At 47.9% G+C, this 113,046-nt stretch carries 128 protein-coding genes, 9 tRNA genes and 2 pseudogenes (2 of these 139 only partly in view); 21 read left to right on the forward strand and 118 right to left on the reverse strand.

Annotation, left to right across the window (positions count from 1 at the left end):
* From K0036_RS16005 to K0036_RS16035, 7 genes are all read right to left on the reverse strand, one after another.
* Positions 1–484, reverse strand: partial view of a GspE/PulE family protein gene (locus tag K0036_RS16005; protein ID WP_220430157.1) — the start only. Its footprint begins 1,199 nt before the window's first position; the window shows 484 of its 1,683 coding nt (coding positions 1–484); it begins with the start codon at positions 482–484; its stop codon lies beyond the left edge, outside the window.
* Positions 485–495: 11 nt separating this feature from the next.
* Entirely contained in the window at positions 496–1,200 is a 705-nt protein-coding gene (locus K0036_RS16010; protein WP_220430158.1) for a hypothetical protein, read from the reverse strand.
* On the reverse strand, positions 1,181–2,674 hold the full coding sequence (gene pilM, locus K0036_RS16015) for a type IV pilus biogenesis protein PilM (RefSeq protein ID WP_220430159.1): 1,494 nt from the start codon (positions 2,672–2,674) through the stop codon (positions 1,181–1,183). Before pilM ends, K0036_RS16010 begins: the two co-directional genes overlap by 20 nt.
* Before the next feature lie 14 nt (positions 2,675–2,688).
* Complete coding sequence (locus K0036_RS16020; protein WP_220430160.1) at positions 2,689–3,888, reverse strand: type II secretion system F family protein; 1,200 nt, start codon at positions 3,886–3,888, stop codon at positions 2,689–2,691.
* A 42-nt stretch (positions 3,889–3,930) separates the two neighbouring features.
* The gene (locus K0036_RS16025; RefSeq protein ID WP_220430161.1) at positions 3,931–4,704 is read right to left on the reverse strand and encodes a prepilin peptidase; all 774 of its coding nucleotides are present in this window, start codon (positions 4,702–4,704) and stop codon (positions 3,931–3,933) included.
* 95 nt (positions 4,705–4,799) lie between these two features.
* On the reverse strand, positions 4,800–5,255 hold the full coding sequence (locus K0036_RS16030; protein WP_220430162.1) for a hypothetical protein: 456 nt from the start codon (positions 5,253–5,255) through the stop codon (positions 4,800–4,802).
* Positions 5,256–5,301: 46 nt separating this feature from the next.
* A complete protein-coding gene (locus K0036_RS16035; RefSeq protein ID WP_220430163.1) occupies positions 5,302–5,724 on the reverse strand; it encodes a prepilin-type N-terminal cleavage/methylation domain-containing protein in 423 nt (140 codons plus the stop codon).
* A 637-nt stretch (positions 5,725–6,361) separates the two neighbouring features.
* On the opposite strand from K0036_RS16035, the gene hydE reads away from it, so the two are divergent.
* The 4 genes from hydE (at position 6,362) to K0036_RS16055 (ending at position 10,827) form a co-directional block, all read left to right on the forward strand.
* Positions 6,362–7,411, forward strand: a complete 1,050-nt coding sequence (gene hydE, locus K0036_RS16040; protein WP_220430164.1) for a [FeFe] hydrogenase H-cluster radical SAM maturase HydE — start codon at positions 6,362–6,364, stop codon at positions 7,409–7,411.
* 35 nt (positions 7,412–7,446) lie between these two features.
* Positions 7,447–8,868 (forward strand): [FeFe] hydrogenase H-cluster radical SAM maturase HydG, encoded by a 1,422-nt coding sequence (gene hydG / locus K0036_RS16045; protein WP_220430165.1) that lies wholly within the window; start codon positions 7,447–7,449, stop codon positions 8,866–8,868.
* A 38-nt stretch (positions 8,869–8,906) separates the two neighbouring features.
* The gene (hydF, locus tag K0036_RS16050; RefSeq protein WP_220430166.1) at positions 8,907–10,127 is read left to right on the forward strand and encodes a [FeFe] hydrogenase H-cluster maturation GTPase HydF; all 1,221 of its coding nucleotides are present in this window, start codon (positions 8,907–8,909) and stop codon (positions 10,125–10,127) included.
* A gap of 100 nt (positions 10,128–10,227) precedes the next feature.
* Positions 10,228–10,827 (forward strand): putative ABC transporter permease, encoded by a 600-nt coding sequence (locus K0036_RS16055; protein WP_220430167.1) that lies wholly within the window; start codon positions 10,228–10,230, stop codon positions 10,825–10,827.
* 4 nt (positions 10,828–10,831) lie between these two features.
* Here the strand turns inward: K0036_RS16055 and K0036_RS16060 are convergent, their stop codons facing one another.
* The 14 genes from K0036_RS16060 to K0036_RS16125 form a co-directional block, all read right to left on the reverse strand.
* The gene (locus tag K0036_RS16060) at positions 10,832–11,560 is read right to left on the reverse strand and encodes an NAD-dependent protein deacylase (RefSeq protein WP_025642066.1); all 729 of its coding nucleotides are present in this window, start codon (positions 11,558–11,560) and stop codon (positions 10,832–10,834) included.
* A gap of 48 nt (positions 11,561–11,608) precedes the next feature.
* A complete protein-coding gene (locus K0036_RS16065; RefSeq protein WP_025642064.1) occupies positions 11,609–12,262 on the reverse strand; it encodes an HAD family hydrolase in 654 nt (217 codons plus the stop codon).
* A gap of 191 nt (positions 12,263–12,453) precedes the next feature.
* A complete protein-coding gene (locus K0036_RS16070; RefSeq protein WP_004607369.1) occupies positions 12,454–12,909 on the reverse strand; it encodes a MarR family winged helix-turn-helix transcriptional regulator in 456 nt (151 codons plus the stop codon).
* Between the two features lie 43 nt (positions 12,910–12,952).
* Positions 12,953–14,020, reverse strand: a complete 1,068-nt coding sequence (locus K0036_RS16075) for an NAD(P)H-dependent flavin oxidoreductase (protein WP_220430168.1) — start codon at positions 14,018–14,020, stop codon at positions 12,953–12,955.
* 10 nt (positions 14,021–14,030) lie between these two features.
* Complete coding sequence (locus K0036_RS16080) at positions 14,031–15,794, reverse strand: acetyl-CoA carboxylase carboxyltransferase subunit alpha (protein WP_220430169.1); 1,764 nt, start codon at positions 15,792–15,794, stop codon at positions 14,031–14,033.
* A 12-nt stretch (positions 15,795–15,806) separates the two neighbouring features.
* Entirely contained in the window at positions 15,807–17,141 is a 1,335-nt protein-coding gene (locus tag K0036_RS16085) for an acetyl-CoA carboxylase biotin carboxylase subunit (RefSeq protein WP_025642061.1), read from the reverse strand.
* A 9-nt stretch (positions 17,142–17,150) separates the two neighbouring features.
* Positions 17,151–17,579, reverse strand: coding sequence for a 3-hydroxyacyl-ACP dehydratase FabZ (gene fabZ / locus K0036_RS16090; protein WP_220430170.1), 429 nt, complete (start codon positions 17,577–17,579; stop codon positions 17,151–17,153).
* A 125-nt stretch (positions 17,580–17,704) separates the two neighbouring features.
* On the reverse strand, positions 17,705–18,190 hold the full coding sequence (gene accB, locus K0036_RS16095; RefSeq protein ID WP_173694499.1) for an acetyl-CoA carboxylase biotin carboxyl carrier protein: 486 nt from the start codon (positions 18,188–18,190) through the stop codon (positions 17,705–17,707).
* A 29-nt stretch (positions 18,191–18,219) separates the two neighbouring features.
* Positions 18,220–19,458, reverse strand: a complete 1,239-nt coding sequence (gene fabF / locus K0036_RS16100) for a beta-ketoacyl-ACP synthase II (RefSeq protein WP_220430171.1) — start codon at positions 19,456–19,458, stop codon at positions 18,220–18,222.
* A gap of 13 nt (positions 19,459–19,471) precedes the next feature.
* Positions 19,472–20,212, reverse strand: a complete 741-nt coding sequence (gene fabG, locus K0036_RS16105; protein WP_220430172.1) for a 3-oxoacyl-[acyl-carrier-protein] reductase — start codon at positions 20,210–20,212, stop codon at positions 19,472–19,474.
* A complete protein-coding gene (fabD, locus tag K0036_RS16110; protein WP_025642052.1) occupies positions 20,206–21,126 on the reverse strand; it encodes an ACP S-malonyltransferase in 921 nt (306 codons plus the stop codon). The genes fabG and fabD overlap by 7 nt, the downstream gene beginning before the upstream one ends.
* Entirely contained in the window at positions 21,119–22,057 is a 939-nt protein-coding gene (gene fabK, locus K0036_RS16115; protein WP_173694491.1) for an enoyl-[acyl-carrier-protein] reductase FabK, read from the reverse strand. The genes fabD and fabK overlap by 8 nt, the downstream gene beginning before the upstream one ends.
* 22 nt (positions 22,058–22,079) lie before the next feature.
* Positions 22,080–22,307, reverse strand: coding sequence for an acyl carrier protein (gene acpP, locus K0036_RS16120; protein WP_220430173.1), 228 nt, complete (start codon positions 22,305–22,307; stop codon positions 22,080–22,082).
* 58 nt (positions 22,308–22,365) lie between these two features.
* Entirely contained in the window at positions 22,366–23,352 is a 987-nt protein-coding gene (locus K0036_RS16125) for a beta-ketoacyl-ACP synthase III (protein ID WP_220430174.1), read from the reverse strand.
* A gap of 271 nt (positions 23,353–23,623) precedes the next feature.
* Between K0036_RS16125 and lepB the strand changes: the two genes are divergently transcribed.
* A complete protein-coding gene (lepB, locus tag K0036_RS16130) occupies positions 23,624–24,151 on the forward strand; it encodes a signal peptidase I (RefSeq protein ID WP_220430175.1) in 528 nt (175 codons plus the stop codon).
* Positions 24,152–24,169: 18 nt separating this feature from the next.
* Here the strand turns inward: lepB and K0036_RS16135 are convergent, their stop codons facing one another.
* A complete protein-coding gene (locus K0036_RS16135; protein WP_259283329.1) occupies positions 24,170–25,066 on the reverse strand; it encodes a DMT family transporter in 897 nt (298 codons plus the stop codon).
* Between the two features lie 234 nt (positions 25,067–25,300).
* On the opposite strand from K0036_RS16135, the gene K0036_RS16140 reads away from it, so the two are divergent.
* The 4 genes from K0036_RS16140 to K0036_RS16155 all read left to right on the forward strand — a co-directional run bounded on the left by K0036_RS16140 (position 25,301) and on the right by K0036_RS16155 (position 29,740).
* Entirely contained in the window at positions 25,301–26,185 is an 885-nt protein-coding gene (locus K0036_RS16140) for a helix-turn-helix domain-containing protein (protein WP_220430176.1), read from the forward strand.
* Positions 26,182–27,111 carry a DMT family transporter gene (locus K0036_RS16145; protein WP_025642040.1) on the forward strand — a complete coding sequence of 310 codons (930 nt, stop codon included), beginning with the start codon at positions 26,182–26,184 and terminating at the stop codon, positions 27,109–27,111. Before K0036_RS16140 ends, K0036_RS16145 begins: the two co-directional genes overlap by 4 nt.
* Before the next feature lie 270 nt (positions 27,112–27,381).
* Complete coding sequence (gene ilvC / locus K0036_RS16150) at positions 27,382–28,368, forward strand: ketol-acid reductoisomerase (RefSeq protein ID WP_220430177.1); 987 nt, start codon at positions 27,382–27,384, stop codon at positions 28,366–28,368.
* 34 nt (positions 28,369–28,402) lie between these two features.
* Positions 28,403–29,740, forward strand: a complete 1,338-nt coding sequence (locus K0036_RS16155; protein WP_025642038.1) for a GntP family permease — start codon at positions 28,403–28,405, stop codon at positions 29,738–29,740.
* A gap of 67 nt (positions 29,741–29,807) precedes the next feature.
* Here the strand turns inward: K0036_RS16155 and K0036_RS16160 are convergent, their stop codons facing one another.
* The gene (locus K0036_RS16160) at positions 29,808–30,509 is read right to left on the reverse strand and encodes a FadR/GntR family transcriptional regulator (protein ID WP_025642037.1); all 702 of its coding nucleotides are present in this window, start codon (positions 30,507–30,509) and stop codon (positions 29,808–29,810) included.
* Positions 30,510–30,644: 135 nt separating this feature from the next.
* Between K0036_RS16160 and K0036_RS16165 the strand changes: the two genes are divergently transcribed.
* A complete protein-coding gene (locus K0036_RS16165; RefSeq protein ID WP_044955164.1) occupies positions 30,645–31,424 on the forward strand; it encodes an SDR family NAD(P)-dependent oxidoreductase in 780 nt (259 codons plus the stop codon).
* A gap of 16 nt (positions 31,425–31,440) precedes the next feature.
* On the forward strand, positions 31,441–31,965 hold the full coding sequence (locus K0036_RS16170) for a flavin reductase (RefSeq protein ID WP_220430178.1): 525 nt from the start codon (positions 31,441–31,443) through the stop codon (positions 31,963–31,965).
* On the opposite strand, the gene K0036_RS16175 is transcribed toward K0036_RS16170, so the two are convergent.
* Genes K0036_RS16175 through K0036_RS16190 form a run of 4 tightly spaced genes read right to left on the reverse strand, consistent with a single transcriptional unit; the run spans position 31,962 to position 34,487 of the window.
* Positions 31,962–32,255 (reverse strand): hypothetical protein, encoded by a 294-nt coding sequence (locus K0036_RS16175; protein ID WP_220430179.1) that lies wholly within the window; start codon positions 32,253–32,255, stop codon positions 31,962–31,964. The genes K0036_RS16170 and K0036_RS16175 overlap by 4 nt on opposite strands.
* Before the next feature lie 14 nt (positions 32,256–32,269).
* The gene (locus K0036_RS16180) at positions 32,270–33,040 is read right to left on the reverse strand and encodes an ABC transporter permease (protein WP_025642031.1); all 771 of its coding nucleotides are present in this window, start codon (positions 33,038–33,040) and stop codon (positions 32,270–32,272) included.
* Entirely contained in the window at positions 33,037–33,735 is a 699-nt protein-coding gene (locus tag K0036_RS16185) for an ABC transporter permease (RefSeq protein ID WP_220430180.1), read from the reverse strand. Before K0036_RS16185 ends, K0036_RS16180 begins: the two co-directional genes overlap by 4 nt.
* Complete coding sequence (locus tag K0036_RS16190; protein WP_220430181.1) at positions 33,732–34,487, reverse strand: ABC transporter ATP-binding protein; 756 nt, start codon at positions 34,485–34,487, stop codon at positions 33,732–33,734. The genes K0036_RS16185 and K0036_RS16190 overlap by 4 nt, the downstream gene beginning before the upstream one ends.
* A gap of 178 nt (positions 34,488–34,665) precedes the next feature.
* On the opposite strand from K0036_RS16190, the gene K0036_RS16195 reads away from it, so the two are divergent.
* Positions 34,666–35,367, forward strand: coding sequence for a response regulator transcription factor (locus tag K0036_RS16195; RefSeq protein WP_220430182.1), 702 nt, complete (start codon positions 34,666–34,668; stop codon positions 35,365–35,367).
* A 3-nt stretch (positions 35,368–35,370) separates the two neighbouring features.
* Complete coding sequence (locus K0036_RS16200) at positions 35,371–36,771, forward strand: sensor histidine kinase (RefSeq protein WP_220430183.1); 1,401 nt, start codon at positions 35,371–35,373, stop codon at positions 36,769–36,771.
* Here K0036_RS16200 and K0036_RS16205 read toward each other — a convergent pair.
* From K0036_RS16205 to sdaAB, 3 genes are read right to left on the reverse strand one after another with little or no spacing between them, the layout of a single operon-like run.
* The gene (locus tag K0036_RS16205; protein WP_220430184.1) at positions 36,746–37,981 is read right to left on the reverse strand and encodes a dicarboxylate/amino acid:cation symporter; all 1,236 of its coding nucleotides are present in this window, start codon (positions 37,979–37,981) and stop codon (positions 36,746–36,748) included. The two genes, K0036_RS16200 and K0036_RS16205, sit on opposite strands and share 26 nt — an antisense overlap.
* A 44-nt stretch (positions 37,982–38,025) precedes the next feature.
* Positions 38,026–38,895, reverse strand: a complete 870-nt coding sequence (gene sdaAA, locus K0036_RS16210) for an L-serine ammonia-lyase, iron-sulfur-dependent, subunit alpha (RefSeq protein WP_025642022.1) — start codon at positions 38,893–38,895, stop codon at positions 38,026–38,028.
* A gap of 25 nt (positions 38,896–38,920) precedes the next feature.
* Positions 38,921–39,592: an L-serine ammonia-lyase, iron-sulfur-dependent subunit beta gene (sdaAB, locus tag K0036_RS16215; protein ID WP_025642021.1), complete on the reverse strand. Its 672-nt coding sequence runs from the start codon at positions 39,590–39,592 to the stop codon at positions 38,921–38,923.
* A gap of 146 nt (positions 39,593–39,738) precedes the next feature.
* Between sdaAB and K0036_RS16220 the strand changes: the two genes are divergently transcribed.
* From K0036_RS16220 to K0036_RS16230, 3 genes are all read left to right on the forward strand, one after another.
* Complete coding sequence (locus K0036_RS16220; RefSeq protein WP_220430185.1) at positions 39,739–40,857, forward strand: DUF4317 domain-containing protein; 1,119 nt, start codon at positions 39,739–39,741, stop codon at positions 40,855–40,857.
* A 130-nt stretch (positions 40,858–40,987) separates the two neighbouring features.
* Positions 40,988–41,070 (forward strand) — tRNA-Leu (locus K0036_RS16225).
* A 114-nt stretch (positions 41,071–41,184) separates the two neighbouring features.
* Positions 41,185–41,997, forward strand: coding sequence for a MerR family transcriptional regulator (locus K0036_RS16230; protein WP_220430186.1), 813 nt, complete (start codon positions 41,185–41,187; stop codon positions 41,995–41,997).
* A gap of 181 nt (positions 41,998–42,178) precedes the next feature.
* On the opposite strand, the gene K0036_RS16235 is transcribed toward K0036_RS16230, so the two are convergent.
* Complete coding sequence (locus tag K0036_RS16235; RefSeq protein ID WP_220430114.1) at positions 42,179–43,510, reverse strand: IS4 family transposase; 1,332 nt, start codon at positions 43,508–43,510, stop codon at positions 42,179–42,181.
* A 264-nt stretch (positions 43,511–43,774) separates the two neighbouring features.
* On the opposite strand from K0036_RS16235, the gene K0036_RS16240 reads away from it, so the two are divergent.
* Complete coding sequence (locus tag K0036_RS16240) at positions 43,775–44,251, forward strand: SAM-dependent methyltransferase (RefSeq protein WP_220430187.1); 477 nt, start codon at positions 43,775–43,777, stop codon at positions 44,249–44,251.
* 113 nt (positions 44,252–44,364) lie between these two features.
* Complete coding sequence (locus K0036_RS16245; RefSeq protein ID WP_220430188.1) at positions 44,365–45,300, forward strand: hypothetical protein; 936 nt, start codon at positions 44,365–44,367, stop codon at positions 45,298–45,300.
* Here K0036_RS16245 and K0036_RS16250 read toward each other — a convergent pair.
* The 17 genes and pseudogenes from K0036_RS16250 to K0036_RS16325 all read right to left on the reverse strand — a co-directional run bounded on the left by K0036_RS16250 (position 45,247) and on the right by K0036_RS16325 (position 56,204).
* Entirely contained in the window at positions 45,247–46,185 is a 939-nt protein-coding gene (locus tag K0036_RS16250) for a hypothetical protein (protein WP_220430189.1), read from the reverse strand. The two genes, K0036_RS16245 and K0036_RS16250, sit on opposite strands and share 54 nt — an antisense overlap.
* Positions 46,186–46,209: 24 nt before the next feature.
* Entirely contained in the window at positions 46,210–47,136 is a 927-nt protein-coding gene (locus tag K0036_RS16255) for a SufB/SufD family protein (protein WP_025642006.1), read from the reverse strand.
* Between the two features lie 17 nt (positions 47,137–47,153).
* Complete coding sequence (locus K0036_RS16260) at positions 47,154–47,876, reverse strand: ABC transporter ATP-binding protein (RefSeq protein ID WP_025642004.1); 723 nt, start codon at positions 47,874–47,876, stop codon at positions 47,154–47,156.
* A 121-nt stretch (positions 47,877–47,997) separates the two neighbouring features.
* The gene (locus K0036_RS16265; RefSeq protein WP_220430190.1) at positions 47,998–49,602 is read right to left on the reverse strand and encodes an ATP-binding protein; all 1,605 of its coding nucleotides are present in this window, start codon (positions 49,600–49,602) and stop codon (positions 47,998–48,000) included.
* Complete coding sequence (locus tag K0036_RS16270) at positions 49,599–50,303, reverse strand: LytR/AlgR family response regulator transcription factor (RefSeq protein WP_081724512.1); 705 nt, start codon at positions 50,301–50,303, stop codon at positions 49,599–49,601. Before K0036_RS16270 ends, K0036_RS16265 begins: the two co-directional genes overlap by 4 nt.
* 349 nt (positions 50,304–50,652) lie before the next feature.
* Positions 50,653–50,732 (reverse strand) — tRNA-Leu (locus K0036_RS16275).
* Positions 50,733–50,881: 149 nt separating this feature from the next.
* Positions 50,882–51,379, reverse strand: a pseudogene (locus K0036_RS19600) (rubrerythrin family protein).
* 75 nt (positions 51,380–51,454) lie between these two features.
* Positions 51,455–53,008 (reverse strand): annotated as a pseudogene (locus K0036_RS19195) ([FeFe] hydrogenase, group A); the annotation flags it as partial.
* Positions 53,009–53,186: 178 nt separating this feature from the next.
* Positions 53,187–53,259, reverse strand: a tRNA-Lys gene (locus tag K0036_RS16285).
* Between the two features lie 9 nt (positions 53,260–53,268).
* A tRNA-Gln gene (locus K0036_RS16290) sits at positions 53,269–53,340 on the reverse strand.
* A 15-nt stretch (positions 53,341–53,355) separates the two neighbouring features.
* Positions 53,356–53,429: transfer RNA gene (locus K0036_RS16295), tRNA-His, on the reverse strand.
* Positions 53,430–53,499: 70 nt separating this feature from the next.
* Positions 53,500–53,573 (reverse strand) — tRNA-Arg (locus tag K0036_RS16300).
* Between the two features lie 69 nt (positions 53,574–53,642).
* Positions 53,643–53,713: transfer RNA gene (locus tag K0036_RS16305), tRNA-Gly, on the reverse strand.
* Between the two features lie 7 nt (positions 53,714–53,720).
* Positions 53,721–53,795, reverse strand: a tRNA-Pro gene (locus tag K0036_RS16310).
* 110 nt (positions 53,796–53,905) lie between these two features.
* Positions 53,906–54,385, reverse strand: coding sequence for a metallophosphoesterase family protein (locus K0036_RS16315; protein ID WP_025641997.1), 480 nt, complete (start codon positions 54,383–54,385; stop codon positions 53,906–53,908).
* A gap of 20 nt (positions 54,386–54,405) precedes the next feature.
* Complete coding sequence (gene rdgB / locus K0036_RS16320; protein ID WP_220430191.1) at positions 54,406–55,035, reverse strand: RdgB/HAM1 family non-canonical purine NTP pyrophosphatase; 630 nt, start codon at positions 55,033–55,035, stop codon at positions 54,406–54,408.
* A gap of 14 nt (positions 55,036–55,049) precedes the next feature.
* Positions 55,050–56,204, reverse strand: a complete 1,155-nt coding sequence (locus K0036_RS16325) for a THUMP domain-containing class I SAM-dependent RNA methyltransferase (protein WP_220430192.1) — start codon at positions 56,202–56,204, stop codon at positions 55,050–55,052.
* 322 nt (positions 56,205–56,526) lie between these two features.
* Here K0036_RS16325 and K0036_RS19695 point away from each other — a divergent pair, with 322 nt between their 5' ends.
* Positions 56,527–56,604 (forward strand): hypothetical protein, encoded by a 78-nt coding sequence (locus tag K0036_RS19695; RefSeq protein ID WP_368384616.1) that lies wholly within the window; start codon positions 56,527–56,529, stop codon positions 56,602–56,604.
* A 298-nt stretch (positions 56,605–56,902) separates the two neighbouring features.
* On the opposite strand, the gene K0036_RS16335 is transcribed toward K0036_RS19695, so the two are convergent.
* From K0036_RS16335 to K0036_RS16360, 7 genes are all read right to left on the reverse strand, one after another.
* Entirely contained in the window at positions 56,903–57,361 is a 459-nt protein-coding gene (locus tag K0036_RS16335; RefSeq protein ID WP_025641993.1) for a DUF1700 domain-containing protein, read from the reverse strand.
* A gap of 149 nt (positions 57,362–57,510) precedes the next feature.
* Positions 57,511–59,622: a glutamine synthetase III gene (locus K0036_RS16340; protein ID WP_220430193.1), complete on the reverse strand. Its 2,112-nt coding sequence runs from the start codon at positions 59,620–59,622 to the stop codon at positions 57,511–57,513.
* A 372-nt stretch (positions 59,623–59,994) separates the two neighbouring features.
* On the reverse strand, positions 59,995–61,047 hold the full coding sequence (locus K0036_RS16345; RefSeq protein ID WP_117684517.1) for an IS30 family transposase: 1,053 nt from the start codon (positions 61,045–61,047) through the stop codon (positions 59,995–59,997).
* 66 nt (positions 61,048–61,113) lie between these two features.
* Positions 61,114–61,308, reverse strand: coding sequence for a helix-turn-helix domain-containing protein (locus K0036_RS19605; protein ID WP_310593063.1), 195 nt, complete (start codon positions 61,306–61,308; stop codon positions 61,114–61,116).
* Positions 61,292–61,573 carry a hypothetical protein gene (locus K0036_RS16355; protein ID WP_117684519.1) on the reverse strand — a complete coding sequence of 94 codons (282 nt, stop codon included), beginning with the start codon at positions 61,571–61,573 and terminating at the stop codon, positions 61,292–61,294. Before K0036_RS16355 ends, K0036_RS19605 begins: the two co-directional genes overlap by 17 nt.
* A 113-nt stretch (positions 61,574–61,686) precedes the next feature.
* Positions 61,687–61,815 (reverse strand): hypothetical protein, encoded by a 129-nt coding sequence (locus tag K0036_RS19205; RefSeq protein ID WP_256299960.1) that lies wholly within the window; start codon positions 61,813–61,815, stop codon positions 61,687–61,689.
* A gap of 123 nt (positions 61,816–61,938) precedes the next feature.
* Positions 61,939–62,190, reverse strand: coding sequence for a helix-turn-helix domain-containing protein (locus K0036_RS16360; protein ID WP_117684521.1), 252 nt, complete (start codon positions 62,188–62,190; stop codon positions 61,939–61,941).
* A gap of 123 nt (positions 62,191–62,313) precedes the next feature.
* Between K0036_RS16360 and K0036_RS19210 the strand changes: the two genes are divergently transcribed.
* Positions 62,314–62,817, forward strand: coding sequence for an SHOCT domain-containing protein (locus K0036_RS19210; protein ID WP_256299958.1), 504 nt, complete (start codon positions 62,314–62,316; stop codon positions 62,815–62,817).
* Positions 62,818–62,877: 60 nt separating this feature from the next.
* Here the strand turns inward: K0036_RS19210 and K0036_RS16370 are convergent, their stop codons facing one another.
* The 56 genes from K0036_RS16370 to K0036_RS16645 all read right to left on the reverse strand — a co-directional run bounded on the left by K0036_RS16370 (position 62,878) and on the right by K0036_RS16645 (position 107,066).
* Positions 62,878–64,641, reverse strand: a complete 1,764-nt coding sequence (locus K0036_RS16370) for a hypothetical protein (protein ID WP_220430194.1) — start codon at positions 64,639–64,641, stop codon at positions 62,878–62,880.
* A gap of 51 nt (positions 64,642–64,692) precedes the next feature.
* On the reverse strand, positions 64,693–64,908 hold the full coding sequence (locus tag K0036_RS16375) for a hypothetical protein (RefSeq protein WP_118064067.1): 216 nt from the start codon (positions 64,906–64,908) through the stop codon (positions 64,693–64,695).
* On the reverse strand, positions 64,895–65,332 hold the full coding sequence (locus K0036_RS16380; RefSeq protein ID WP_310593064.1) for a phage holin family protein: 438 nt from the start codon (positions 65,330–65,332) through the stop codon (positions 64,895–64,897). Before K0036_RS16380 ends, K0036_RS16375 begins: the two co-directional genes overlap by 14 nt.
* Positions 65,333–65,355: 23 nt before the next feature.
* The gene (locus K0036_RS16385; protein WP_158553870.1) at positions 65,356–65,526 is read right to left on the reverse strand and encodes a hypothetical protein; all 171 of its coding nucleotides are present in this window, start codon (positions 65,524–65,526) and stop codon (positions 65,356–65,358) included.
* Entirely contained in the window at positions 65,523–65,672 is a 150-nt protein-coding gene (locus tag K0036_RS16390; protein WP_256299953.1) for a hypothetical protein, read from the reverse strand. Before K0036_RS16390 ends, K0036_RS16385 begins: the two co-directional genes overlap by 4 nt.
* Before the next feature lie 49 nt (positions 65,673–65,721).
* A complete protein-coding gene (locus K0036_RS16395; RefSeq protein WP_117684531.1) occupies positions 65,722–66,078 on the reverse strand; it encodes a hypothetical protein in 357 nt (118 codons plus the stop codon).
* The gene (locus tag K0036_RS16400; RefSeq protein ID WP_220430195.1) at positions 66,026–67,300 is read right to left on the reverse strand and encodes a reverse transcriptase domain-containing protein; all 1,275 of its coding nucleotides are present in this window, start codon (positions 67,298–67,300) and stop codon (positions 66,026–66,028) included. Before K0036_RS16400 ends, K0036_RS16395 begins: the two co-directional genes overlap by 53 nt.
* A gap of 339 nt (positions 67,301–67,639) precedes the next feature.
* Positions 67,640–69,949, reverse strand: a complete 2,310-nt coding sequence (locus K0036_RS16405; protein WP_220430196.1) for a hypothetical protein — start codon at positions 69,947–69,949, stop codon at positions 67,640–67,642.
* Positions 69,950–69,951: 2 nt separating this feature from the next.
* Positions 69,952–70,110 carry a hypothetical protein gene (locus K0036_RS16410; RefSeq protein WP_158553871.1) on the reverse strand — a complete coding sequence of 53 codons (159 nt, stop codon included), beginning with the start codon at positions 70,108–70,110 and terminating at the stop codon, positions 69,952–69,954.
* Positions 70,094–70,450 (reverse strand): hypothetical protein, encoded by a 357-nt coding sequence (locus tag K0036_RS16415; RefSeq protein ID WP_117684535.1) that lies wholly within the window; start codon positions 70,448–70,450, stop codon positions 70,094–70,096. Before K0036_RS16415 ends, K0036_RS16410 begins: the two co-directional genes overlap by 17 nt.
* Positions 70,451–70,460: 10 nt before the next feature.
* A complete protein-coding gene (locus K0036_RS16420; protein ID WP_220430197.1) occupies positions 70,461–73,571 on the reverse strand; it encodes a phage tail protein in 3,111 nt (1,036 codons plus the stop codon).
* Positions 73,572–74,321 carry a phage tail family protein gene (locus K0036_RS16425; RefSeq protein WP_220430198.1) on the reverse strand — a complete coding sequence of 250 codons (750 nt, stop codon included), beginning with the start codon at positions 74,319–74,321 and terminating at the stop codon, positions 73,572–73,574. It lies immediately after the preceding gene.
* The gene (locus tag K0036_RS16430) at positions 74,321–77,767 is read right to left on the reverse strand and encodes a phage tail tape measure protein (RefSeq protein ID WP_220430199.1); all 3,447 of its coding nucleotides are present in this window, start codon (positions 77,765–77,767) and stop codon (positions 74,321–74,323) included. Before K0036_RS16430 ends, K0036_RS16425 begins: the two co-directional genes overlap by 1 nt.
* 195 nt (positions 77,768–77,962) lie before the next feature.
* A complete protein-coding gene (locus K0036_RS16435) occupies positions 77,963–78,331 on the reverse strand; it encodes a hypothetical protein (protein ID WP_310593065.1) in 369 nt (122 codons plus the stop codon).
* 12 nt (positions 78,332–78,343) lie between these two features.
* Entirely contained in the window at positions 78,344–78,958 is a 615-nt protein-coding gene (locus K0036_RS16440) for a major tail protein (protein ID WP_220430200.1), read from the reverse strand.
* Positions 78,959–78,961: 3 nt separating this feature from the next.
* Positions 78,962–79,288, reverse strand: coding sequence for a hypothetical protein (locus tag K0036_RS16445; RefSeq protein ID WP_118575025.1), 327 nt, complete (start codon positions 79,286–79,288; stop codon positions 78,962–78,964).
* A complete protein-coding gene (locus K0036_RS16450) occupies positions 79,285–79,656 on the reverse strand; it encodes an HK97 gp10 family phage protein (protein WP_220430201.1) in 372 nt (123 codons plus the stop codon). The genes K0036_RS16445 and K0036_RS16450 overlap by 4 nt, the downstream gene beginning before the upstream one ends.
* Positions 79,646–80,074 (reverse strand): hypothetical protein, encoded by a 429-nt coding sequence (locus tag K0036_RS16455; RefSeq protein ID WP_117684551.1) that lies wholly within the window; start codon positions 80,072–80,074, stop codon positions 79,646–79,648. Before K0036_RS16455 ends, K0036_RS16450 begins: the two co-directional genes overlap by 11 nt.
* On the reverse strand, positions 80,055–80,357 hold the full coding sequence (locus K0036_RS16460; RefSeq protein ID WP_117684553.1) for a hypothetical protein: 303 nt from the start codon (positions 80,355–80,357) through the stop codon (positions 80,055–80,057). Before K0036_RS16460 ends, K0036_RS16455 begins: the two co-directional genes overlap by 20 nt.
* A gap of 7 nt (positions 80,358–80,364) precedes the next feature.
* The gene (locus K0036_RS16465) at positions 80,365–81,825 is read right to left on the reverse strand and encodes a phage major capsid protein (protein WP_173692392.1); all 1,461 of its coding nucleotides are present in this window, start codon (positions 81,823–81,825) and stop codon (positions 80,365–80,367) included.
* Positions 81,826–81,837: 12 nt separating this feature from the next.
* Entirely contained in the window at positions 81,838–82,626 is a 789-nt protein-coding gene (locus tag K0036_RS16470; protein WP_059085966.1) for a head maturation protease, ClpP-related, read from the reverse strand.
* Positions 82,610–83,809, reverse strand: coding sequence for a phage portal protein (locus K0036_RS16475; protein WP_220430202.1), 1,200 nt, complete (start codon positions 83,807–83,809; stop codon positions 82,610–82,612). Before K0036_RS16475 ends, K0036_RS16470 begins: the two co-directional genes overlap by 17 nt.
* A gap of 21 nt (positions 83,810–83,830) precedes the next feature.
* The gene (locus K0036_RS16480; RefSeq protein WP_259283332.1) at positions 83,831–85,528 is read right to left on the reverse strand and encodes a terminase TerL endonuclease subunit; all 1,698 of its coding nucleotides are present in this window, start codon (positions 85,526–85,528) and stop codon (positions 83,831–83,833) included.
* The gene (locus tag K0036_RS16485; RefSeq protein WP_059085968.1) at positions 85,506–85,823 is read right to left on the reverse strand and encodes a P27 family phage terminase small subunit; all 318 of its coding nucleotides are present in this window, start codon (positions 85,821–85,823) and stop codon (positions 85,506–85,508) included. The genes K0036_RS16480 and K0036_RS16485 overlap by 23 nt, the downstream gene beginning before the upstream one ends.
* Positions 85,824–85,917: 94 nt before the next feature.
* Complete coding sequence (locus K0036_RS16490; RefSeq protein WP_117684563.1) at positions 85,918–86,130, reverse strand: hypothetical protein; 213 nt, start codon at positions 86,128–86,130, stop codon at positions 85,918–85,920.
* Position 86,131: 1 nt separating this feature from the next.
* The gene (locus K0036_RS16495; RefSeq protein ID WP_220430203.1) at positions 86,132–86,422 is read right to left on the reverse strand and encodes a hypothetical protein; all 291 of its coding nucleotides are present in this window, start codon (positions 86,420–86,422) and stop codon (positions 86,132–86,134) included.
* Between the two features lies 1 nt (position 86,423).
* Complete coding sequence (locus K0036_RS16500; protein ID WP_117684566.1) at positions 86,424–86,765, reverse strand: HNH endonuclease; 342 nt, start codon at positions 86,763–86,765, stop codon at positions 86,424–86,426.
* A gap of 127 nt (positions 86,766–86,892) precedes the next feature.
* A complete protein-coding gene (locus K0036_RS16505) occupies positions 86,893–87,306 on the reverse strand; it encodes a hypothetical protein (RefSeq protein ID WP_118064089.1) in 414 nt (137 codons plus the stop codon).
* 12 nt (positions 87,307–87,318) lie between these two features.
* Complete coding sequence (locus K0036_RS16510; protein ID WP_220430204.1) at positions 87,319–87,663, reverse strand: hypothetical protein; 345 nt, start codon at positions 87,661–87,663, stop codon at positions 87,319–87,321.
* Entirely contained in the window at positions 87,621–88,013 is a 393-nt protein-coding gene (locus tag K0036_RS16515) for a hypothetical protein (RefSeq protein ID WP_220430205.1), read from the reverse strand. The genes K0036_RS16510 and K0036_RS16515 overlap by 43 nt, the downstream gene beginning before the upstream one ends.
* Positions 88,014–88,085: 72 nt before the next feature.
* Entirely contained in the window at positions 88,086–88,583 is a 498-nt protein-coding gene (locus K0036_RS16520) for a hypothetical protein (RefSeq protein WP_220430206.1), read from the reverse strand.
* Entirely contained in the window at positions 88,580–89,179 is a 600-nt protein-coding gene (locus K0036_RS16525; RefSeq protein WP_220430207.1) for a hypothetical protein, read from the reverse strand. The genes K0036_RS16520 and K0036_RS16525 overlap by 4 nt, the downstream gene beginning before the upstream one ends.
* A gap of 2 nt (positions 89,180–89,181) precedes the next feature.
* A complete protein-coding gene (locus K0036_RS16530) occupies positions 89,182–89,550 on the reverse strand; it encodes a hypothetical protein (protein WP_117684571.1) in 369 nt (122 codons plus the stop codon).
* Positions 89,547–89,885: an ASCH domain-containing protein gene (locus tag K0036_RS16535; protein WP_158370222.1), complete on the reverse strand. Its 339-nt coding sequence runs from the start codon at positions 89,883–89,885 to the stop codon at positions 89,547–89,549. Before K0036_RS16535 ends, K0036_RS16530 begins: the two co-directional genes overlap by 4 nt.
* Before the next feature lie 9 nt (positions 89,886–89,894).
* Positions 89,895–90,308, reverse strand: coding sequence for a single-stranded DNA-binding protein (locus tag K0036_RS16540; RefSeq protein ID WP_117941928.1), 414 nt, complete (start codon positions 90,306–90,308; stop codon positions 89,895–89,897).
* Positions 90,301–90,558, reverse strand: coding sequence for a LexA family protein (locus K0036_RS16545; RefSeq protein ID WP_220430208.1), 258 nt, complete (start codon positions 90,556–90,558; stop codon positions 90,301–90,303). Before K0036_RS16545 ends, K0036_RS16540 begins: the two co-directional genes overlap by 8 nt.
* Positions 90,559–90,570: 12 nt before the next feature.
* Positions 90,571–90,816 carry a hypothetical protein gene (locus tag K0036_RS16550; protein ID WP_118064101.1) on the reverse strand — a complete coding sequence of 82 codons (246 nt, stop codon included), beginning with the start codon at positions 90,814–90,816 and terminating at the stop codon, positions 90,571–90,573.
* A complete protein-coding gene (locus K0036_RS16555; RefSeq protein ID WP_220430209.1) occupies positions 90,795–91,145 on the reverse strand; it encodes a hypothetical protein in 351 nt (116 codons plus the stop codon). Before K0036_RS16555 ends, K0036_RS16550 begins: the two co-directional genes overlap by 22 nt.
* Positions 91,114–91,497, reverse strand: a complete 384-nt coding sequence (locus K0036_RS16560) for a hypothetical protein (RefSeq protein WP_117684581.1) — start codon at positions 91,495–91,497, stop codon at positions 91,114–91,116. Before K0036_RS16560 ends, K0036_RS16555 begins: the two co-directional genes overlap by 32 nt.
* Positions 91,494–92,846, reverse strand: coding sequence for a hypothetical protein (locus K0036_RS16565; protein WP_220430210.1), 1,353 nt, complete (start codon positions 92,844–92,846; stop codon positions 91,494–91,496). Before K0036_RS16565 ends, K0036_RS16560 begins: the two co-directional genes overlap by 4 nt.
* Positions 92,847–92,856: 10 nt before the next feature.
* Entirely contained in the window at positions 92,857–94,980 is a 2,124-nt protein-coding gene (locus tag K0036_RS16570) for a PcfJ domain-containing protein (protein WP_220430211.1), read from the reverse strand.
* Between the two features lie 9 nt (positions 94,981–94,989).
* On the reverse strand, positions 94,990–95,475 hold the full coding sequence (locus tag K0036_RS16575; RefSeq protein WP_118634875.1) for a hypothetical protein: 486 nt from the start codon (positions 95,473–95,475) through the stop codon (positions 94,990–94,992).
* A gap of 2 nt (positions 95,476–95,477) precedes the next feature.
* Positions 95,478–95,720 (reverse strand): hypothetical protein, encoded by a 243-nt coding sequence (locus K0036_RS16580; RefSeq protein WP_158580506.1) that lies wholly within the window; start codon positions 95,718–95,720, stop codon positions 95,478–95,480.
* Positions 95,698–96,198 carry an RNase H family protein gene (locus tag K0036_RS16585; RefSeq protein WP_220430212.1) on the reverse strand — a complete coding sequence of 167 codons (501 nt, stop codon included), beginning with the start codon at positions 96,196–96,198 and terminating at the stop codon, positions 95,698–95,700. Before K0036_RS16585 ends, K0036_RS16580 begins: the two co-directional genes overlap by 23 nt.
* A gap of 1 nt (position 96,199) precedes the next feature.
* The gene (locus tag K0036_RS16590; RefSeq protein WP_220430213.1) at positions 96,200–96,961 is read right to left on the reverse strand and encodes a rolling circle replication-associated protein; all 762 of its coding nucleotides are present in this window, start codon (positions 96,959–96,961) and stop codon (positions 96,200–96,202) included.
* Between the two features lie 162 nt (positions 96,962–97,123).
* Positions 97,124–97,303 (reverse strand): hypothetical protein, encoded by a 180-nt coding sequence (locus K0036_RS16595; RefSeq protein ID WP_220430214.1) that lies wholly within the window; start codon positions 97,301–97,303, stop codon positions 97,124–97,126.
* A gap of 368 nt (positions 97,304–97,671) precedes the next feature.
* On the reverse strand, positions 97,672–97,947 hold the full coding sequence (locus tag K0036_RS16600) for a hypothetical protein (RefSeq protein WP_118064113.1): 276 nt from the start codon (positions 97,945–97,947) through the stop codon (positions 97,672–97,674).
* A gap of 26 nt (positions 97,948–97,973) precedes the next feature.
* The gene (locus tag K0036_RS16605; protein WP_117684733.1) at positions 97,974–98,168 is read right to left on the reverse strand and encodes a helix-turn-helix domain-containing protein; all 195 of its coding nucleotides are present in this window, start codon (positions 98,166–98,168) and stop codon (positions 97,974–97,976) included.
* A gap of 158 nt (positions 98,169–98,326) precedes the next feature.
* On the reverse strand, positions 98,327–99,190 hold the full coding sequence (fba, locus tag K0036_RS16610; protein ID WP_220430215.1) for a class II fructose-1,6-bisphosphate aldolase: 864 nt from the start codon (positions 99,188–99,190) through the stop codon (positions 98,327–98,329).
* A 120-nt stretch (positions 99,191–99,310) separates the two neighbouring features.
* Positions 99,311–101,245, reverse strand: a complete 1,935-nt coding sequence (locus K0036_RS16615) for a sensor domain-containing diguanylate cyclase (RefSeq protein ID WP_220430216.1) — start codon at positions 101,243–101,245, stop codon at positions 99,311–99,313.
* A 142-nt stretch (positions 101,246–101,387) separates the two neighbouring features.
* Positions 101,388–102,260, reverse strand: a complete 873-nt coding sequence (locus K0036_RS16620) for an aldose 1-epimerase family protein (protein WP_220430217.1) — start codon at positions 102,258–102,260, stop codon at positions 101,388–101,390.
* 15 nt (positions 102,261–102,275) lie between these two features.
* The gene (locus K0036_RS16625; RefSeq protein WP_220430218.1) at positions 102,276–102,962 is read right to left on the reverse strand and encodes a D-lyxose/D-mannose family sugar isomerase; all 687 of its coding nucleotides are present in this window, start codon (positions 102,960–102,962) and stop codon (positions 102,276–102,278) included.
* Between the two features lie 45 nt (positions 102,963–103,007).
* Positions 103,008–103,865: a MurR/RpiR family transcriptional regulator gene (locus tag K0036_RS16630; RefSeq protein ID WP_081724511.1), complete on the reverse strand. Its 858-nt coding sequence runs from the start codon at positions 103,863–103,865 to the stop codon at positions 103,008–103,010.
* Between the two features lie 15 nt (positions 103,866–103,880).
* Positions 103,881–104,741: a ketose-bisphosphate aldolase gene (locus K0036_RS16635; protein ID WP_220430219.1), complete on the reverse strand. Its 861-nt coding sequence runs from the start codon at positions 104,739–104,741 to the stop codon at positions 103,881–103,883.
* 129 nt (positions 104,742–104,870) lie between these two features.
* On the reverse strand, positions 104,871–106,187 hold the full coding sequence (locus tag K0036_RS16640; RefSeq protein ID WP_220430220.1) for an ADP-dependent glucokinase/phosphofructokinase: 1,317 nt from the start codon (positions 106,185–106,187) through the stop codon (positions 104,871–104,873).
* A gap of 18 nt (positions 106,188–106,205) precedes the next feature.
* On the reverse strand, positions 106,206–107,066 hold the full coding sequence (locus K0036_RS16645; protein ID WP_025641978.1) for a class II fructose-bisphosphate aldolase: 861 nt from the start codon (positions 107,064–107,066) through the stop codon (positions 106,206–106,208).
* A gap of 135 nt (positions 107,067–107,201) precedes the next feature.
* Between K0036_RS16645 and K0036_RS16650 the strand changes: the two genes are divergently transcribed.
* A complete protein-coding gene (locus K0036_RS16650; RefSeq protein ID WP_025641976.1) occupies positions 107,202–107,993 on the forward strand; it encodes a DeoR/GlpR family DNA-binding transcription regulator in 792 nt (263 codons plus the stop codon).
* Here the strand turns inward: K0036_RS16650 and K0036_RS16655 are convergent.
* The 7 genes from K0036_RS16655 to K0036_RS16680 all read right to left on the reverse strand — a co-directional run.
* Positions 107,983–108,939 carry a carbohydrate kinase family protein gene (locus K0036_RS16655; protein WP_259283333.1) on the reverse strand — a complete coding sequence of 319 codons (957 nt, stop codon included), beginning with the start codon at positions 108,937–108,939 and terminating at the stop codon, positions 107,983–107,985. The genes K0036_RS16650 and K0036_RS16655 overlap by 11 nt on opposite strands.
* A 108-nt stretch (positions 108,940–109,047) precedes the next feature.
* Entirely contained in the window at positions 109,048–109,884 is an 837-nt protein-coding gene (locus tag K0036_RS16660) for a carbohydrate ABC transporter permease (RefSeq protein WP_009248242.1), read from the reverse strand.
* A gap of 2 nt (positions 109,885–109,886) precedes the next feature.
* The gene (locus K0036_RS19220; RefSeq protein ID WP_259283334.1) at positions 109,887–110,387 is read right to left on the reverse strand and encodes a carbohydrate ABC transporter permease; all 501 of its coding nucleotides are present in this window, start codon (positions 110,385–110,387) and stop codon (positions 109,887–109,889) included.
* Complete coding sequence (locus tag K0036_RS19225; RefSeq protein ID WP_259283335.1) at positions 110,384–110,812, reverse strand: carbohydrate ABC transporter permease; 429 nt, start codon at positions 110,810–110,812, stop codon at positions 110,384–110,386. The genes K0036_RS19220 and K0036_RS19225 overlap by 4 nt, the downstream gene beginning before the upstream one ends.
* A gap of 95 nt (positions 110,813–110,907) precedes the next feature.
* Positions 110,908–112,203: an ABC transporter substrate-binding protein gene (locus K0036_RS16670; RefSeq protein ID WP_220430221.1), complete on the reverse strand. Its 1,296-nt coding sequence runs from the start codon at positions 112,201–112,203 to the stop codon at positions 110,908–110,910.
* A gap of 388 nt (positions 112,204–112,591) precedes the next feature.
* Positions 112,592–112,663 (reverse strand) — tRNA-Glu (locus K0036_RS16675).
* Between the two features lie 77 nt (positions 112,664–112,740).
* Positions 112,741–113,046 carry the 3' portion of a sodium-dependent transporter gene (locus K0036_RS16680; protein ID WP_025641965.1) on the reverse strand. Its footprint extends 1,068 nt past the window's final position, so 306 of the gene's 1,374 nt are visible here — the last part of the coding sequence; its start codon lies beyond the right edge, outside the window; its stop codon occupies positions 112,741–112,743.

A 113,046-nucleotide genomic window follows, 5' to 3' on the forward strand; every position in this document is an offset into this window, starting at 1 on the left:
CGAAACTTCGGTTGGCCTCTGCAGCCGCCCGCCTCGCCCCCACTTCCGAGTAATAGTAATTGATGGCTTTAAGCAGTTCCTCCCGCCCGCACAGGCACATCTCCAGCTGCATTCCAGTAAGCTGGCGTATATCTTCGATTCCGTAGAAGTTCATAGGGTCATTGAGCGCCACCGTCAGGCTGCCGTCCTTTTCATGAAGCGCAAGCATCTCATACTTCTCTGCCAGGGGCCGGGGGATCTTCTGTACCGCCTCGATCTGTATCTCCATATTCGACAGGTCAATGACCGGCATATCCAGACGCTGTCCCAGCGCCTGCAGAAGCTGGTTCTCGCTGATGCATCCAAGGGCGATCAGCGCTCCGCCGATACGCACTCCCTTATGCTCCTTCTGATATGCGATGGCCTCCCCGATCTGCGCATCCGATACATATCCATATTCTTTTAAAATATCGCCGATTCTCAGATTCCTGATGTTTTTCTCCATAACTATCCCTGCTATTTTTCTGCCGCGTCCGCTTTTTCTACGGCTTTCCTTTCCATTTGTTCCAGAAGATACTCCTGGGTATCCTCCGCCATGTATAATTCAAGCTTGATTGCTAAAGTATATGTGCCTTCATTCTTTTTATCCGCCTGCCACAGGAATTCCGCGATCCGCATCTTTGGCTCCTGGGACGCGCAATTATCCAGCACGGCCTGCAAAGGTACCCGGCCTCCGGTCATGGTCATCTCCACCTGGGCGGTGTAGACTCCGCCATAGGACGGCGCTTCTTCCTTATCCTGCGTGCCCTCCTCGTTATTCAGGGCAGCGGCAATCAGCATCTTGCTGTAGTCCGTAAGCTGCGTATATTCTCCCAGCGACGGCATGGCAATGTCCATCTCATTGACAACCACGCCATTGGAGAGCGCCATCTCCGTCAGCATCTTATCGATATCCTTGCTCTGCATCACGCCATAGAATTCCTTTTTCATCTCTTCCAGAGACGCCTCCGCCTCCTTTTTTCGCTTCTCCATAGTGGATAAAGACAGTACTTTCTGCTCTTTCTCTGTCTGCTCAAGCTGCGCCTGCGTAAGTTCTTCTCTCAGTTCCTGGCTCTTAGAGAGCAAGGGAAGTATCACGCCTGCTCCCAAGCCCACTACAACAACGAATATTGCAAGAAATACCAGTAATTTCTTATCCCTCTCAGTCACTTTCAGCGTCATTGCCTTCCTCCTGTCTGTTTGCCATCATGCAATTCACTTTAACATTCCATTGGCCTTCTGAATCCTGGGTATAGCCGGTATAGTCCACCGCCGCGAATATGGGCTGCTGGCTCAGCAGATCAATGAACTGGTGTATCTGCTCTACATTTGCCGCGCTGGTGGAAAAGCTAAGTACTCCATCCACAGAATTATAACTGCTGATCTCCGCCGTTACCAGGCCTGCAGCGCAGGATGCCACCGTCTGCTCCGTAGCGCTGTCCACCCGCGGATAGGCAAGCACGCTTCCCCTAAGCCCTTCCAGGCTGCTATTTAGCGCTCCTACCGTGTGCAGGTCGTCATTGGCCTTATCATATTTATCGCAGGCTTTCAATATATCTGCCCGGTTATTGTATTCTTTCGCGTCCCTTAGCTGGCCCGACAGATAGAGCGTGCGCCCTCCCAATACTGCGACTGCTCCAAGCAGGATCACTGCCAGGACGATTACAGGCACCAGCACTTTTCTGCGCTTTTTCTTCTTGGCGGCCTTTGCGGGATCCTTCACGATCTGGCTCATAAGGCTGGTCTTGCTATCCGTGCGTATCAGACCCGCGCTTGGGATTGCATACTTGCTGACATCATCGACCTTCATATCCTTCTGGCGGAAGATCACGTCATTTCCAGACTTCAGCCATTCTGCCTGAATCTCGCTGTCAATCTGACGCACGCTGTCCGCATAGATCTGCATATCCTCTTTTTCCAGCCCTGCAATGTAGACCATCTTAACCTTCTCCGGAATGTTCTGCGCCTGGGCAAACTGCAGGATGTTGCTTACAGAACGGGCAATCTCCACGGAAAAGTCTACCGTCCCAGGATCCGCGAACAGCCTGTTTCTTCCGGAATACACATAGAGTCCCTGGTACAGCAAAACGTTGATCAACGTCATATCATCCACGAACTGCACGATGCAGGTTTCTCCCTTGATCTGGGATATCATCCCCACCATTCGCAGCACCGCGCCCCGGGCGCTTTCAACATTCTCCACGCTGATCCCCAGCTGCTCGAACAGTTCCACATACCCCTGGATGTAGGAGCGGGGCGCCATGGTCGCGAATACCGTCTGTACCTTGGCCTTCTTATCCGTCTGGCCCGGCAGCGGAAAATACCCATACACCGGATCCTCGATTCTCTCTACATCCGTAAACTCGCGGCTTACGAACTGCATCATCTGCTTTTGCTTCTGCAAGGGCACATCCGTCACCTTGGTGGTAAACTGGTTGCTGTCAATCACCAGGCTTACGCCTTTTCTTGGCAGGTGATTGGAATCCCACAGATCCCGTATCAACTCGGTGAACCCTTCCACGTCCATGACGGTTCCGTTCAGAATGCAGCCCCTGGTATCCACGGAATAATACATTGCCCGCACATTGACCTTGCTGCCGCTGACCTCTCCATCTACGACACGTATGTATCTATTTGATAAATATACTACCAACATCAGCCTTTTCCTCCTTATTCCATTCCTGCAATGGAATCATAAGATCCATAGATCGCCCCGAATACGGAAACCATAACGAACGCCAGGATTAATCCCATGATGATCAGCATGATTGGCTCTACATAAGACATCATCTTGTTGATCGCCATGTCCGCGTCGTACTCCAGCGCCTCCGACGTGGTCATAAGCATGTTATCCAAACTTCCGGTCTCCTCTCCCACACGGATGGAGTCCGTCAGTTTGCGTATGAAGCCATCCACCATATCCAGGCCTTCGCTTAAGTTATTGCCAGCCCGGACGAATGGGATCACATTGTCAAACTGCTGGTCTATGTAGTCATTCCCCACCGTCTTGCGCGCGATCTGAAGCGACGGGACGATAGGAATACCGGCAGAATACAGGGAACTAAGCGTCCTTGCGAACCGGGAGGTGCATATGGTCTTCTGCAGCTTGCCGAATACCGGCATATGGACCTTGATCTTATGCCACTTCAGCCGGACAGAAGCAATCGTCAGAAGCGCCTTTGCCCCTGCCCACAGTACCACGATCAGGATGATAGCGATATACCAGTAACTCTGCATGAAGTCGCTGATAGAATTCAGTATCCTGGTTGACAGAGGAAGTGTATCCATCTGCTCGAATAGTTCCTGGAACTGCGGCATGACATACTTCGTCAGAACCAGAATGACCGCCACGATCATGCCTGCCAGAATCTTCGGATAAATCATGGCCCCCGCCATCTTCGTGTTCAACTTGTGATCCTTCTCATAGAGTTCCGCCATCTTAAGGGCTACCTGGTCCAGATTGCCGCCGCTCTCTGCCGAACGGAACATATAGATCATCAATGGGGGAAATGCTCCTCCCTGCGCTTCCATCGCCTCCGAAAGGGCAATGCCCTGGCGGATCTTGGATAGCATGTCTTCGTACACGGCCCGTTCTTTGGGCTTAACCGCCTCTCCTCTTGCGATAATGTTGAGCGCCCTGACCAGCGTGACTCCGGCCGCAACCAAGGTTGACAGCTGCCTGCAGAAATCCGCCAGCACCTTGGGCTTAAACTGCTTGATTCCCTTGGAGGACTTCACCTCCTTGGCCGACAGAAGGAACAGTTCCCCGTCCCGCAGCCGCTGGTGCAGCTCGCTTTGGTCTGCCGCGTTCATGGTGCCGCTTACTTTCTTTCCATCAATTGTCTGCGCTTTGTATTTGAATTGTGCCATAAGGGCGCCTCCTAGAATCATTATATTTTATCCAATACATTTTCAGTATATCATCAGCGAAAGATACCAGTCAATCAGCCGAATCCCATATAACAGGCCGATTGCCATGCCTATGCACAGGAATGGCCCGAAAGCAAAATGGGCCTTGCGGTCAGCCTTCTTGGCTGCCAGCAGATAGCACCCGTAAATGCCGCCAAAGAGAATGGCCAGGGCTGTCGATACCAGCGTAATCTTCCATCCCAGAAATAATCCGCAGGCAGCCATCAGCTTGATATCTCCGCCTCCAAAAGCCCCGGGGATCAAGACCGCCAGCACCAGCATCGGAACACTTACGCACAGCGCGCCTGCCAGACGGGCCAGAAGCGAAATCCCGGGCATGGTAAATATGGATATGACCGCAAGTACCACCATCGCGATCTGGCATCCATCTTCAATTTCCATTGTATCTATATCCAGGAACGCCACCACCGTCAGTATGCCAAAAAAAGCAAATACCGTCAGTGCCGTTCCGTAGTTCTCGTATTTATACACGCACAGCAGCGCCAGGAGACCTCCCAGCACTTCGATCAGCGTATCTCTGATCCCGATGGATGCCTTGCAGTAACGGCATCTCCCCTTCAGGAACAGGAAACTGAACACTGGCACCAGATCCTTGGGTCCCAGCCTCTTCCCGCAGGAAGGACATATAGAGAAGCCCTTCACAAAGGACATCTGCCTCGGCACCCTATAAATAATTACATTTAGAAACGAAAAAATGCAAGTTCCTGTAAAGAACACCAATATGCCCAGTATAGTTTCACATATCAATACTCCCATACATTCCTCCTTGCACAAAATATAAAAATCTTTATTATCGCAAAAAACGGAAACTTCACCCGGTGTCCACCGGATGAAATCTCCATTCATCTTAACTAATTATCATATTGTTGAACATTCCAATAGATATTCCATGTTGAATAATCCTTTGCCTCATCATATTGGTACTCCACCAGAAATCTTCCTTTTTGATAATTCATAGTGGTAACACAGTTCTTCTTTGCATTCCATGAAACCAGGTATATTTCCCCATCGACTCCCGCATGGCCTCTGACCTCTTCTTCCGCCTGCTTCGACATACCACTTGGCCGACCCTTGTCTATAATAGGGCTGTCAAATCCATAATACTCCACGCCCAGCAGTTCTACGTTCATAACCACATTCTTGGCTTCCCTCAGAATCTGACGTTTCTGTACTGATTGATCCCAAAACCACAGGGCCGGTGCAATAACCACTATGCAGATTAGCAGGACAATCAGGGCAGTCTTCAGCGCCCGCTTGAGTCTTAACTTATAAGTGAGGGATTCATAATCGTTGGTTGTGTTTTGCAATTATGAAGCCCTCCTTTCATTTGTAGTGTTTGTATGGATTTATTAGTTAGTTGGTTGCAGGACTTTCGGCAACCTCCCACTTATTATTTTCCCAGGTAACCATATAATCGCCGGAATTATACACAAATTTAGTAATCTCCTTTGCATCACCAGTCGCATCAACATCAAAACCTGCCGTATCCTTTCCCACATTTGCTGTGCCGGACACGATTTTCACCTCGCCAATTGTCAAATTAGCCGATGGATATGTCTCGTTTGCAATCCGGGCATCCGCATAATCTGCCTGAACCTGGCTTAAGATCGTGGCTGCATCAGCTTTCGCGTTTGCCTGTTTTGCCTTGTCAACGTATTTAAGCAGCTGTGGCACCATAACTGCTGCCAGAATCAGAATGATAACAACTACAACGATAAGTTCTACCATTGTGAAACCTTTTTTGTTCTTACTTTTGTCTCTCAATTTTTTAATCATAAACTATCATCCTCCTGTTTCTGATTATGAACCTTAGCCTTGGGCCTGCACCTGTCTTATGTAAATTGCCTTCCGGCTGGAAAAAAGTCCCTAATCCCGCCATTTCATCATTTAATGGCGTCTTTATTTATGATATGTTTAATATACGCTTTTCTTCGAATATTGTCAATAATCAACAACGCAATGCATGGCTTATTTTCAAGGTTTGTCGGTATTTCTTTTTTCCCCGCCGGATTTTTATTGTGCATTTTTTACATAGTCTAAGATTCACATTTGCATAAAATGCTGGCTTATTTTCGCCATTCATGCCACTTTTTTGCCTAATCATACATTCTTATGCATTTTCCCGAAAGTTTATACTATTTTGATCCTGGCATATTTGTCAAAAAATAAACTTTATGCAAAAAATACATAATCAAATTGCATAAATATTTTCCCTATGCTATAATTTTCACAACACGTACTAATCACAAAGGGTAGCACCTGCGTGAAAAGGCGCACAGATTCGTATGATATATTTAGGGGTAGGGGAATTCTGCCCTTTCAGGACCTGACGCCATAGGCGCCGGGTCTTTTTTATTTGATTTCATCATGAAGAAGGCGCAATAGAACGAATACTAATAGGATGGGGTGATCTATGAAAGATTTAAAGTATTTAATTGATAAGCTGAAGATGCAAAGATCCCTGACTCGGGATGAATGGACAGCGCTGATTGGCGGAAGGACGCCGGAACTTGCCGGTTACCTCTTTGAGCTTGCCCGCGAGGAGCGCCACCTGCACTACGGACATGACGTGTATGTCCGGGGGCTGATCGAATTTACCAACTACTGCAGGAATGACTGCCTCTATTGCGGCATCCGCAAAAGCAACCCAAATGTCAGCCGCTACCGGCTAAGCGAGGAGCAGATTCTGGACTGCTGCCGGATCGGCTATGATCTGGGCTTTCGCACCTTCGTGCTGCAAGGCGGGGAGGATGGCTATTACACCAGGGAGCGGATGGTACATTTGATTGAGCGCATCCGGTCCATGTATTCGGATTGCGCCATCACGCTTTCCATCGGCGAGAAATCCCGGGAGGATTACCAGGCATTCTATGAGGCAGGCGCCAACCGGTATCTATTGCGGCACGAGACATTTAACGCCAATCACTATTCCAGGCTGCATCCGCCGTCCTTAAGCGCGGCTGCCCGGCAGAAATGTCTCTGGGACTTAAAAGACATTGGCTACCAGACAGGCACTGGATTCATGGTGGGCTCGCCTTACCAGACGATGGAGAATCTGGCTGAAGACATGCTCTTTATTCGGGAACTCAATCCGCAGATGGTGGGCATCGGGCCATTTATCCCCCACCATGACACGCCGTTTTCTAAAGAAGCAGCCGGAACGCTGGAACTGACCCTGTTTATGCTGGGGCTTCTCAGACTGATGCTTCCCAAGGTCCTGCTGCCCTCCACTACGGCGCTTGGCACCATCGATCCGAAGGGCCGGGAACTTGGAATTCTGGCAGGGGCAAATGTGGTGATGCCTAATCTGTCGCCGACCGGCGTGCGAAAGGACTATGCGTTGTATGACAACAAGATCTGCACCGGGGATGAGGCCGCGGAATGCCGCCGATGCCTGGAGCGGCGCATGGAATCCATCGGCTACCGCGTCGTCACAGCCAGGGGCGATTCACTGAACCTATAAAATATTACGCTATCGAATAGCAGGAGGAAATAATTATGTATGATGTAAATTCAAAACACGCTGAAGACTTTATCAACCACGAGGAGATTCTGGAGACTCTTGCCTATGCGGACGAGAACAAGGATAATCTGGAACTGGTGGAATCCTTGATCAACAAGGCTGCCTTAAGAAAGGGGCTCTCCCACAGAGAGGCTTCCGTGCTTCTTGCCTGTCAGGATCCCGCCATGAACGAGAAGATATTCAAGCTGGCAGAACAGATCAAGAAGGATTTCTACGGAAACCGTATCGTCATGTTCGCCCCTCTGTACCTTTCCAACTACTGTATCAATGGATGCACCTACTGTCCTTATCATATGAAGAACAAGCATATCGCAAGGAAGAAGCTGACCCAGGAGGAGATCCGCAAGGAAGTCATCGCGCTTCAGGATATGGGGCACAAGCGTCTGGCTCTGGAGGCCGGAGAGGATCCAGTGCACAACACCATGGATTATTATCTGGAATGCATTGACACCATATATAAGATCAAGCATAAAAATGGGGCCATCCGCCGTGTAAATATCAACATCGCAGCCACAACGGTGGACAATTACCGCCTTCTGAAAGAAGCAGGGATCGGTACATACATCCTGTTCCAGGAGACCTATCACAAGGAAAGTTATCTGCAGCTTCATCCCACGGGTCCAAAGCATGATTACGACTATCACACTGAGGCGATGGACCGCGCTATGGAGGGCGGCATCGACGATGTAGGCGTAGGCGTTCTGTTCGGCCTGGATAAGTTCCGCTATGAATTTGCAGGACTTCTGATGCATGCAGAGCATCTGGAAGCAGCGTTCGGCGTAGGACCGCATACCATCAGCGTTCCCCGGCTGCGCGATGCCGACGATATCGACGCATCCTCCTTTACCAATGGAATCGATGACGATACCTTTGCCAAGATCGTAGCCTGCATAAGAATTGCGGTTCCATATACCGGCATGATCATCTCCACCAGAGAAAGCCAGAAGACCAGAGAGCGCGTCCTTCACCTGGGCATCTCCCAGATCAGCGGCGGTTCCAGAACCAGCGTCGGCGGCTACTGCGAGCCGGAGCCGGAAGATGAGAAGTCCGAGCAGTTCGATGTGATCGACAGCCGTACTTTGGATGAGGTTGTCCGCTGGCTGATCGAAATGGAATACATCCCAAGCTTCTGTACTGCATGCTACCGGGAAGGCAGAACCGGCGACCGCTTCATGTCTCTTTGCAAGAGCGGGCAGATCCAGAACTGCTGCCATCCCAACGCGCTGATGACGCTGGAGGAATATCTAACCGATTACGCTTCTCCAGAGACAAAAGCGCTTGGACAGAAACTGATCGACAAGGAAGTATTCAACGTACCGAATGAAAAGGCGCGCGCGGTAGTCCTAGAGAATCTGAAACTGATCCGGGAAGACAACCGAAGAGATTTCCGTTTCTAATTATAGATCCATCCAGGCCCAAAGGAGGTATATGAACTATGAGTCTAAATAATACGCCCTCTTCCGAGCGGGTACACATCGGCATCTTTGGCAGGCGTAACGCCGGGAAATCCAGCATCATCAATGCCCTGACCGGGCAGAGCCTGGCCATCGTATCGGATGTCAAGGGCACCACCACCGACCCTGTGCTAAAGGCCATGGAACTGCTTCCTCTTGGCCCTGTCGTCATGATCGATACGCCAGGGCTGGATGACGAGGGCGCGCTTGGGTCGCTAAGAGTCCAGAAGGCGTACCAGGTGCTTAACAAGACGGATATCGCCGTCCTGGTGGTTGACGGCACGGCTGGCATGACCCGCGAAGACCTTCTTATTCTTGACCGGATCAAGGATAAGAAGATCCCTTATGTGATCGTCATGAACAAGGCTGACCTGGCCGTTCCGGGCGCAGCGTCTCAGGCCGCTCTTTCAGGCAAGCCGGATGAGCACGTCATCTGGGTCAGCGCCGCTGACAGCCGGAACATCCATGAACTAAAGGAACTGATTGCAAGCCTTGCCCCCGCCGAGGACGGCGGCCGCCGCATTGTAGGGGATTTGATCCATCCTTCCGATTTCGTGGTGCTGGTGGTTCCCATAGATAAGGCTGCCCCCAAGGGCCGCCTCATCCTGCCTCAGCAGCAGACGATCCGGGATATTCTGGAGTCGGATGCCACGGCCATCGTGGTCAAGGAAGATGAACTTAGCCGTACCCTTGAGACCCTTGGGAAAAAACCATCTCTGGTCATCACGGACAGCCAGGTCTTTGCCAAGGTTTCGAAGGCCACTGCGCAGGACATTCCTCTGACTTCTTTTTCTATCTTATTTGCAAGGTATAAGGGGAATCTTAAGACTGTGGTAAATGGGGCCAGATACTTGGATTCTCTGAAGGAGAATGACACAGTCCTGATCTCGGAAGGCTGCACCCATCACCGCCAGTGTGAAGATATCGGAACGGTAAAGCTGCCCCGCTGGATACAAGAGTATACTGGCAAGAAATTGAACTTTACGTTTACCAGCGGAACGGAATTCCCACTGGAACTAAAGGCCTATCAGTTGATCGTCCATTGTGGCGGCTGCACGCTGAATGAACGGGAGATGAAATACCGTCTCAAATGCGCGCAGGATGCCGGCGTTCCCATGACCAATTACGGAACGGCCATCGCATATATGCAGGGCATCCTGGAGCGCAGCATTGACATATTTCCATCTTTAGATTATATTTAGAAAATCTTCAGAATTATAACAAGGGATACTTAATAATTCCCCTATACAATAAGACCATAGAAAACAAGCATTCAGGTCTTATCGTATAGGGGGTTTATTTATGAGAGCATATATTGAGGAAAGGAAAAATGAGATACTTGCCATCAGTCCATTTGCGGATCTTAACTATGAACGTGCTTATTCCGCCACATCTTTGATCTTGATGTTCTTCCTCTTTTCTTTTACCGGATGGATCTGGGAAGTCCTGATCCACATCATCGAAGACGGAATGATCATCAACCGCGGCCTTCTTCTCGGCCCATGGCTTCCCATCTATGGAACCGGCGGCGTCCTGATCCTGATGCTGTTAAAAAGATGGCGCAGCCAGCCGCTTATGACCATGGGACTCATCATGCTCTTATGCGGAACCGTCGAATACATTACCAGCATAGGCCTGGAATTCTTCTTCGGCCAAAGATGGTGGGATTACAGCGACATGCTCTTTAACTTCCAGGGCAGGATATGCCTGGAAGGCCTACTGATCTTCGGCATCGGAGGTCTGTTCTTCATCTACCTGATTGCCCCCAAGATCGACAACCTGCTTCAAACCGTATCGCAGAAGGCGAAAATGTATCTGTGCGTGGCATTATCCTTCCTCTTTGTTGCGGACCTGATTCGTTCCTTCCTGTCCCCGAATATGGGATTCGGAATCACGGGGTAGCGGTTTACCTTACTTCGATCCTGCCCATCACTTCCCCGATGGGTGCCGCAATTGTAAGTTCCGCTCCTACTTCTTTTGCGGTAGCGCTCTTATTGATCACCACCAGGTGCCTGCCCCGGAAGTAATCAATGAATCCTGCCGCCGGATACACGATGAGAGACGTCCCCCCGATGATAAGCGTATCCGCCTCGCTGATTGCCCGGATGCTCTTATCCACCGTCCGGGAGTCCAGGCTTTCCTCATACAGCACCACATCCGGCTTGATCGTGCCTCCACAGGAGCACTTGGGAATTCCTTCGGAATTCTTCACATAGGCCGCATCATAGGACTTGCCGCATCTCTGGCAGTAATTGCGCAGAATGCTCCCGTGCAGTTCCAGCACGTTCCTGCTTCCCGCCGCCTGGTGAAGTCCATCAATATTCTGGGTGATGACCGCCGTCAGCTTGCCTGCCGCCTCCAGTTCCGCCAGTTTCAGATGGGCTGGATTGGGCTTCGCATCCAGAAACATCATTTTGTTCTTATAGAATTCATAAAAATCTTCCGTCCTGCTCACAAAGAAACTGTGGCTTACGATCTGTTCCGGGGAGTACTTATACTGCTGCCGGTAGAGCCCGTCCGCACTGCGAAAATCCGGGATATTGCTCTCCGTGGATACGCCTGCGCCCCCAAAAAACACGATGTTGCCGCTGTCATCAATAATCCGCTGTAACTTGCTTACTTCCTCTTCATACATGGCAATTCCTCCTGACATGTCTGCTGTAATCCTTTCACATACAGCCTGCTAATTTGCGTGTTCTATCCAATCAATGACATCCCTTAGGCTTCTAAGTTCAGCCGTAATTCCATCTTTGACTTCCTCCGGCACCACCACCACATCCGGAATGTGGATAATATAGCCGCCAGCCGCCTTTCCCGCCTGCACGCCGGATATACTGTCCTCCAGCACCAGGCACTCCCTCATTGGCACGCCCAGATCTTCCGCCGCTTTCTGGAAAATATCCGGAAATGGCTTGCTGCGTTTCACTTTATTTCCATAGGCAACTGCGTCGAAATACTCATAGACTCCGGCAATCTTCAGCATCTTCTCAGCCAGCGACTGCTGGGTGGAGGTAGCCACCGCCATACGGATATCCTGTCCCTTCAGATATTCCAGGAGTTCCGGCAGGCCTTCTTTTAAAGGAACGCCTTTTTCCTCGATATAGCGGTGCTGCAATTCATCTTTGCGCCCCATGCAGCCGTCAAAATCAAACTCCCGTCCAAATCTTTGAAGGAAGGCGTTGCGGATCGCCGTCGGATTCTGCCCCCGGAAACTGTCCAGGAACTCCTCCGTCATGTCAATCCTAAGTTCATCGCCTACCTGGTTCCACAGAACCGTTGCCAGACGTTCTGTATCAAACATCAGGCCGTCCATGTCAAATATTACGCCTCGTACCATAAATTATGACTCCCTTTTCTTGTAAACTATAATCGTTTCTACCGTTCTATTCTATCTTATTTCAATCATATTTTCCATACATTCTGACAAATCAGCGTTTTCGTATTTAAAAAATAATTAAGAGGGCGCCCCTCTATGAATCTTTCCAATTCATGGTTTGGGGACACCCTCTAGAATGTCTGGCTGTCATGCTATTGTGACCGGTTCTTGCTATAGCCGGTAAAGAATTCCGATAATGCATCCAAGGTCTTCACCAGCACGGGAATCTCCGCCTCGTCCAACTTATCCAGGATCGCCCGGGTCATCTGGCGGTGATAGTCTTCGTGATGCCGGTACGCCTTCACGCCCCGGTCCGTGAGCTTCACGAATACCACCCTGCGGTCTTCCTCGCTGCGCCTGCGCTCTACATATTTCTTATTTACCAGGCTGTTCATGGCCGTCGTCAGGGAGCCTACGGTAATATTCAGCTTCTTGGCTATGGAGGACATATTATTGCCATCGCCCAGCCCGATGGCCTCGATGACGTGCATGTCATTATTCGTAAGATCCTTAAACTCTTCTGTAATAATGGCCTTCTCCTCCAATTCCCAGATCTCGTTGATCAGGTTCACCAGAATATTGTTGATTGTTGCGTATGCGTTTTCCATTCCCTGCTACCCTTTCTGCTTGACGATTCTTGTTATATCCACATTATACCCTCTCCGGCATCAGAGAATCAATCACTTCTTTTACCGTTTCCAGGTGATCTGCCTTGTAGGCGTATGCACCGCAGAAAAGAAGGGCGTCATCCACTTCTCCCCTGGCCGCATGTACGAGAGCATCCGTAATGCAGTAAGGAATCTCACTGGGATTGCATTTGTGGAGGCAGCCGTGGCAGGAACTGTGAGGAATCTGCTCCCCTGCCATGACTTTTTCCATAAATGGATTCAAGATCGCGCGGCCCGGCATTCCCACCGGGCTTTTTACGATGACGATATCCGTTTCTTTCGCGTTCAGATAGGCTTCCTTGTACTTGATATGTGCATCGCACTCTTCTGTGGTTACGAATCTGGTGGCTGCCTGTATGGCATCCACTCCCAGCGAAAATGCATGCTCTGCCTGCGCCTTATTTTCGATCCCACCGGCAAGCGCCACCGGAATCTGGCAATGGAACTCTTCTTCGTAGGATTTCACCGTGTCTAAGATAACGCTGACTTCCGCGTCATAGGCTGCCTGGTCATAGGATTCCAACTGCTCTTTGGTAAAGCCTAAGTGCCCTCCGGCTTTCGGCCCTTCGATGACCAGAAGATCCGGCATTCTCTTATATTTCCTGCCCCAGTACTTCAGGATCACCTTGGCGGACTTATCGGTGGAGACGATGGGGGTCAGCTTCGTCTGGCTGTCGCCCGCGATTCTTGGCAGGTCCGTGGGAAGCCCCGCGCCGGATATGATGAGATCTGCCCCGGCTTCAATGGCCGCCTTTACATACTCTTCATAGTGCCGCATGGCTACCATGATATTGAATCCAATGATTCCATCCGGCGCGATCGCTCTTGCCTTGTCGTATTCCTTTTTTATGGCTCTTAGATTCGCTTCTTTGGTATTCGTATCAAAATCCGGTTCCATAAAACCAATCTGAGCGGCAGAGATGATCCCGATGCCGCCCTCTTTCGCAACTGCTCCAGCGAGGCGGCCCAGGCTGATCCCCACTCCCATGCCGCCTTGTATCAACGGAACCTTTGCTTCTATATTCCCCATTTTCAATGGTCTTGCTTCCATATTCTTTCTCCTACATCTTCCGAAATCTATCGTACCTATGCTTCGTCAGTTCTTCAGCTGACAGTTTTCCATAGGAAATTAAAAACCGCTCCATCTCCCGCTCCAGCTGCGTAATGACCTTCTTTAGATTCTGCACGGTATAGTGAGCCGGCTCCGGGAATACCTGCTCCACGATTCCCAGACGCTTAAGGTCTCCTGCCGTCAGCTTCATCACGCCTGCCGCCTCTTTTGCCATAGTGCTGTCCTTCCACAGGATGCTGGCAAATCCTTCCGGCGAGAGAATGGAGTAGATGGAGTTCTCAAGCATCCATACCTCGTCTGCCGTTGCCATGGCAAGGGCGCCGCCGCTCCCGCCTTCGCCGATAATCACGGAAAGTACCGGGACTTTTAAGCCTGACATCTCATAGATGTTTCTGGCAATGGCCTCTCCCTGGCCCCTCTCCTCTGCTTCCAGGCCGCAGAACGCTCCTGGCGTATCTACAAAGCAGATGACCGGACGGGCGAATTTTTCCGCCTGCTTCATCAGCCTCAACGCCTTGCGGTAGCCGTCCGGAGATGGCATTCCGAAATTACGCTCGATATTCTCCTTGGTGTTGGTTCCCTTGGCCTGGGCGATCACCGTCACCGGCTTGCCGTGGAATCTGGCCACGCCGCCGATGATCGCCTTGTCATCTGCATAATATCTGTCTCCGTGAAATTCTATGAAATCCGTAAACAGTGCTTCGATATAGTCGCTGCCTACCGGACGGTCCTTCATACGGGAAATCTGCACCCGGTCCCAGGCATTTGCCACCTTGTTGTTCGGCAGGGCTGCGTCTGCTTCCTCTGCCTCCATCTCTATCTGCGCTTCCCCGGCTTCTTTCTTAATAAATCCGATCTGAAGAATAGATGCTTCTTCATGCGCTGTCTCAGCCTCATTCTTATGCAGTTTCAGAATCTGGGACAGCGTCTCCCTTAACTGCGGACGCTCCACGATTCCGTCGATGAATCCGTGCTCCAGAAGGAACTCGGAACGCTGGAACCCCTTCGGCAGTTTCTGTCCGATGGTCTGCTCGATGACTCTGGGACCTGCGAATCCAATCAGCGCCTTCGGCTCTGCCAGTATCACGTCGCCCAGCATGGCGAAGCTGGCCGTCACGCCTCCGGTGGTAGGATCCGTCAGCACGCTGATATAGAGAAGCCCTGCGTCGCTGTGGCGCTTAAGGGCAGCGGAAGTCTTGGCCATCTGCATCAGGGACGTGATTCCCTCCTGCATCCTGGCGCCCCCGGAGCATGCGAAGATGATCATCGGAAGTTTTTCTTCGGTGGCTCTTTCTACCGCCCGGGCGATCTTCTCGCCCACCACTTCGCCCATGCTGGCCATGAGAAAACGTCCGTCGCAGACGCCAAGGGCAACTTCAGTTCCATGAATACATGCTTTTCCTGTAATGACAGCCTCATCAAGACCCGTTTTTTCCTTAAGTACTTCCAGCTTCTCTTCGTATCCTTTGTAATCCAGCGGGTTCCTGGTGGCAAGCCCCTGATCCCACTCTTCAAACGTGCCTTCATCTGCCACCATCTCTATGCGGCGGTATGCGTGGACACGGAAATATCCTCCACATTTGGGGCAGATATAATAGCCCTTTTTCACATCCTCCGCAATAATGGCGCTGCCGCATTTATTACATTTGCGCAGAAGCCCTTCCGGAACTACCGGCTTCGCAGCACTCAAAGAAATATAATTTTTCCTGCCAGAAGAAAGTCTGGTCTTTTTAAACATGTTGTCTAATTTCATAGAATGTCACCTTTACATTTTCTCAATAAATTCAATGTCAATATCCCCGGAGAGATAGTCCGGGTGGTTCAGAATCTCATACTGGTAGTCTACGTTGGTATCTATTCCTTCAATAATGATCTCCCCAAGGGCGCTCTGCATCTTGCGGATGGCCTCATTGCGGTTCTTGGCCCATACGATCAGCTTCGCCACCATGGAATCATAGTAAGGCGGGATGGTATAGCCGCTGTAGATCGCCGAGTCGATGCGGATTCCCTTGCCGCCCGGCAGATACATATCCGTTATGGTGCCTGGGGACGGGCGGAATCCCTTTTCCGGGTTCTCCGCGTTAATCCTGCACTCGATGGCGTGGCCGCTCAGATGCACGTCTTCCTGGGCGTAAGATAACTTCTTGCCCGAAGCGATACGTATCTGCTCCTTGATCAGATCGATCCCAGTCACCCATTCCGTCACCGGATGCTCTACCTGGATCCGAGTGTTCATTTCCATAAAATAGAAGTTCCCATTCTTCTCCAGAAGGAATTCTATGGTTCCTGCATTTACATAGCCCGCTGCCTTTGCCGCCTTGACGGCCGCGTCTCCCATCTTCTTACGAAGTTCCTCGGACAGCGCGACGGACGGAGATTCTTCGATCATCTTCTGATGGTTCCGCTGGATGGAGCAGTCCCGCTCTCCAAGATGGATGACGTTGCCGTAGCTATCCGCCAGAATCTGGAACTCGATATGCCTTGGGTGCTGGACGAAATGCTCGATATACATGGTATTGTCGCCAAAGGCCATCTGGGTCTCCTTCTGAGCCGTATTGAAACTCTGCTGGAATTCTTCTGGCGTATTGGCCACACGCATACCTTTGCCGCCTCCGCCAAGGGCAGCCTTTACGATGACCGGATATCCCACCTCATCCGCGATCCTGGCGCCTTCCTTCGCGTCATAGATTGGCTCCTTGCTTCCGGGAATCACCGGAACCCCTGCGGCTACCATGGTATTCCTGGCTTCCTGCTTATTTCCAAGCCTTGCGATAACCTTGGAATCCGGACCGATAAAGGTGATGTTGCACTGCTCGCACAACTCCGCGAATTTTGCATTCTCCGACAGGAACCCAAATCCCGGATGTATGGCATCCGCGCCGGTCACGATGGTCGCGCTGATGATGCGGTCCATGCTGAGATAACTCTCGCTTGATGGTGCCGGCCCGATGCAGACCGCCTCGTCCGCCAGTTTCGTATGCAGGGCCTCCCGGTCCGCCTCCGAATATACCGCTACCGTCTCAATACCCATTTCCCGGCAGGCACGGATGATACGCACCGCAATCTCGCCCCGGTTGGCAATTAATACTTTCTTTATCATGCATCTCACCTATCCAATCATAAATGTCAACTCTGCGCTTACGACCGTCTTGCCGTCCACGCTTGCTATTGCCTCGCCCACGCCCACAGGGCCTTTCTGCTTGATGATCTTCGTCTCCAGGCGAACCTTGTCGCCAGGCACGATCTTTCCCTTGAACTTGCACTTGTTGATGCCGCCGAAATAGGCGATCTTTCCCTTGTTCGCCTCCATGCTCAAGATGGCGACCGCGCCCACCTGCGCCAGCGCCTCCACCGTCAGCACGCCCGGCATCACCGGCTCCTGCGGGAAATGGCCCGCGAAGAACTCCTCGCGGTATGATACGCATTTATACCCCACGGCATACTGCCCCGGCTCGTAGTCCTCGATGTAGTCGATGAGAAGGAACGGGTGGCGATGGGGGATGATCTGCTTGATCTGGTTGATATCTAAATGGTTCATATTGCCTCCTTAATAAATACGCACGTAACATTTTTCACTTTGACACGTGACATTTTTCAAAAGTGTTACGTGTCAAAGTGAAAAATGTTACGTGTCAATTTGCAAAACTGGTGCGTCAAATTGATTTATCCAATGCGAAACAGCGGCTGGCCGTATTCTACCGCTTGCCCGTTCTCGACGAAAATCTCCGCAATTGTTCCGTCATAGTCGCTTTCGATTTCGTTCATCAGCTTCATGGCTTCTACGATTGCGAGGGTCTGGCCTTTTTTCACGGTATCGCCTACGGATACGAATGGATCCGCGTCTTCGGACGGCGCTGCATAGAAGGTGCCGACCAGCGGGGATTCCACAATGTTTCCTTCTGGCTTTTGGCCGGCATCCGTATTTCCTGCCGTAACTATGCCTGCCGGGGAATGATCCATGGCAGGTGCATTCGCGCCAAAGATGCCTGCCGGAGGGATTTCTGTTCCCCCTGGCACTGCGGATATTACCTGTACTTTTCCTTGTTTCTTGGTAAGATGAATCTTCACGTCATCTTCTTCATATTTCAATCCGGTCAGTTCTGACTCTGATACGGCATCGATTATTTTGATAAGATTCTCAATTTCCATCATATTCAAGTCCTTTCTAACCTTCATTTCTAGGCTTCATATTTCTTAACCAGCAGGGTTGCGTTGTGTCCGCCAAATCCCAGGGAATTGGTCAGGACATAGTTCACATCCTTTACCACTGGCGCGCCAATGGCATAGTTCAGGTCGCATTCTTCGTCTGCTACTTCACTGCCTACGGTCTGGTGGATGAATCCCTCCTGGATGGTCTTGACGCAGGTAATGAATTCCACTCCGCCTGCAGCTCCCAGCAGATGCCCGATCATGGATTTCGTGGAGTTGACCACCACGTCCTTGGCTGCTTCTCCAAGGGCGATCTTGATCGCTCTGGTCTCGTACAGGTCATTGTGATGGGTACTGGTTCCGTGGGCGTTGATATAGTCTACCTGGGAAGGCTTTATTTGGCCTTCTTCTATGGCAAGGGACATGGCTTTGGCCGCCCCGCTTCCATCTTCCGCAGGGGAGGTGATGTGGTAGGCATCTCCCGTTGCCCCGTAGCCTGCCAATTCCGCATATATTTTTGCGCCTCTGGCCTTTGCGTGTTCTAGTTCTTCCAATACCACCACGCCAGCGCCTTCGCCCAATACGAAGCCGTTCCTGTCCTTGTCAAATGGGATGGAGGCCCGCTTCGGATCCTGGCTGGCGGATAATGCGGTCAGGCTTGTGAATCCGGCCACTCCGGTAGGGCAGATGCAGCTTTCCGTTCCGCCTGCCACCATGATATCCGCATCTCCATACTGAATAGCGCGGAATGCGTCACCAATACAGTTCGTACCGGATGCGCATGCGGTCACCACATTGGTGCATTTCCCCTTGAATCCCAGCTGGATGGAAATGTTTCCGGCTGCCATGTTGGATATCATCAGAGGCACCATCAGCGGGTTGACGCGGGAAGGGCCCTTGGTCAGAATCTTCTCGTATTCCCGCTCCACCGTCTGCAGGCTTCCGATTCCAGAGCCCACGATCACTCCTGCACGGAATGCGTCTTCCTTTTCAATCTCAAGTCCGGCGTCTTCATAAGCTTCCTTTGCGGCAGCCACCGCATACTGGGAAAATAATTCCATCCGCTTTGCCGCTTTGAAGTCCATCCGCTCTTTTGCCACGAAGTCTTTGACCTCTGCTGCCAGTTTTACTTTATAATCTGTGGTATCGAATCTGGTAATCTCTCCGATTCCAACTTTTCCTTCTTTGATCCCATTCCAGAACTCTTCCACCGAATTGCCAATCGGCGTAATTGCTCCAAGTCCGGTTACAACAACTCTTCTTTTCATACCTGTGTCTCCTTTACATTGCCATGCCGCCGTCTACGTGAAGCACCTGTCCTGTGATATAGCTTGCATCTTCCGATGCCAGGAATGCCACTGCCTGCGCTACCTGCTCAGGCTTTCCGAATGTTCCAAGAGGAATCTGGCTTACGCAGGCCTCTTTTACCTTATCCGGAAGTACTTCCGTCATGTCCGTGTCAATGAATCCCGGCGCGATGGCATTTACCGTAATGCCACGGGAAGCCAGTTCCCTGGCAGCCGCTTTGGTAAGGCCGATTACGCCGGCCTTGGATGCAGCATAGTTTGCCTGGCCCGCATTTCCGCTTACGCCCACGACGGAGGACATGTTGATGATGCGCCCGCTTCTTTGTCTGAGCATCTGGCGGGACGCAAAACGGATGGTGTTAAACGCGCCTTTTAAGTTGGTGTCAATCACTTGGTCGAAATCCTCCTCCGACATCTTCATCAGAAGGCCATCCCTCGTAATTCCCGCATTGTTAACCAGGATATCAATGCTTCCATAAGTCTTGATAACCTCCTGGATAAATGACTCGCATTTCCCATAATCGGAAATATTGCACTGGTATACTGCGGCCTTTCCCTGCGCGCCTTCAATCTCTGCCTTCACTTCTTCTGCCTTGTCTTTGGAGCCATTATAGTTAATGATAACGGTCGCCCCCATAGAGGCAAGCTTACATGCGATCGCTTTTCCAATCCCCCGGGAAGCCCCTGTTATCACTGCCACTTTTCCTTCTAACATAATTCACCTACTACTTTCTCTATATCCTCCCATGCGGAAATGTTATAGACTTTCACATCACGGTTAATTTTCTTCATAAATCCTGCCAGCGTGCGGCCTGGCCCTATTTCCACAAAGGTGTCCACGCCATCTGCGATCATGTTCTCCATGCTCTGCATCCAGCGCACCGGAGAACTGACCTGTTCTGCCAGAAGTTCCCGGGTCGCGGAAATGTCGTCTACTTTCTCAGCCGTCACATTCGTTACATACGGAATCTGAAGCGTATGTAATGCAGTATTCTTAAGTTCTTCCGCCAGTTCTTCTCCGGCCTTCTTAAGAAGCGGGGAATGAAATGGCCCGCTGACATTCAGCATGATCGCGCGTTTTGCGCCTGCTTCTTTCAACTTCTCTGCCGCTATGCCAACCGCCTCTGTGCGGCCTGTGATTACAATCTGGCCCGGGCAGTTATAATTCGCAATGGTCACGCCGTCGATCGTTTCAATTACCTTTTCAATGGCTGACGCATCCATTGCCATCACCGCGCACATGGCTCCCTCGCCTGCTGGCACGGTATTTTGCATCAGGATGCCTCTCTTTCGCACCAGCCGAATGGCATCCATATCGTCCATCCCGCCTGCGGCCGCAATCGCGCAGTACTCGCCAAGGCTGAGTCCTGCCGTGATATCCGGCTTAAGCCCTTTGTCTTCTGCGACCCTCGTCATGGCAAGGCAGGTGGTGACCAGTGCTGCCTGCGTATATTCTGTAACGTCAAGCTTATCATTTTCCTCAAAGCAGAGCGCCTTCATATCCAGTTGAAGGACTTCCCCCGCCTTGTCAAACATCTTGCCGGCAATCGCGCTGTTCTCATAAAAATCCGCGCCCATGCCGGCTTTCTGGGCGCCCTGGCCCGGATAGATAAATGCGATCTTACTCATAAAAACCTGCTCCTTTAATCATTGCATCCGTCTCTTCCACTAATTTGCCAATCAGTTCCTTACAGGACATTCTTTCCTTAACCATGCCTGCAATCTGCCCTGCCATCACGCTTCCGTTCTTCACGTCACCGTCCACGACGGCCTTGCGAAGTCCGCCAAGCGTAAGATGTTCTAATTCTTCAAAGCTTGCGCCCTTATTTTCAAGTTCCATATATTTCTTCGTCATTTCATTGCGAAGGGCACGGACCGGATGTCCTGTGGTTCTTCCTGTTACTCTGGAATCAATATCCTTCGCCTTTATAATTCGTTCTTTGTAGTTGTCATGAACCTGTGATTCATCTGTTACTACGAAATGGGTGCCCATCTGCACTCCCTTTGCGCCCAGCATGAATGCCGCCGCAATTCCGCGTCCATCCGCGATCCCGCCTGCGGCGATCACCGGAATGCTTACCGCGTCCACGATCTGCGGTACCAGTACCATGGTGGTATTCTCACCAATATGCCCGCCTGCCTCGCAGCCTTCCGCTACAAGAGCATCTGCTCCGCAGCGCTCCATACGTTTGGCGAGGGCGACAGAAGCAACCACGGGAATCACTTTTACTCCCGCATCTTTCCACATTTTCATGTATTTCTCAGGATTGCCGGCTCCGGTCGTCACCACTTTGACGCCTTCTTCTACGATAACCTTTGCCACCTCATCCGCGTAAGGACTCATAAGCATGATGTTTACGCCAAATGGCTTATCTGTCAGCTTCTTTGCTTCACGAACCTGCTCTCTTACCCAGTCAGCAGGCGCGCTCGCCGCGCCGATAAGGCCAAGGCCGCCAGCGTTTGATACGCCTGCCGCCAGATGATATTCGGCAACCCATGCCATGCCGCCCTGAATGATCGGATATTCGATTCCTAATAATTTGGTTACTTCTGTCTGCATATTTAAAACCCCGCTTCTTTTCTTATTCTTTGTGATTGTTGATGTATTTGATAACGTCTCCTACTGTCGCAATCTGTTCCAGATCTTCCGTCGGAATCTCGATTCCAAATTCTTCTTCCAACGCCATGACTAATTCAAACAAGTCCAGGGAATCTGCGCCCAGATCATCTTTAAAGGAAGATTCCTCTGTAATTGTCGCTGCGTCTACTCCTAAATTTTCTGCTACCATTTCTTTGATTTTGTCTAACATACTATTTGTTCTCCTTTTTCAATGCTTAATTCATATATATAAACTGGCATTTGCCAATTTATTTCCAGTCAAGAATGCTTGCGCCCCAGGTAAGCCCCGCGCCGAATCCTGCCATCACGATCTTCTGGCCTGACTTCAGGATTCCTTTTCGATTCAATTCATCCAGAAGGATCGGTATGCTGGCGGATGAGGTATTGCCGTATTCTCGAAGATTCATGGGGAACTTCTCAATCGGCTCCTTCAGCCGTTTTGCCACGGCTTCCACGATTCTTTGGTTGGCCTGGTGAAGAATGTAGTAATCCACATCCTCCTGCTCTATTTCATTTGCTTCCAGCACTTCCCGGATGACTTCCGGCACCTTCTTGACGGCGAACTTGAATACCGCCTGGCCATCCATCTGCATAAAATGCTCATCGTCTACCATTTCTTCCAGATTGATCTCAGAAGTCAGGCCATTGCCCTGATATCTGCTCTTGCAAGTAAGCGCGTCTCCCTTGCTCCCTTCCGAATGGGTCACCGGAAGATAATATCTGTCCTCCCCCGCCTTTACTACGGCGGCTCCGGCTCCGTCTCCAAACAGGATGCAGGTTCCCCGGTCCTTCCAGTTGGTCAGGTTGGACAGGCTCTCGCTTCCAATCACCAGCGCAGTCTTATATACCCCGCCTGCGAGATAGGCCGTTGCCGTATTATAAGCAAGCACGAACCCCGTGCATGCCGCCCCGCCCAGGTCAAAGCAGGTAGCGTGGATGGCGCCCAGTTCTTTTTGCACCTGGCATGCGGTACAAGGGAGAACCACATTCGATGAAATGGTCGCCACCAGAATCAGATCCACCTCCTCCGGGGAGATGCCCGCATTCTCAAGCGCCCGGCGCCCGGCCTGCACAGCCATGGATACCGTCGTCTCCTCTGTAATGATGTGCCGCTTCGCGACCCCGGTCCGCTCCTGTATCCATTCGTCGCTAGTCTCCACCAGTTTGGCAATATCGTTGTTGTCCATTATGTACGATGGCGTACATGCCCCCGTGCCATATATTATTCCAGTCATATGAGTTCCTCTGATTTATTTTGATTGTAGATTATTTTGACTTTCAAAGTATATAGCCATTCTTTTCGTTTGTCAAGTACTTTGATCATCAAAATATTTCGACAAATAAATAACAGGACACGTAACACTTTTCACTTTTGCACGTAACATTTTTCAAAAATGTTACGTGCAAAAGTGAAAAGTGTTACGTGTCCAAATTGACATTCCCCCACCTATATTATATATTTAAACCACAATCACTCAACTCAATCATTGAAAAGGAGTTTGCGCCATGAATGAAAAGAACCGTAAATTTCTCACAGAAATCCTGGATATCACAAAAATATTCTTCACTGCCCTTGCAATTGCCATCACCGTAAATACTTGTCTTATCGCCAATGCCAGCGTACCCACCGGTTCTATGGAGACCACTGTTATGACCGGAGACCGGATTATCATCAATCGCCTTTCCTACAAGTTTGACAGTCCTAAACGCGGTGATATTGTCAGTTTTATCTTACCAGATGACGGGACCAGCCAGTATCTGAAGCGTATTATCGGACTTCCCGGGGAGACTATTAAGGGAAAGGACGGCGTCGTATATATTGATGGCGCGCCTCTTGATCCGGACTATACGGATCAGGTAATCAATGAGGACTTTGGACCTTTTACCGTCCCCGAAGGCTGCTACTTTATGATGGGCGATAACCGCAATAATTCCTGGGATTCCCGCTTCTGGAAGAACAAATATGTAAGCCTTGATGCCATTATTGGAAAGGCCGAATTCTGTTACTTTCCACATCCCCGCATCCTGGAGTAGTATGCAAATGGAAAAAATCTATGTTTCTTTTATCCAAATGGATGAGCAAAGGGCAACGCCAAGTATCACGACTCCGCCGACAATTTCCCTGATAGCAGGCACTTCGCCCAGGAAAATGAGCGCATATAGGATTCCATATACCGTCTCCATCCCCGAGATAATTCCGGCGGTCTGTGCCTTCACTCCTTTTTGCGCCGTAACATACAGGGAATAGGCGAAAGCCGTACATATAATTCCGGTAAACGCCACGCCCAGAATGTCTGTAGGGCGCCATTGTGCTTGTACCCACAGAAGTGACGGAAGAAGAACCACTGCTGCGGTCCCCTGTTCATATAGGCATATGACCCGCCCCACATAGCGCTCGGAAAAATACCGGTTCGCCAGCGTCATGACTGCATAGGTCAGGCTGCATATCATCCCCCACATGATTCCTACCGTCATATCATTATCCAGGGAAAACTCAGGGATGGTTATCATCACGCCAGCCAAAAGCAGGATGGTTTTCACGATATTTCCCGTGCATATTCTTTCGTGGAAGACCAACGGCTCCAAAAATGTCAGGAACAACGGAAATGTAGAAAATGTGATTGCCCCGATCGCGACCGTCGATACCTTGATAGACTGAAAAAATGTGGTCCAATGTACTGCCATCACGATACCGGTCAAGATAATCAGCACATAATCTTTCCCGCAATTCAGCCGTAACTTATCTTTTTTCACCAAGACTATGACAAGCAGCATCAAAGAAGAACTGATTACTCTTCCCAATGCCACCATGATTGCCGGGACCTTCACGAACTGCGCGACTACTCCGTCCAGTCCGAACAGCATGACTGCAATATGCAGAAATATTACATCCTGCTTATTTGCTGCTATTTTTTCACCCATTTGATTTGTATTTTCTTCTCTGCTCATTTTCTCCTCGCTAATCTGCATATTTTTTTCTGTTCTTATTTTTACAAAAAAGGGAATTATTTTCAATCATTTTTTCTCCCTCTCTTCTATCTTCTTTTCCCAAAGCAAGCTTGCAGCCTCTTTCTTTTTACTTTAGTGTAACATTTTTCAAGACATTCTCCCTTTTCTCTGTTAAACTTAATATCTGATGGATGGTGTGCCCCTATGGCGCATCGAATTGCAAGGAGGAAGATTATGTTACACCAGCAAGAGCAGCGTCATATCTATTATGACCCGGATCTTAAAATAGAGGCTTACAATCTGATTGGAATCGTCCAGAAATTCCCTAACCATTTCCATGAATGCTATGTCATCGGCTTCGTGGAAGGCGGATGCCGCCATCTTTGGTGCAAGAATGAAGAATATGATCTGAAGGCCGGAGACCTGATACTTTTCAATCCCAGAGACAATCATTACTGCGCCCCTCTCAACGGGGAGCATCTTGATTACAGGGCGCTGAATATTGATGTCGATATCATGGGACAGGCCGCCTATGAGATTACAGGGGAGAGATATCTGCCCCATTTTTCCAGCACAGTGCTTTGGCAAAGTGACATCACCCCGGCGCTTTCCAAGGTATATGATGCGATCCTGAACCAGGCGCCTGCAATGGAGAAGGAGGAAGCCTTCTTCTTCCTTTTGGAGCAGCTCCTTACCGAGTACAGCGTACCGGCCTGCGAAGCATCCAGAGCCGAGCCTGACCGTCAGATTCAAAAGTTATGCAGTTATATGGAAGCGCATTTCGCGGAAAACATTACGCTGGACTCCCTGCTTGACATGTGCGGATATGGGAAATCCTATCTGCTGCGTTCCTTTACCCGTCAGACAGGAGTTTCCCCTTACCGCTATCTCCAGACGATCCGCCTGGACCGCTCGAAGAAGCTGCTGGAGCAGGGCGTGCCGCCCATAGAGGCTGCAGCCATGACAGGATTCTCAGACCAAAGTCACTTTACCAACTATTTTAAAGAGTTTATCGGCCTTACGCCAAAGCAATATCAGAGAATCTTTACAACTACCGCAGATACAAATGAAACTACAAATAAAGACACAATTTCAGACAGAAAAGGAGACTTATCATGAACCGCCACTCAAGCCACTCGGCCGGACGCACCGGCCATATTGCCGCTTTTATCACCATCCTCATCTGGGGAACCACCTTTATTTCCACAAAGGTGCTTCTTCGCACTTTCACCCCCATTGAAATACTCTTCGTCCGGTTTCTAATCGGCTACCTGGCGCTGTGGCTTGTGCGCCCCAAGAGGCTTGCGCCTGCTGCCAGAAAAGAAGAATGGTACTTTGCCGCCGCGGGGCTGTGCGGAATCACCTTATATTATCTGTGTGAAAATGTGGCGCTTACCTTCACGCTTGCATCCAACGTAGGGGTCATCATCTCTATCGCCCCCTTCTTTACCGCGCTGTTTGGCTGCATCTTTCTGAAGGATAAGCGGCCTTCCCCCAGATTCTACCTGGGCTTCGTGATCGCGATCATCGGCATCTGCCTGATCAGCTTCACAGGTGTATCCGAGCTGGAACTGAATCCCATGGGCGATTTCCTGGCGGTCGCGGCGGCGCTGATCTGGGCAGCCTACTCCACCATCACCAAGAAGATCAGCTCCCTGGGGTACGATACGATCCTGACCACCAGAAGAACCTTTTTCTATGGAATCGTCTTTATGATTCCATTTGTGGCGGCCTCAGATTTCCAGATTACTTTCGCTCAGATCACGCAGGCGCAGAACTTCCTGAATCTCGCTTTCCTTGGCTTCGGCGCCTCCGCCCTATGCTTCGTGACCTGGAATGTTGCGGTCAAGGCCTTGGGAGCGGTTAAGACCAGCGTATATATCTATCTGGTTCCGGTCATCACCACGGTCACTTCCGTGCTGATCCTCCACGAAAAGATTACCTGGATCGCCGCTCTTGGCATCCTGCTGACCCTGATTGGATTATTCCTCTCCGAGAAGAGACGCCCTGCCATAGACTCGGCTTGCAATGCAGAGAATGCATGATCATGCCGCATTTCAAAGATAAACATTCCATAATAAATATAAAAATCCTGGAAGATTTTATTTTTCTTCCAGGATTTTTATATTCTCCTCTCCCTTCCCAATACACTATTCACATATTTCACATTTCATTATTAGCAAATATGCACAAATAAAATATATTTATCTGAAAATTATTGACATCCCGTTCACTTCAAAGTAATATGATGGCATAAACCAAGACATCAGATGACCTGATATCCAGATGTCTAAAAGTCAAAAGGAGGAAAAAATATGGCTAACATTTATTATGACCAGGATGCAAATCTTGAATTGGTAACAGACAAAGTGGTGGCAATCATCGGATACGGCAATCAAGGCCGTGCCCAGGCATTGAACATGAGGGATTCCGGCGTGAAGAAGATCATTATCGGCAGTCGGGAAGATGGCTCTTATGAACAGGCAATCGAAGATGGGTTTGAAGTATTTCCGATCGCGGATGCATGTAAAAAGGCAGATATCATCTTCATGCTTCTTCCAGATGAATTTGCGCCGAAGATTTTTGAGGAATCTATCGTTCCTGGATTAGAGGAAGGAAATATTATTAATTTCGCTTCTGCTTACAATATTACCTTCCATAAGATTGTCCCGCCGAAATTTGTAGATGTGGTGATGGCCGCCCCGCGAATGATCGGCGACGGCGTCCGGGAACTATACGTACGGGGCGAAGGCTCTCCTGCATTTGTAGGGGTAGCGCAGGATGCCTCAGGGATGGCTCTTGAATATGGAAAAGCGCTCTGCAAGGCAATCGGCGCGACCAAGAAGGGCGCGATTGAAGTGAAGTTCGATGATGAGACCTGCCTGGATCTGATGACGGAGCAGGGAATCTGGCCAATCATCTACCATGTATTTAACGAGGCATTTAAGCTTCATGTGAAAATGGGGCACCCGGAAGAAGCCGTTTTGATGGAAGAATATGTCTCGAAAGAGCCCATGTATATGATGGAGAAGGCTGCGGAGATGGGACTGTTCAAGCAGCTTCCATTCCATTCCCACACAAGCCAGTATGGCCAGCTGGTCAGTTATGAACTATATGATCCTACCCAAATCAGAGAATTTTTAAAGGATAGGTATGACAGGATACGAAATGGAGTCTTTGCCCAGGAATGGGAAAAAGAACAGAAAGAAAAGGATCTTGCTACATTGAAAGACTTAAGCGCTAAGGCTGTGAATAATGAATTATCCCAGGCCGAAGCCCGCTTATTTGAAAAATTAAAATAATCTGCTGATAAAAACTACGAAAGGAGGTAAAGCCATGTCAGACATCGCTAAAATTATCTTGTGGCTGATCATTGCAATTCTCGTGATCTTGGCATCTATTATCAAGTTGAAACTGAATCCCGTCATAGGGCTGATCTTTGGCAGCCTTATTATGGGCATCGGATGCAATCTGGGACTGGTGGAAACGGTATCTAACATAGGGACAGGATTTGGAAATCTTTTGGCCGGCATCGGATTGCCGATCGGCCTGGGCGTCATACTGGGCAAGCTGCTGGAAGAAAGCGGAGGCGCGCGTATCATTGCCGAGACGCTGGTAAAGAAGGCCGGAGAAAAATATGCGTTATATGCCCTTGGATTCGCCGCGTTCCTTCTGGCAATACCAGTATTCTTTGATATTACATTTATCATTCTTGTACCACTTGCGATTGAAGTAAGCAAAACGCTGAAAAAGCCGCTGCCATATACAATCGGCGCAATCACGATCTGTGCCGCCGGAGCACACACGCTTGTACCGCCAACTCCCAATCCCCTGGCTGCAGCGTCCATCTTTCACTTTGATTTGGGCATCATGCTTGGAGTCGGCGCGGCCGTCTGCCTGTTTGCGTGCATGGGCGGCATGTTTATCTACTTTAAGATGCTGGATAAAGGCTTCTGGAATAAAGAAGCCGATGAGACAGGACTCGTTGATGTAGCGGATCAAAAGCCTGTACCCGAGAATGCGCCATCTTTTGCGCTTGCACTGCTTCCTCTTCTTCTCCCGGTTATCTGCATCCTGTTAAGCACCATAAGCACGGCCCTTGGAGTAGAATCTAAAGCCATCTCCTTCATCAGCGACAAAACGATCGCCATGCTTCTTGGAACCCTGGCGGCATACTTGGTATCAAGACGTGCTTTAAAAGGAAAGATGGAAGAGTTCGCCAACCAGGCTGTGGCCTCTTCTGGTATCGTACTTCTGATAACCGGTGCTGGCGGCTCCTTCGGCGCCGTGATCAGCGCGACCGGATTTGCCGACAAGCTGGCAGAGACATTTCAGAGCGTAGGTTCTTCTCCCATCATGATCGTTCTGGTAGCCTTCGGGCTTGCGGTAGTGTTCCGCATTGCTCTAGGCTCCGGTACCGTGGCATCTATAACAACTATGAATATCATGGCAGGCTTTGCCGGCCTCACCTCTCTTCACCCGGTATTTATCGCTCTCGCCTGCCTGGCAGGCGGAATCAGCATAGGCCATGTGAATGACAGCGGCTTCTGGGTTGTCACGAATATGTCCGGATATACGGTAAAGGGAGGCCTGAAGTCCTATACTATAGGCGGCGCGTTTATCGCCCTATTCACTATCATTGTCTGCATTATTGCGGCATTGTTCACGCACTAGCTGTATCATAAAAGAAAGAGCTGGCATTACGCATTACACGTTCTGCCGGCTCCAACTGGCCTTACTCTTAATCCTGCAGCGACAATGTCTCCCACTTGCTGATGGACTCCCGGATGGCATCTGCCATGTCCTCCTCGCTTTCATGCTCAAAAGCTTCCAAGATCTTTTTATGATTCGCTAATACGACTTCCGGATGCTTTTTGTTTGAAATCGCGATGGATGGTTTAAAAAGGGTCATGATCGCAGTCCCAATACAGGCAAAAAAGGGATTCTGGGTAGAGGAATATATGATCTTATGAAATTCAATATCTAATTCCAGATTATTGACGTCATGGGACATATTCTCTTCCATGTTGAGGCAAATGTTCTTTAATCTTGAAACCTCTTCCTTGGAAATGGTTTTTACTGCCAGACAGCTGACCGTGCTTTCAATAACCCTGCGGAATTCTACCAGTTTCTCGTGGCTTGTGTTGCTCTGCAGAATCAACTGATATGCCAGCGGATTCAGCGCATCCGAGTCGATGGTGGTCCTTATGCGGCAGCCGCGTCCTTTTATGATTTCTACGACCCCTACTGCCTCCAGCATCTTCGTGGCCTCCCGGACGCTGGATTTCCCCACGTTCAGGTTCTCGGCAAGCTGGCCCTCTGACGGCAGATAATCTCCAGGCTTTAGCTGCCCATTGGCAAGTGCTTCTGTAATCTTGTCCGTGACCACTCTGCTCAGAGTCTTTTTTGATACCGGCATCAGCCAAGTTTCATTCGTGTTCATAGAATATCATTCCTCCTCTATCGTCTGTGCATTTATTTTATCATAATTGATATTATAATACCACAAGTTTACGGACGGAGGATGCAAGGACACCTTATTATTGACCATCATATAACATTAAGAAAGGATGACAACATGAGCATACTTAATCTATTCTCTTTAGAAGGAAAAAACGCAATCGTCATAGGCGCCTGCGGGGGCCTTGGAAAAGGAATCGCGACCGGGCTTGCCGAGGCAGGGGCCAGTGTATTCGTTGCCGGACGCAAAAAGGAAAAATGCGACCATGCGGCTTCTTCCATAGCAGAAGATACTGGCGGAACCGCTTATGGTCTCCCGGTGGATATAACCATTCAGGACAGCATTGACGAAATGATCGCAAAGGCAGAAGAAAGAGCAGGCAAGATCCATATCCTTGTCAACAGCGCGGGAATCAATATCCGTAAGCCAGCGCTCCAATACTCGCGCCAGGATTGGGACACCGTCCAGGATATCCAGTTAAAAGGCAGTTTTTTCACCTGTCAGGCAGCGGCGCGTCACATGATAAAAAACAGCATACCCGGCAGGATTATCAATATTGCCTCCGTCAATTCAAAGATCGTGGCAAGGCCGGATATTGTATCCTACGTCTCCGCAAAAGCCGGCATCATGCAGATGACAAAAGCGCTAGCCGCAGAATGGGCGCAATATGGAATCCTGGTCAACGCGATTGCTCCCGGCTTCTTTGAGACTGAACTAACCAAGGTGCTTTTTGAAGATAAAACGATAAAGCAGGAAATGTTAAGCCATATTCCCCAAAAACGTTTTGGAAATCCTGACCAGGATCTTGCCGGCATGGCCGTCTACCTCAGTTCGGATGCCGCTTCCTACATTACCGGGCAGACCATTTACATTGACGGAGGATATACCATCATCTAACAGGAGGTGAATCATAATGAACCTACATGAAATCTCCATTGAATCATTGTCTTTGAATCCTTTCACCAAGATGAAAGACCAATGGATGCTTATCGCTGCCGGAGATGAGACTGCCAGCAACCTGATGACGGCCTCCTGGGGCATGTTCGGCGTCCTTTGGCGGAAATACATGTTTCAGATCTACATCCGGCCTCAACGTTATACCAAACAATTCGTAGATGCTTGTGACCTGGCTACTCTGTCGTTTTTGCCGGAGACCTATAAAAATGCCTTAAAAATCTGCGGGACGACTTCCGGCAAAGAGGTGGATAAATGGAAATTATCCAATCTTCATCCTTATTACGGATATGGGACAACAGCGGTCGCTGAGGCCGAGCTGGTTATCATCGGGAGAAAGCAGTATTCCCAGTGGTTCGACCCCAAATTGTTCTACGCCAAAGACAATGACTCCCGCTGCTACCCCGAACAGGACTACCACGAAATGTATGTGTACGAAGTCATCCAGGTATTGGCCAAAGACACATGCCTGCCGGATCACTAGATATTTCCCAGCCATCCCGGTATGTTTATCCCAATTAATCCCAGTATCCCCACGGCATAGAGTCCATTTGCCACCAGCCCGATGCTGGCCAGCACGTCCTTATGCTTTTTCTTTGTATAGAGAATCAGGCAGTACAGGAATGCCAGCATGATCTCCACGCTGTATATGCCGATGGTAATCTCTGCCGCCGGGGACTTTAAGGCCCATTCCTGCGTACGGACCAGCAGGATCGTCCAAGGTACAAAGGCCAGTAAAAATGCAGCTACTGATGCAGGTGTTATTTTTTTCATGACAGTCACTCTCCTTATCTTCTTTCTGCTCTTCCATAGAGCGTGCACGACAGGATCAGGGCAGCCAGCGTAGCGGCGATGGCTGTGGGTATCCACGGAACCAGTTCAAGCGAGAAGGTTCCCATATTCGAGGCAAGTTCATGCATCTTGGACGTGATCAGCATCATGGGATAGCACATGGGATATGCAAACCAGGCCTTCGTATTGATGGCAAGCACAATCGGCACCACGGTTGCCAGGCCTACGCCAACTGCTGCCACGGTGTTGTGGAATAGAATCGCAAGCATCCAGTAGATGGCTGCCATCGGTATGGATATCAGGAATAAAAGGACCGCGATCTGCAAGACATACCCGGGTTCTATCAGAAAGTCATACTCCCATTTCCGGGATGCGATCCATGCCGCCGGAAAATATCCGGCTGTGATAAATGCGATCTCCATCCCCATTACCAGAAGAATCGTGCAGAACTTCGATAAGCACAGCGCAGCACCTGAAACTGGCAGGGACAGCATCTTGAGAATTCCGTTATTGCCCCGCTCTGTCTGCGTCATAAGCACCGTAATTACCACAAGGCTTGACGGCAGCATAAACCAGACGTATCCCAGGAATGACTGGATGAAGAAGTTATTCTCCGGGCTGATGCCTTCTGCCTGCATCTCAAAGTTCATATCTGCGTTCATGATGCCCGAGATCCACACCAGAAGGACTGGGATCAGCAGAATCAGGCCAATCTTCGATCTTTTTAATTTCCCTATTTCTATTTTTATTAATCGGATCAGGTTCATGATGTTCTCCTCCTTAGATAGGCGGCCCCGCTACCTGCCGCCAGTAATGCTATGGTCTCTATCACTGCCGCGATCAGCATTTCCCTGCTCTTTGTCGAAGAATAGGACAAAAGGAATGGAAAATAAGCCATGCTTTTCTCCTGAATGAATAGCTGGGCTGCAAACATTCCGATCATGCCGATTCCAAAGGACGCCCACATATTCTTCAGCAGACAGGCGATCAGCAGCATCAGCACCAGCGACGGCAGTGAATAGGCATAAGTATATCCCATCGTCTTACACAGCGACACAAGGGTCTGCTTCCCGCCGCCAAGCCATTTCCACGTACAGAAATACAGCGCGGCCGTCTCTATGGCAAATACCACCGCCAGGATGAGGGCCAGCAGGATTCCTTTATCAAAAAAGAGGACGGCCGGATTGACAGGCAGTGCATCCATCTTCTGGATTCCATTGTTGACATGCTCGATATGGTACAGAATGCAGGCGCCGATAATGATCACGCACAGATTTGTCATCGCCATCGTAAGCCAGCTGGCATCCATCACGATCGCAGCCGGGTTGCCGGGACGCCCGGTGAACATCTCGGTCCGCACGGCCAGATTGATCACCGGAAACGCGGCTGAGAATACGCCCCCTGCCAGCAGTGCGGGGATGAGCCCTGTCCTCCTTATCTTCTTGATTTCCAATCCTATCATCGTCCCATTTTCCTCCTTCTGTTATCTTCTTCCACCATCGCAAGAAATGTCTCTTCCAGATTATCCGAAGGATATCCCATGCCTGCCGCTTCTTTCCTCAGATCTTCCAGAGAGCCTTCAAACAGCAGCCTTCCGTGATTCAGGATCCCGATGTCATCTGCCATCAATTCTACTTCCGGCAATAGATGGGAGGACACCAGAACCGTACATCCGATCTTCTTTGGCAAGGACCGTATCAGCGTCCGTATCTCATGGATGCCTACAGGATCCAGGCCATTGGTAGGCTCATCCAGGATCAGTATCGGCGGCCTTCCGATCAGTGCCCCAGCCAGCCCCAGCCTCTGCTTCATTCCGAGAGAATACTTCTTAGCAAGTCTTTTCCTGTAAGGGGTAAGTCCGGTCAGTTCCAGCGCGTCGGCGACGGAAGACTTGGGAAGGCCCAATATCTTCCTTATAATGTCCAGATTCTCTTCCCCGGTCAGATTTCCGTAGAAGGCAGGCGCTTCGATAAATGAGCCTACTTCCCTTAATATTTTCATCCGGTCCCCCGGATGGCTCATCCCATCTATGGTAAAGGAACCCGAAGACGGGCGGGTCAGTCCCAGAAACATCTTCATCGTGGTGGATTTTCCTGCGCCGTTTGGCCCCAGGAACCCATATACCGTCCCCTTTCTTATGTGCAGATTAATATCGGATACTGCGGCAAAATCTGAATATTCCTTTGTAAGATGCATGGTCTCTATCATGTTCATTTCTTTATCTCCTTTCCTGTTCCATTGATTCTGATCACCTTATGCGTTTATTATATAAGGCCCTCCTTACATCATCCTTCCCGCTGCCTTACATTTACCTTACATTTTCCCGTGCGCGGCAACGAAGCTTATCCACTGTGCTATAATCAACTTATCAAGTAAAGAAGGAGCGGTAACTATGGCTTTTGACTATCTCAAACGAAAAAAAATCCTGCTCGTCGATGACGAGCCGGAACTTCTGAATATGGTGACTTCCATTCTGGAAAATGAAGGCTATACGAATATAAAGACCGCGTCGACTGCCGCCGGGGCCATCGACGCATGTAAGAATTTCAAGCCGGAACTGGCGGTTCTTGACGTAATGCTTCCTGATGGAAATGGATTTGACTTGCTGCGGGAATCAAAAAAAATCTCTGACTTCCCGGTTCTGTTCTTGACCGCCAGAGGCGAGGATGAGGACAAATGGAAGGGATTCGGAAGCGGGGCCGATGATTACATGGTAAAGCCCTTCCTCCCCAAAGAACTTACCTTCCGCATAATGGCTATCCTAAGAAGAAGCTACAGAAACGACGCGCCTCTGGCAATTCTTGCCGGAAGCGAGATTGATTTTGACCGGGCGGAAGTCCGAAAGGCCGGTGGCGTCCTGCCTCTGACCGCCAAAGAATATGAGATCTTAAGTTCCCTCTACCGCAACGCCGGGAAAATAGTGACCATTGATACGCTCTGCGAAGCCGCCTGGGGGGATAATCCCTACGGCTATGAGAACTCCTTAATGGCTCATATCCGGCGTATCCGGGAGAAGATCGAGGCCGATCCTTCCCATCCGGTCTCCCTGGTGACCATAAAGGGATTGGGATATAAACTGATTCTGGAGGAATAGATTATGAAAAGCACGCCAAAACTCATCAAACGTTTTCTGCTGATCCTTATGCTCAGCCTGTTCTTGCTCCTTAGCTTCAATCTCATCTTGCTCGCCACGGTGGTGCAAAAGTTTGCATCCAGCGGAAGTCCCTGGACTTCTGCCGAAGAGGTGGCTGCATCCCTTACCCCATCCGGCACCGGTTTTTCCTTAGCAGAGGCTGGCGCAGACACACTTTTAAAGTCCGCGGCCTGGGCGGTTCTCATTGACGACGCCAGCGGGGATGTCGTCTGGAACAGCGACAATCTCCCCGGCGAAATCCCCCGGCATTATTCCGCGGCGGCCATCTCTCTTCTGACCCGTGGATATATAAAGGACTATCCGACTTCCACCTGTGGATATGGAGAGGATCTGCTGGTGCTTGGATTTCCTAAGAAAAGTTACTGGAAGCATATGTACAATACCTTCAGCTATGATATGATCGCGCACTCGCCCCAGATATTTCTGTCCTTCCTCCTGGGCAATCTGGCGGTCATCTTCTTCATATACTGGGGGGTGAACAGTCAGTTATTGAAGTCGCTGAAGCCTATTCTTGCGGGAATACAGGCACTGCCTGAAAGCGAGAATGACATTCACCTTAAGGAATCCGGCCTGCTATCAGAGGTGAGCGCGTCTATCAACCGGGCTTGCGAATTGATCCGTTCCCAGAATTACCAGCTTGTGAAAAAAGAAAACGCCCGGGCAAATTGGATTGCCGGCGTTTCTCATGATATACGCACTCCTCTTTCTATGGTAATGGGCTATGCCGAGACGCTTGCGGAAGATGCCTCCCTCCCTGAAGATGCCCGCAAGAAAGCGGACGTTATCTGCCGTCAGAGCCTTCGCATGAAAGACCTGATCAGCGATCTGAACCTGTCTTCCAGGCTGGAATATAATATGCAGCCGCTGAACCTTCAGAAGCTCCCGCTCATACCCATGGTACGAAAAGCCGTGGCGGATTTTATCAACCTGGATATTGATGGACGGTATCCGGTTGAATGGAATGCGGATGACTCCCTGGCCGGAGGCTGCATTATGGCCGACAAGGACTTAATCTACCGGGCCATTGCCAATCTGCTTCTGAATAGCAGGAACCACAACCCCGGAGGCTGCCAGATCTTGGTACGGCTTGAATATGCCGATGACAAAGATGCGGATGCCAGATATGCCATTTCTATAGAAGACAATGGTACAGGCATCACCAGCAATGAGCTGGATCGCCTGTACCATGCTTCATACTCTTCTCTATCCTGCGGGCAGCGCCACGGGCTGGGACTCCTGATCGTCCGCCAGATCGCGGATGCCCACCATGGGACGGTGGAACTTGGCCACAGTGCCTGCGGCGGTTTTCTGGCAAGGATTATCCTGCCTGCTGCTCCTTCTTAAGCTCCATGGCATTGACACACACGCTGCATGCCGCGTCGCCTGTAATATTGACCGTTGTCCGGGCCATATCCAGGATACGGTCGATTCCGGCAACAAGCGCGATTCCTTCCAGCGGAAGTCCCACGCTCTGAAGCACCATGGACAGCATGATCACTCCTGAGCCGGGCACCCCTGCGGTTCCGATGGAAGCCAGCGTCGCCGTCAGGATAACGGTCAGCTGCTGGGACATGGTAAGATCCATGCCGAATATCTGGGCGATAAATACAACGCACACGCCCTGATAGATCGCGGTTCCATCCATATTGATGGTCGCTCCGAGAGGCAGCACGAAACTGGATACTTCCTTCTTCACGCCCAGCCTCTTGGTACATTCCATGTTAAAAGGCAGCGTGCCCACGCTGCTGGCGCTTGAAAACGCAAACAGCATCGCTTCGCTCATTTCCTTGAAGAACCGGATCGGGCTGATCTTTCCAATTGCCTTGACCGCGCTGGAATATACCACAACCATATGGATAATGCTGACCAGATATGCCACGCCGATCAATTTCAGAAGCGGCAGCAGCACGGATACGCCATTGGTCGCGATGACAGGAGTGATCAGTCCGAATACGCCAATAGGAGAGAATTTGATAATAATTCCCATCACCTTGATCGATACCTCGGAGAAACTTTCGATGACAGAGCCTGCCAGTTTTCCCTTCTCTCCTGCTATAATTACGCCAAATCCGAAGAACAGGGCGATCACGATAATCTGGAGCATGGTTGCGTCCGCCAGCGGCTGTACCGCATTGGATGGAAATATGTTGACGATGGTATCGATAAACGACGGACTTTCTACCGCCTCAAACCCTTCCAGCATCCCGGAGTCTAATTTGTACCCGCTGCCTACATTCAGCATATTGGCAAATACCAGTCCTAAAGTGACTGCAAATGCTGTCGTGCAGATATAGAATGCCACCGTCTTTCCACCGATCGAGCCTACCTTGCGGATATCCTGCAAGGAGATGACTCCCTGCATGATCGAGAACAGTACGACTGGCACTACTACCATCTTGACCAGATTCAGGAATATGGTTCCAAGCGGCGCAATATAAGTCTCTGCGATCTTCGGGCTTCCCTGCAGCAGTATGCCTGCAATAACGCCCAAGATCAGCGCTATAAATATCCATACGGTTAATGATACTTTTCTTTTTTCACCTGTTGTCTTCATCTTATGTCTTCCTTTTCATTCCTTTTTTGTCGTGCAAAGCTGTCTTACATATCCAGGCGTTCTACGACTTCCATAGCCGCAGGGGAGCCTGCAACCCCGCCGATGCCGGTCTCGCGAAGGCTTACGTCCATCTTATCGCCGACTTCCTTCATCGCGTCAATAACCTGGTCTACCGGAATCTTGCTGGTAATTCCCGCAAGGGCCATATCGGCCGCTGCCAGCGCATTTACCGCGCCGCCTACATTTCTCTTGACGCATGGCACTTCTACCAGGCCGCCTACCGGGTCGCATACCAGCCCCATCAGATTTTTAAGCGCCATTGCGCAGGCGTCTCCGATCTGGCCTGTGTCCCCGCCTCTGATATAGCAGATCGCTCCTGCCGCCATGCCGGAGCCTGAACCGATCTCTGCCTGGCATCCGCCGGATGCTCCGGCCAGATACGCCCGGTTCGCAATAATCTGCCCGATGCCTGCCGCCACATACATGGCTTCGATCATCTTCTCATCCGGGACATCATATTCCCGGTAATAAGTAACAAGAACTGCCGGAAGAACTCCACATGCTCCCGCCGTTGGCGCTGCAACGATTCTCTTCATGCACGCATTGTTGCATCCCATCTTCAGGGCATTGGCCATCACCTTGGCCATAAAGTCCCCGCACAGCGTGTCCCCTTTCTGAAGATAGGCATCCATCAGGCCGCCTTCTTTTCCCACCAGGCCGCTTCTGGATACCAGATTCGGATCATAGGCATCCAGGTTCTCAAGCATGGACTGCCACATATGTGTCATCTGGCTCCAGGAATCCTCCACCGTGACGCCTCTTTCATCCGCATCCTCCAGCTGCACTGCCTTCCAGAACGGAATCTTATCCTTGTCGCATCTTAAACGTGCCTCTTCCATTGATTGATATGACATACGCTAATACTCCTCCACTTCTACTCTAGGTTGTTCCGTTCGGATTCAGGAACTTCACTCTGATGATTCCTTCCTTGCTCTCCAAGGCGTCAATCGCCTCCTGAGGAACCACCTGGTCCGTCTCTACCACCATGACCGCAAAGCCGCCCCGCTTATCGCGGAATACCTGCATCGTGGCAATATTGATCTCTGCCTTGCTGAGCGCCGCCGCTACTTCCATGATCCGCCCGGGCTCGTCCACATTGCGGATGATCAACGTATAACTTTCCCCACTGAAATTCACGTCAATGCCATCCAGCTTGCAGACCTTGATTCTTCCGCCCCCGATGGAAAAAGCCTGGATCTTCATCGTCGGAACGCCCTCCGCCTCCATTACGATCTGAGCCGTGTTCGGATGGGCCTCCTTGATATCCTTGTTCTTAATCTCGAACTCCATGCCTTGCGCTTTCGCCACTTCGAAACTGTCTGGTATCCTCATGTCGTCCGGCATCATCCCCAGCAGGCCTGCGATCAGCGCTTTGTCCGTTCCGTGGCCTTTCCCCGTAGCCGCAAAGGAGCCGTGCAGATAGATCGTTGCCTTCTCTGGCTGCCTGCCGAACAACTGTCTCGCGATCAGGCCGATGCGCGCTGCTCCTGCTGTGTGGGAACTGGACGGGCCTACCATCACAGGTCCTAGAATGTCAAATATGTTTCCCATTTGCTTTCCCTCTCTTTTCTTATTTTGACATATATCTTCTTCTATTATACTTGGGATTTACGTAGTTTACAACGACAATTTCTGCGTTGTAAATCTGCTTCAGATATGCTAAGATTGGTTACAGTCTGAAAAAGGAAGTGTAGATAATGAACAAGAAAGAAGTACTGGAAATCCGCAAGCAATTCACGCCGGAAAACTGTGCGATCACCAGGATCTGCGGCTGCTATGTGGATCATGAAAAAGAGAAAAAAGTGGAACTGAAAAAAGCATTTTTATCCCTCCCGGAAGAAGAGGCTTTCAAGTATTTTGATATCTTCAAGCACACTCTGTCCGGAACCTTGGGCAAGAACCTGATCAACATGGAATTCCCTCTGGATCAGGAATTAGAAGGCGGCACGCAGCAGACACTCTTAAAACTGCGGGACAGCAAGCTGGAAGACGACCTGCTTGTGGAGCAGTTCTACGATAATGTCATCGATAACTATGACTATGCAGAAAACTATTACATCATACTGATTCACGCCGTATACGACGTGCCCGGCAAATCCTCCGACGGGCTGGAGATGTTCGATGCCTCCGATACAGTCTACGAGCACATCATGTGCAGCATCTGCCCGGTAAACCTTACCAAGGCGGGTCTGACCTATAACGCGGAGACGAACAATATCGAGGACCGGATCCGCGACTGGATCGTAGAGGCCCCTGCAAAAGGATTCCTCTTCCCGGCTTTCAACGACCGGGCAAGCGATGTACATAATATCCTGTATTACACTAAGAAGCCGGAAGAGATACAGCCTGATCTGATCGCCAACGTACTGGGAAGCACCATCCCTCTGACAGCCAATGACCAGAAGGCCACCTTCCAGGCCATCGTAAGCGACACCCTGGGCGAGGACTGCGGCTACGAGGTGGTGCGCAACATCCATGACAATATCTTCGAGATGCTGGAAGAATCCAAAGAAGCGCCGGAACCATTGGAACTCTCCAAGCCGGATGTAAAGCGGCTGCTTGAAAAAAGCGGCGTGCCCCAGGAAAAGATGGAATCCTTTGACCAGGAATTTGAAGAAGTGGTCGGCGAAAAGAAAACTTTCCTTGCCTCCAACATTGCCAACGCCAAGACCTTCCAGATCGAGACGCCGGATGTCATCGTCAAGGTCAACCCGGAACGCTCTGATCTCGTAGAGACCCGTGAGATCGACGGACGCCGCTGCCTGGTAATCGCGATCGACGATCACCTGGAAGTAAATGGAATCGAAGTCCGATAGACATGCCTTTGACCAGCAAGTCCATACTGCCGCCGGAAACTCGTAAAAAGCAATAATATAAAGTTTTTTGCAAAAAAAGCAAAAAAGTATTTGCAAAATATATTATTCTGTGCTAGAATATTTTTTGCGAGCGGAGATGGCGGAATGGCAGACGCGCTAGATTCAGGTTCTAGTGGTGGCAACACTGTGAGGGTTCAAGTCCCTTTCTCCGCATCACTTATAAGTAGGAAGAAACCCACTGTTTACAAGGTTTCTTCCTACTTTTTTTATGAAAACTATCACCTCTTTTTGTTATCGTATAACTATCTTAATTCATGGAGGAAGACTATGTTCAGAATCGGAGAATTTTCAAAACTTACGCAAGTGACCGTCAGGATGCTGCGCTATTATGATGAGACAGGCCTGCTAAAGCCTGCCAGGACTGACCCCTGGACCGGCTATCGCCTATACTCTGTAGAGCAGATTCCCGTTCTGAATAAGATCATTTATCTGCGTGACAGCGGATTTCAAGTGGCGGAGATTGCCGCCGCCCTTAGAAGCGATGATTCTCTCATTCTGGAACTGCTTGACAGCAAGCATTCTCAAATCGAACAAGAGATACAGGCCCAGCAGGACAAGCTTCGGAAAATCGAACTGGCCAGGGAAGAATTGGCGGGCCGAAAGAGCCAGATGCACTATCACGTATCCATCAAATCAATTCCCAGCTATCCGGTTCTCTCATACAGGAAGATTATTCCCAATTATTATGCCGAGGGAGAGATGTGGAAAGAAATGTCAGAGTTTGCCCGCCGTGAAAATGCAGATCTTGGGGAAGATACTTTCTCAATTTATCACGATGAGGAATATAAGGAGACGGATGTAGATGTGGAACTGTGCGCCATCGCAAGAAAGACCGGCAAGAGCAAAGGAGCCTTTACCTACCGCGTTACGCAGGCCGTCCCACTAATGGCCTGTACCATGGCATACGGGGAATTCTCTAACATTGCCGGCGTCTATCTTTCCTTTGCCCGCTGGCTTTCCGAAGACTGCCGGTACCAGATGCGCGGGCCAAACCGCCAGATCGTGCACCGGGGTCCCTGGAATGAACAAGACCCGGACAAATACCTGACAGAAATCCAGATCCCTCTGGAAGAAATATAGAAAAAGCCTTGCAGCAAAAACTCAATGGCATTAAGTTAAGAAATTTAGAAGAGGCTACCACATAATCTGTGGCAGCTTCTTTTTTATCGCTTTACAACTTAAAGATATCGGCATAGCATCTTGCTCAATAAAAAGGCAAGAACGCTTCCTTGCCTAAAAAAGCATATGAAATTTACAAGATTTATGCTACTCTGTACATGAAGCTTATTGCCTGCTTGATTTTCATATCCCTTGGACGGGATCTCCCAGGACGGATTGGAGTTATGTATCTGGCAATCAGTGCTTCTATATCAGGTGGAGTATTTATACCTAATAGAAATTCCCGACATATGTGTGCTGCAACAGAAAAGTTGGCTTTGTATTCATGTTTTCTGTTTTTCTTTTCTATGATTACATGCGAGGTAATCAGTTCAGAAAAGTTATACATGATAAGTCTGGCATAGATTTCTTGTAGGATATGCTCCACTTTTTTTGAGTGAAAATGCAATAAACCAATCGTATATTTTAAATCCCGAAATGATGTTTCAATTCCCCATCTTTTAGCATAAAGTTGTTTTAGGAGTTCTGATGGGAAATCTTTCTTGTCCAGATTTGTAACAACCACCTCATATGCATTCTCTGATACTGGAAAACGGACAATGCGAAATGGGATTGTATACATGACTGCCGGATCGGCTTTCCTGCTGGTTTTTGGGAGGTAATCAAATGTTTTGCTATGGGCAATCTTGCGATAATGGTTTTTGTCTTTCAGCAGTTCTTTGATCTTATTCGTTTGTTTACGAGTGACTGTAAGGTTGATGTCTATGTCGAACTCCTCCTGATTGGGAAGTTCAAAGCCGTGCAGGATTCCTGAATTGTATTGTTGAAAATCCTTTATCCGTATAAGATATTTCCAGCCTTTTTCTTGGATATGCGCCATGTTATTATAAGATTCATACCCCCTGTCAGCGATCAGGATTACATCCCCAGTTATTTCAGAACGATCAACCATGTTTGTCAGAGCACCATTTTCACTACTAGCATGTTTTTTCTGAACAATGGCATCAACATAGGTATGTGCCTGAAGGTCGTACAGAGCGTTTAGGTGAAGGAGATTGTATGGCTTACGCCCTTCACAAGTTTGAATTAAGGAATCTGCGTCATTGAGATTGGTCGGCATCTGTATGTCGGAACCATCGACTGCAATCAAACGAAATCCTTTAAAGCCAAGTGGTACATCCGTTTCCGCAACAAAACTATAAAACAGTTTTTCCATAGCCGCCGGAAGTATTTTTTCACGTTGCTGAACAAATGCAGAGGATGATGCTATGTCGCAGTGATATCCAAACTGTCTTAACAACTCATTCTTTAACGATGTCCCCTCCATTGTTAAGAGTGAGAGAATCATTTTTTCATAGGGGAGTTTCCTGTTTCTGGCGAAATCTTTATCAGGTGCTCTCACACATTCAGATAAATCTTGATTCCTAATAAGCCCAAGCAGGGTCTCTTTTAATTTTTGTGATATGTCATTCATACGGTTTCCTCCTTGTAAAAGACATCTGTCTAATTACAAGGGCCGCTTTAGCTACCTCTAAAATGAATCAGTGGCTAAAGCGGCCGCATTTTTTGAACGGTATGTCAATACTTTTCTATAAAAAAATCCCACACCACGATAATGTGATGTGAGATTTTTCTTAACTTAATGCCATTGAGCAAAAACTGCGAGGCTTTTTCTTGACTCTCACACGGTGTCAGGGTCTACAGTAGATATACCAAACAGAAAATGGAGGATATAAACATGACAACTTACAAGGTAAATACGATTGGCAGGATCTGTAACAACGAAAGCGGCGCCATCATCCAGCTGGAGCCTGAATATATCCCTGCACTGACTGCGCTGGATGGATTCAGCCACCTCAATGTACTGTGGTGGTTCAGCGACTTCGACACCCAAGAGGCCCGCTCCGTTCTTGAAGCGCCCCAGCCTTATAAACAGGCGCCTGAGACCATGGGAATCTTCGCTACCAGGTCGCCAGTCCGCCCCAATCCGATCGCGCTTACTGCCGTGGAGATCATTGACATCGACTATGTAAATGGACGCATCCATATTGCCTATATTGACGCAAATGATGGCAGCCCACTCCTCGATCTTAAGCCATACACGCCTAGCCTTGACAGGGTGGAAAGGCCGGAGGTTCCCGGCTGGTGCGGCCATTGGCCAAAGAGTCTGGAAGAATCCGCGGACTTTGCCTGGGAGAATGAATTTAATTTCTAAGGCTGCATTTAATTCTAAAGAAATCCTTAGTTCTTCCTGAACATTCTGTGATATCCCTTGAGTCTTTCCGATAAACATAATAAAATAGAAAGCGTTTCACAAGGAGGGATAACATGAGTATGAATAAGAAAGACTTTTTTGATGACGATTTCGAGGTCATCTACGAAGGCGATCTTCCCGATCTGCCCGAAGATGACAATGATGATTATGAGGACGTGCTTCAGAAGCTTGCTGATCTGGATAAAGAATATGAAACCTCTTATCATAGCCGGGAACCACATGGAAAGAAGCGTCATGATCAATCTAGCGAGTATGACAAAGATTATGATGACGACGGCTATGATGATGACGGCTATGACTATGATGACGACGACTATGACGACTATGACTATGATGACGACTATAACTATGATGATGACGACTATGATGATGACGACTATGACTATGATGATGACGACTATGATGACTCCAGACGGAGATCGAAGAAAGGCAAGCGCGCCGAAAGCAAACAGAAGAAAAAGAAAAGGAGAAAGATGCCAAACCTCCTTTCTCCGGTGTCCAAGACTGCCAAGGCCGGAGGCAAGGCGGCCTTTAAGATCGCCAATCTAATTCTGCGTGCCGCGACTCTGATACTCATTGCCATTATTTTCTGCCTGCTGGCTGTCAACTTCCGGAAGAACTACGGCGCGTTTGGAAGCATTGCCACTGCCGTGGCAGAGAAGAATTATGCCTTGGCTGCGTATGCGGCTGTGGCTGTATTCCTACTGCTCTTTGAACTGATCACCTTCTTCCGGGTATTGTCCGGAAGCAAGAAAAGCGGCCGCAAGGGCCGCTACGTGGACACAGGCAGAGGCCTGTTCTCATTCCTGTTCATTTATGCCGGTTCCTTGCTGTCCGCCTTATTCTACGGACTGATCCCGGCCTCGCCGCAGCCTCTTGCCGGCGTTTCGGGCGCGCTGCTGGTATATGGCTCGCTTCGTTCTACCTTATTTGCCTTATGCGTTGCCGGAGTCATCAGCTGCCTGATCCGCAAGTTTGCCATCCGGTAAGCCCGCGCTCTTTGGCTTGGCATTCCCAGACTTTGCGATCTCAGACCTTGCGTCTTCTTCCTCCGCCTGTTCCAGGAAATCCGCGTCTTTGGATTTCAGGCGGGGGATGAATCTTCTGGCAAACCGCCCTTTCCCCCTATTTTTCACATAGAAATATCCAATCACGGAAAACACCACGGCACCAATGAAGTTTACGAAGAGATCCTTCATGGTATCCAGAAGGCCAATATCCAGATACCCTCCCAGGCCCAGACTTTCGCCGTTCACCGTCACATCCCTGATGTTTCCAATTCCCACAGCAATGTTGCTGTTAGTAGGATCCAGCATGACTGAATGGATGCTATGTACAATGGTGTCCTTCTGCATGTCCAGATTAAATATCTGATCCATCGCGCACTCAAAAAATTCCCATATTACGCCAATGGTCATGGAAAAGCAGAATGCAACGATTGCCACGAATACCGGAGAGAGCTGGATAGAGAATTTCTTGCTGCGGTTAAGAATGTCAACCAGCGCGAACCCGATAGCCGCCATCAGGAAGCCATTTATCGTATGCAGTACCGTATCCCAGAAAGCAAACTTAATATAATACGACTGGATTTCTCCCAGTATCTCCGCCGCAAATATGAAGATCAGTATCGTTATCTCCAGAGCAGTGGGAAGTTCTATCTTCAAGTTGATCTGTACCAGGCTTGGCATGATCAGCAATATCAATGTAAGTATGCATAGGAACACGTTTTCATAATTCCGGTTAAATATCTGGAGTATCATCATCAGGATGACCAGCATGCGCAGCACTACATATACGACAAAGGAACTCTTATGCTCCCTCAGTTCCATATGCAGCGCCTTGTTCATTACCTTTAATCTCTTTTTTATCTTCATCTTCTATCCTCGTATCCCGGATCGCTAGTTCAGGAAGTTGTCTATGATGATTCCTTCTGCCTCTTCTGCTGTCATTCCGAGCGTACGCAGTTTTACTAACTGTTCGTCATTAATCCTGCCAATCGCCGCTTCATGGATGATCGCCGCATCCAGATGCCGCGCATTGATCTCTGGTATGGATGCTACTTCCGCATGATCCATAATGATGGAATCACACTGCACATGGGCATGGCATTTGGCATTTCCTACTGCCTTCGGATGGAATACCTGCCTGGACTGTCCTTTCGCCACTGAGCGGGAGATGATCTGGGCGGAACTTCCGTCCCCGTTCATCTGTATCTCCATATTGGATTCTGCGTTCTGGCTGTCATGAGTCATCAGTTTCTCAATCACGTAGAGTTTGGAGTCTGCCCCCATTTCTACTTCCGTCTCCCGGACCGTGGAGTCAACGCCCTTAATCTGGACAGTGTCCAGCGTAAATACAGCGTCCTCCTCCAGATAGATCTTTGTGACCGGATTCAGCACCCGGGCCCCGGAGCCTTCTCCCTCGCCATAATGCTTCTCTTCGTACCGGACATTCGCTCCCTTCCCCACATGGAAGGAATGGATCCCGTCATGTCTGCTTTCATTGCAGCCACTGTTGTGGATGCCGCATCCTGCGACAATCGTCACGTCTGCGCCAGCATCGATGTAGAAATCATTATAGACTTCATCTTTCATGCCAGAGGCATCTACCACTACCGGAATGTGCACCTGTTCCCCTCTGGTATTCCCATCAATGTAAATATCGATTCCAGGCTTATCTTCCTTTTTTTTGATCTTAATATGCTCGCTGTCACCATGACACAGGGCAACACCATTATGGCGCAGGTTGTATGCGCCCTTCTGCTGGAATCCTGATCCGTCTATCTGCTGCAATATCTTCTCTGTAATCTTATCTAATAATGCCATTTTAAAATGCTCCTCTCCTATTCTAACTCCATGCAGGCGCAGCTATCGCCCTTATCAAGCAATGTGGGCAGGATCTCGTCTTTTGGACCGATCGCCCCGATCTTTCCGTCTTCTATTAACATGATCCGGTCAGCCATCTGAATAATCCGCTCCTGATGGGAGATGAGGATCAGGCTCTGTTCCTTCTTATTATGAATCTTCTCAAACTGCTGGATCAGCATGGAGAAGCTCCAAAGGTCGATTCCCGCCTCCGGCTCGTCAAATATACATAATTTGTGCGGCTTTGCCAGAACGGTGGCAATCTCAAGGCGCTTCATCTCGCCTCCGGACAAGGTTGCGTCAACTTCCCTCTTGATATACTCTTTTGCGCACAGCCCTACTCCACTGAGCATCTTGCAGCATTCAGGCTCGGACAGTTCCCGGCCGGCTGCCAGGGAAAGCAGCCTGTCTACCGTCATTCCCTTGAATCTTGGCGGCTGCTGGAATGCAAAGCCGATCCCGGCATTGGCCCTGTGGTTGATGTCGTAAGAAGTAATATCTTCCCCATCCAGCAAGATCTGTCCATCATCTGCCTCTTCAATCCCCATCAGTACCTTTGCAAGAGAAGACTTGCCTCCGCCATTGGGTCCGGTAATAACAAGCATCTCGCCCTCGCCAACTTGGAAGCTGATGTCTTTCACAATACTTCTTTCTATTCCATTTTCATTCACCTTGAATGTCAGATTCTTCACTTCAAGCATGTCAGATACGCTCCTTTTTTCTAATTGTAGTTATCTATTATTAACACATATGGTACATTATAATCTTTTTTCACGTTTGACGCAACAATCTGGGGCAGGACATTTTCATGCCCTGCCCCGGTTATCTTCCTTCGCTTATCATTGCCAGCACCACGAACCTTTTTCCCTTGTCTTCCGTGTGGAATGCCCCGTCATATTTCTGGATGATATCCCTTACTACCTTAAGTCCGACTCCATGAATCCCCTTATCCTCTTTCAGGGTCAGAAAATTGTATCTCTTGGGATGTTCATTGGGCGGCTTTGAATTCTCTATGCGCAGAATCCAGAAGTTTGCCTCTTTCCACATTTTCACGGATATGTATCTCTCCCTTTTGCACCGCAGGCAGGACTCCATGGCATTGTCCAGAAGATTTCCGTACAGTTCCACCAGATCCATAGCATTCATATCGGGACTATACCCCGCCAGTATCTTCACTTCCGTCTCAATTCCATGTTCTTTGTACTGTCCCAGCTTGCTGGCAAGCATTGCATCCAGCGCAGCGTTTCCCGTATACGCCTTGTCCAGATAACTGTCGCATATTTTCAATATCTCGCCGCATGTCAGCTTCTTTTCCTTGTCCGCCTGGGCATATAGTTCCTCCCGCATTTCATTGATCTTTCTCTCATTTTCCTCGTTTTCCCGGGACCGCTTCTGAATACCCCTGCATAACTTTTTCTGCTTTCCCAGAGCCGTAGCAAGAAAGGCGCAATACCCCAGGATTCCTCCCCCCAAGACTCCCAGGAGAAACTTGCCATAAAAAATACACAGCACGATCACGCCGCTCCCCAGTACGCTGATGATACGCCATATGATATTATCCGTCCTTTGAGGCGCATCTTCCCCTTCTTCCTTACTCTCCTCTTCTTCCGGCGCGGCTATGCTGATCCTCTGGTAGTATTCTTCCAGAAGCTTCCTATATGCCGCCTTCTCCTTCCGTTTATTCTGTGCTTCCAGGCTGGCAAGAACCATAAGGTGGTTGCTGAGGTCATGCCTTAATTTTAAGACCTCTTTCTGCTTTTGATAGACCTTTTCACTCTCCCTGTATTTTTGAAATAGCCTTTTCTGCAGACTCCTATTCTTCTCTTCCCGCAGCACTCTCCTGGTATTAACAGCAGCAAAAGCGATCCCTGCCAGAGCAAAGAGCATGCAAAGGCTCATTCTCTCAATGCATCCTTCAATCCATCCCAGATCTGATGCGACCGCAGAGCATATCTCTCCGCAGAGTTCAAAATACAGAATAACTTCTAATTCCAGCAGATCCAGCTTCTCGTCAAGCGTCCCTGTATACAGGATCCAGGCGGCAAACATGCATATGCCCAGGAACAGTATTGATATCAGCTTCTCTCCCGTCTCCCTGGCAAGTCCCGCGGCAAGGCACTGTCCTTCCCACATCCCGATCGTGTCCGCAAATATGACTGACTGACGCAAAAAATCCTGGACATAATACCGGAACCACGCCAGGATAATCAGCAAATACGCCATGTGCAGGACAATCCTACTCCGGTAGTATTGCATTTCTGTTATACTTGGCATCTCACACGCCAGCAGCGCATAAGAAAGCGTTATAAGGATGAAGCATCCAAACGCCGCCTGCTTTCCCTCCTCTCTCACCTGCATGCATCCGGACATAAATAAAGCGAGTACGCTGCTTGCCACAAATATTTCTACAATTGTGTATACATTCAATCTTCTTCACCGCAGAACTTCAGAAAAGCCTCTTTTGCCTTCCTGTATTTGGGACGGCTGACAGGAACGATTCTCCCATCGCACAATTCGATCCCTTCTGACGAGAAATATTTGATCTTATTCATATTCACAGCATAACTTTTATGAGAACGCAAGAATACCAGCGATACTTTCTTAAGGAAATTGTCCAGTTTCTCATATACCTGCAAAGATTCATTTCGGAAATGTATATTCAATATCCTCTTGTTGCTTTCAACATAGTATATATCATCCACGCGGATACGCAATATCTTGCTTCGGATCGTCAAGGTAACGCAATCCTGTTCTCCTTCTTTTAATTTCCTGATCGCCTTGCCCAAAGCGGCATCCAGCTTATCCTGACTAATAGGCTTGACCAGAAAAGCGGCCGGATTGGCTCCAAAGATATTCTCTGCCTGCTCCAGATACCCCGTAAAGAAAATAACCTGGGTATCCGGATATTGATCCTGTATTCTGCGCGCAAGACTAATGCCGTTCTCCTGTTCAAGCAAAATATCCATCAGGATAATGTCGTATTGCCCATGTTCTGTATATATGTTCTCAAGTTCCTGGGCGGATGCATATAAGTCCACATCCGATATCTCTTCCGTCGTGTCCTCCAGCATTCGCCCTATCTCGTTTAAGATTTCCCGATTATCATCACAAACTGCTACCCTGTACATATTACACCCTCGTTAATAATTCATTCTTTGTCGAAACCGCATAATGTATTATAAACCATGGAGAATGCTCAAATAGCAATATGTAAAAATCTGGTATTTTTTTGCAAAAACTTGAGACGCCACATATCGTTGCGGTTTAGTTACCGCTACACTATATATTGTTATTTAAGGATACTTTTATCCTTCTCGAAATGTTCCATTTAAGGAAAAACTGATGTGTTTCTATTCTATCACAAGATCCCGGATAATCCATCAATAAGCCTGCTTTACCAATATTTACCAGCCAATCCGATAGAAAAGCATACAAAAAAACCGTAACCTCTCATTATTAAGAGATTACGGTACATAATGCGGATGACAGGAATCGAACCTGCACACCGAAGTACTAGATCCTAAGTCTAGCGCGTCTGCCAGTTCCGCCACATCCGCATGTCAACAGATTGTATTTTAATATATTATGCTGGTTTTGTCAATTTCTTTCGTACCTGATTTCTTAAAATTCCGCCTGTACTGTCAATGGGAATGCGGATGATGTAAAACCATCCGCATTCCCCGCCTTTATCCTTCCACAGCCAGATCTAATAATTTTCCACTTTTCTCTCGAAATACGCTTTGGGATATCCGCATGTCGGGCATACTTCCGGCGCTTCCTCTCCTTCGTGGATGTATCCGCACTGGCGGCATTTCCATCCAAGAGGCGCATCCCCCTTGAAGGTAAGTTCCTTCTTAAGAGTATCCAGAATCTTTAAGTAACGCTTTTCGTGGGCTGCTTCCACTTTTGCCACATTTTCAAATTTCACTGCAAGGTCTTCAAAGCCTTCTTCCCTGGCTTCTTTGGCCATGCGGGCGTACATCTGGGTCCACTCTTCGTTTTCCCCGTCTGCGGCTGCCTGAAGGTTATCAGCGGTGCCTCCAAGCCCGTGCCATTCTGCAAACCACATCTTGGCATGCTGTCTTTCCTGTTCTGCCGTTTCCATAAAGATAGCAGCAGTTTGTTCCATGCCTTCCTGTCTTGCAATCTCAGCAAAGAAGGAGTATTTATTTCTTGCCTAGGACTCTCCTGCAAATGCTTCCATTAAGTTCTTCTCTGTCTTTGTTCCTGCGTATCTTCCGGAAGCCTTTGCTGCCTCCTCCAGTTTTTCGAATTTTTCCGGCCCTACCTTGCATACCGGGCAGGCTGCCGGCGGGTTCTCCCCTTCATGAATATAGCCGCATACGGTACATCTGAATTTTGCCATTGTCTTGTTCTCCTTTTCTTCTTTCTCTTGATTTGCTTCATTATTTTCTTTATCCTGCTCCCAGGCAGGTTTTGTAAATTCTTTTAAAACCATTCCTTCCGGTCCTAAGTCTTCTGCCCTGGAATAATAGGACGTATGCAGCATCTCTTCTGCTGCCTGGCTCAATGGCTTTCCGTAGAATTCGCTGTATACTCTCTTAATATCCGGATTCTCATGGCTATAGCGCAGCGTCATCTTGGCATCCTTTGCATAGAGCGACTCTATCCGTGCCTTACGCACTTCATCCGTCATCGGCACCTGCGTCTTTGGCTGTCCGCCTCCTCCGATGCATCCGCCCTTGCAGGTCATAACCTCTATGAAATCATAGGATTTGTCTTCCTTTTTCATCTGCTCTATGAAAGTTCTCGCATTCTCGGTACCATGAATCACTGCCAGACGGATGGGAAGCCCGCCCATCTCTACCGTGGCTTCTCTTACGCCTTCCATTCCTCGCACAGGTTCAAGACGCAGATAATCGGACGGAGGATTCTCTCCCGTCACCAGGTAATAGGCTGTTCTGGCCGCTGCTTCCATGACGCCGCCGGTATTTCCGAATATGACGCCTGCCCCGGACGCCGGACCCATCAGGGAATCGTAAGCCTCATCTTCCAGATCCCCGATGTCGATTCCCTCTTCCTTAAGCCACATAGCAAGTTCCCTCGTGGTGATCACGTGGTCCATATCCCGCATGTCCGCAGATCCGTTTGCTTTAGCGGAAATATTCATCTCCCCGCGGCGGATCTCGAACTTCTTCGCCGTGCAGGGCGTTACTGCCACATTGACGATTTTCTTCGGATCAATGTTGTTTTTCTTTGCAAAATATGTCTTGATAGTCGGTCCCTGCATGCCGATCGGGCTTTTTGCCGATGAAATGTTGGGAAGAAGTTCCGGATAAAAGGTTTCCGCAAACTTCACCCATGCTGGACAGCAGCTGGTAAACTGAGGCAGCGGCTTCTTTTTCTCCGTAATCCGCTCTACAAGTTCCGATGCCTCTTCCATAATCGTCAGATCCGCTGAAAAGTTCGTATCTAGAACATAGTCGGCTCCCAATGCTCTAAGGGCCGCTACCATCTTCCCTTCCACAAAACTTCCCGGAGCCATGCCGAAAGCTTCTCCAAGACCTACGCGTACAGAGGGAGAGGTGCTGAAGATTACGATCTTATCCGGATCTTTGATTGCTTCTTTTACTTCTCCGTATTCATAGACCTCGGTGATGGAATTCACCGGACAGACATTGGCGCATTGGCCGCAATGGATGCAGATTGCCGTATCCTTCGTGCTGACCAGATCATAGAGCCTGCCTACGCCAATTTCCCGCTCGCATACCTGACGGCACTGGCCGCACTTAATGCACAAGTCTTCATGCCTCTGTATGGCCGGATTATCGGCCTCAATGGGTATTCTGATCTCTGTGTACTTATGGTGCATAGATTCTCCTTTCTTATGCAAAATAATAGTAACTGTTACTATAATTACATATTTTTACATTTTTTGCAATAGGAAAACAGCATTTTTTTTAATTTCTTTTAAAATGGCTCAACATCAGGCAATCATGCAAAAAAAACGCACATCCCTTTCAGGATCTGCGTTCCTATATCTCTGCTACTGAGCGTGCGGGGATTCGAACCCCGGACAACTTGATTAAAAGTCAAGTGCTCTACCACCTGAGCTACACGCCCATAATTAACCTGGGCTAGTTGGATTCGAACCAACGAATGCAGGAGTCAAAGTCCTGTGCCTTACCGCTTGGCGATAGCCCAATAAAAAGAAAAAAAGGTGGGTAATGGGACTCGAACCCATGATATCCAGAACCACAATCTGGCGCGCTAACCAACTGCACCATACCCACCATATATATTACTTATCGAACTATTTATGTCCAACTAAGTATCGCTTTATTCAGTTTTCTGTGGTTCTAACGAGCCTGGGGGGATTCGAACCCTCGACCTACGGCTTAGAAGGCCGTTGCTCTATCCAGCTGAGCTACAGACTCACAAGACAAACTCTTTAGAACTTATCTTTCTTAAAGCCGCCGTTGCAACTACTTTTAAGGCTTTAAGAAAGCGGGTGATGGGAATCGAACCCACGTATCTAGCTTGGAAGGCTAGTGTTCTACCATTGAACTACACCCGCATGAATATCGGGGTGACAGGATTTGAACCTGCGACCTCCTGGTCCCAAACCAGGCGCTCTAGCCAAGCTGAGCCACACCCCGATGCTATATTGTCCAGTCACTTTAACCCCTGGTTCTCCGTGACACAAGAGTTATTATATATGAACGCACCCAGCTTGTCAACAACTTTTTTCATTTTTTTCCTTCTTTTTCTAAAGATAGTTTACCGTGAATTCCGCATGCCCGTTCTGATCAATTTCCATCAGCATGTAGCTGGGTCTGCGTCCTTCCTGGCGCGGATAGGACAGGCTCCCGGGATTCAAGGTGATCAAGTCATCCTCCCTGGTAATCGAGGGCTTATGGGTATGGCCATACATGACAATATCCGCCCCTCTTCCCCTGGCCTCCTCCTTAAGGCGTTCTTCGCTCATGGATACATAATAGTAATGTCCATGCGTGATAAACACATGGAAGCCTTCTATAAAGAATTCTTCCTCGCCCGGAAGATCGGAGAAAAAATCATTATTGCCTCTGATTATATGCGCAGGACAGTCTGCCAGCGCCTGGATGTAGTCGTCTTCTCCCTCCACATCTCCAAGATGTATCAGCATGTCTATGGGCTTTACTATCTCCAGCACCTTATCCAGATTCTTATGTGACTTGTGCGTATCGCTCACTATCAATATCTTCATATAGCATCCCCGCAATCTTCTTATTTCTCCAGCTTCATCTTCTCCTCCAGGATTATCCGCATCTTCCTGAGACCTTCGCCCCTATGGCTTAACTCATTCTTCTTCTCCGGCGCAAGCTGCGCGCTGGTACATCCATGCTCAGGAAGGAAGAAAATGGGATCATATCCAAATCCATTCTCTCCCGCAATCTCATGGCCGATGATTCCTTCCATAGTCCCTCTTACTACCTGGGTGCTGCCGTCCGGAAATGCCGCCGCAATCGCGCATACGAATCTTGCCGTGCGCTTCTCATCCGGCACGCCATCCAGGCGGTCAAGCAGCGCCTGGTTCTTTATATCATAGGAAGTATCCTCGCCCATATATCTGGCGGAATAGATACCCGGCTCCTTATTCAGATAGTCGATTTCCAGTCCAGAATCATCTGCCAGGATCACCGCATCCTTGTATTGTGGCATTCCTGCCGCAATCTTTGCTATCTCCGCAGCCTTAATCAGAGCGTTTTCTTCAAATGTGCTTCCGTCTTCCACTACATCCGCCTGTATCCCCGCCTCTCTCTGGGATAGCACCTCTGTCCCCAAGTCTGCGAGTATCATGCGGATCTCTGCCATCTTATGTTCATTGCCAGTGGCAAATATAATCTTCTTCATCATCAAGCCTTCCTTTCTCAATCAACTTCCTTGCGTCTCGGAGGCCTCGGGCCGAGGAACTGGTAGAAATAGGTCTTCAGCATCCCATTATATATCTTGCGGTTCTTGTCCGCCTTCCTTCCAAAATACCGCTCTGCCTCTTCATAGGAAGTAATCATATAAGCCGACCAGGAATCCAGTCTTTTGAAACTCTCTCCGAATGTCTGATAGAGTCCCGGCAGATTTTCCTTATCTTCCAGACGCTCGCCATATGGCGGGTTCGTGATAATGAACCCGTATTTCTTAGGATGGCTTAAGTCCTTGACCTCCCTTTCCTGGAAGTGGATCAGATGCCCCACGCCAGCCTCCTGGGCGTTCTGCCTTGCGATACGGACCACCGCGCCGTCCGCGTCGTATCCCTGGATATCCACATCAATGTCATCTTCTATCATATCATTCGCTTCATTTACCGAATCATACCATAATTTTCGCGGGATCAGATTGGTCCAGTCTTCCGCCGTAAAAGAACGGTTCATGCCTGGGGCGATGTTGGCGGCCATCATGGCTGCCTCAATGGGAAATGTGCCGCTCCCGCAGAAAGGATCTACCAGAATCCGGTCCTTCCTCCAGGGCGTCAGCATGATAAGCGCCGCCGCCAAAGTCTCTGTGATCGGCGCCTTTCCCGACACCTCCCTGTATCCCCTCTTATGCAAGGACACGCCTGACGTATCAATCCCAACGGTCACTACATCCTTCATCAAGAATACGCGCACTGGATAAGAAGCCCCGTCTTCCGGAAACCACTCCAGCCTGTAGTGCTCCTGCATCCGCCTGACCATTGCCTTTTTCATGATAGACTGTATGTCAGAAGGACTGAACAGCTTGCTCTTTACAGAGGCTGCCTTCGCAACCCAGAACTTCCCGTCCTTTGGTATGTAGTCTTCCCATGGGAGGCTTCTAGTCTTCTCAAAAAGTTCCTCAAAGGTCGTGGCCTTAAAGCTTCCTACCTTCCACAGAATTCTCTCTGCCGTTCGAAGGAAAATATTAGCACGGCAGACGGCATCCGCATCCCCATAGAAAGTGACTCTGCCGTCTTCTACTTCTGCAATCTCATATCCCAGATCTATAATTTCTCTTTTCAGCACCGCTTCCAAGCCAAAGTGGCAGGGTGCAATCAGTTCAACTTTATTCATAAACTCTCCCAACACGAAATTTATATTTACCTTACTATCTTACTTTCTTTCCCCATATTTTGTCAATGATTCCCGTCCTATTAGGCGATTTCTTTTGCCCAAAACGAAATATTGCAAGGCCGACGGTATATCGCCTGCCTTGCAACATTCATTTTTCTTCAGCCTGATCCAATTACGATCTAATCTCTAACTAGTAGTTGTCGCTGTAGTTTGAGCTGTTAGAATTCTTGTTCTGGTTAGATGCATTCTTGTTGGACGCATTCTGGTTAGATGCGTTCCTGTTGGATGCATTCTGGTTGGATGCATTCTGGTTGGATGCATTCTGGTTGGATGCGTTCCTGTTGGATGCATTCTGGTTAGATGCATTCTGGTTGGATGCATTCTGGTTAGATGCATTTGAGTTACTGTTAGATGAATTATAGTTTTTAGCCATGTCAATTCCTCCTAATCTTTTTGGTTACGAGATTATTATGTCCTTGACAAATTTTTTTATGTATCAATTTTCACAAAAATGAGTCCTTAATTATATTAAGATTTTTTTAATTTTTAACTTGCTTTTCAAATCGTTCTATATTATACTAAAACATGTAGAAAGAATACTTTCTACAACCCCTTATTAATTATTTATACTCCCCTCAAAAGACCGATGGCTCCCCCATCGGTCTTTTACTTTTTTATTTTATTCTATATTATCGGCCTCATCGTCGGCTGCCAATGATCCTGAATACGATAATCACAAGGATCAATGGTACAAGAATCGGCGCAAGAAGGCTGAATATGCCGCCAATTACAGCGATAACCAGCATAAACACCCCAACGATTCCCAGAACCAGAAGCAATTTCTTCCACCAGGCATCCAGGCCGAATATATGGACTCGTCCTGTTCCGCCCTGCTGCCTCTGATCATAATTCTGCTTTTTAGGCTCGTATCCGTAATCTTCCTGGGTATTCCCTTGTATCTCCACAGACTCTATGATCGTGCGGGCAATCGCCCATGGATCTCCCAGTTCCGCAACGACTTCTTGCTCGCTTCTTCCCTTCCTGACCTCATCCGCAATATAGCCGCTGTAATAATCAACATTCTCCTGTATTACCGGACCGCTCAGGTCATTTGCCAAAGCTTCCTTTAACTTATTTAAAAACTCGCTTCTTGTCATGAACATCCTCCTACATATGCATCAGACGGATTCCCGGCTGTAGCCGTACCATATCTTAATAAGCAAAAACCTTGCACTTAGAATATCACATCCCTATGTCTATTCCAAGTCCAAGGTTCTTAAATTTTTCTAATCTCTTTATTAAGATGTTATACTTCGAAGATCAGGTCGCCGTAGGATGGCATCGGCCATGCTTCTTTGTCTACGATCATTTCCAGCTCGTCTACCGGCGCACGCAGCGCTGCCATGGCTGGCACCACGTCAGAGTGATAGAATCTTGCCTGGTCTGCCCCTTCCTCCATGGAGGAAGCCTGATCCGTCACTATAATAAGCGCTTCCAGAGCCTTCTTTGTCTGATTCAGAAGAGAGGATGCTTCCGTAAGAAGATCCGCCTGCACGGATGCGTCCGCACCGGCTCCCTTCACGCTGATCACCGTATCCGCAAGCGTCTTCGTGTATTTGATGACCGCCGGGATGATCTGCTTGCTTGCCATATCAATCATCGTGCGGGCTTCTATATTGATAGCCTTTGAATAATTCTCAAACTTGATCTCCGCGCGGGATTCAAGTTCCGCCCTGGTAAATACCTTGAATTCTTCAAACATTTTTATGGTCTTCTCCGTGGTAAGCGCCGGAATCGCCTCTACCATGGAGCGGATATTCGGGAGTCCTCTTCTTCCCGCCTCCTCGACCCATTCATCAGAATATCCGTTTCCGTTAAATATGATGCGCTGATGCTCATACGCGTATTTCTTGATCAGATCATGCACAGCCATATCAAAGTCATCCGAACTTTCCAGCACATCACAGGCTTCTTTAAACGCCTCTGCAACGATCGTGTTGATCACCACGTTTGGCCCGGCCACAGAGTCGCGGGAGCCAACCATACGGAATTCGAACTTATTGCCTGTAAATGCAAATGGAGACGTCCTGTTCCGGTCTGTGGCATCCTTTGCCAGGTCCGGCAGCGTTCTGACGCCTGTCTCCAGTTTTCCGCCTTTAATGCTGTGTGTGGCTTCTCCGGTAACGACCAGCTGCTCGATCACATCTTCCAGCTGCTCTCCAAGGAATACCGAGATGATTGCAGGAGGCGCTTCATTCGCTCCCAGCCTGTGATCATTTCCTGGGTCAGCCGCAGACTCCCGCAGAAGATCCGCGTGTTCATCCACCGCTTTCAAGATACACGTAAGCACCAGCAGGAACTGGATATTTTCATGAGGCGTCTTTCCTGGCTCCAGCAGGTTCTTCCCATCATCTGTGGTAAGGGACCAGTTATTATGCTTTCCGGAACCATTCACGCCAGCAAATGGCTTCTCATGAAGCAGGCATTTCATGCCATGCTGGCAGGCTACCCTCTTCAATGTCTGCATAACCAGATGGTTGTGGTCGACTGCCACGTTAGCCTTCGCATAGATTGGAGCAAGCTCGTGCTGAGCCGGCGCTACTTCGTTATGCTGCGTCTTAGCCGTCACGCCCACCTTCCAAAGTTCCATGTTGACATCTTTCATGAATCCTGCAATCCTCTGGCGGATCGTTCCGAAGTAATGGTCATCCAGTTCCTGGCCCTTTGGAGGCATGGCTCCAAACAGGGTACGTCCCGTATAGATCAAATCTTTCCTCTCTTGGAACTTCTTGGCGTCAACCAGGAAGTACTCCTGTTCCGGTCCAACGGATGGAGTGACTTTCACGGATGTCGTATTCCCAAATAAACGAATCAGCCGAAGCGCCTGTTCATTGATCGCTTCCATGGAACGAAGAAGCGGCGTCTTCTGGTCTAAGGCTTCTCCTGTATAGGAACAGAATGCTGTAGGAATGCAAAGCGTGGCTCCGGCAGCATCGTGCCTTACAAATGCAGGCGACGTACAATCCCATGCCGTATAGCCTCTTGCCTCGAACGTGGCGCGAAGTCCCCCTGACGGGAAAGAAGATGCGTCCGGCTCGCCTTTGATCAGTTCTTTTCCTGAAAAACTCATCAGGACTTTTCCGCTATCCAGAGGCGCGGAGATGAATGAGTCGTGCTTTTCTGCTGTTACGCCAGTCAGCGGCTGGAACCAGTGAGTGTAATGAGTAGCTCCTTTTTCAATTGCCCATTCCTTCATCTCATGCGCAATTACATCTGCTGTCGCAAGGTCTAATTCCTTGCCTTCTTCAATCGTCCTTTTCAGATCCTTATAGACTTTCTTGGGAAGTCGTTCCTGCATGACCGTATCATTAAAAACATCTTCTCCAAAAATGTCAGCTACATTTAATGCTTCACTCATATCTTTGCGTTTCCTTTCTTATCTGTCTTAGTATGAATTAATATCCGTCCCTCCGGAAATTCCAGTCCGGAGGATAATTAGAAAAAGGCACTCCAACTTCTGGTTGGAACGCCTTTGTTCTCTTTACGCCTGTTAGTATACCTCAATCAGTCGAAAAAGGCAAGTAAAAATTTCATTCTTCAGCAATTATAAAAATTTCAACCTTTTTTTCGACAAAAATTCAATATCGTTATTTTGCACAAAACAGGTGCGTGTTCTTTGTAGAATTTGTTTCTTTTCTATTTCCTATCATATCCTCTTTCTTTTGTGATAGCATTCTAATAAGGCCGCCAGGTTCATGCCGGCCGTCTGAGATTCTGTAGCTGAAATATATTAGCTAATTCTCTGCAATTCCTCCTCAAACATTTCCGCTGCAGATTTATACCCATGGATACGCCGTGGGTATTGATTTATCCAGTTTTCAACCTCCTGGATGTCCTCAGCCGTTCGATCATCAAAATTCGTTCCTTTAGGGACTTTTCTCCGCACCATTTTGTTTGTGACTTCGTTTGTCCCTCTTTCCCAGCTGCTATATGGATGACAGTAATACATCTTTGTTCTCTTTCCTGCTCCTATTGCGGATCTCTCCAGTTCTTCACAATAGGCAAATTCTGTCCCATTGTCTACAGTTATGCTTTTGAATACCGTTTTGAATAATTCTCCCCAGCGTTTTTCCAACCGGTCCACTGCTGCCACCACTTCCTCAGCACTATGGTTATTCAATTTGAATATGATTTCCGCTCTTGTTTTTCTTTCTGTAAGTGTTAATAATGTATTTTTAGATTTTCCTCGGCACCCCAGAACGCTATCCATTTCCCAGTGGCCAAACTCCTCTCTGCTGTTTATGATCTCCGGTCTATTTTCTATGCTTTCGCCCGCCTCTGCTCTCTTTTGCTTCTTTACCTTATTATATTTTCTTTTCCTATTCTTTTTTACAGGCAGATTTTTATTGGTTACTCTCAGAAAAATTCCTTTATCTATATAACTGTATACAGTGGTTGTGCATATTTTGGTCTGGAACTCGCTCCATCGGCCTGATGCTGTCAATTCTCCTATGATTGCATCCGGACTGTAATCCTCATTTATTATTTTATTCTCAATATAATTGGCTAGCTTGATATCATTTCCTATTTTCAGCTGTGTTCCCCTTACTTTCAGGTTTTCATCACATTTTCGTTGTGCCAGATCTGAACTATATCGCATTTCGGTGGTATAGTCGCTGTTTAAGTGTTCATATCGGCCTCGTTTAAGTTCATTGTAGATTGTACTGCGGTGTACGTGCAAAATCTCAGCAATTTCCGCAACTTTATGGCCAGCATTATATAAAGCCTCCAGTCTGATTCTATCGCTGTGTTTTAATTGTCTACTTCCTTTTTGATTTGCCATACTCCTGCCTCTTTCGTAAAACAACCCGCAGGCATCGGTGTCCTGCGGGTTGTTATGTGCTTCTTATCATTTGCCTTGTATTATTTTATCTACTATCAGCTTTTCAATGTAATGCGGACAGCTCCGCACTCCAGTCTCCCAGTTCGACAGTGTTCTATATGGTATTTCTAACCACTCTGACACCTCACGCCTACTCATTCCCTTTTGTTTGCGTGCTTCTTCAATCGTCATTTTGTCTGCTTCCTTACGCTCCATATCCATTTTCTCTCATTTCATTTATAATTGTTTCATCATATCCTTTTCCGTAGTATCTAAAAATAACACTTTCATCTTCAAAGAAAACCCAGTCACAATTAGTATCATTGATAATTCTTGCAACCGCTTCTTTTTTTGAAGAACCCGGCAAGAATTTTGCAATATATTCGACAGCTTCGCACATTGATTTGAAATTAAAGACCTCTCCGCCCTCTTCCTCTTTGCAGATTGCAATATAATCGTTTTTTGTATATCCCTTTACTGCTTTCATTCTATTACACCTCTTGCCTTTTATTTTTTTCCTGCTATAATCTAATTAAGCACTTGGGGCGGTTAGCAGGATTGTTTAGGTATCCGCCCCTCGTGTGTTCCCTTTATTCTATTTTACTTTCTTACCTCTTCAAGGATTTTTTCAATATGTTCTACTGTATGTGTTTCTCCGTTTGTTCTCGCTACTTCTCTTATTGATACTAACATTGCTATCAGATCTGCTTTACTCATTTCGTTCTCCATGTTTAACTCCTTTCCTGCTGTTCCCTTGCTACAATTATATAATACACCCATTGAGTGCATTTGTCAATCGTTTTCTACTCATTGGGTGTATTTTTTACAAGAAAAAAACACCGTAACATACTGTTACAGTGTCCCACTTTCATCAGTCAGCCATTCCATGCTCACGCCCAGTGCTTTAGAAAATATTTTCAATTCATAATCTGTTACGATTCTTGTGCCTCTTTCTATGCGACTTATTGAATCTCGTTCTATCGCAACTCCGGCCACCTGCATACGCGCCGCTAAATCACTTTGTGTAATTCTGTTTTTTGCTCTCGCCAACCTTATGCGTTCCCCGCACAAGTTATCTTTTCCCTTGTATGCGTATATCTTCATCCGGTACGCCCCTATCATGTGTTAATAATCAGAATTTTTCTTGACTTTACCACATTTCAAAAGCATAATTGTGTTAAAGGTCAGCATGACTATAATTTTCACATTTATCTAGGAGGATGCACTATGGATTTATTCACAAAAGCTGATAAGCAAAAAGAGTTCCCTGATAGTAATACCGTTCTTATACATTTGAAAAGCAACGGAAAATTCAATGTAACTATTCACGATAACTTTCTTACGGTAGAGCCGCGTGGTTTCACTAATGCTGTTAATAAGGGACTGATCGGGCAAAAGACCTATGATCTCAATAATGTTTCCGGTGTACAATACAAAAAACCCGGATTTACCACTGGATATTTGCAGATTGTTCTCATCGGCGGCAGAGATGCACGAAACGGCGTCTCCGGAGCTGTAAAAGATGAAAATTCCATCACTTTCTCTAAAAAAGAGGATCATCTGATTCTTGAAATAAAAGAATATATTGAAAATTATATCCATGAACGCTCCGCTGGTTCCGCTACAGCCTCTAATCTTGATGAAATACGAAAGCTTAAAGAGTTGCTTGATATTGGAGCAATCACAGATGAGGAATTTGAAGCCAAAAAGGCTCAGTTGCTTAGCATTTAAAGAAATCACAAAAAGCCCCGGCATTTTGCCGGGGCCTTTCTGTTTGTCACATGTCTGATATTATTTCACATATACATTTCCATCATAGTATGCCGCGATCCATCCAGACGGTACCAGAATCCATATATCACTGCCTACATTCTTGATAGCCTGGCACGTTACCTGAGTACCTGCATCCAGGCATCCATCATGATCTTTATCATGTCTCCGTCCGTCCAGTGTCAGCTGGCTGTAGCTCTTGGTTGGGCAACCTGTTCCTGCTCCTGTTCTCACTTTCAGTTCAACCTGCAGAGCGTACACTGTTCCCACTTTGTATGTCGGCGCCTTGTTGGAGCTGTTTCCGGAATTTGATCCAGCCTGTCTGATATACGATGAATCTACAAAACCATAAATCTTTTTAGCAAGCAGGATATAATACCAATCATGGCCGCTGTTGTCCTTGATCGTATCGCAAATATCCACCAGGTTTCCTGCTCCCAGTACCGGCCAGGACTTGATGCTTGTGGAGCTGCCTGCCCAGGTCTTAACCGGAACATTGTCCTGTGTGATTTCTCCCACCCACTTCGGAGTCTTATTGATTTCTCCGGATGCTGATCCGTTGGAAGTTGTTCCGGAGTTCGTTCCAGAATTAGAACTGTTTCCTTTACCGGTTGCTTTGGATGCATAGTCAGGTATTCCGTATCCACGGATATATCTGCCGTTAATTGTGATCTTTCTTGTTCCGACCAATCCGCCGCCCATGTTGCACTCTCCTATTAGAATCTCTCTGGTGTTCTTATTGACCTCCAGAACAATTCCAACATGATCCGGCCAGCTTGTACAATCCGTTGTTGCATAATTCGTTCCATCTTTCCAATAATAGAACACGAAATCTCCAGTATCTGGGATATATGCATCATTTTCAACCCACCGGCCCATTTTCTGGAACAGCTGAATCATATATCCACAGCTGCACTCTCTTGGAATAATGTCCGTGAGTCCGGCCTTGATTCCCGCTGCGGATGCTCCTGTTGCACAGTAGTCATCTGTTGGTTGTACTTTGTACCCTCTGGCCAATGGCAGGCAGCTATTGTATAAGTTGATAATGACCATGTGTGATCTATCTGACCGTTTCAGTCCGATCCATCCTCTCATGTTGTTTGCTACCATCTGTCTCAATTCATTCTCTGTCATTCCTGCGCTCTCCTTTTCTTCTCCTACATACTGCTTGATCCATTTCACACAGCACTGATGTCTGGACTGATACATCTTGTCTCCAACCTGGTTGTTGTTTGATGTATCCTGCTGATCCAGGATCAATGATGCATAGACGCTATCCGGCGTGTACGGTTTGGCCGCACGTCCGAAAATTCTTTTTGTCGGTTTCGGGCCTCCCAGATGTTCAATCTCGCACCACATCATCTGAGCTGGCACAGTATTGACTCCGTATGCCACGGCCTGTTTGATGTATGTCTCCATCAGCTGCTCAAACAGCTCATCTTGGCATTTCTTTCCGCTCGGTGTCGTGATGATTGCGATCAGCGCCGCTTTCTCTGTTGCAGATGGATTCCAGCCGATCGCCTCCCAGTCCTGGCTCAGTCTGGACTCAATTCCTGCAGTGTCAGCTCCGCGAAATGCTCCCGGATCCTCTTTCAGAATCATCTGACAGAGTTTTCTGGCCTCATTGCCATAATTCTGTGCCCAGCCCAACGTGCAGGTTTTTTCATTCGCTGAGTTTGCTCTCTTTCCGGCGTATGCTTCGTATCTACGTTGTCCATATTCCTGACCGCCAGACTCCACTCCTCCGATAATGTTCGTCAATATTTCAAGTTGCTTTTTGTCCATGATCTTCCTCCAATCAAAGAAAAAGGGACGGTTTCCCGTCCCCTATTCCTGTTATTTCTCTGTCTCATCTTCGATGCACGCTGCATCTGTCAGACCCTCTCCGATGATGTACGCCACCACGGATGCTCCGGCCATAATCAGTGCTGTGACCTGTGTTGCTGTGTTCTCAGCTCCACCAGTGGCCACAATCATCATGCTCACGAATGATGCAACTGCAGTCCATAACTTTCTACTTGTCAGTTTTCTTACCCAGTTAATTTTCTTCATTTCCATGTTCCTCCTCTGATTTCTTTGTTAAAATCTCTATTGCCTTTGTTATCTGTGGCGGCATCGGAATCCCCATCAGACCCGCATTCTCCACGATGCTGATAGCCTCGTTGGAAATAAATCCGATAATCACGGCGTCACGTATGTAGTTCACATGAATCAGCATATCGAACCGGTACGCCATCAGCACGATCAGTAAAATCACGGCTTTTCTGCAGAGTCCTTTGAATCCCGCCTTGCTTTCCAGTGCTCCGTTTTTCGTCTTTGTAGACTTGTGGAACACTCCGGCCACAATCAAGCCAGTCAGGTAGTCTATGCCGATCAGAATCATCAGCGTCTGCAATCCTGTATCCCAACCACCCAAAAGTGCTGCTATGAATCCGCCGACCATTCCAACCGTGGTGCATAACTGCTCTTTCATCATCTTTCTACACCTCCCCTCTGCCCTCATACATCATCCACATCGTCCACATCAGCGTATGGCCTGCAGTAGTATTCCGTTATATCCAGCTCGTCCTCAATCTGTTCCAGCGTCTTGCTGCTCTGTCCTCTGATATACAACCGCAAGTCCGTGATGTGCGACCATAGCCTTGATATAATTCTCAGCTTAGTCATCATTCCTCTGTGATCTCTCCCATTCCGGATCTAACCAGAATATCTTTCACTTTTGTCTTTAAGAGACGCGGAACTCTTTCATACATTTTCTTTGCGTCCTCTACTGTCTCCTGGTTCATAATTTCCTGTGCCCATAACATTGCCATCATTGCAATACCATCCTTTCCTGTACATAATAAAAATAAATTGATTAGTAACTTACGCATAAACCGCCTCCGACATTTCCAGCAGGCATGATTTCAGCATCCTGATTGTTTCCTCCTGCTCCTGAACCTTTTGTTCCAGTGTCTTTTCTTTCTGTGGCTCATATTCCAGATATTTCTCCGGATTCTTCTCCACGGCTTCACGGTTTACGTTTTCCGCTTTTTCCCGGAACTGGTGGAAATCATATTCCCAGAACGTATCTGTCACAGTGATATACTGTTCTTTTTCTACCATCTGCTGATTTTCTTCTGTAACTTCCTGCCCATTGAGGCAGATTGTCACGTCCACCATTCCGTTATCAAGCGGCTGCCAGCTGACCGCCGGCTGTTCTGTTGTGAATCTTGCTTTCAATGCTTACCCTCCTTTTCGCGTATTTCATCAGTTGCTCTATTCCATACTTCTTTTTGAAGTGAACGGAATCTGAATTTTTGAACCACCCATAATATGAAATGCAGCGGTACGCCAGATCTAGTGCTATCTCCATACGCCGTTGCACCTGTTTTCTCAATCTCAGATATGCCCGTCTTGCCCGGAGGAATATGCTCCGGCGGACTTCTGTGCGGTCCCTATAAATTTTGTAGCCCATCATATCAATGCAATCTCCGTGATGCTTTCCATCTTTTCCGATATAGTCAACCTGGAACAGTTTCCAGTTCGGTTTTATCTCCAGGCCCAGCTCCTCTCTGAAAAATCGGATCAGCATGAGCATGGCCTTTTTGACGTCTACCTTTCGTGGTCCCAGGATCAGGATATCGTCCATATAAAAGATTATTTTATAGAACAGTCTTGTCCGTTTCTCCTGGCCACGTCTTTTCTGCACCTTAAAGAGCTTTTGCTGTGCATAGTGGTAGGCAAAACTGAGGTAGTAATTGCATAGCCACTGGCTCAAATATGAACCGATGGATAGCCCCTGCTTGTACGATGCAATCAATGTCTCCACTAAATAAAGCAGGTCATCATTTTTGACCTGCTTTCTCAGAAATCTCATGAGCTTTCTTGTGTTAATAGATGGATAACAGTGCCGCACATCTGCCTTGGCTCCTGCCCTCGTTTTGTCCGGATTCTTCCGAATCCATCTCTCTATTGCATTCTTTCCGTATACCTGGCCACGGCCCGGCACACTGGCGCATTGATATTTTCCTATCTTTCTTTCAAATAATTCTTTCAGAGCATTGACAGCTACATAATTGTATATCTGCTGTTTTATGCTCTCCACGCCTATCTCCCTGAGCTTTCCGGAGTTTCCGTCATACCTCATGGAGTAGTGTATTTCCGGGAAATGAACATCACGCTCCTTGATTTCCCTTGCCAGATCTTCCGCTGCTCTTTCCAGCAACGGGTCCGCATTGCTCCTTTTCTCCTGGATCAGTCTGCTCACAGCCCTGACGGACAGTGGTTGACCGGTTTGGTATCCGGCCAGGAACCCTGCCACATCACGCCGTTTCCATTTATCTGAAAAACATTCCAGCATACAGGCCATGATCCAGTCTTTATCCAGTCGTATATTTTTACAGTATCGTTTCAACTGTGAGTCCTCGTTTCTTGATACAGGAGTTTCCGGTTTTCTACTCACTCCGCGTCATGGCCTACTGCACCATGCGCCCGTCCAGTCAGGCTCCTTGGCTCCCAGCTGGGCGGTGTGGCTTCAATCGTATTTTGGGGATATGCCCCACGCACCTGCTTTCCGGTGGCTCCGTTCCTACAGAGCGAAATGTAACGCTGAAATTCAAATAAATTTCAAGAAAATCCAGAGACGATATTCCAGTTCGTGTTCGACCAGCCATTGTTCGCATTCAGAATCCAGAGGCCAGCATTCGCGCCATTGTTCAAATTGCCCAGCGCAAGCCACAGAGGAAACCGCCCGTTTAGCGTTACAAGTCCGTTATTTATTTATAAGGGGAAAGCCCCTCTGTCAGGCCGTTGCCTGCCATTCACCCCTGGTGCCGTTTGGAGAAACGCCAGAGACGATAATCCAGTTCGAGTCCGACCAGCCATAGCTCGCAAGCAGAATCCAGAGGCCAGCAGACGCGCCACGGCTCAAATTGCCCAGCGCAAGCCACTCTCTCTGTCCTGACGTTCCTGTATCTGTATACAGTCCATCAGCAAATCCTGTGGTTGAGCCTCCGCCTACTTTCGTAGGAATCATGATGCCCAGGTTCGGATCTGTTGTTTCTTCTGTGATATATTTCCAGGATGCCGCTGTATAGGCCACCTGTGCGATAGCCTTTTTATAATTTGCCCGCACTGTCGCAATGTTGCTGGACAGTGTGCTGGCGTCCTCGCATACATAGACATCTCTGGCCGGATTCCCGTCCGCACCGGTAACAATATCCATGACAACATTCCCCAGAACCTCATAGGCTCCGATACAGGTCTCAATGCCCTGGATCTTGTATGGATCTTTCCCATTGGTGTTGCTGTTCGGAGATCCGTCTGAGCCGGCCACCTCATCAGTTGCTCCACTGTGCCATGGCATTGTTGTGATCCATGTGGTCAATGTCGTATCGAATGCCTCCGGAGCATCCACATATACTGCTGCATTGCTGTCATCCACGTCCTCAATCTTTGTGACTTTGACGCTGTATGCTTTGTTGTGTATATAGGAAAAATACCGGTCTCTGTTTGTGTTTGAACCAACGTCTCCGATGGAAACATATGAGCCGATCACATAACCAGCCGCCTGTGCCTTTGTTAGTACCACTCTCATCACTCCGGTTTCTTCTACCAGGTTCTGGTTCTGATTGCTGTATGAGGTACATCCGGCCATGATGCTCTGGCTGTGTGTGGTTGCATATTTAATAATCATCATGAGCTGTCTATAGAACAGATCCCAGCTTGTCGTGCCGCAATAGTGACCGCCCAGCTTGTGCATATAGGTTATCATTCCGGTGTAGCTGACCGGATTTCTCGCCTGTGTTGCCTGGCAGCCATTGGCCGGTGCCAGGCCTTTTGATGAATACGGCACTCCATCAATGTCTCCCGCCGCATACTTGGCATGGATCATGAATGGGCTGATTGTTCCGTCCGGATTGATAGATTCTTTCATCGGATACGGTGTCAGCTCTGTCTGGCTGTCAGAATAATGATATAGGACTGCCTCAGTAGTGTCCTCGATACCGAACCAGGCGCTCATTGTAACCTCTCCGACCTGCACCTTGCCGTACTTGGTAAATCCAATCTGGCCCTCCAGGGCATCTACATGGTTGAAACCATTCTCGTCTACAGAAAAATTGCAGGTAAAATGATGAAATAGGCCATACTGAGCATAATCATCTCTGCCCTCTGTTCTTCCCACAGATGGCTCCGCAACCATATTCTCATTGGCATTCATTTTCACGCCCACAGGGCTTGTGGATGTCTCCCATTTATAAATCTTTGTTGTGAATACCTTTCCGTTTCTCCTGAGTGCAAAATAATTGGAGAGTGCATTTTCAACGCCCCCTCCGTTCTGCTTAATCAGATCAATCTGTGTCTGTCCAGCTGTTTCAATTTTCGTGACGCTGGCTGCTGTATTCTGTTTCAGATCTTTTGACGCCTGCTGTGCATTGTTCAGGTCAACCTCCAGCCCTGTTTTGATCTGGTCAGCATTCTGGACCAGATTCTGCATGGTTGTGATGTTTTCTCCAGATGTTTTGATACTTGCGTCCAGTTTTGTTTTGGCTTCTCCGGCCGCTGTCACATCTGCCTCCAGACTTCTTTCTGCCTGTCCTGCTGCCGTGATATCTGCCTCAAGGCTCTGCTTTGCTTTTCCTGCAGCTGTGGTATCCGCCTCTAAAGTCTGAGCTGCCTTGTTGGCCGCTGTCACATCTGCCTCCAGACTTCTTTCTGCCTGTCCTGCTGCCGTGATGTCTGCCTCTAATGTCTGCACCGTCTTTGTGGCTGCTGTATTTTTTTCTCCCAGGCTCTTGTCCAGGGAGGTTGCTGTTGTGTTCTTCTTTTCCAGGTTTTCCGCCAGTGTAGTCCCTTTGTTCATTTTAGCCGTCAGGTCTTTCTGGACTTCCTTGGCCTCCTGCAAATTACTGTTAAATGCCTGCTGTGTCTGCTGGTTTTTTGTCACGTCTGCATTGATTGACTTTTGTGCCGCCTGGATGTCCGCCTTTGTCTGATTGTATGTATTATTCTCATCAGACACCTCATTGATTGCAGAAACAATCGCAGCTCTGACGTCCTTTCCTTTCTTGGCGCTGGCAATCTGTTCCGTGTACTTCCTTACGTTTGCCATGTTTAACCTCCTAACTTCATCGTATGGGCTGTATCTTCCAGAGCTACCGTTTCCAGATCCTCCGGATGTCCTGGTCTCGCAAGCCTTTTTTCTTCCGGTGTCTCTTGCCAGATATCGTATCCTTGGACGCAATACAGCGCCAACTCATACGGTCTTATCATTGTTGCTCTGTTGTTTTTCTTCGCTGAGAATGTCTGCATTTTTGTCTCCTCCCTTTATTCCAACTTTTTTCTTGAAATCTTCGATATCATCCACCTCTGTTCCTGATTTTGGTTGCTGTTCTTCTGTGCCGGTCTGCTCCGTATTGGCTACCGCCAGATCAATCTGTGTTTTCATCAATTCCTGGGCGTATTCTTCTGACTTCATCTGCCTCATGTGTGACTGGATTCTATCCAGCACCTTATCCATGAGGCTCGGTGGAATTGCGTACTCCTGCATATATGCCAGCACCTGTGCGTCCAGTTCTCCTGCTACATTATCCAAAATTGCTCCTACGTTCATGATTCTCCTCCTATCCCATCAATAATCCATTTCTATAGGTTTCATCTGTCCACGACCATTCTATAGCTCCGTTTCCGATGTCTCTTATATTCGTGATTTTTCTGCGCGTTCCGGTGTAAGTCGTGTATACTGTTCCAGCGTTCCAGCTGGTAGCTGTACACAGCTTTCCTTTGATATCCACGCAAGTGTTTCCCATGATTCTCAACGTGTGTTCGTTGGTGTTGTTGTAAGCTCCGTTGAAATCAATGTATCCATAGGTCGAACCGCTGTATCCTCCAGTGATTTCTCCATAGCTCATTTTTATCCACCAGTCTCCATTTTTCGCCTCGAAACTTCCCTGACAGCTTGCACCTTTCATGGTTACATATCCAGATGCCGTGAGCGTAAAGTTTGTGGAACTGATGCTGATTCTGTTCGACTTAATTGAAATAGAGCCAGACTCTGCACTGATCTCTGAGGAAATTTTTCCTTTTGACACTCTCAGCTTGATAGCATCCGTATTGACCTGGATACTGCTTTTCAGTGTATCCTCTGCTTTTTTCGCTCTTGTGACTTCCGCCGTGATATCGTTGGCTGTCAGTTTCAACTGAGACTCAGTATAGGCCGCCGCATATCCCATGATTTCCACGTCTGTGATGTATACCGTTGTATTGGCCACGTTATTGTAGAAATATGTATAAAAATATGACGGTGTTGCAACATTCTCAAATTCAAATGTTTTCCAGGATGTGCTCAAGTCTCCTGCATTTGTATAGTGTGACGTTCCATCTATTGTCACTCTGATTCTGGCTGTTTTCTCCTGCCCTGATGCACAGGCCGCTTTGAACCTTACTCTGACTTTTCCCTTTTTGTCGAACGGTTTCTGATACCATCGTAGATAATAGGTGCTGGTCGTGTTCGTGATCTGAGCACATGATTTTCCGGAAAACGTGTTCTGTGTGACCTGTGTATTGTTAGACCGGTACCAGCCAGTGAACTTATCTTCGCTATCTGAAAAAGATCCGTTTGTGCAATAGTTATGACTGTTGCTCTCATACATCTCAGATACCTGCTGAGTGATCTTTCCGGCCTCTACCGTGATTCTTGCGTCCACATCGTCAATCAGTTCTTTCACGTTTCTTAACACCCGGATATCCGTCAGATAGATCTGCTGTCCGGATGAGCCAGTAATAGAAAGATAAAAGGATCTTGTCCCGGCACTTGTGTAGGTAACGGTTCTTTTCAGTGTGTACCATTTATCACAGTTTACCGTTGACAGGTACTGTGAGATTGTATTTCCGTAAAAGCCAAAATAACAATAGTTTGGTTTCTTTCCAGTAGGCGTGTACACCTTAACCTCTATCTCATAGGTACCCGCTGGCAATGTTCCCAGGCTCTGCTGTATTGATGCTGTGTTCCCGTCTGTTTTGGTCATCAGGATGGCGTTCATATTCCCGACTGTGCTCTTTGCCACTGTGGCATTGGTCGATGCCGTGAACTTTGAAATGTCCAGACTCTGGTTGTCTCCGCCTTTGATATAATCATACCGGTTCGTGATGCTTTTCTGATCCGTAACCGCCAGCTGTATCTTGTCCTCTATCGACTTGATGCTAGTTGTGATAATTTCTTTCACAGCGGTTTCCCGCTTGTCTGTATAATCATTGGCATTCTTTGTGGCCTGTGAGAATTTCCCCTCCAGTTCGGATTTATATTCAACCGTCAACTTTTCTGAGCTGACAGAGTTGGCCGTGATCCGTTCGCCTATAATCTGGCCGTCCAGTGTCATTCCCACTGTGTACGGTCCCGCATATCCGTTGCGACTGCCTCCGATGCCCTCCTTGTTTATCTGCAGAATCTTTGTGGCCTTTTCTTTGCTTGGAGCGTCCATGTATAGCTCTCTGAGCCAGAGTCCATTTTCGTCAAATTCTTCCAGATGATATCCTCCGGCCGTTCCTGTCATTTTTGCTGTCAGGTTATCAATAGCCGTCCGGATCTCCTGATTCTGGATTTTCCGGCGTTCCTCAGCCGTTGCTGTGACTCCGGAATAGATTCTGCTCTGCTGTTCTGTATAGGTCAGCTTTCTGTTCTCTCCCAGTGTCAGTGTTGCTCCGTCTGGTTTCTGCAGAGGAATCTGCATCTCCATGACCGGAAAAACTCTGTTCATTCCGTATGGCTTGGCTCTGCATTGAATCCGGTCTCCGCACTCAAAAGCATCATAGTCACTATCCATCATGGACAGGTCTACCGCCGTCAGTTCCAGTGTCAGATTCTCAAACTGGTTATCCTCCAGCCACTCTTTTCCTTTTCTGAGCAGGTTTGATGGCTCTGTTACGTCCTGCCAGGTGTTAGTTATCCACACCCACCCAAAGTTTTCCACAGCACTCTGGTTATAAATGTAATTTGATCCACCGTTTACGCTGGTAATGTCCACATACTTCTCCAGAGCGTCAATCTCTGACTCTCCCTCCAGACGTGCACCCAGTGGAATCAACGCTGTGACAATATTTTCCGCCGTTCTGCTCAGTGAGTAGTCCAGCATATTCAGTCCGAACTCAATCGGCTGACTGCAATACTTTCCGTATTCTTCCAGCGTGATCCAGTCCAGATATAGCTTGTCATTCTCATGCCGGAGTTTCAGATATCCTCCCAGTTTCTCCACCAGTTTCTCTCTGATCGCTTTCAGCGTGTTCTCAAAGTTGGTGTACCTGTATAAGGAATCGTTTGCATCTGTAATGGTCACTTTTCCCAGATAGATCTTTTTTCTATCCTCTACCTGGTTGTTGTGAATATCCAGAAACGTCTCCAGCATCTGCCGTGGTGTCATATCATGGTACTCAGCCTGCGGCTGTATGGAGTCCGCCAGGAAACTCATTGCGCCGGCGCAATAGACATTTTTGTTTCTATAACGGTCTACTTTCGGCTGTTTCCGGACCTCTCCATAGAACAATTCTGTTGTATCCCGGAACACACTGACCATGCTGCTCCGGTTCTTGATCTTGTCATACAGTGGGTTGTTTGGCGGTACCGAAAACTCAAAGGTTCCCGCATATCCCGTCTGCAGGTTTAGCGTTGGATTGGTCAGTACCGCCTCTTTATCTCCTGGATAGTAGAGGGTCTGACCGTCCATTTTAACTTTATACAATTACAGTGACCCCCTCCTGTACCGGATCGTGAGTGTGCCCGTTCCAGTGAAACTGAGCACCACGTCCTCTGTATTGACTGTGATATCCGCAAAACGGTTCTTTCCTTTCATCAGTGTGTAGGTTTCCCCATTTGCTGTCATTTTGAGTCCCGCTGATCCCAGAACGCCCACGTATATGGTCGGAACGAACGGCATCTGATCCGGAACGATAGTGTACGTCTTTGTCTCTCCGGTCCTTACCGTGATTTCTGTACCCTCGTCTATGATCCCAGTCTCAAAATCAAACGAATCCCACAACCAGTCCTCTGTAGAATCCGCGACATTGTACTTGTATGGGTCAGCTTTCGGAATGGCCAATGTGAATGTGCCTATCTCCCTATTTCTGTCGTATCCCTGGATAGATGCTCTGCCTGTCCAGTAGAACCCAGAGTCATTGTCGAAAATGACCTTGATTTCTCTGCCCTCTACAAGGTTTCTAAGGTCTGAGATAAAAATATCCCAGTTGTCTCTTGGTTTCTTACCGCCCAGCTCGATGCTGATCGGACGGTTTTTGAATATGCGGCGGCCCGTGATGGCTTCTGAGAAATCCAGAAAGCCATCCGCTCCAGGCACGTCCACATAATAGTTTTCTTGTTCCACATCTCCAATATAATCATTGTTTCCTATTGCCAGTCCCCAGTCATTCAGAGTGTGGAATCTTTCGCCGGTGGCCACGATCTCAATCGTGGCTCCGTTTGTAATTGCGTCCATTATAGGAATCCTCCCTCCTCTGCCAGGATACCCAGCTCTCTATCCATATCTCTTGCCAGTTTCGCCGCTACGCCTCCGGTATCCCATTCGATGTTTAAGCTCTTGGCCAGGTATGGCAGATACTGAGCCAGCAATGATGTGATATTCATGATGGCGTTTGTCTGTTTCGCGTTGCTCTGGTCCATCATTGCATTTGCATTGATGGTCATGTCTTTGCTCACGCCCTCGATTGCATCAGCCACCACTGATTTACTCTTTTCGATGCCTTTAGCTAATCCCTGCATAAAGTCCGGCATCCAGGACTCATACTCTGTCAGTGGTCCCTCGTCAGGCACTGAGAAATGCAGAAATGAGCGGATTGTAGATGCCACGTCTGACACGGCATCTCTGACTCTGCCAATGGCGTTCCTGATTCCGGAAACTATTCCGTCTATGAAATCTCGTCCCCACTGTACCGCCTGGCTTGGCAGTGATGTGATAAAGCTGATTGCTGACCAAAATCCGTTCCGCACAGTTGATCCCAGACTGCTCAGTGCGTTTCCGATTCCGGAAACCATATTGTGGAACGCCTGCACCGCTGACTCTTTCAGATTTTGTGCGGTTTGAACCACACTGCTCTTTAAATTCTCCCAGCTGTCGTGTGCGTTCTGCTTCATTTCCTGCCACTTCTGGTATGCAGATTCTTTCAGGTTCTGGAGCGCCTGGATTGCAGAATCTTTCAAATTTGTTGCTGTTTGAACCACAGAATTTTTCAAATTTTCCCAGGTATTGAGCGCCGTCTGCTTTATCATGTCCCACAAACTTGACAGGGTGTCCATAAATCCTGTAACCAGAGTGACCACATGAGTGACCAATCCCTCTGCAAATGATGTGACCACCTGCTGTATTCCAGACCAGATCTGTGATGCAGCGTCCTGGATATTCTGCCAGATATTTTGTGCATCGGACGCCAGCTGAGTGAAATCTCCCGTTACCAGGTCGATCAGCAAAAGTACCGGTGCAAGTATCGTATTTTTCAGCAACTCCCAGGCTCCTGATGCAATCTCCGTCAGACCGGACCAGATGCCCTGCAGTGTAGTGACTGCATTCTGCCACAATTCCTGTATGGTTGTTACGATTGATGACAGCACAGGATTTTCCATCATGGACTGCCAGATTCCTGAGAAGAAATCAGCCACCTGCTGCCAAATTCCCGACCACCATTCCGGGATGCCCTGGAACCACGAAACCACGTTCTGCCATGCCTGCGGTATTGTATCCGTAAAGAATGAACAGATTGACTGCCAGATCTGAGAAAAGAAATCTCCGACCTGCTGCCAGATTCCTGCCCACCACTCCGGGATGCTTTGAAATTTTGATACCAGACTGTCCCATGCCTGCGGTATTGTTTCGGTAAAAAATGAACAGATCGACTCCCACACCTGAGAGCATTTTTCTTTCACTTTCTCCCATATTTCTCCAAACCACTCCGATATAGCGCCCCAGTTTTTCACAATGGCTATAATCGCGGTAATTGCTGCAGCTACACCGGCAATGATTCCGATAATCGGCCCCAATGTTGCCACGCCTAAAATACTTACGATATTTATCACGGCCAATATGGCAGGGGCTAGAGTGGTAAAGGCGGCAATCACAGCCCCCAGTATAACCACGAAATTCTGTACCGGTTCTGGTAATTTTCCGAAAAATTCTCCTATCGTTTTTATTCCATGGGCAATCGGCGGTATGATATTGTTAGCCAGATTCATCAGTGCCTCTCCCAGCGGAACCAGACTCTGCTCCAGCTGTCTCATGCTTGCCTCAAACGTCTGGGAGTCTGTCGTGGACTGGTCGAACATATTCTCTGCTGATCCAGCCACGTCATCATAGGTGTCCCCTACCGTAGTGAGCGACTCGATAAACTTCGCATTGCCGTCCTCGGCCATTGTACCGAATGCCAGCGCTGCTTTGTTCAGTTTGTCCTGCTGGTTCTCTGTGTTTTGAATATCTGTCACAATGGCATCAATAACATCTTTCTGTGTAGCTCCGCCCTGCTGCCACTGTTTGAATACATCCTCAACTTCTTTGCTCCAGCCTCCGGTTCCGGCTTGTACCTCCCCGGTCTTTTCATCAATTTTGCTCAGGGAATCCGCTATTGTTCCATCAACCAGTCTGGTCGTGACTTCGTTAATGGCATCGTTTACCTTGTCCAGGTTATACGCTCCATTGTCCAGTCCGTTCTGCAATAGTTGGAAATACTCCTGAGCGGAATAACCGGCCTGAGCGAACTTTCCAGAATGCTCTGAGAGGTTATCCCCCAGCTCGTTTGTCTTATCCAGGCCATTCTGTGTACCCTTTACGATATAGTCCATGGCCTGCTGTGCCGTGAGTCCGTACTGCTCCATGAGGCTGTTGACACCTCGGAGAGTCTCATTCATGTCAATTCCATACAGCTCATCCAGCGTGATTGCCTGCTCTGTCAGATGTGTCAGTGTAGTCTCATCCAGATCTTTCAGGTTCTTTTTGACCGTAATGACTGCATTTGATACAGAGTCCATGGAATCTCCCACGCCCTCAGCATATACGTCCTTGATGACTCCGGCTGTTTCCTCAGCCGCTTTCCCGGTTTCTCCAAAATAAGTGGACGCTTTTACTGTGGCATCTTGTGTCTCCAGAAAAGCGTCCTTTGCTTTGTCTCCTAATTCTGTTATTTTATCCCCCAGTCCAGAAAGCTGATCGGCAGCCTCCATCAATGCGCCTGCTGAGATGGTTTTCCCCATCTCGTCCAGTTGTTCTGATGTGTTGTCTGCCTGTGTTCCTGCTTCTTTTAAGTCCTGGATGAGGTTTTTGATTGCCTGTCCATCGTCAACCGTGTCCAGGGCGTCTGTCATCTGTTTGATGTCAGCTTTTCCGTCTGTGGCTGATCTTCCAATCTTTTCAATGGCAAGTTTCAACTGATCTGATGATGCAGATCCGTTTTTGATTGCTGTTACCAGCTTACTGCCCAGGACGTCCGCATAATCATCCACGTCCGCTCCCAGAGCATCAAATAATTTGCTGAGACGTTCGGTATTTGTAGCCAGTCTGTCCTGTTCGGTGTTTAATCCGTCCAGTTCTGACTGATATCGGCTCAATGTTGCCTTGGTTGCCTCAACTTCTCGCTGGAAAGCCATGTACTCCTCCTGGCCAATCTTTCCGGCCTCCAGAGCTGCTGTCACATCTTTCTGTGCCGCCTCCAGCGTGTCCAATTTGCTTGCTGTGTCTGCTATCGCATTTTTCAGTAATTCCTGTTTTTGCGCTACCAGCACCGTATTTGATGGATCTAATTTCAGCAGAGTGTTCACGTCTTTCAGCTGTGCCTGAGTATTTTTCAGCTTGTCGTTTACACCGCTTAGGGCTTTCTGCAGGCCTGTGGTATCTCCGCCAATTTCAATCGTTATTCCTTTGATATTCCGGCCTGCTGCCATCCCGTTCCACCTCCTTAGAACTTGTCAAAATCCTCCTGTGTGGCCATTCTTGGATATTTGTATGAATCATTCTGTTGCTCAGTAAACATATCCATGACCATTCCGACCGTAACCAGATCCAGATCCCGGATAGAGATCCCGACCTGACAGCATCTCAGGAGAAATAATGGAGTGTTTAGCTCCCGGCTACTCGGTCTAAGTTTTTTTTGCCTGACTTTTCGTCTCCTCATTCATATTCCAGAGTTCCAGAATGGCAGGCAGGATCTGATAAATGGAAAATGTGTTAAACTGTTCCAGCCAGTCCATGATATCCGGCGGTACATTCTCCGGATCTGCGTGCTTCGCCATGACATACGCGATATTTTCAAACATTTCCAGGTCCTCAATCGGAATCTCACTTGACTCCTTATCCTCTTTTTTGCCTTTCTTTTTCACAGACTTTGCTATCTTCTGCAAATCCATGAAAAGATCTCTGCGGAATTTCATCCGGTAGATTCTCGGCACCGCTGCGGATGCCTTGAACTCTACCTCTCTGCCATCAATTTCCACCTTTTTTCTCAGCATGATCTATCCCTCCTATTTCTTTATTTCAGCTGTCTGTGCCGCCTCGCTTGTCACGGCAACCGGCTCATATACTTTGTTGTACCAACCTGTATATGTTCCATCTGCTGTGTCCGGTCCTGTCTGTACTTTTACCAGACCGTCTTTTCTCGGACTGTTTGTGATTGTCAGTGTCTCTGTTCCAGGGTCTACTGTCTCCTCTTTTGTCTCGGATGCAATAGACGGTCTGGTGCAGGTGCAGTTATATAAGCATCTGCGGATTGCTTTCACATCTCCATCAAACTCAAACAGTAGAGCGAACGGATTTGTTGTTTTGTTCGCATTTTCCGCCAGAACACCATTTTTATCCTGCTCCTCATTGAGAATTTCCACGCGGAACCAGCTCGGAATGAGTGCCATTTCCAGATCTCCCTCATATCCGTTGTTTGCGCTTGTCACATAGTACGCAATTCCGTCCGCGTAGAACTTGGAAATCTCTCCCTGTGCGTCCAGGCTGATGCTGATCGCTCCAGGAATACTTTTCGGAGTATCATACGTGTATGTAGTAGCTCCCTCTGTGGTCTTTTCTGTCTGCTTGGCCACATGAACGTTTTTAATGTTGTACTTGACTTTGTTCTCTGCTCCAGTCATTTTCTATACCTCCATTTCATATAATGACTCCCACATTTTCTCCGACTCCAGCCATTCAGATGCCGTCTGTTCCCAGGCAATGCCATATTTGTCCAGGACTTCCTCCAGCTTTTTCTCCAGCTCCCAGTCTTTGTCATCTGTGTAGAGTTCAATATCCAGTTTCGTGATCTTTTTGTATGTCTTGCCATCTGCGAAAAAATTATCTGTTCCCGGTGTCAGCCATACAACAATAGGGAGCGGGATGTCCTGCATCTCTTTCTGTGTGAAATGATGATATCTGAACGGGATTCCCATTTCTCCCAGCATCTGTTCAATTTGATCTTTGGTCATAATCTCGTCCTCAGCTCCTTTTCCAGCTCATCTACTGCTGCCTCCTCTGCAGGTGCAATATGCACTATGGCCTTGGTTCTTCCACCGCCCCGTTTCTGGTGTCCTTTCTCCAGCAGATGCGTCAGAGCATATTCCGGTTTTTCCGCATGGACAACCATTGTATGCTTTGTCCGTTTGGTCTCTCCTGTCCCGTAAGTCCATGACGCTGCATAGTCTCCTGTCAGCTTTGGAGATGTTTTATTCAGCATTTTGGCCGTATCCTTGGCAACTTCCTTGGATACTTTTTCAACCTCCAGGCCGACTGCCACGCCATAATCGTCCAGCTCTTTCATGACAGCCTTGGCCAGATCTCCAATTTTAACCGCCACCAGAATCCCTCCCGTCTTTGAATGGGTGCACCAGTTTTTCCAGTGACAGGTACAGCGCCGGTGGTTTCGTGTCGTACTTCGGCTGTACCTGCTTAATCTGATAATGTCCGGCCCGGTCTTTCATCTCTGACTCGTCAAATGTCATGTTATCCCATAACCAGTCCGTCTCATTTTCCAGAATAATCACATCGTTGACCTCGATCTGCTCCGCATCCAGTATCTCCAGTGGAACTGCCAGGAGCTTATCCACCTGGTTTCCGGCCGTTTGCGCCTGCCAGTATCTGGTCACGCCTACCGTCCTGTTTCCAAAACGTATATGCTCCAGTTTTGTTCTAGTCAGACTCCGTTCGTCTGCTTCACAGATCGTCAGCAGGCCATCTCCAAAATTTTCAAAATGCTTACTGCTGATCCGCGGCATATCCGTCCACCTTTCTGTCTATCTGCAGAGAAATGATCTCATCTCTGTAATTCTGCCAGAATTGAGGTATCTCCCCCGCTCTGGCATACATGACATAATCAAAAAGGAGCGCTTTTTCCTGAGTTTCCTCATAGAAATTGCACTCCCCTATTTTTCCGCTTATGGCAGCCATTCCTCTTTTGACCATGCCCCTCATCTTCTCATCTCCCAGGGAATCATCCCAGGTTATCTCCAGATAATTTTTGATCTCGTTTAGGAGCTTGTTGTCTTTATCGTCTGCCATAATTCATTTACTCCTTTGTCACTGTTACTTTGTAGCTCTTTGTCTGTGCTCCGTCAGTCACTTTTACAGTCACAGTATTGGAACCCTCGGACCAGTTTGCTGCTGCTCCATTTGTCACTTTCACATCTCCCACCGTGATCTCAATTTCCGCTGTGGAACTTGCCGGTACTGCTGTGATTGTGTTGGACGCATTCTGTGTGGTTGCTGTGTATTCTGTGGTTCCTGCTGCAAATGTAGGAGACAGTTTCAGTGCACCAACTTTCAAATCTGCCAGTGTTGCATCATCTGTCTTTGCTTTTTCTGTCTCGCTTACAACCTTAAAACGTAACGGCTGGAGATCCTTGATATCCAGAACCTGGAAAGCATTGTTATCCAGTGCGAAACCATGAGCATACAGCTTGATGAGATATACTCTCTCATCTTCCAGGAATCTGTATTCGTCAGAATATTCAATTTTTCCATTTTTAGCCATTCCAACGCCCAGGAAATACTTGGTTGCCATTCCATATACTGCCTTTCCCTCCGGAACAGCTGCACTCTGAATGATTTCAGCGTCCACCGGGAGCACAGATGCATAGATTCCATCCGGAGTCAGCATCCTTGTGGCCGGGAGCACTCTGCGGAAATAATCCACCGGATTAACCAACAAAATGAGGCTTGTGACAGTTCTTGCCTGTCCTTTGTCGTTTCTGGCCATGATTGCTGTAACATTTCCCATCTGTGTCATGTCCAGTGCAGTCATTTTGATAGCGTTTTTGTCCGGATATTTTCCGCCCGTCACAACAACGCCCTCTCCGACCTGTTTCATCATACCGATTGGCTCATCTTTTCCAGTTCCCTGTACAATACCATACTCCAGCCCGTTTGCCAGTGCCTCATAGAGCACCTGACGCACGTATGTATCCAGCCATGTCGGTCCTAAATCCAGCATAGCCTTGGAAACCGGCAGGAATGCGCTCAGTTTTTCCTGTGTTACATCTACCTCTTTGAATCCAGAGGTCAGCTCCTCGATGATCTTGGCTGTCAGCTTGCCCCATGCTGCTTTCTGCTCGCCGTTTGTGTTCATCATCATTCTTGTCAGGCCTGTCACTGTGGTTGCATTCAACTTGGACAGAAGCGGGTGGTTTGTCTGGAGTTCATCAAAGACAGAATCAATGATTGTTTCCGGCATAACCACCTCAACGTCATTGAGAGCCTGTTTCGGATCTGTGGATCTCATAGCCTCAATGATTTTCTCGTAATACTGTTTTTCCTTGGATGTCAGCTGGCGTACACCTCTCTGTGCCAGGATTGTTGCATCCTGCTCCACCAGCATCTCTTTGGCCTGTTCCAGAACATTGTCCTCAATCTTCTGGCACAGCTCAGTGAACGCCTCACTGAATGCTTTTGCATCGTCATCTTTGATGGCCTGATTCATTTTTTCAACGATCTTGGCCTTTTCCATTGCTAATACGTCTTTATTCTTCATATCAGTTCTCCTTTACATATTTTGGAATAATTTTGCTAACTGGTTTGTGAGTTTCTTTTCTTCCGGCTCTGGTTTTGGAGTCGGTACCGGAGGTTTTGGTTCTCCTCCCTGCTGCCGCATAGACTCCAACTGTTCCCGGAATGATTTCTGCTGTGCAATCACACCGGACAGCTGCTGCACACGGCTCATCAGTCTCTGCTGTACGTCCTTATCATCAGCCTGGTAGCTGTCTACCCGGTCAATGAGGCCGTATTCCAGAGCTTTCTCCGGTGTTAGGAATGTTTCTGCCTCCATCATGTCAATGAGCTGCTGTTCTTCCAGGTTTGATTTTTCCAGAAAGATCTGTCTGTTTGACTCCATGAGCGTATCCAGATCATCTGCTGCTTTTCTGAGTTCTTTTGCGTTTCCATCCACACTCATCCACATATTGTGAATCAATGCAGATGTTCCCAGTCCCATGACGCGCTCATCACACGCCTGCAGGATCAGGAACGCTACGCTGTAGGCAACTCCATCCACATATCCAACCTTTTTGCAGTTCTTCTGTTTCAGCTGGCTATAGATCGCCACGCCCTCTTTGACAGATCCTCCGTTTGAGTTGATATGCAGCTCGATGGTTGCTGTATCAGGAATGGCTGCAAGCTGCTCCTGGAAATACTTTGCAGATGTCTCCGATTCCTCATAGCTCCATGTGCTCCAGTTGAATGTGCCGTATGCTGTCACATCGTCATAGATGTATAATTTGTGAGTATCGTCCTCTGCTTTCTGAAAACATACAAATACTTTATCCTGTCTTGGCATTCTTCCCACCTCCTTTCTGCTGTTCTTCCAGGATTTCCTGGATAGTTGAGTAGTTTTTCGTGATGAAATGCTGGTCTGCCCAGTCCTCATCTATCGGAATCTCTCCCAGTGCTCTCAGAATCATATTCACTGTATAGATTCCGGAGCTGATGAGCTTGTCTGCTGATGTTGCAATGTCGAACATGTCAATATGTTTGACTCTCATGGTGTCGATCTGTAGCTTTGTTCCTTTCTGTATCCCGTTTTTTCCAATCCTCTTGCGGTTGATTTCCTGCATGAACATCTGTGCAAGCGGGTCCAGGCAAAACGTCAACATCTCGTCCACTGCTTTCTCGGTGTCCTGCACGTCTCCCTTGGCCAGTGTAGGCGGCATGGAGAATCCTCTGGCTGTAAAGTCAAAGATGTCATCATACTGACTCTTGATATCACGACTGGTTCCCTCACTGTAAGTCTTTGAGCCAATGTCTGTGTATGAATATCCCTCAAACAGTGGCAGGACAGCGTTTGGGCTTTCAAAGAATGACTTGAAATACTCATTCATGAGCTTTTCCAGTTTCTCATTGAACAATTTGTCACTCTGAGCCATTGCCGAAATGTTCAGGGTTCCCCTGCTGCCTCTGCTTTTGAGATACGATTTTGCAGAATAATCAATCAGCTTGCTGTATGAGTCATACAGGTGCTGCATGATCCGGTTTACATTCTTGTTGTTGAGTGTCCAGTGAAGCACGTCTGAACTTCGGAATGACCGCGAAAATGTGTAATCATCCACCTGCACATTGGTATAAGTGTCTCCATACAGTGCATTTTTCGTCACGGAAAAATCATCAGCCACCAGGAGCTGTCCGTCATAGCTCTCTACTATCAAAAGCTCATTGTTCCGGAATAACTGCTCCATGGCCTTTGATAGAAATTCTGCTTTGTTCTGGTTGCGGTTCGGTTCGTAGTTCCAGAGATAATATTCATCTTTGAACAGTTCCTCTCCCTCGTAAAACGTGCGAAATTCACATTTTGTCAGAGCGTTGGCAATCTTTCCTACACAAGTCCAGAACGCCAGCTCTCTCAGACAGATTTCTGTTACTGCATCACGGACCTGCTGATCTGCAATTTCCACAGATGATACCCGCTGCACATCTTCTCCCGGTTTTTCTCTTGCCTTGAATAGCTTTCTGAGACTTAATCCCATGTCAGTTTCCTCCTTTCTGCGCTAATATGTGAATACGCCCAGATCCGGCGCGCTTACGCTCTGAGCATACGGCAGGTCATCCTCTACCGTCATAGATGCGGCCAATGCCATAAATGGGTCTGTCTTTCTTGACTTTGCCTCAATCTTTGCATATACAAAGTTTCCAATATCGGCATCGTCTTCCTTTCCCGGTTTCCGGCCGTATCTGACCATCTTTGTGTTATTTGTTGCCCAACGCAACACCGGGTTATCTCCCCACACGAAATAGTCATTTGCAAAACAGCTGTCTATAACCGGCGCAACTTTCATGATGTCTGACGGTCTTACCAGTTTTAGGTTTTTGTACACTTTTGCATCAAAACCAATGTTCTGCAGATACTTGGCCACCAGAGCATAACGGAAATCATCTATTGCCATTTTCTTGATCGAATAGTATTCCATCTGAGTTGCAATATAGTCCACGATCAGCTCCGGGTGGATTTCCACATCATCAACCAGTGTGATATGTCCCTGATCCGCCCATTCTTTCCATGGTGCCTTTATTCTTGGCAAGTCTTTTGACTGCAGGCAGAGCCAGGAATGGTTTAGATCATACCTGGTATCCACGTCTCTGAAATGGAGATTGACGGAAATCATATCAGTGACTTTTGAGAAGTCGATGCCACAGGTGCACATTCTTCCCACCAGATCATCTACCGGTACAGGTCTGTTAGTGGCTTTGATTCTTTCATAAGCACACACTTTGATCTCGCTGGAACCGTCTGGGAGGTTCATTCTCTTGGTCATGAATGCCGTGAACTTCTCAGGCCGTTTTAACCAGTCTCTGTATTCTTTCCGGATCTCCTCCATGAGATCCGGCAGGTATCTCAATGATGGGTTAGCCTTTTCCCAGTTCTTCTCATCGTGTACCTCTGCCTTGCTGTCCAACCGGCAGATAAACGGTAGTAGGCCGTTGTCTGGTTCTCCTCCGAACAGGATTCCCTCTGCTGTCTCCAGCAGATCATCCAGCGGTCCCTCCCTGACATCTCCCTGGGTAGTGTAATATGACCGGCGTGGGTGTTTCTTCTTTCCCAGGCCGGTCGTAAATACATTGATATTCTTATAGTCTTGATACTGATGAATCTCATTGAGCACTACCATTCCGGAGCGGAGACCATCTTTTCCGCCCGGATTGTTTGTATGTCCCTTTATTGTTGACCTTGTGCTCTTGCAGACCACTTTCTCCCTTGTCCACTTAAAAAATCGCTGGAGCTTTTTGAGCCACTTAGGCTGCTCGAATGCTCCAACGATATCCCGTACCGGCCGGAGAGCCTGGTCCTCATTGTTCGCACAGATATCAACGTCATACTCTCTGATTCCGTTGTATTCGGATGCCAGTGCCGTTGATTCCAGCGCTATTGTTCCGTCTTTTCCCGCACCTCGCCCAATCAGGCAGAACAAATCTGGCCACCTTGGCCGTCCATTTTCCCTCCAGTATGTGCAGTCATGCAGTCCAATCACGAACTGCTGCCACGGAAAAACCTCATCATACGGGAAATATCGTGCCAGTCCCAGGTAGTCCGTCAGCTGCTGCTGGTCCACATAGATGTCCTCCGTCTCAAAACACTTTCTGACATGTTTCATCAGTGCCTTGACATCTTTGGACGCCTCCACTTTTCCTGTCTCCACTGCCTCCATGTAGGCTTCTATTCGTGGATCACAGTTTGTCATCATCGTCATCCCTTATGGTTTTCTCCGTGGTCAGACCCAGCTTGTCCAATATCATAAGCATTTGCTTATTTACGGCCACCAGATCTTTGACGGATTGATTTTGTTTTATGATGGTGGCCTTGCCGGATGCAGATTGTGCCTCATAGGATACTCCTCTCTTTTTTATGTCTGTTTTTAGCTTTTTCTTGATATCGTAGAGGGCCATATAGTCATCTATGAGGTCCAAAAAACATGAAATATCAGCCTGTTTTTTCTCAAGCTGAGAAATTAAACTTTCTAATATATCCGATTTTTTTTGCGCCATATTCCCACCCCCTATTTTTTATTTTTTTATCATGTGCGAACTTTCTCGGCGTTGTCGAGGCCACCCACCGGTCTCCGTGGTCGAAATTAAAACGCTAATTTTTTCGACCGGGGGTATACGCTTTTTTCTGTGCTTTCTGTCCAATTTCCAGAGCAAAATCCGGATTCGTTGTGTGATTGCACAGCCCGTCTATTGCATTTATATTATGCATACAGAACTCTTTGTCACATTGCGTATTCTTTTCCGGATCACAGTTGAATACCTTTATCTTTTGTCCTCCGCATTTGATGATCTGTTCCTGCTTCATGTTATCCCTCTTTTATTTTCCCTATCTTCTGAATGATTCCGTCCACAGTCTCATTGACTGCTGCCACATCATCAATCAATCTGTCTAACTGGTCACGTTCCACATCTACCTGCACCGTGATTCTGCTCGTTGGTCTCTCCTGCAGTATTGCGTATCCCATCGGCATCAATGGCCCTCCGGAACAATCCGCACACACTCGACCGTCTGAATACTCTCTCGGTATCACATTCAGCATTCCACACGCCTGGCATTGTGTGACCATATAATCTGCTGTATCGCTTGTCCTTGCCATATCAATCCCACCTTTCCTCTGTCAGAGTTTCTTTCTTCTCTGGTTTCCTGTATCCATGCACTGCCTCATGGCAGTCGTGGCACAGACTGACCAGGTTCCTTTTTCGTACACCATGCCACTCATACCATATCTCCAGAGCCATGTCCGGATGTTTCTTGACATAGTTCACATGATGCACTGTCGTAGCTTTCGTGTATATCTTCTTTGCCTTGCATCTCTGGCACTCTCCATGATCCATCTGCAGAACCTCTCTACGTACTTTCTTCCATGGTCCCCACACGTAGAATCTGTGAATGTCCTCTCTGATGCACTTTTTCACATAATCAATCTGTTCTTGTGTCATGTCTCCTCCAACGAAAAAGCTCCGGGTTTTCCGGAGCCTTTGTGAGGGATAATGTCTGAGAATCTTGGTTCTCATCTTTTGGACCTTATCAATATAACATAAAAGTTGTCCTGTGAGTACCGCACTTTCAGATCCGCTTTGCCATGAGGTAATAGAAATATCTTCTGACCTCATAGAAATATGTCCTCTCACATGGTATCCCTTTCTGCTTCATCCAGTGAAACGTTGCTCCCTCCGTTGTCACATATTCCAGCAGATACTCATATAGGCTCTTATTGTCCCCTACCGCCTCCCTGACTGTATCCTCAACTTTCTGCATCTTCTCACGCAACTCTACTCTGCGCTCTGCCAGGTTTGCTGTTGCATCACTGCCACTGTGCGCCCCTGGCATTCCGGTTATCTGAGGACTCTTGACGGTTGATGTCCTGCTGCCCAGCTCCTCTCTCCATTCCGGATATTGCAGACAATATGAGTATGCCGTTCCGAATGCGTGTTTGCTTATCCCATATTTCTTTTTGTTCAGTGGTCGCACGTTTGGCATCTTTATTCCTCCCTACTCGTTACAATCTCCCACAAAGTCCTCAGTATCCAGAAATTTTATATATCCCGGAGATACCTGTCCCACGGTTCCGTCCATAAATTCCACAATTCCCAATGTGTACGCTATCTGGCCTCCTGGGTGTCCTCCGATCATCGGAGACGCATCTATAACCTGTTTGATTTCATCCCATTTATGAAACAGTGCCTTTCTCTGTACTTTTCTCGTCCTGCCCTTTGGATTCTTTTCAGAGCAAGTGACCAGGCACTTTCTGTATCTGTTTTTCTTTGATACCTGATGAAACTCCTCCAGTCTTTTCAAATTCTCCTCGTGAACCTGTCCATGATATGATCCTGCCATGTTCTTTCCTCCTTATCCTGCTGGCATTGATACTCCGCAAATTTTTCCAGAGCCTTTCCCCACTCCTCTACAGTGTGCTTTTCTCCGATGCTCGTGGAAAAATGTCTCTGCTGCTCTTTCATCAAATTCCTGACCATTTTTGCCCTGTTCTTCTCCAGGTAATTCTCCCATTCCCGTTTCATCTGTTCCATGAGCTTTTTCTGTCTGTAATGTCGGACAGGAGCCGTGATGATGTCATGAATCACTGCTCCTATATCGCACATTCCGTCTTTTATGCAATCGAATCCGACTGCGATCGCGAACATGGCCACTATAATAACGGCCAGCTCTATTGCAATCATATCCTCCATCATTTGTCCTCCTCGCATATGCGCCACCATTCGCACCACAGGCAGCAATGGTGGCATTTCTTCTTTCTGGCCTCAATCAGCCAGTGTCTCAGTCTTTTTATCATGTCTTTTCTCCTCGCAACGCTCGCATTGATTCTCTGATGCACCAAAACAGCCAATACAGTCCTGTTCCAGGAACATGAACCCGTCTTTTGTGTCCTTTTTCGGTTCTTCCTGTTTTTCTTCGTCCAGATAGTTCCTGCCGATCAGACTCATGAACTCTGCTCTGCTGTGCGTTCTCTCATAGGCTCTCTGTCCGTCTCTGTGCAGTATCCGCATATTCTTGTGATTGTTATGTACTGCCTCCGGCCCCATGATATGATGGTCCAGACACAAATACACCTTTAAGCCCTCCGCCTCAGAGTTCTGGCGGTTAGGGCCATCGTAGATGTGATGTTCATGGACTACCGGATATCTCCGATAGTCCCCTTTTAACTTCATGCAGAGATAGCAAGTGCCATCCTTGCAGTGCAGGATACTGGCTTTATGCTTTTTCCGTTTTTTCTTTCGCTGTGGTTTTGGGTACATCATTCCTCTGGCACCTCCGGCGTGATATCTACACCTTTGAGGCTTTTCAAAACCTTGATGTTCTTGTCATCTGTCCGGAAATGTGCTCTCAGCTTGCAGACATTGTTTTTCCACAGGATTCCTCTGAACGGATCGAAAAGTGGCTCCGTGACTGTATATTCTCCCTTGTCCTCTTCTACCATTGCATTATTGATAATCGAAACAAACACGTTGTTGACCGGATAGATCTGGCCGGTCTGCTCATCCTGCAGGAGCCTTTGAACGGTTCCCTGTGTTCCGATCAGTAGCACGTCGGTGATGGTCAGAGTATCCGTTCCGAATCCCTCCTCGTTTATTGCCATCGGCATCTCAATCTCGATCTGGTTTCCCTCTTTCGTTGCCTTGAACCGTTCTCCCGGTCTTGGCAGCTCTCCGATCAGTGTGATGATGTCTCCCAGTGTTTTTTTTGGAATGAAATCCTTGTTGACACTTACCTCCCAGTATGATCCGGCCAGATACAGCCAATCATTTCCTTGTGCATCTTGCGTCCTGGCTACCACCAGGCCGGTCTTGTATGCCTTTTTCATCAAATTGTTTAATACACTCGTTGATAAAAACATTGTTATGCCTCCTTTTTCTCCTCAATCGAAAATACGGCCATCAGTAACGCCAGAATGATGTATGTGAGTTTTCCGTGTATCTCAAATCCAGGAACAAAATGCACTGCTGCCATCAGCTGTATTATTCCGGATGCTAATGCCATGATGATCGTTATCAGCATGGCTATTCCTATTCCCACCCCGTTTCCTGGCAGTGCCGCCAGAATCAAGACTCCCATCATTATCACTGTCAGAACGATTGACGCTATCAGGAGCGTTGCCACTACCAGAACCATTGTCCTTGTATCCTGTATCTTTACATACTCCGGGAACATCCATGCTGCTCCCCAGATGATTGCAATTTTGATTATCATGTTGATTATGTTTCTCATAGCTTCATGCCTCCTATGTTCTCAATCGTTAAAATATAATATTTCTTTCCTGGTTCTGCTCCCCATTCTTCCCGGCCATATCCGGCCGATAGTGAGCACTCTGTCCATATTGTCGGTACATCTTTCCCGTATCCGTTCCGGAATGCCACCAGTTGCACTCTGTTTTTCTGCAGTTCCGGCATCGGAGCGCGGATCAGTTCATCTCCCACCCAGATCATTCCGAATGCGTCCAGGAGCCTTGTGTCATAATATGGCTTGATATCTCTGTACTCCTCTTTCTTCTCTCCGGAGAGGATCATATCAAACCATTTTCGTTTTATTGGTAATATCAGCATCTTGTCCTCCTAGTTGAATGGAATATTGTCCTCAATGCCGTCCGGAATGTTCATGAATCCATCTCCAGCATCTGCAGGTTGTGGAACCGGTGCATTTCCGTCTCTTTTGCTTTCTGCGAACTCCTGCTCCTCCAGGACTACCTCAGTGGTATAGATCTTTCTGCCCTCTCTGTTGGTGTAGCTCCCTGTCTGGATTCTTCCAGAAATTGCCACCTGCATTCCCTGGCGAAACCATTTCTCTGCAAACTCCGCCGCCTTACCGAACGCCACACACGGAACAAAATCCGCTGTCGGTTCATTATCTCTCTTGAATCTCCTATTGACTGCCAGTGTGTACCTGGCAACTGCTGTGGAATTGTCTCCTGCTGAGTATCGCACCTCTGGATCTCGTGTGAGACGTCCCATCAAAATGACCTTATTCACTCTTTTTTCTCCTTTTCACTACCTGTGTGTTTCTGATCCGTATTGCTCTCTGTGTTCCTGGTTCTGCATCAGTCTCCAGAATGCCCTCATCAATCATGTCAATGATGTGTCTGTGCACTGTTGTTCCGGATATTCCTACAGCCTCTGCTATCTCTTTGTTACTTGGCGCGTATACGTGTTTTGTTATGTATGCGCCGATAAATCTATAGATTTCTTCCCGGATTGCTTTGTATTCCTTTGCACTTCTCATACTGCTGCCCTCCTACATCCAGACGCCCACCAGAGACGGCACATCTGCCGTCCCTCTTGGAATGAATGTCATGGCCGTGTGCTCTTTGATATCCATTTCTATTTCTTCCAGTGTCTCTTTGACCATGATTGTATCTGTCGCTCTGTCCAGTTCGTAGATTCTGGCCACGTATTTGTCCGGGAAATCGTCCGGATGACCGTATACCGCTACAAATGGGACTTTCAGACCAGAGAAATCTACCTCTCTGATACTCTCCACCCTTTTCTCCTGCACTTCTTTCTCCTTTCTGACAGGGTTCTGGCCACTACCACCGGCGGCTCCTCTGTCTCTATAACTGGTCTGCTGTATTTCTTTCCCATATCTTCAAACACTCTGGCCATGCTCTCCGCAACTCTTTGGAGTGCTTTGAACATTTCTGCGGCTGCACTTCTCAGATTGTTCGCTATTCTTTCAATATCCTCTGGTGTGAGGTTGTTGTATATCTTCATTGCCTCTATTTCCTCTGGCGTGTACACTGCTACCGCTGTTTTTGGGTGATTGTGACCGTGGATCTTTTTATACTGTTTCTTTGCCTGTCGTTTGTTCATTTTGTTCTCGGAATCTTTTGCAGGCTCTCGCTCGTCCGTTTCTCACTTCCGATGGTCTGAGTATCCTGCATATTCCTTTCTTCCCTCCTCTCGGCCCTTTTCTGATTTCTTTATAGTTTTCACATTCTTCACAATGTCGTTTCTTCTCGTCTATATCCTGCCTTGTTAGCCTCGCATACTCATTCATGATTTTCTGCAATGTACAATTCTCACACTCTTTTTCACATCCGTTCTCGCATGGCATATCTACATAGTCAACTTCCTCAGTTCCTCCACTCGTTACCGGATTTGTAAACGTGCAGTACTCTCTTGGCACATACATATCTCCGTAAACTCTTGTCATCTTTATCATCTTGCGTCCTCCATCGGCTTTCCGAACCGGTCAACTTTTTCGCTGAGCCATTTGCGTAGATTCCATGTATTTGCCAGATCTGTCACTAGCAACCGGTGGCTCTTGTATTCATCAGCCATATATTCCGCCATTCCCTGCTCTGACAGCCTGTCCATGTACTCTTTTCTGGTACCATATACCGCCTCTATGACTTCTGTTTCTTCTGTCTGCTCTCTCTCGGCCGTTTCCGGTTCAGATTCTGCTGTTTGATTTTCTGCGTCTGAGCTTTCATTTTCTCCGGTTTCATCATCCTCAACCTCCTCTTTTTCTAGTGTTTCCGTGGATTTTTGCGCGGGCGCAATTTCCTCTCCCTGGCTCTGCGCTCCTGTCTGTTCATCGGTCCTCTCTGCAGGTTCTTCACAATCTGCTTGGCCGCTTTCTTCTCCATCGGTGTCATCTTCCTCTTGTCCTGTTCCTGCTTCATCAGCTGCTCCATGATCTTCCATGCCTCCTTTCTCAATCTCCTGGACATCATCAGCGCCAATTTCTCCAACTGCTCCACCGTCATCCTCTGGCTTAGGAGCTTCTGTTGCAGTTTCTTCTCTTCCTGGCTCATCGGCCGTATCCTGTACTGTGCTTTCTTCATCGTCTGCTCCTCCAAAATGGTTCTGCCAGGTCTTAGGTCCTGCTGCCGTATCATCGAAAATCTCCCTTGTCAGCTGATAGAACTCCCACCAGGTCATATCCTTTGGCGTATCTCCGAATTTCTTAAATGTGACACGGTTTTCATACATCATCATGAAATACAGTCCTTTTTTGTACGAACGGTTTCCGGCCGGATTTACTATTTCAATGAATCTGTTGATTGTCTGCTCATCAAACTCCTCGCCATATACTGCATTGAGTATGAGTTCGTTGTCCTGATAGAATTTTTCGACCAGCTGACTGATATCATCAGCCACGCCTGCTGCCGGTTCGGTTTTGTTAAACCTTTTCAGCTCTCTGATATCCTCTCTGGACGTTTCCGGTTGAATCATCTGTCTGTCAGTGTCCGGCAGTTTCAACATCTCCTCCAACTGGCTCCTGCCCAGTTCTGCATATTCCGGCCGGAGCTGTTCGGAATATCCATCAATGGAATACTCCCGGTTGATGCTCATAAACCTGCTTGTGATAGACGGTCCCAGGCCATACTCGGCCTGAGCAAATTCCGCTATGCTTTTGTATCCGTCCTGTTCGTAGAGCTTCTGATCGTCAATCTGTCTCAGAGCGTATCCGATCCGGACAAAACTCTGTTTCACTCCCAGGAGTTCCTGTTTCAATTTCTGTTTCATCTGTACCCAGTCATCCAGGGTCATCTGCACATATTCCATGTTTACCTCCTTACGCTATGGCCGCCGTCTGGATTGTTTCCGTCAGCGTTCCTGTTTTCAGTTTCATCAGCCAGGTGTTCAGCCATGACTGCATATTCTTTTCATCTGGTTTTTTGTCCTTGTCCCCGTACCACTGCAATATCCTTGGATTTTTTGCATCTATCTCAACCGTGATGTACGGAACGTCAGGCTCTTCTTTGAATCTCAGCATCAGTATGTACGTCTTTCCAGTGTTGTGCTTGGCCAGATATGTGTTTCCTCCCACGCAATGATGGAGCAAACGCCCCTCCATGACAATTTCCTCTGCCGATCTGGCCGGTCTGATGATATATTTATCATCTTCGTAGAGATATTTATTTCTGAGTCCTCTGTAAACGTGCCGAATCTCCGGATAACGCTCTGCCACCTCTTTGAGGTGTTTGTCCATTTCTTCTTTGTTGGTTTCCATGACCATTTTGTTATGTTCCGCCTCTAAGTCCTGCGGCTGTTGATATACCGTGTTGTTGAGGTCGTATCCCAGGTTTATTCTCATGCTCAGATAGTCTGCATAGGTTGTGGCCGTGTGTCTGATTCTGGCTAAAGCACTGCTGCACTCCGTCCCATACTTACAGCCAGCGTATTTCTCTATACGGTTGAGTAATTTTTGCAATGTCATGTACTTGGTGGCCGTTTCCACCTGTGTTCCACTCAAATCCGTTTCTGCCAGATGCTCCACCTGTTCATCCGTCCAGTTCTGTCCCTGGCGTTTCTCCATCTGCATGACTCCCAGTAGGTGTGTGTCTCCTTTCTTTCTGATGAGCTGCTTTACTCTTTCCTTTCGGATTCCCAGGAACTGATCCGGCCGTCTTGCATTCTCATCAGCAACAATGCCGTAGTAACATTTGACCAGTTTTTCTACCACATCGGTCAGTCCCATTTTTACCAGAACCTCAATCTGTGGCGTCTGACTGTAACGCTCCAGGTAGTCAATCGGATTGACCTCCCTGACGTTCTTTGCATATTCCTGTAATGCACTGTACTGGAATATTGTCCCTTTCATTTCTTCGTATGTCTCTGACATGATCAGACCGGCACTGATAGGGATATTTGCCATTCCATACAAATTGCAGTCATCCCAGAAATCTTTCCCCATGTACGGATCATGTTTGTGATAGTCTATCTGGACTTTTTTCCCTGGCTCAAAATATGCTCTCGCAATCTCCACTCCGGAGAGTTCTTCACTTGCGTTGTACATCTCCGGACCTTTATCCCCACAAATGAATCCTAGTGTCCACTTTTTCCCAACTTCCACATAACGCATGACCATTCCGTTTTCTTTGTACTTCTGTCCCAGGAATAGATAGATATATTTGTCACAAGTGCCTTTCACTTTTCCCTGGCACTTGTACTCTCCACGCGCTCCGCACATTGGACAGGTGCCATAGTGCCCCTCTCTCGGTTCTTCCGTCCATCTCTGGAACTGGCTTTCGTAGGAAATTCCGCTTTTCCATCTCGCATCTGTAACTCCTCCGCACTTGCTGCAGGCTATATGTGCCCAGCAACCATGCTTTTTGTAATACAGATAATGCTGATTGTGAAAATACAATCTGTCAGCTCTGTCCAGGATCTCTTTCTCCGGCAGTTCTTTGGTGTGCGCCATTCTATCTGCCAGTGCCTCCTGGCGGCGCATATACACCTTGTGTTCTCTGTTCCGTCTTGCCGTTATTACAATATCGTCCTCATGTTTGTATATGTATTCCCACCAGTGCTCCTCGTTGTATACGTTGGCTTTGCAGAACTTCTTTATCCTTTCCAGATCCTCTGTGCTCTGGAGTATATTTTCTTTTTTCTCCTGCTCCCATGTGGGATGTTCTTCTCCCCATATCACTCGGCCATAACAGCTGTCCGGCTTTATTTTCTGCCTCGTCCATTCTTCCTTTTCCGGCCAATATGTGCCGAAATCCTTTTTTGTGAGCACGATCCGCACCATCGGTATTTCTTTTGATTCTTTTTTGTTCCTGTATACCTCCAGGAAAAGATGCTTTTCGTGTCCAACAATCTTGACCGCCGTGACACCAATGTATTTGACATCTTTCTTTCTGCTGGTTTTCTTTAACCCGAAATACGGTATTTTTTCAATCGCTTTCTTTTTCATCCGTCCCACCTACTTTCCCATGTAGTAGTCCGTGATGATCTGCTTTGCTCTGGCCATGCCCGGGATCCCCAGCGTGACCTTTCCTGCAGATACGCCTGCTGCCTTGATGATATCCTTGTCCACGGTCTGCTGATTCTTGAACGACCACATCAAAAGCGCTGCTATGCAGCCTTTCAGTGACTTTCCTTTCTTCCGGACATTGAATGCCAGCAACTCATTTTCCATGCACTGGCCTCTCAGGTACTCCACCCAGTCCTCCATGATTTCTTTCGGTTTCAGTTCTGCCACCTCAACGTCAATCTTTCCCAGTGCCGCTGTCAGCTGATCGCACAGTGCCGGAATTTCTCCCTGCAGATACATATCCACGAAATCACTCTGGATTCCGTTCTCCTTTGCCATGGCTCTCAGTGACTCTGTGTCTCCCTCATTGAACAGATTCTCCGCAAGCTCATTGATTTCTCCAAAAGAATTGAGTTCTCCAAACTTCTCAAACATTGCTATTCCTCCTCTTTATCTTCAAATTTCATGCCCAGCTTTTTTCCATCTTCCAGGATTCTCTGCATCTCTGCCTCATACTCTCCAGCGCTCTGCACTGGTGCAAACGTCATTTTGGTACCGTTCTTTGTCGGTTTTCCCATTTTCTGTAGTACCGCTCCTTTTGTCTGGAGTTCGTCCAGTCTGATGCAGATGACTGTGATCTGGTATATTCTCTCTTTTTCATCGAACAGCTTTTTTGTCATTTTTGGAAACATCAGCTGATATTTCATGATCGTGATCTTGTATTCCATCATTGTCCCTCTTTCGCTTTTCTATTTCTCCCTGCAGCCAGCCGGTGTATTCATGCTTTCCCGGCTCTGTCAGTATGAGATGCCTGTTTGACAGTCTCCATATCTCCATCCACTCTTGCTGATTGGCCACTGGTTTCCTCTTACTTGTCAGAAACTCATTCCCGGCCCATATTGCCAGGTTGCGCTCAAGCATATTGAGAACGAAATCATCCTCTGTGCAGATGCAGACCTCACAGGACTGGTTGAACCTGTCCAGGGCTTTTGCCAGTGCTGTCAGTACGGTCTGATGATATGTCCCTGTTATCTTTCCAAAACCCTCACGGGTTACTGCCTGGCCGGAGACCATTACCTCCAGCACATATCCATAGTGTTTCTCTGTTGCTTTCGGAGAGGAGCTGTCTGTCTCTATGTAGATTTTTACCTGCTGCATTTTATTCCCGCCTCCTTTTCAACCGAATCATTGTATATCTCCGGTATTTGTACCCCGTTACCGGATTGATACCCTCATGGATCTTGGCAATGTAATATCCTTTTTTGGGTTTTGGTTCTTCTTTCCATCTTCGGAGCTTGTCAACCTTTGGCTCCGGCAATGGCATATTGCGACTTGTGTTATAACTTGCCTCGCTGAGTCTCGGTTTCCCCGGTTTCCCGTCTTTCTTCTCCTCAGTGGTATGCTCATCCTTGGTCATGTAGTTGGCTAGCTTTGTGAAATCCTCGTCATAGTATTTGCTATTCTTGATTTCAATGGACCAGGTTCCTCCCTTTGTCCATGCCTTTGTGATGATACTTGCTGTGTCTCCAATCTCATTGATGACCAGATGGATATGCCAGGCTCCCTTTGTGCCTCTCTCTATGTTTCTGATCCAGAAAACCTCATATCCTCGCTTTTTGAACTCACGTCTCACGTATCTCATGGCTTTCTGAAAATCTTTCAATGCCGCCTGCATATCTGGTGGCCTGTTTCTCACTTCATAGGTCCATGTCGCAAAGATGTCTCCCTCTTTGAAATACTCCAGCATTCTCTGTCTGCACCTCTTGGCTTTGTTCTGAGCATTGACCGCCCTCATCTGTTCCTCTGTCGGTTTGGCTCTCTTTGCCCTCCCTGTTCCAGGACCTCCATACCTGCCATCATGGAACTCCTCTACATCAATGACATCTCCCTGTCTGAACCTGTATCTCTTTCTCTTAACCATAGTCTCTGTGTCCTATCTTTAATATCTTTATCAAGTCCGAACGGGGTCAGCTCATGCCCCGTTTTTCTTGACTTTTTCGGCCCACAATGGTACTATGATTCTAGGTTATTCACGTTTATTGTGAACCGGCTGGCGTCTCCGAAACGTCAGCTTTTTTATTGCTCAAATTACTGCCTCCACGGTTACTCCGAACTCTTTCTCTACCTGTTCGGCATATTCCCGGCATTCTTCCAGACTTCCGGATCTGCAGATCATATATCCAACCTCTCCGGATGGAAATGTCACAGGTCCGCTCCATCTGATAATCTTCACAGGATTCTCTCCCATTACATGTCTACTCATTGATTTATCCTTTCGGCGGTGCTCTTATCATTCTGACCGCTCTCCTTTGTTCGGCTCTTGTATACCGTGTTTGCCTTTTCACATTAAAAAGGGCGAAAACCTGTTGAACATCCACACTCTCTCTGGTTTGGAGTGACCACCGCCATTTTTTCACGGTACCTATGCGCCAGCTGTTGGCTTGCTGTGCATATTCGCGGATGCCTTTCCGCGGATTGCGCTCTGCCGGAATCGGACCGGCCTATGGACTGCCCATGCAGAGAGCGCTCTTTCCTTTCCTCATTATTTCCGTTTTGCCATTACCAGTGCGATCACTACCACTGTTAGTGCACCCAGAAAAGCTCCTGCTGCCATTCCACTCAGGAAAATCCCTACTCCTCCCATGGCTCATCCTCCTCATCTTCGTCATCATATAAATCCATCTCATCGAAAGCTCCGTTTGCGGCCATGAACATTATCAGCCACCCCCCGCCGATCACAACCATGCAGATCTGCACCGGATACCAGTCCGGTCCCCATTCTGGCATCTCTGTGATCCCGACTCCGCACAATACCAGGTATGCCGCCATGATTGCCATGGCCGTCAAAATCCATCCTCTGATTTTTCCCGCGATTCTCCGTATCTTTCGTCTCTGTTTTCTGTTCATCTTTTCTCCTTTTTGCGCCCGCGCAATTAGATTTCTCTCTGTGCTTTTTCTGCACTATACGTTTCTTTAGTGGCTCCGCATCGTGTAAATTCTTTATAGATCGTATCTCTATGAACGCCGATCTCATTGGCTATATCAGCCACTTTTTTTCCAGCCTTGCTCATTCTCTCAATAATTACTCTGTCCTCATACCGGAGTCTCTTTGTCTTTTTTCTTGCCACTATGTTCACATCCTTTCCGAAAATAAAATAAGCGTGCAAGAGCTTGTTTTTCACTCTTGCACGCTTTCTTTTTCTCGCCGTAAATAAAAAAGAAATCCGGCAAGAGATTTTTCTATCTCTTGTCGAATTTCATTCTACAATTTATCATTCTTCAGCAATTAAGCTTTCCCAACTGAACCGAATAATTCCATCTTTTCCTTTACAGTCTGCATGATCGCATCTACGCCTGGCTTAAGAAGCTTGCGTGGGTCATAGCCCTTTCCTTCAAGGTCTTTTCCAGCCTCGATGTACTTGCGTGTAGCATCTGCAAAAGATAACTGGCAATCTGTATTAACATTAATCTTAGCCACTCCAAGATCAATCGCCTTCTTAATCATGTCATCTGGAATCCCCGTACCTCCGTGCAGTACCAATGGCATCTTTCCGGTCAGCTTCTGGATCGCGTCCAGAGTGTCAAAACTTAATCCGGCCCAGTTCTCAGGATACTTTCCATGGATATTGCCGATTCCTGCTGCCAGCATGTCAACTCCCAGATCAGCAATCATCTTGCATTCCTGAGGATCCGCGCATTCTCCCTGTCCGATAACGCCGTCCTCTTCTCCGCCGATCGCTCCGACCTCTGCTTCGATAGACATTCCTTCTTCTCTGCAGATGGCGATCAGTTCTTTTGTCTTTGCAACATTCTCTTCGATCGGATATTTGGATCCGTCGAACATGATGGAGGTAAAGCCTGCCTCTATGCACTTCATGCATCCGTCATATGTGCCGTGATCCAGATGTGTCGCAACCGGTACCGTGATCCCAAGTTCTTCGATCATGGCAGCTACCATAGCGGATACTGTCTTGAATCCTGTCATATATTTGCCTGCACCCTCGGACACGCCCAGGATAACGGGTGACTTGCACTCTTCTGCTGTAAGAAGAATAGCCTTTGTCCATTCCAGATTGTTGATGTTAAACTGTCCCACTGCATAGTGGCCTTCGACTGCTTTTTCAAGCATCTCTTTTGCTGATACTAACATATAAAACTCCTCCAATTCCTCTGCCTTCACAAGATGCCTTGACACCCGCACGGCATGTATTAAGTTTCGCTTTTTTTATTATATCTCATTACCCGGGAAAAGACAAGAACAAAGACATCCTTAAGCTTCTTGGCATTTGTCCGCATCATACTCCTTGAAAAGGCCCTTATTCTCCCGCTTCACTTCATAGAGCGCCTGATCTGCTTCAAGAAGCAGGTCTTCCAGCAGCCGGCTTTGGCCCCGGGCATATGCCACGCCCCCTGAAGCCCTGATCTTGCGGATCACATCCTGCGTGATCACTGCCTCTTCTTCTCTAAGCTTTCTCCACAGTTCTTTCAGAATCTTCTGTATCTCGCTGATATCCTGGAATCCACAGATAAAGATGCAGAACTCGTCTCCGGATCTTCTGGATACGAGGCAGTGCTCCTGTGGCAGCCCCTTTAGCAAAGCTGCGAAACTCTCCAGATATTTATCGCCCACGTCATGTCCATACGTATCGTTGATCCGCTTGAATTCATCCAGATCCATCATCACAGCCGCACATATTTCATCCTTCTCCATCTGCTCCATCCACTGGGAAGCCTGATATTTAAAGTAAGCGTAACGCCTTAGTCCGGTCAGCTGGTCGTGATTGTTTTCATAGAACATCCTCCTCTTATCCAGCACTTCCTTCGTCGCGTCCAGGACGGCGCCAAGATAATGGCCGTCATCCACCGATAGATGGATGCGTATATATTTCTTATCATGGATACAGAATACATCCGGCTCGCCTTCAATCGGGCTCTTCATAATAGTGCGGATCATCTCAAGGAACTGGCCCGGACTTCTGGATATCCGCTCTACTTCCTCCTTCGGAAGATCAAGCAGTTCATTCAGGCGGGACGTCACAAACACATCCTTCATATCCTCCTGATATTCGAATGCCGCCAGCGGAATCTCCGCGATGTCGATAATCTTTGAAATGCGGTCCGTCGTCCTGACGATGCTATTGACCATGGTATTAATGCCATCGCTCAGATCCTGGAACTCCGGATTGCCGCCCACTTCCACCTTCGTGTCCAGATCCCCTTTGGTAATGTGGGACAGATCTTCCAGAATATGATGGATGCCGCTGACCACCTTCTGCTTTACCAGATAATTCAACAGGATAACCGCTATGACTTCCACGAGGGCAAGATACAGGAATGTCAGAAGGATGTTTCTCCAAAAAGGCTGGTACAGTACGGCTTCGGAGATGGACGCTCCGATCAGCACGTGGTCATACATCCTTGTAACAATATACCTTTTCTCTCCATTATCATCCTTCCAGTAGCCGCCATCTTCATACTTTTTCAGACTGCTTACGCTGTAGGTCTGCGCTTCGTCAGCCGCCTCCATGCCCTCGGTATATCCGATCACGGAACCGTCCTTCGTATCTATGGCAAAGAATTCCTCCCCCTGTTCGGTAGGAAATCTGGAAAATATGTAGTCATAGGTGTTCTTTTCCTGGGCTTCCAGCTGTCTTACCGGCTCTAAGCCTACCTGGACGATCCCCTTTATTCCTTTTCTGGAAACGCCTACATACTTCATCATCTTTCCTTCCGCCGTATTAGGCTGCGCCTCCTGGATGACATATTCGTCTTCGGCATCGCTTTCCAGTATGGGCAGGAATCCCCGCATCTGCTTTCCACCGTGAAAATCCAGTCCAATATACCGGGGTACGGAAGAATAGGCTATAATGCCCGCGCTGTCTGACACATGAAGTTCATCGACATTCAATAGTTCGGCCAGATTTTGAATTTCTTCCACGCTTTCCAAGACGCTTGGATTCTTCTCCACCACATAGGCAGCCGCCTTGGCGCGGGTCAGGTAATCTTCATCCAGGTTCTCGGTGATAGATTCTAGTTCAGACTGGTTGCGCTCCATCGTCTGGATCACCTGGCCAATCTTTACGCTGAAGGTGTTAAACTGCTGCTTCTCCAGACTTTTAGCAGATAGGAAGAAATTAATGACAAGAATAGACAGAACTGCGATTGATATGATGATTATCGTATATTTCTTAAATATCTTCTGCATATCCGCCCTCCTTCTGTCTATCTTGGATTCTTTTTTAAATTATACCACGCTTTTCATCCGGCATATAGGTTTTTCTAATATATTTCCAATATCCGGACAGGCAAAAAGCGGACAGCCAGAACTGTCCGCTTTTCTAGGCCTGCTATTCTATTGTAATACTCCAAAGGTTTACATATGACCTTCCAGGCCAAAGTCTTATAAGATCGCTTTTATACTGGAAGTCTTCCACGACTCCCTGCCTGGATGGAAGGGACGTCCATGGCTCGATGCAGATATAAGGCGCGTCCGTATTGGGCGCATGCCAGAGTCCAAGATAGGGCAGGTCCGGATAGGCTACCCTTACCTGCCGGCTTCCCTTATCAGACTTTAATGCGACCACGTCTGCCATATGCGCAAGCACGATCGCGTCATCGTCAAACAGATCGTGGCTCATCCTCAGGATTCGGCCATCTTCCAACGGGAATTCTTCATTCACGCCGCTTAAAAAGCAGGCCTTCGTATGCCCCACGCGCTCCGGGCGGCATTCTTTCGCGAATTCCAGATAGTAATCTTCAAAATCCAGGCCATTCTCCAGCGGAACCCGGAACCCCGGATGCCCTCCGATTCCAAAATACATCGTCTTATCTGAAAGATTCCGTACTTGGTACTCAATCCCGATCTTGTTTTTCTGCAGCGTATATGATACCTGCAATACAAAATGATAAGGATAGGATGCATACGTCTCCTGGCTGTCCCGCAGTTCCAAACTGATCTTTTCCTTCGTCTGCTCCGTCACCTGAAATGGAAGTTTCCGGGCGAACCCATGGATATCCATCTCATACTCCTGCCCATCCAGCCGATACTTGCCCTCCGTAAATCTTCCCACGAAGGGAAACAGAAGCGGCGCGCGCTCTGGCCAGTATTCTTCATTGCCGTCCCATAAGTACTGCGCGCCGTCCTTTTCAATTGCCTGCATCTGCGCGCCGCAGGAAGACACCAGCAAGCGAAGGCATCCGTTATCCAGCTGATATTCCATGTATGTGCCTCCTGACTATTTTGCCTGCGGATATTCGTTGCACAGCAGGCGGTATGGCGCTTCGTCCTCCTCGATCGCCGGGAAGCGTCCCACTTCTTTATTATAGAAGAAATTGTCATTGTCATCGTCGTTGCACATGGACACTTCGCCCAGAAGGACCGGGCCGCCGGTCTCTGGCACGATAAAGTCATGATACATATACGGCGTGATGGTGATGCTCTGTCCGGGCTTCAGAAGCACTTTTGTGCCCGCCGGAACCTGGCTGGTCTTTCCATCGGAGCATACGGTCACATCCGTATCCAGCATCCTCTCATCCGGCGTTCCGTTGTACACCGTAATATAGACATCATTGCCGCCTCTGTTGATGATGTCCTCCATCTTGCTGGCATGAAAATGCATTGCCGCCGTCTGTCCTTCATAGAGCATCAGAAGCTTCTCCGCATAAGTCTTCTTATATTTCTCCGGCATCTTCTGGTTGCCGTTACGGATCGTAAATAACGAGAATCCGACCTCATCGAACTTGCCAAGGCCAAAGTCCGTAATATCCCAGCCCAGCTTATTGTCACGGATCTCGTCGTATTCATGGCCGATGTCCTGCCACTCCTTTGCGGTCCATGCTGCAAAAGGCGGCATCTCAAACCCATGCTCCTTGATTAATCGCTCCATATCTTTTATAACTTGATTGATTCTTGAACGTTTCATAGTAATATTTCCTCCTCCATATATGCTCAAAAAGCAGAGTACGGATTATACCTTATATTCTGATAATATCATCTCTGGCTTGTCTGCCTGCGTAGTCTTGATCAATTCCTCATTCGTGACAAAGTTAAGAAGCGCGTCGATCACCGCGGTCTCATTCATATGAGCATACCCTTTATAGAAACTGAACGGTTCTTCCTTACCGGTAGAAAGGAGTACATAATCTGCAAGGTTCGACACCGGGGACTGGGCAAATGCCGTGATCGCTATGCTCTTAAGTCCTTTCTCTTTTCCCAGTTCCAGTCCCTGGATGACCTGTCTTGATGTTCCTGACTGCGATATGGCTATCAGAAGATCATCCTCGTCCGCCAGATTCACGTGATTCATGAAGTATTCTGCAGCAACATTGTATGTGCTCTTGATTCCCAGCCGTCCCAGCCTGAATCCCATATACTGGGCCAGAGGGCTCGTATTTCCTACGGCCATGATATGCGCCTCCTTGCAGGTCTTCAGAAGATTCACGCAGTTCCACATCACATCCGCGTCAATCCTTGAGCCGATGGCGAGCATCGTCTGCGCATACTCCTGGAACAGCTTCTCCACGGCATCCCTGCTTTCAGCCAGCGCCGAACTGCCATACTGCTTCTTCCCCAGATCCCTCGCAAGGGAAATGCGGAACTGGTAATATCCGGTATAGCCGATGTGATGGCACATCCTGACTACGGTCGCATCGCTTACCCCGCTTTGCTTCGCCAGCTCGGATACGTTAGAATCCACCGCTTTCTGCGGATTCTGCAATACAAAGTCCGCCACTTTCCTTTCCGCCGAAAAGATATGATCATACTGCTCTTTGATGACTTCGAGCACCTCTCTGTCCAGAATGTTCTTTTTACTCAACTTTGACACCTCAAATAATATGTATTAGTACAGAGCTGCCTTTCCATCTGCCTGGAATAATTCAATCTTATGGAATGCAACTTCTTTCATTGCTGCAATACATGGCGGCTGGATCGTATTAGGCTCTCTTAAGCCCTTGTCAGCTAGTACTTCTCTCATTTTATCATAATATGCCACTTTTATGTCACTTGAAATGTTAATTTTATTCACGCCCAGCGTTACGGACTGTCCGATCTCTGCATCCGGATTGTTGGAGCCTCCGTGAAGTACCAGCGGGATGGATACTTTTGACTTGATCTCTTTTAACAGATCCAGCTTCAGTTCTGGCTTCATTCCCTTTGGATAGATGCCATGGGATGTTCCGATAGCGATCGCCAGCGTATCAACGCCGGATGCCTCTACAAACTTAACGGCATCATCCGGGTTCGTATAGATGATCACATTCGCGCCTGCTTCCGCTTCCGCATCTGTGGATCCGATCGTTCCAAGCTCGCCTTCTACCGATACGTTTACTGCATGAGCCGCCTCTGCCACTTTCTTGCATGCTTCGATGTTCTCTTCGAACGGAAGGCTGGAGCCATCGATCATAACGGATGTGAATCCTGCCTGGATGGCGGTCATCACCTGCTCGAAGGATGCGCCGTGATCCAGATGAATGCAAACCGGAACCGTTGCCTTGTGCGCTTTCTCAATGATGGCTTTTACCATGTCTGTACCAATATGGCTTAACTCGTCAGGGTGAATCGCGATGATTACCGGCGCGTTCTTTTCCTCAGACGCTTCCATGATACCGTTAAACATAGAATAATCACTGATATTAAATGCAGGTACTGCAAAATTATTCTCGTTTGCTACCGCCAACAATTCCTTCATATTCATTAACATAATTCTCTTCCTCCATAAAATAATATTTTTTATACTTGCTATTCTAGACCTCAAAATAGGCCATGTCAACATTCTTATGAAATAAAATTTCTTTTTCTATCCTTTTTACAATAAAATTCTATTTCATACTCAAAAGCACATCTGCACTCCGCCCACAAAGGAATCACCAAGCCCAATGGTATACTTCGGCTTGTCGATATATTTGGACGGTACCAGCGTTACTTCCCCGGCAAATGGGCTGGCCTTCACCTTCTCATAGTTCTCTACGCCTTTTGGGCTTAGTTCAAAATCCAGCACTTCCCGGATCTGTTCCTTTGTGCCATACCAGCCGTTCTTAGCTTTGGCCGTGGCAAGCAGATTCCCATAGATGAGCCCTCTCTCAATATCTGCCTTTAAAGGATCGCCTACATACATGGAATAATCCTTGGTATGGACGATGACGCCCTTCTGGATTCCGAATTTTGCGCGGATGAATCTGGCACCTTCTACGCAGGAGATGATATCCTCGATGTCCACATCAAAGTCATACATTTCCTTCAGCGTATATTTCAGTTCTTCTTCGTTCAGGCTTACGATATCCACGCAGGAATACACGGTTTCCAGGCATAGTTTCCGGACGGCATAGTCATGGTAATGCGCATCCTCAAAAAATACGATTCCATCCGGATTCGCTTCTTTGTACTTCGCCACATGCCCTTTTACATATTCCAGATGCTCTTTTAGCACTTGCGGATCCAGCAGCGCGTTAAAGCTGGACAGCACGTTGCTGCTTATGACCGTCCCGTTGCGCTCAATCCATTCAAAATAGGGCTTTGAGAAGGGAACGAACTCATTCACGGTAATCTTCGTGATGATCAGCCTGTTCGAGCAGGGAATGACAGCCTCCTGGCCTCCCAGGCAGATCTTATCCCCTTTCTTGAACTGGATGATAAAATGAATCTCCTGCTCATTCGTCTGAATGACCTCATCCGTATGTATCAGCCTTCCATCCTGGGAAACCGCATAGATAGACGGAGATCTCAGGATCTGGCAGACTTCTTTGGAATCGTCCGTCAGATGGACGATCGACGGGCAGCTAAGCTGGGCCAGAGCCATGGCAGCCTGTACTGCCGTGCCTCCCATTCCATAGTCAAAATGAAAACTCTCTTCTACCAGTTTCGTATTCTTTACATCTGCCTCGCCCCCGATTCCGCGGATACAGTAATATACTACCGTCCCCAGAAGATCTTCCATCGTCTCTATCTCATCTGCCACCTTCATCTCGGACAGCACGCCGTCCGGCATATGCCGCTCCAGAAGCTCGTTTAGCCGCTCCACTTTAAAGTCACACAGCAGATCCAGATTACTGGTATAGCCCAGCGCCGTATAGCGCCCGTTTCTCGTCCGTTGACGCACGGTCTCATCAAGCGCGTCATATGCCTCCTGGTACTTCTGTTCCAACACCATCTTTCTCACCTCTTTTCTTTAGTCCATTAACGCAAAGGACCTGATCTTGCTTTTTACCACCTCTTTTGCTGCCGCTTCTGCCGGCCCCCACAGGTTCTGGCAGGAGTATCTGAATCCTTCCGACTGTACGGTCTTCACATAGGCTTCGCCCATGGCAACCTGGATATCCGTGCAGATGTTTACTTTGCGTATTCCCTGGCGGATCGCCTCCTGCACTTGTTCCATAGGCGTGCCCGAGCCTCCGTGGAGCACGATCGGACGGTCTACAGCCTTCCTAATATTACGCAGCCTTTCTATATTAAGCTTTGGCTCGAATGTATATTGCCCATGGGCAGTCCCAATGGATACTGCCAGCGCGTCTACCTGAGTCTCTAAAACGAATTTTCTGGCCTCTTCGGGATCCGTCTGCGCCGCTTCCGGCCCTTTTACGATGATATCCCCTTCTTCCCCTACCAGACGTCCCAGTTCCCCTTCCACCGTAACGCCAAATGGATGGGCGCGCCTTGCCACCTTGCGGGTGAGGGCGACATTCTCCTCATAAGGCAGTGCCGACGCGTCAATCATGACGGAAGAAAATCCTGCGTTGATCGCACGGTTGCAGTCTTCATATGTAGTGGCATGATCCAGATGGAGCACCACCGGTACTGCTGCGTCTTTGCTTGCCATATATGCAGTCTGCACCGTCTCCTCCATTCCGCCCATCCGGCCAATCTCCAGCATGCCGCATTGAAGGATGACCGGAACGTCCAGTTCTTGCGCAGCCTCTACGACAGCGCGGGCCACTTCAAAAGACCAGAATTCGAACGCGCCCAGCGCGATGCCCCTTTCATCCGCTATTTTCAATGCTTCTTTCATTGGTACAAAATTGGTTTTTAACATGATTGCTCTCCTTTAATGTTGTAAAATAACTGCCGTTTTATAGATACGCAGCTCTCAGTTATGCTATAATAGTACTAGTATTTTCGACATCCCTGGCATGACTTGAATTTATAATTCTATGAGAGGTACGATTCAATGATTTATGCAGAAGAACGTTATAATAACATCATGCGTCTGCTGACGGAAAAGGGACGCATCAGTTCCGCGGAACTATCTTCCGCCCTGAATATTTCCAGGGAGACGATCCGCCGTGATTTAAACCGTCTGGCCCAGGAGGGCCGCCTTGTCAAGACAAGAGGCGGGGCCATCCTTCCGGATGCCAGCCTGACAAGCCTGGACTTTCCATACACTGCCCGCGAGAAGGCTAACCGAACCGAAAAATCGGACTTATGCGCCTATGCCGCCAGATTTATTCAGGAGAGGGATACCATTTTTCTGGACAACAGTTCTACTGTTACGCATTTGATACGCTTCATCCCCAAGCAGTATCCGCTGAACCTTCTGGTTTACTCCATTCCTCTGCTGCTGACGCTCTCGAACATGCACAATCCTAACTGGAATGTGTTCAGCCTGGGCGGCATGCTCAGCTATACGACCATGTCTTCTACCCGGACGCTTGCACTATCCGCCCTGGATAATTTCATGCCCACTAAGGCATTTCTTTCTTGCCACAGCATTACGAAGGACCTCCATGCCACCGACAGCTATATGGAAGACGTGGAGCTTAAGCGCCGCGCCCTGGATATATCCGCGGAGACCTTCCTTCTGGCGGATGCCTCCAAACTGAACCACCCGGGAGTCATAAAGGTTGCATCCTCCGTCGAGTTTGACCATATTATCACCAACGAGAAGGCTGCGCCATTCTTTGTCAATGACCTAAGGGAAAACGGCTGTAACGTCCATCTTGCCCCTCATATCACGAAGTAAGAAGCCTTCCATGCTTTTCTACATAATCCAGTACTGTCTGAAAATCCGGCACACCGGTGCTGGCGCCCTTCTTAGAGATTCCATGGGCGGATACCGCGCTGGCAAAGCACCCGGCTTTCTCAAGATTCCAGCCTTGTAGATAGGCGCACAGGAATCCTCCCATAAAGCAGTCCCCCGCTCCGGTGGTGTCCATCACCCGGATTTCGGGATATGCCGGCAGCCTGACCTGTTCTTTAAAATCCGTCAGGATGCACCCTTCTTTTCCCAGCTTAATTCCAAAAATCTTTAACGGAAACTTTCGGAATTCCTCTATAATCCCATAGATGTCGGATCGCTGTGCCAAATAGGACGCCTCCTCATAACTTGGTATAAATATATCCGTCTCCTTAAGGGTCTTCTTAATCAGGTCCATCTTGCGCCTGGGGCCGCCGGTCAGTGTAATGCTGGCATCCATTGCCGTAATCTTTCCGCAGTCATGGGCCCTTCCAAACAGATCCGCGATCTCGTCATCCGTCATTCCCGGCATGGCAAGCGCGCTGCCAAAGAACACCATGTCCGCTTCTTTGATTGCCGCATCCGGTACATCCCTGCTTCTTAGCGTCTGGTTGATACTGTTTTCCACCAGGAAATGGCGTTCCCCGTCTGGCTCGATCAGAATATAGGATACGGCTGTATGGCGTCCTTCTACTTGTATCACGTCCTTGACATCCACCTGGTTCCTGTGAAGTTCTTCAAGCAGGAACCGGCCATTCATATCTTTGCCCACTCTTCCGACCAAGGCCGAGCGTACCCCAAGCCTTGACAGGACCACCGAGACTGTCAGGGCATCCCCGCCGGTACTCGGTGCGGAAGGCTCGATCTTGCTGTTGTCAATTGACAATATATTCTGCGGTACCGGCGAAAGCGGGATATCACAGAACATCATCCCCACCGACAATACTTTCATCTCTTCATCCCCTTTTTAAAAAAGCCCCGCAAAACCCAAAGCGCGACATGGGAGCCTTCCCCATCTTCTTTGCTGTTTTGCAGAGCCTTGCAATTTACGTAATTCGTATTAATTCTTTACTGATCCTGCTGTCATACCTGCAATGAAATATCTCTGGAAGAAGAGGAATAATACTAAGATCGGGAGCGAGCCCAATACGCTCATGGCCATCATCTGGCTCCACTCATACGCATGCTGTCCCATCAGCAGGTTGATTCCTACCGGTACCGTACGCATATTGTTCGTCTTAGTCAGTGCCAGCGCGAACAGATACTCGTTCCACGCCTGCATGAAGGTATACATTCCCACGGAGACCAGTCCCGGAACGGATGTTGGAACAAGGATCTTCCACAACGCCTTGAAGCGGGAGCCTCCGTCTATCATAACTGCCTCATCCAGTTCCTTCGGCAAGGTATTAAAATACCCTGTCGTCATCAGAATGGCATACGGCAGCGTAAATATCAGATACGTAAGAATCAATGCCCAATATGTATTGTACAGCTTGATCGTAACGATCAGGCTTAAGTACGGTATCAGCAGCGTAATCGGCGGGATTGCCTGTACTGCGACGATAATGGTATTGATCGTGCTTTTGCCCCGGAAGTTAAACCGGCTGAATGCATAAGAAGCAAGGATACCGATGACCAGGGTAATAACTACCACTGTAAGCGCGATCACATAACTATTTACAAAGAACCGGACCTTTTCCGGGTCGGTCAATACCGCCTTATAAGCATCCAGGCTGAAATTCTTAGAGATCCAAGTAGGCGGCCAGGCAAATATTTCCGAATTGGGCTTAAAGGAATTCAGGATCATCCACAGAATTGGAAAACCAGCGAATAACGCCCCGATTACCAACAATATAATGATTACGATCTTTACCCATAGTTTTTTCTTTCCAATCATATTTAATCCCTCGCTTTCTGCTGTCTAACATAGAAGATTGCTATGATTGTACATACAACAAGCAGAATTACCGCGCCGGCCGAGGCCATGGAGTACTGGTACTTCGTGAAGCCTTGTTTGTATATATACGTACTGATCGTCTCCGTCGCATTGATCGGCCCGCCTCCTGTGGTCATCCAGATTAATGCGAATTGCTGCAATGTCCATACAAAGTCCAGCATAAGAAGGCTGACCAAGATTGGCTTAAGCTGAGGGATCGTGATACGCGTAAATGTCTGTACTGCATTGGCTCCATCCAGGGCGGATGCCTCATACAGATCTGTGGATATTCCCTGAAGTCCGGCCAATATGCTGATCATATAGAAAGGATATCCGGACCATATATTAATAAGCGTAACCGCGAACAGCGCAAACTGTCTGGACCCCAGCCATTCAATATTCTGGCTGATCAGCCCTCCTGCCTGCAGCAGATAGTTTATGATGCCATTCGGGTTCATCATCATTTTCCACAATATTGCAATAACGGATGCCGTAAACATCCATGGCAGCGCATAGACACCCTGAAGATGCCCTTTGTCTTGTTCCCAAGGTAGCGCGTGTTCAGGAGCATCGCAAAAAACATGCCTATGACCAGATGCGCGATAATACTAATGATTACAAAATACAGCGTGTTCTTAATGGCAACCAGAAACGTTGGATCTGTCAATACCTTCGCAAAATTCTCTAAGCCAACGAAAGTTGGATTCTTGTTAATAATAACGTTATCAAAGAATGAATATCTGATAACCATGATAATCGGTATGATCAACAATATGAGCATAAGAATAATGGTTGGCAATAGATATACGTATGGCGTTACCTGCTTTTTAAAAATATCGGAACGTTTTCCTGCCGGTGTCGTCATAACTTTATTTTTTCCTTTCGTCAACTTATCTCAACCCCTTCATTTAGGATGTTAGGGCTGTACGCAGACACGTACAGCCCATATTTCTTTGTCACTTATGTTCTTTTTGCCGGTTCTTCTTACTCGAATGCAGGCTCCCAAATATCCTGGGTTGCTTTCAGCATATCTGCTGCAGAGGATGTATCTCCGTCAAGATACAGCTGTAACTGCTCGTCAAAACTTCTCATCAGGTCTTCAGATGTTGGAAGTCCCGTAAATTCGTTGATCGCGTGGCACTCCTGGAAGAGGTCGTATGCTTTCTGGAACAGTTCATCATTCTTAGAGTAGTCTGGCTCTGCCGTAGAGTTTCCTGGGAATGCATTTGCCAGTTCAGACAGTTTTGCATTTACTTCAGGACTCATAAGATACTCAACAAACTGCATTGCTTCTTCCTTGTTCTCGCAGTTGTCCGCAATACCGATTCCCCAGTTGGCAACATCCATTCCGCTCTCTCCGTCAAAACCTTCCATTACAGGAAGCTTCATGAAGTCAAAGTTCAGATCCGGCGCGCCTTCCTTGATGGTTGTAAGGTGGGATACGCCATCCGTCATGAATGCAACACGGCCATTGGTAAACTCTTCAACCATATCGGATTCCTTCATTGCATAAGCGCCTTCTGCGATCACGCCCTTGTCATTTAACTCTTTGACGAATTCAACCGTCTTTTCAAGGTCAGCATTACCTGTAAGGTTCGGCTTGCCATCCTCTAGCATGGAACCGCCGGATGCCCACAGCCAGCTCATGAACTGGTTCTGGATGCCGCTTGGAGACTCTGTTGACAATGGAATTGCCCATCCCGCGATGCTGCTGTCATATTTCTTAACAGCCTCGCATGCCGTGATGAACTCGTCCCATGTCGTAGGAACCTCATTCACGCCTGCCGCTTTGAGAATGTCCATGTTTACATACATTGGATATGCAAAATTAACTACCGGAATCATATATGTATTTCCTTCGTACTTAATCTGGTCTGACAACTGGCTGTCATCATATCCGTCTTTTTCCATCAGCTCGGTCAAGTTTGCGATGGAGCCTTGTTTTGCAAAATCGTATACCCAGGATCCGTCAAGGCCTACTACATCTGCCATGGTTCCTGCTGCCGCGCCTGCCGCGATCTGAGTCTTGGTATCCGCATATGGGTTGCTTAAGAGCTTGATGTTGATGCCCGTATCCTTGGTGAAATCCTTGCAGATATCATCCAGAGCGCCATCCGGAAGTTCAACTCCCCACCACTGCTGGAACTCAAGCGTTACGCCGTCTTTGCTGTCGCCGCCCTCGTCTTTTGAGTCTCCCTTTGAGCCACATGCCGCAAGTGATAATACCATTGCGCCGACAAGTGCTGCCGAAAGCATTTTCTTGACTGTTTTCTTTTTCATAATTGCTCCTCCTTTAAAGAAATTTTTTTTCAGCAATTGGGCAAGCCTGTTTTGTAATTCCTTTGTACAACCAGTTCATTTTGTCTAATATGACAATTTTTCCAGGCCTTTTTCCGCAATCACTTATGCCTTTTGTATAAATTCATTATAAAATAATATTTCATAATGTCAATAGTTTTTTGCTATTTCCACTAAAAACCATAAATTTGCACAACTTTTGCAACTCATATACATGCAAAAACACAAAAAGCCACGCTCTCGCGTAACTTTTTTTCATATATTTCTTAACCTGTCAATCCTTTTGCGCTGTAAAAGCAAATGTTATTTATATAAGCAACAAAAAAATACCAAGAATCAACAATTGTCAATTCTTGGTATTCTTATTCAGTGACTCCCAGGGGAATCGAACCCCTGATTCCAGCGTGAGAGGCTAGCGTCTTAACCGCTTGACCAGGGAGCCATCTCATATCGTACTTGCCTATTATAGCAAACAAATACAAAACAGGCAAGTACTTTTTACATATTTTTTCAACTTTTTTATCCGAATATCATGCTTGCATATCCCTGGATAAAAATGAACAGCACGATCACCGGAAGCACAAATGTAAGATAGATTCTTACTCCCCTGTTTTCCGGCACCTTCAGACCTTTTCCTGCATTGGCTTCCTTAATAAAGTTGTCCCATCCCCAGCCATATCTGGTCACGCAGAACAACAGGTACACCAGGGAGCCCAGAGGAAGCAGGTTATTGCTTACAAGGAAATCCTCCATATCCATAATGTTCTTGCCGCCGATCGTAAATCCTGCCCAGTCCGTCATTCCCAGAACGCACGGAATGCCAAG

The organism is [Clostridium] scindens, assembly GCF_019597925.1.
In the GTDB taxonomy this organism is placed as follows: domain Bacteria; phylum Bacillota; class Clostridia; order Lachnospirales; family Lachnospiraceae; genus Clostridium_AP.

Bases quoted from the DNA above. Each gene is read 5' to 3' on its own strand.
- K0036_RS16010 (WP_220430158.1), bottom strand. From the start codon at position 1,200: ATGACGCTGAAAGTGACTGAGAGGGATAAGAAATTACTGGTATTTCTT.
- pilM (WP_220430159.1), bottom strand. From the start codon at position 2,674: ATGTTGGTAGTATATTTATCAAATAGATACATACGTGTCGTAGATGGA.
- K0036_RS16020 (WP_220430160.1), bottom strand. From the start codon at position 3,888: ATGGCACAATTCAAATACAAAGCGCAGACAATTGATGGAAAGAAAGTA.
- K0036_RS16025 (WP_220430161.1), bottom strand. From the start codon at position 4,704: ATGGGAGTATTGATATGTGAAACTATACTGGGCATATTGGTGTTCTTT.
- K0036_RS16035 (WP_220430163.1), bottom strand. From the start codon at position 5,724: ATGATTAAAAAATTGAGAGACAAAAGTAAGAACAAAAAAGGTTTCACA.
- hydE (WP_220430164.1), top strand. From the start codon at position 6,362: ATGAAAGATTTAAAGTATTTAATTGATAAGCTGAAGATGCAAAGATCC.
- hydG (WP_220430165.1), top strand. From the start codon at position 7,447: ATGTATGATGTAAATTCAAAACACGCTGAAGACTTTATCAACCACGAG.
- hydF (WP_220430166.1), top strand. From the start codon at position 8,907: ATGAGTCTAAATAATACGCCCTCTTCCGAGCGGGTACACATCGGCATC.
- K0036_RS16055 (WP_220430167.1), top strand. From the start codon at position 10,228: ATGAGAGCATATATTGAGGAAAGGAAAAATGAGATACTTGCCATCAGT.
- K0036_RS16060 (WP_025642066.1), bottom strand. From the start codon at position 11,560: ATGTATGAAGAGGAAGTAAGCAAGTTACAGCGGATTATTGATGACAGC.
- K0036_RS16065 (WP_025642064.1), bottom strand. From the start codon at position 12,262: ATGGTACGAGGCGTAATATTTGACATGGACGGCCTGATGTTTGATACA.
- K0036_RS16070 (WP_004607369.1), bottom strand. From the start codon at position 12,909: ATGGAAAACGCATACGCAACAATCAACAATATTCTGGTGAACCTGATC.
- K0036_RS16075 (WP_220430168.1), bottom strand. From the start codon at position 14,020: ATGGAAGCAAGACCATTGAAAATGGGGAATATAGAAGCAAAGGTTCCG.
- K0036_RS16080 (WP_220430169.1), bottom strand. From the start codon at position 15,794: ATGAAATTAGACAACATGTTTAAAAAGACCAGACTTTCTTCTGGCAGG.
- K0036_RS16085 (WP_025642061.1), bottom strand. From the start codon at position 17,141: ATGATAAAGAAAGTATTAATTGCCAACCGGGGCGAGATTGCGGTGCGT.
- fabZ (WP_220430170.1), bottom strand. From the start codon at position 17,579: ATGAACCATTTAGATATCAACCAGATCAAGCAGATCATCCCCCATCGC.
- accB (WP_173694499.1), bottom strand. From the start codon at position 18,190: ATGGAAATTGAGAATCTTATCAAAATAATCGATGCCGTATCAGAGTCA.
- fabF (WP_220430171.1), bottom strand. From the start codon at position 19,458: ATGAAAAGAAGAGTTGTTGTAACCGGACTTGGAGCAATTACGCCGATT.
- fabG (WP_220430172.1), bottom strand. From the start codon at position 20,212: ATGTTAGAAGGAAAAGTGGCAGTGATAACAGGGGCTTCCCGGGGGATT.
- fabD (WP_025642052.1), bottom strand. From the start codon at position 21,126: ATGAGTAAGATCGCATTTATCTATCCGGGCCAGGGCGCCCAGAAAGCC.
- fabK (WP_173694491.1), bottom strand. From the start codon at position 22,057: ATGCAGACAGAAGTAACCAAATTATTAGGAATCGAATATCCGATCATT.
- acpP (WP_220430173.1), bottom strand. From the start codon at position 22,307: ATGTTAGACAAAATCAAAGAAATGGTAGCAGAAAATTTAGGAGTAGAC.
- K0036_RS16125 (WP_220430174.1), bottom strand. From the start codon at position 23,352: ATGACTGGAATAATATATGGCACGGGGGCATGTACGCCATCGTACATA.
- lepB (WP_220430175.1), top strand. From the start codon at position 23,624: ATGAATGAAAAGAACCGTAAATTTCTCACAGAAATCCTGGATATCACA.
- K0036_RS16135 (WP_259283329.1), bottom strand. From the start codon at position 25,066: ATGAGCAGAGAAGAAAATACAAATCAAATGGGTGAAAAAATAGCAGCA.
- K0036_RS16140 (WP_220430176.1), top strand. From the start codon at position 25,301: ATGTTACACCAGCAAGAGCAGCGTCATATCTATTATGACCCGGATCTT.
- K0036_RS16145 (WP_025642040.1), top strand. From the start codon at position 26,182: ATGAACCGCCACTCAAGCCACTCGGCCGGACGCACCGGCCATATTGCC.
- ilvC (WP_220430177.1), top strand. From the start codon at position 27,382: ATGGCTAACATTTATTATGACCAGGATGCAAATCTTGAATTGGTAACA.
- K0036_RS16155 (WP_025642038.1), top strand. From the start codon at position 28,403: ATGTCAGACATCGCTAAAATTATCTTGTGGCTGATCATTGCAATTCTC.
- K0036_RS16160 (WP_025642037.1), bottom strand. From the start codon at position 30,509: ATGAACACGAATGAAACTTGGCTGATGCCGGTATCAAAAAAGACTCTG.
- K0036_RS16165 (WP_044955164.1), top strand. From the start codon at position 30,645: ATGAGCATACTTAATCTATTCTCTTTAGAAGGAAAAAACGCAATCGTC.
- K0036_RS16170 (WP_220430178.1), top strand. From the start codon at position 31,441: ATGAACCTACATGAAATCTCCATTGAATCATTGTCTTTGAATCCTTTC.
- K0036_RS16175 (WP_220430179.1), bottom strand. From the start codon at position 32,255: ATGAAAAAAATAACACCTGCATCAGTAGCTGCATTTTTACTGGCCTTT.
- K0036_RS16180 (WP_025642031.1), bottom strand. From the start codon at position 33,040: ATGAACCTGATCCGATTAATAAAAATAGAAATAGGGAAATTAAAAAGA.
- K0036_RS16185 (WP_220430180.1), bottom strand. From the start codon at position 33,735: ATGATAGGATTGGAAATCAAGAAGATAAGGAGGACAGGGCTCATCCCC.
- K0036_RS16190 (WP_220430181.1), bottom strand. From the start codon at position 34,487: ATGAACATGATAGAGACCATGCATCTTACAAAGGAATATTCAGATTTT.
- K0036_RS16195 (WP_220430182.1), top strand. From the start codon at position 34,666: ATGGCTTTTGACTATCTCAAACGAAAAAAAATCCTGCTCGTCGATGAC.
- K0036_RS16200 (WP_220430183.1), top strand. From the start codon at position 35,371: ATGAAAAGCACGCCAAAACTCATCAAACGTTTTCTGCTGATCCTTATG.
- K0036_RS16205 (WP_220430184.1), bottom strand. From the start codon at position 37,981: ATGAAGACAACAGGTGAAAAAAGAAAAGTATCATTAACCGTATGGATA.
- sdaAA (WP_025642022.1), bottom strand. From the start codon at position 38,895: ATGTCATATCAATCAATGGAAGAGGCACGTTTAAGATGCGACAAGGAT.
- sdaAB (WP_025642021.1), bottom strand. From the start codon at position 39,592: ATGGGAAACATATTTGACATTCTAGGACCTGTGATGGTAGGCCCGTCC.
- K0036_RS16220 (WP_220430185.1), top strand. From the start codon at position 39,739: ATGAACAAGAAAGAAGTACTGGAAATCCGCAAGCAATTCACGCCGGAA.
- K0036_RS16230 (WP_220430186.1), top strand. From the start codon at position 41,185: ATGTTCAGAATCGGAGAATTTTCAAAACTTACGCAAGTGACCGTCAGG.
- K0036_RS16235 (WP_220430114.1), bottom strand. From the start codon at position 43,510: ATGAATGACATATCACAAAAATTAAAAGAGACCCTGCTTGGGCTTATT.
- K0036_RS16240 (WP_220430187.1), top strand. From the start codon at position 43,775: ATGACAACTTACAAGGTAAATACGATTGGCAGGATCTGTAACAACGAA.
- K0036_RS16245 (WP_220430188.1), top strand. From the start codon at position 44,365: ATGAGTATGAATAAGAAAGACTTTTTTGATGACGATTTCGAGGTCATC.
- K0036_RS16250 (WP_220430189.1), bottom strand. From the start codon at position 46,185: ATGAAGATAAAAAAGAGATTAAAGGTAATGAACAAGGCGCTGCATATG.
- K0036_RS16255 (WP_025642006.1), bottom strand. From the start codon at position 47,136: ATGGCATTATTAGATAAGATTACAGAGAAGATATTGCAGCAGATAGAC.
- K0036_RS16260 (WP_025642004.1), bottom strand. From the start codon at position 47,876: ATGCTTGAAGTGAAGAATCTGACATTCAAGGTGAATGAAAATGGAATA.
- K0036_RS16270 (WP_081724512.1), bottom strand. From the start codon at position 50,303: ATGTACAGGGTAGCAGTTTGTGATGATAATCGGGAAATCTTAAACGAG.
- K0036_RS16315 (WP_025641997.1), bottom strand. From the start codon at position 54,385: ATGAAGATATTGATAGTGAGCGATACGCACAAGTCACATAAGAATCTG.
- rdgB (WP_220430191.1), bottom strand. From the start codon at position 55,035: ATGATGAAGAAGATTATATTTGCCACTGGCAATGAACATAAGATGGCA.
- K0036_RS16325 (WP_220430192.1), bottom strand. From the start codon at position 56,204: ATGAATAAAGTTGAACTGATTGCACCCTGCCACTTTGGCTTGGAAGCG.
- K0036_RS16335 (WP_025641993.1), bottom strand. From the start codon at position 57,361: ATGACAAGAAGCGAGTTTTTAAATAAGTTAAAGGAAGCTTTGGCAAAT.
- K0036_RS16340 (WP_220430193.1), bottom strand. From the start codon at position 59,622: ATGAGTGAAGCATTAAATGTAGCTGACATTTTTGGAGAAGATGTTTTT.
- K0036_RS16345 (WP_117684517.1), bottom strand. From the start codon at position 61,047: ATGGCAAATCAAAAAGGAAGTAGACAATTAAAACACAGCGATAGAATC.
- K0036_RS19605 (WP_310593063.1), bottom strand. From the start codon at position 61,308: ATGGATATGGAGCGTAAGGAAGCAGACAAAATGACGATTGAAGAAGCA.
- K0036_RS16355 (WP_117684519.1), bottom strand. From the start codon at position 61,573: ATGAAAGCAGTAAAGGGATATACAAAAAACGATTATATTGCAATCTGC.
- K0036_RS19205 (WP_256299960.1), bottom strand. From the start codon at position 61,815: ATGGAGAACGAAATGAGTAAAGCAGATCTGATAGCAATGTTAGTATCA.
- K0036_RS16360 (WP_117684521.1), bottom strand. From the start codon at position 62,190: ATGAAGATATACGCATACAAGGGAAAAGATAACTTGTGCGGGGAACGC.
- K0036_RS19210 (WP_256299958.1), top strand. From the start codon at position 62,314: ATGGATTTATTCACAAAAGCTGATAAGCAAAAAGAGTTCCCTGATAGT.
- K0036_RS16370 (WP_220430194.1), bottom strand. From the start codon at position 64,641: ATGGACAAAAAGCAACTTGAAATATTGACGAACATTATCGGAGGAGTG.
- K0036_RS16375 (WP_118064067.1), bottom strand. From the start codon at position 64,908: ATGAAGAAAATTAACTGGGTAAGAAAACTGACAAGTAGAAAGTTATGG.
- K0036_RS16380 (WP_310593064.1), bottom strand. From the start codon at position 65,332: ATGATGAAAGAGCAGTTATGCACCACGGTTGGAATGGTCGGCGGATTC.
- K0036_RS16385 (WP_158553870.1), bottom strand. From the start codon at position 65,526: ATGATGACTAAGCTGAGAATTATATCAAGGCTATGGTCGCACATCACG.
- K0036_RS16390 (WP_256299953.1), bottom strand. From the start codon at position 65,672: ATGATGGCAATGTTATGGGCACAGGAAATTATGAACCAGGAGACAGTA.
- K0036_RS16405 (WP_220430196.1), bottom strand. From the start codon at position 69,949: ATGGCAAACGTAAGGAAGTACACGGAACAGATTGCCAGCGCCAAGAAA.
- K0036_RS16410 (WP_158553871.1), bottom strand. From the start codon at position 70,110: ATGATAAGACCGTATGAGTTGGCGCTGTATTGCGTCCAAGGATACGAT.
- K0036_RS16415 (WP_117684535.1), bottom strand. From the start codon at position 70,450: ATGAACGTAGGAGCAATTTTGGATAATGTAGCAGGAGAACTGGACGCA.
- K0036_RS16425 (WP_220430198.1), bottom strand. From the start codon at position 74,321: ATGGACGCAATTACAAACGGAGCCACGATTGAGATCGTGGCCACCGGC.
- K0036_RS16430 (WP_220430199.1), bottom strand. From the start codon at position 77,767: ATGGCAGCAGGCCGGAATATCAAAGGAATAACGATTGAAATTGGCGGA.
- K0036_RS16435 (WP_310593065.1), bottom strand. From the start codon at position 78,331: ATGCTGAGAAAAAAGGTGGAAATTGATGGCAGAGAGGTAGAGTTCAAG.
- K0036_RS16440 (WP_220430200.1), bottom strand. From the start codon at position 78,958: ATGACTGGAGCAGAGAACAAAGTCAAGTACAACATTAAAAACGTTCAT.
- K0036_RS16445 (WP_118575025.1), bottom strand. From the start codon at position 79,288: ATGACCAAAGATCAAATTGAACAGATGCTGGGAGAAATGGGAATCCCG.
- K0036_RS16455 (WP_117684551.1), bottom strand. From the start codon at position 80,074: ATGCCGCGGATCAGCAGTAAGCATTTTGAAAATTTTGGAGATGGCCTG.
- K0036_RS16460 (WP_117684553.1), bottom strand. From the start codon at position 80,357: ATGGCAGACGATAAAGACAACAAGCTCCTAAACGAGATCAAAAATTAT.
- K0036_RS16465 (WP_173692392.1), bottom strand. From the start codon at position 81,825: ATGAAGAATAAAGACGTATTAGCAATGGAAAAGGCCAAGATCGTTGAA.
- K0036_RS16470 (WP_059085966.1), bottom strand. From the start codon at position 82,626: ATGCCAAGACAGGATAAAGTATTTGTATGTTTTCAGAAAGCAGAGGAC.
- K0036_RS16475 (WP_220430202.1), bottom strand. From the start codon at position 83,809: ATGGGATTAAGTCTCAGAAAGCTATTCAAGGCAAGAGAAAAACCGGGA.
- K0036_RS16480 (WP_259283332.1), bottom strand. From the start codon at position 85,528: ATGACGATGATGACAAACTGTGATCCACGAATAGAAGCCTACATGGAG.
- K0036_RS16485 (WP_059085968.1), bottom strand. From the start codon at position 85,823: ATGGCGCAAAAAAAATCGGATATATTAGAAAGTTTAATTTCTCAGCTT.
- K0036_RS16490 (WP_117684563.1), bottom strand. From the start codon at position 86,130: ATGAAGCAGGAACAGATCATCAAATGCGGAGGACAAAAGATAAAGGTA.
- K0036_RS16495 (WP_220430203.1), bottom strand. From the start codon at position 86,422: ATGGCAAGGACAAGCGATACAGCAGATTATATGGTCACACAATGCCAG.
- K0036_RS16500 (WP_117684566.1), bottom strand. From the start codon at position 86,765: ATGACACAAGAACAGATTGATTATGTGAAAAAGTGCATCAGAGAGGAC.
- K0036_RS16505 (WP_118064089.1), bottom strand. From the start codon at position 87,306: ATGCCAAACGTGCGACCACTGAACAAAAAGAAATATGGGATAAGCAAA.
- K0036_RS16510 (WP_220430204.1), bottom strand. From the start codon at position 87,663: ATGGCAGGATCATATCATGGACAGGTTCACGAGGAGAATTTGAAAAGA.
- K0036_RS16515 (WP_220430205.1), bottom strand. From the start codon at position 88,013: ATGGAGGATATGATTGCAATAGAGCTGGCCGTTATTATAGTGGCCATG.
- K0036_RS16520 (WP_220430206.1), bottom strand. From the start codon at position 88,583: ATGATGTACCCAAAACCACAGCGAAAGAAAAAACGGAAAAAGCATAAA.
- K0036_RS16525 (WP_220430207.1), bottom strand. From the start codon at position 89,179: ATGTTTTTATCAACGAGTGTATTAAACAATTTGATGAAAAAGGCATAC.
- K0036_RS16530 (WP_117684571.1), bottom strand. From the start codon at position 89,550: ATGAGAAACATAATCAACATGATAATCAAAATTGCAATCATCTGGGGA.
- K0036_RS16535 (WP_158370222.1), bottom strand. From the start codon at position 89,885: ATGCTGATATTACCAATAAAACGAAAATGGTTTGATATGATCCTCTCC.
- K0036_RS16545 (WP_220430208.1), bottom strand. From the start codon at position 90,558: ATGAGAAGTGCAAAGGAATACAAAGCAATCCGGGAAGAAATCTATAGA.
- K0036_RS16555 (WP_220430209.1), bottom strand. From the start codon at position 91,145: ATGAACAAACGACAGGCAAAGAAACAGTATAAAAAGATCCACGGTCAC.
- K0036_RS16560 (WP_117684581.1), bottom strand. From the start codon at position 91,497: ATGATAAAGATGACAAGAGTTTACGGAGATATGTATGTGCCAAGAGAG.
- K0036_RS16565 (WP_220430210.1), bottom strand. From the start codon at position 92,846: ATGGAATATGTGCAGATGACCCTGGATGACTGGGTACAGATGAAACAG.
- K0036_RS16570 (WP_220430211.1), bottom strand. From the start codon at position 94,980: ATGAAAAAGAAAGCGATTGAAAAAATACCGTATTTCGGGTTAAAGAAA.
- K0036_RS16575 (WP_118634875.1), bottom strand. From the start codon at position 95,475: ATGTTTGAGAAGTTTGGAGAACTCAATTCTTTTGGAGAAATCAATGAG.
- K0036_RS16580 (WP_158580506.1), bottom strand. From the start codon at position 95,720: ATGACAAAAAAGCTGTTCGATGAAAAAGAGAGAATATACCAGATCACA.
- K0036_RS16585 (WP_220430212.1), bottom strand. From the start codon at position 96,198: ATGCAGCAGGTAAAAATCTACATAGAGACAGACAGCTCCTCTCCGAAA.
- K0036_RS16590 (WP_220430213.1), bottom strand. From the start codon at position 96,961: ATGGTTAAGAGAAAGAGATACAGGTTCAGACAGGGAGATGTCATTGAT.
- K0036_RS16595 (WP_220430214.1), bottom strand. From the start codon at position 97,303: ATGAGTAGACATGTAATGGGAGAGAATCCTGTGAAGATTATCAGATGG.
- K0036_RS16600 (WP_118064113.1), bottom strand. From the start codon at position 97,947: ATGAACAGAAAACAGAGACGAAAGATACGGAGAATCGCGGGAAAAATC.
- fba (WP_220430215.1), bottom strand. From the start codon at position 99,190: ATGTTAGTATCAGCAAAAGAGATGCTTGAAAAAGCAGTCGAAGGCCAC.
- K0036_RS16615 (WP_220430216.1), bottom strand. From the start codon at position 101,245: ATGCAGAAGATATTTAAGAAATATACGATAATCATCATATCAATCGCA.
- K0036_RS16620 (WP_220430217.1), bottom strand. From the start codon at position 102,260: ATGGAATATCAGCTGGATAACGGATGCCTTCGCTTGCTGGTGTCTTCC.
- K0036_RS16625 (WP_220430218.1), bottom strand. From the start codon at position 102,962: ATGAAACGTTCAAGAATCAATCAAGTTATAAAAGATATGGAGCGATTA.
- K0036_RS16635 (WP_220430219.1), bottom strand. From the start codon at position 104,741: ATGTTAATGAATATGAAGGAATTGTTGGCGGTAGCAAACGAGAATAAT.
- K0036_RS16640 (WP_220430220.1), bottom strand. From the start codon at position 106,187: ATGGTGTTGGAACAGAAGTACCAGGAGGCATATGACGCGCTTGATGAG.
- K0036_RS16645 (WP_025641978.1), bottom strand. From the start codon at position 107,066: ATGTTAAAAACCAATTTTGTACCAATGAAAGAAGCATTGAAAATAGCG.
- K0036_RS16650 (WP_025641976.1), top strand. From the start codon at position 107,202: ATGATTTATGCAGAAGAACGTTATAATAACATCATGCGTCTGCTGACG.
- K0036_RS16655 (WP_259283333.1), bottom strand. From the start codon at position 108,939: ATGAAAGTATTGTCGGTGGGGATGATGTTCTGTGATATCCCGCTTTCG.
- K0036_RS16660 (WP_009248242.1), bottom strand. From the start codon at position 109,884: ATGATTGGAAAGAAAAAACTATGGGTAAAGATCGTAATCATTATATTG.
- K0036_RS19220 (WP_259283334.1), bottom strand. From the start codon at position 110,387: ATGATGATGAACCCGAATGGCATCATAAACTATCTGCTGCAGGCAGGA.
- K0036_RS16670 (WP_220430221.1), bottom strand. From the start codon at position 112,203: ATGAAAAAGAAAACAGTCAAGAAAATGCTTTCGGCAGCACTTGTCGGC.